Genomic DNA, 81718 nt, shown 5'->3' with positions numbered 1-81718 from the left:
CACGCTGGTGTGAAAAGTGCCAAACCAATTGGGTCCTAACAGAAGAAATCTGATCCTGTGCTTGCGGATATTGGCCTTGTTTTTTGCTGGGTCAAATTCAATGTTCACGGAGTGATTATACATATATTATGCATACCTAAACGGCTTCTGAAAATTTACCCCGCGCTTCGCTACGTGACGCCCTTCACCTGCTCAAGGACTTTCGGGTGTTTCATGAAATCGAGCCAGTTTGAATTCAGCTTCGGAACAAGTTCGATCGCTCCCTCGATATTGCCGTTCTTCCCGGCCTGTTCGATCTCGAAGGCGGTGGCGTTGAGGCCGGGCGCGCACAGGTTGGCCGCCGCGCCCTTGATGAAGTGAGCCGCCGTGCGCACCTGAGCGCCATCGCCGCTGACAATGGCCGCCTTCAGTTTTTCGATATCACCGGGCATGTTGGTGACAAACATCTGCAGCAAGGTGCCGGCCAGTTCGCTATCGCCCATCATCAGCTTCAGAAAATCATCGTAATTGAAGACAGCGCCAATTTCGCTGGTCACCGCCTCGGGGGCGGCCAGCGCCTCCGCTACAGGCTCGGCGGTGCCGCTTAACCATTGCTCGAGGCTGACGGTCAACTTGCTGATGTCAATCGGCTTGGTCAGATAGTCGTCCATGCCGGCGGCCAGGCATTTCTCCCGATCACCGGTCAGGGCATGGGCGGTCATGGCCAGGATCGGGATTTTGAAGCCCAGTTCGCGCAGCCGTCGGGTCGCTTCGTAACCGTCCATTTTCGGCATCTGGCAATCCATCAGAATCAGGTCGTAGTTGCCTTTCATGGCCATCTCGACGGCTTCCACGCCGTCTCGTGCCTTGTCGTTCGCTTTGTATCCGAGCTTGGACAGCACACCTTGCATGACCATCATGTTGATTGAGTTATCCTCGACCACCAGCAGGTGGACCGTACGTTTCACGCTTTCGGCCAGCGAACGCCCGGTGATGATCGGTGCCGTTCCTTCCGCCGCCCCTTTGCCCAATACCCGCAGCAAACAGTCGAGCAATAGCGAACGCTTGACCGGTTTGTGCAGATAGGCGGCGAATCCGGCCTGCTCGAAGCGCTTGGCGTCGCCGCGGTAGCCGGCGGAAACACACATGACCAGCGCCGTACCGGCATTGGCCGGGTTTTCGCGCACGCGCTGGCCAAGCATTTCGCCATCGCTGACCGGCATGATCATGTCGACTAACACGCATTGGAAAGGCGATCCCTGCTCGCGCTCGTGGTCGATTGCGGCCAGCGCGCTGTCTGCATCGGCCACCCCATCGACTGCGAAGCCCCAGAGTTCGAGCACAGAGGTCAAGCTCTTGAGCGTTACTTCATTGTCGTCAACGACGAGAATGCGCGCGCCCTTGAATTCGCGCAGACTGCCCATCCCCGGCGCCTCGGGGACAACACTGCCGGCAGGCTGCTTGTCCAGCGTGATGTTCAGGCTGAAGGTCGTCCCCTGGTTTTCCTGGCTGGTGACTACGATCTCGCCACCCATCAGTTCGACAATCTGTTTGACAATGGTCAGTCCGAGACCGGTCCCCCCGTATTTGCGGGTAGTCGATGAGTCGGCCTGTTCGAAGGGAGCAAAAATCTTGTTGAGGTTTTCACTGGCAATGCCGATTCCCGTGTCTTTCACTTCAATGTGAAGAACAACTCGGTCTTGCTGATCGGGTCGCCGGCTGACCAGCAGGGAGAGGGTGCCGGCTGAGGTGAACTTGAGCGAATTACCGATCAGGTTGGTGAGTATCTGGCGAATTCGTCCCGGATCGCCACGCAATAGCAGCGGCACGTCCGGGTCGAGACGCCAGGCAAATTCGAGATCCTTCTCGGCCGCACGCAGGCTGTTGAGATCGGCAATATCCTCCAGCAGCGTCAGCAGGTTGAAATCAATGGTCTCCAGCGCCTGCTTCTGCGCCTCGATTTTCGAGAAATCGAGAACGTCGTTGATGATCGACAGCAGCGCTTCCGAGCTGGTGCGGATGATGTCGAGGTAACGCTTCTGCTCGCTGTCGAGGGGGGTATCGAGCATCAGCGTCGCCATCCCCATGACGCCATTCATTGGCGTACGGATTTCATGTGACATCATGGCCAGGAAGGCCGCCTTGGCCTGATTGGCCGTTTCGGCTTTTTCACGCGCGGCAATCAAGTCCTGTTCGATGCGAATACGTTCGGTGATGTCATTGAAGCCGAATACGCGACCGATGATGCGCTCGTCAAGGTACTGTGGCAGAGACTTGCACTCGAAAACCCGGCCGTCCTTGAGCTTGAAAACGTCGTCCGTATCCTGCGCATCAACAATCTCGCGCAGACGGCTGCGACAGACCACGCCATCCTCGACCTGGGCGATGATGTAGTCAAGAATGGCAGCATCGTCTTGCGTGAGCAGCAACTCCTCGGGAATCTGCCACATCGAACTGAACAAGCGGTTCATGCTGGCAATACGGCCCTGCCAGTTGATGACCAGAATGCCGTTACCGGTCGATTCCAGCGTTGCCCTGAGCTGTGAGGTTGCTTGCGCCAGATCATCCTCGATGCGCAGTTCATCATGCACTTCCCTGGCTTGAATCAGCAGCCAGCGCCGGCCTTCCTGCTCGACCAGCCTGACTGATTTGCTGACCGTCCGCATCTCGCCGTCGGCACACAGATACAGGCCTTCCTGTGACTCGATGTTCGAGTACTGGCCGCTACGCACGTCTTCCCAGTAAAAAACATCCTGCAGGGAGCATTCCACGTCCAGAATCGTCTTCTCGAGCAGTTCTTCCTCGGTGTATCCGAGGCTTTGCACAGCAACCTGATTGACCATGACGATGCGCAGGTTTTCCGGCTCGACCAGAAGAATCATCTGCTCGGCGTGGTCGAGCAAGAGACGTTCGAGACTACTCATTTCTTTGCCGGCTCCTTGTCCGGGGCACTGGCATCAAAGTAGTAGCTGACCTGCTTGCGCGGATTGAGGTAATTGTATATTTCACGGGGAAGTTGCGCCGGGCGGATGACCTTGGCGATATTCACATCGGCCTCAGTCTCCATGTCGATCAGAATCGCTTCATCCTTGGGAATATCGGCATCGTAGACGACGACCATCGGCTTCATCGGCTTGGCGGTATTGATGGTAGCGACCATGCCGATGACACCATTGGAAAGCTGGACGATGGTTCCCGGCGGATAAACGCCAAGGCAGCGAACGAAGATCTGCAGCAGCTTGGGGTCAAACCTGGTGCGCAGCTTGGCAAACATGGTCGCCAAGGCTTCGTGCGGCGTCAGGGCATCAACGATATTCAGCGGATTGCACAGTTCATCGTAGTAGTTGGCAATCGCCACGATTCGCGCCAGCAGGTTGATGGCCTCACCCTTGAGTTTTCTTGGATAGCCGCTGCCGTCGCACAACTCGTGATGCTCGCGAATAATGGTCAGCGTCATCGAAGGAAACTTCAGCCCCTGGCCGATTTCAACACCGTACTGGCAATGCAGCTCGTAGAAATTTCGCTCGGCCTGGGTCAGTGGCTCCATCTTCATGAGGATCTTGTTCGGGATTTCACGGCGCCCGACATCGTGAAACAGCGCCCCCATGCCCAATGACTTGACCACCTCCTGTGGCAGTTTGATGTCGCGTGCCATCATCAGCGAAAGCATGGTGACGTTAAGCGAATGGAAATACAGCTCTTCGCCACCAATCTTGTCGCCCATCACGTGAATGGCCAACTCCGGAGCAAAAAGAATCGAGTCGGCAATCTGCTCAACCAGCTTGTTCGCCTGTTCGATGGTTTGTGCCGGATTGATGAGCAGGTTCTTTTCGACGTTATGAATAGTCTTGGCGGTATCGACAAAGGCCGTTTCGATGCGCGCCGCCGACTCCCGCTGCCGCTTGATCTTCTCGATCAGTGCCCGCTTGCTGGCCAGCGCCGGATGTTCCTTCAATACCGATGGCGGGGTCGCCTCAGCGCTTTTTTCCGGCTGCGCGGGTGGCGGCTTCAGATCGCTGCGCGCTGGATCGTAACGAACCTTCTTCAGCCCAAGGCTCTTGATGATACTGATCTGCTCTTCGTCCTTGATCCTGAAATTATTGAAGGCAAAGGGATGCTCGAACCACTTCAGATCGAGATAAACATACAGCCCGATCCTGAGCTGATCCATCGTGACATATGATTTGTCCGGTTCCTGCATTGCTGAAACGCCCCTGTCGGTGCTCGACTCTTCAATCCAGCATCGTAAGAGTTTTTTAGTACACAAGCCACCCTAGTAGTCAGTCATGGTGAAATCCATGGATAACCCCGTCATTCCGGGCTACTGGTTTAAGTAAATTCGGAAACGCCGTGATTCTGTTGCAATTATTCTGCAACAGAATCACACCCTTGCATCGCCCATCCATTCCTGATCCAATGAAGCCATGAATACTCGAACCGATATCGTGCTTGCCAGCGCGGCACACTTCCCCTCAGAAAACTTCCTGAACCGCGAACTCAGCATTCTGGCGTTCAACCGCCGGGTGCTGTCGCAGGCCAGGAATCCGCACACACCTTTACTCGAACGCTTGCGTTTTCTTTGCATCGTCAGCAGCAATCTCGACGAATTTTTTGAAATCCGGGTGGCTGGCCTCAAGGAACAGCTCAAGCTGAACTCGGTTTCGGTCACCCCGGACGGACTGACAGCCCGCGCCGCCTACCGTCTGGTCAGTGACGAAGCGCACTCGCTGGTCGAGGAGCAGTATGCGCTGCTCAACGACGAAATCCTGCCCAAGTTGGCCGAGGAGAGCATTTACTTCCTTAAGCGTTCGGCCTGGACCCCCGATCAACGGGCATGGATCAAGGACTATTTTTTCCGCGAAGTCATGCCGGTGCTGACCCCGATCGGTCTTGATCCGTCGCACCCCTTCCCGCGCGTACTCAACAAGAGCCTGAATTTCGCCGTTGAACTCGATGGCAAGGACGCCTTCGGACGCAGTTCCGGCGCGGCCATCGTTCAGGCCCCCCGTGTTCTGCCACGCGTCATTCGCCTGCCGCAGGAACTCTGCAATTGCGAGTACGGTTTCGTGTTTTTCTCCTCGGTGCTGCACGCTTTTGTCGGTGAACTGTTCGCCGGCATGAACATCCTCGGCTGTTACCAGTTCCGCGTCACGCGCAACAGCGACCTCTTCGTCGATGAAGAAGAGGTGAAGAACCTGCGCACCAAGATTCAGGGCGAACTGCCGCAGCGGCACTTTGGCGATGGCGTGCGACTGGAAGTGGCCGACAACTGCTCTGCGGCCATGGCCGAGTTCCTGCTCTCCCAGTTCAACCTCAACGACACCGATCTTTACCGCGTCGCCGGCCCGGTGAATCTGGTGCGTCTGATGCAGGTGCCCGACTGGGTCGCTCGCGACGACCTCAAATTCACTTCCTTCAGCCCCGGCATTCCTAAATCGCTGCAGAAAGGCAACTCGATTTTTGACGCCATACGCGCCGGAGACATCCTCCTTCACCACCCCTACCAGAGCTTCACACCGGTCATTGACCTATTGGATCAGGCCGCGACCGACCCTCAGGTAGTGGCAATCAAGATGACGGTTTACCGCACCGGAACCGATTCCGTGCTGATGCAATCGCTGCTGCGCGCCGCACAGAATGGCAAGGAAGTCACCGTTGTCGTCGAACTAATGGCGCGATTTGACGAAGAGGCCAACATCGGCTGGGCAACCAAGCTGGAAGAGGTCGGAGCCCACGTCGTCTATGGCGTCGTTGGCTACAAGACGCACGCCAAGATGCTGATGATCGTACGCCGTGAAGAAACAAAAACCGGCAGCCTGCTGCGCCGCTACATCCATCTTGGAACCGGCAATTACCACCCGAAGACCGCCCGTCTTTATTCCGATTTCGGTCTGCTTACCTGCAACGAAGAGATCGGTGCCGACGTCAATGAGGTTTTCAAGCAGCTTACCGGTCTTGGCCATGCCCAAGCGCTGAATCACCTGTGGCAGGCACCCTTTTCGCTGCAGCAGAACATCCTGGCCGCCATTCAGGAAGAGGCCGATGCAGCCCGTGCCGGCAAGCGTGCCCGCCTCATCGCCAAGATGAATTCGCTGCTCGAACCCGAAACCATCAACGCGCTTTACGAGGCCTCGCAAGCCGGCGTAAAAATCGACCTGATCGTGCGCGGCGTCTGCGCGCTCAGGCCGGGGATCAAGGGCCTGTCGGATAATATTCGCGTGCGTTCAATCATCGGCCGTCTGCTTGAACATCACCGCGTGTTCTATTTCCATGCCGGTGGCGAGGAGAAGGTTTATCTCTCAAGCGCCGACTGGATGGAGCGCAATTTCTTCCGCCGCATCGAGCTCGCCTTCCCGATACTCGACAAGAAACTCAAGCGCCGGGTGATCGCCGAAGGGCTGCAAATCTACCTCACCGACAACCAGCAAGCCTGGGAAATGGACGCCAATGGCAGCTACCACCCGCGCCGCAATTCGCGCAGCAAACCACGCAGCGCGCAAAATGAGTTGATCGAACTGCTCAAGCCCTGATGTCCGTGCAGCGCCAGTAGTCGGTCACGGCGAAACCGATGAATAACCTCGTCATTCCGGGCTTGACCCGGAATCCAGCAGTGCGGCACTGGATTCCGGGTCAAGCCCGGAATGACGAATACTGGCGCAGCACGGACATGCGAGCATGTCCGATTGAACACCCTACATCATGCCGAGCGTCTTCGGCAGCCAGATCGACAATCCCGGCCAATAAGTCACCACGATCAGGAAAGCCAGCATCGACAGCAGCCACGGCCAGACGGCCACGGTCAATTCGGTAATCCCCATCTTGGTAATACCCGACGCCACGTAGAGATTCAATCCGACCGGCGGATGACACATGCCTACCTCCATATTCACCACCATGATGATGCCGAAATGCACCGGATCGATCCCCAACTTCATGGCGACCGGGAAAAGAATCGGCGCAAAAATCAGCACGATCGACGACGGCTCCATGAAGTTACCGGCCAGCAGCAGGATCACATTCACCGCCAGCAGGAAGGCGATCATGCCCAACCCGTTGCCGAGCATCCAGTCCGCCAGGGCCTGCGGAATGTTCTCGTTGGTCATGATGAACGAGAAGAGAACCGCATTGGTGATGATGTAGAGCAGCATCGCCGACATGTTGGCCGAGTTGAGCAACACTTTCGGCACATCCTTCATCGACATGTCCCTATACACGAACACGGAAACGAAGAAGGCGTAGACCGCGCTCATCGCTGCCGCCTCGGTTGGTGTAAACAGACCGCTGTAGATCCCGCCCATGACGACGATAATCAGCAGTAGACCCCAGGCCGACTCGCGGAAGCTTTTCCAGCGTTCGCCAAGCGTTGCCTTCGGCATGCGCGGATAGCCGAACTTCTTCGCCCGGTACCAGGTCACCCCTCCCAGCGTGCAGGCCAGAGCAAGCCCTGGGAGCACCCCCGCCATGAACAACGCGCCGACGGAAGTATTGGTCGCCACCGAGTACATGACCATGACGATCGACGGCGGAATCAGGATGCCGAGCGCGCCGGAGGTGGTAATGACACCAGCACCGAACTTGTTCGGGAAACCGGCTTTGACCATCGCCGGCAGCAGAATCGAGCCGATGGCCACCACCGTTGCCGGGCTGGAGCCCGATACGGCGGCAAACAGCGCGCAGGCCATCACGCCGGCCAGACCCAATCCGCCATGCCAGTGACCGATCATGGAGGTGGCAAAGCGGATCATTCGTTTCGCCACCCCGCCATGCGTCAGGAAATTACCGGCCAGAATGAAGAAAGGGATGGCCATGATCTCGAATTTCTCGATGCCGGTGAACAGCTTGAGTGCCACCGACTCCAGAGGAACCTGAGTAAACATGAAGAGGAAGCTGAGTACCGTCAGACCGAGAGATATCGAGATCGGCATGCCGGTCAGCATCAGCGTCAGCAGTATGATGAAGATCACTGAAGCGTTCATTTTTCATCCCCTTCGCGGTTCACTGATCTGCGGCGCTCGCGTACGCGGCGATCATTCTTCAGATCGTGATAGTGGAGGTTATCGTCCATGGAGTAGGGATTGGCCTCGATGTCCGCCTTGACCTCAATGTCTGCATTGACGTCATCAAGCCCATCGACGTGCCCGTGATCATGGTGCGGCAATTCGCCGGTCTTGATGAAGTTCCAGCAGACTTGCAGGAAACGGAAACACATCAGGGACGTGCCCAACGGGATCGCGCTGTAGACCATCCACGTCGGCCACTCCAGATCAGGCGTGGTCGGCCCTTCGGGAAGATCCCCGGTGTTGAGGCCGAAGAAATTGAAGGTGGCGTAATGCATGCCGTTCTCCCAGACAAAAGACGTGCCGAGCGTACCAACGATGCCTGTAAACAGTGCTCCGGCAAGCAGCCCGAAAACGATGAACTTGGCTCGCCAATGAGCGTTCAGTCGGTTGATCAGCACATCCACGCCAACGTGGATGCCGGTGCGCACACCATAGGCGGCACCAAATTTCGCCATCCAGACGAACATGATGATGCACAATTCCTGCGCCCAACCGAAGTTCAAGGCCAGCAACCAATCCTGTACACCCGGAATCGGCACGCCAGCCATATAGCGATGAACAACGGCAAAGAAAATTATCAGTGTTGCCGCCCCCATGAGGAAGGTAACGATCCATTCCTCGAGATGATCCAGATATTTCATTTTGTCCCCTCGTCCTGACCAGGATCAAAGAACGCCCACCGGCTGCTGGTGGGCGACATTTGTTCTTATTTGGCGATTACATCTTGGCGGGATCGAAGCCGGTTTCCTTGTAGATCGCATCAAGGGTTTCCTTGCCGATGCGCGATGCCATATCGGTGTGCGTCTTGGCCATGGCCTTCTTGAGCTCGGTACGCTCGGCCGCCGTCGGCGTGTAAATTTCCGTCTTGCCCGAGGCCTTGATCTTGGCCAGGGCGTTATCGTTTTCTTCCTGGGCGATCTTGTTGGCGAAAACGGTGGCTTCCTTCATCGCCGTTTCAAGCTGTCCACGAACATCCGCCGGCAGCCCATCCCAGAACTTCTTGTTGGTAATGACGGCGTAGCCCAGATAGCCGTGATCGGACAGTGTCATGTTCTTCTGTACCTCATACAATTTTTGCGTAAAGAGGTTGGAATGAGGATTTTCGGCGCCATCGACAACACCGGTCTGCAGTGCCTGATATACCTCGGAGAAGGCCATGACCTGCGGCAAGGCACCGAGCGAGCGCATCTGCGATTCGAGCACCTTCGATGATTGAATGCGCATTTTGAGTGCCTTGAAATCGGCCGGCGCCTTTAACGGCTTATTGGCTGAAAATGATTTGAAGCCGTTGTCCCAGTAAGCCAGGCCCTTGATCCCCTTGGGCTCAAGCTTGGCCAGCAGGGCCGCGCCGAGCGGGCCCTGCGTCACTTTGTGCAACTCGGCGGTGTTATCGAAAATGTAAGGCAGATCGAACGCTTCAAACTCTTTCACGCCCAGCGGGCCGAACTTGGCCAAGGACGGAGCCAGCATCTGCACGGCGCCCAGTTGCAAAGCCTCCATTTCCTCCTTGTCCTTGTAGAGCGTCGAGTTGGCATAGACCTCGACCTTGACCGCACCTTTGGTCAGTTCGCCGGCACGCTTGGCAAAAAACTCGGCGGCCTTGCCCTTGGGCGTGTCGATGGCAACAACGTGACTGAACTTGATCACCGTTGGTTGCTGTGCCGATGCGAGCAGCGGAACAGCAGAAAAGACGGCGGCCAGCACGCCGATCAGCAGTTTTGAAGTTTTCATATTTTGGTCTCCTCCAACAATTACGTTAACGAAAATCGGGCAACGCCCAACACGCGAATGCACTATTGCAAAAATAATGCAGGACGCCTATTGTGGAAAACACGTAATTCGTTTCGTATTGGTTAATTTCATTGGTGCAAGCTGGTTCATCGTGGGACGGCCCGGGCATTGCCGACCAACAAAATGCAGCGGGAACAGGGCTGCAAGGCACATTGATCCTAAAAACCGTATTTGGATGTGATGCCAATGTCGCAAGCCCTCATCCCCGGCCCTTCTCCCGCAGGGAGAAGGGTGCAAACCCCCTCTCCCCGCGGGAGAGGGTTGGGGTGAGGGCTAGGCACGTGCCAAACCTGGCATTGCGGTCAAATTGTCGCTGTCAACTGCGGTTTATAGATTGATTGGCGATCTATTGGATAGGTACCGCGAGATGGCCGAAAACATTGCCTTCCAGGTCATTGTGTTTATAGATGCCCGTATTCATTGGCTTACGTGGCATCATCTCGAAGATAGTAGTGAATGACCTTCTTTGCATTGACTGCTGCCGAGGGAACTTTTAATTAAAACTCCCCTGCTGATCAATCGTTCCTGACGCCCCGACAGAACGGAAGTTGGGTAAGATTGACCGCCATGACTGTCACCCTCGCACCAGAAATGAGAAAGCCGCTCAAGCACGCTCCGCTGAAGTGGTCGAACTGGTATCTGACTGGTCTCAAGGTGGCGGTTGGCTTGCTGCTTGTTCTGCTCATCGTCCTGTTCTGGCTATTGCGCCAGAACGAAGCGGATGAACAGCGCTCGTCGCTGATAGCCGATGTGCTGTGGCTGGAACAAAGCGTCAATTTTCGCCTTGAAGGGAATGCCGAACAGTTCCAGCAGTTAGCCCTTGATCTGTCTCAGGAGAAAAACAAGAGCGAGCTTTTCAAGCTACGCAGCAAGCACCTCCTGCAAAATAACCACGAATTCCAGCAGGTGCTCTGGCTTGACGCTTCGGGACAGGTGGTGGACTCGATGCCAACCCAGAACCTTCCTCGCCTGGGGCATGGCGAAACAGGAATGGAGGCAAAGGCGGACGCGCAGGCACGCACGATTGAGCTGGCCAGCAAACTGGGCAAACCCGTTTATACCGACGCCTATCGAACCCCGGATGAACCCCAGTTCGAGGTGTACTTTCCTGTATTTGAGAACCGGCAGTATCAAGGCTCGCTGGTTGGCGTCTATTCGCTCAACGCGCTATTGAAGCAACTGGTTCCCTGGTGGTTCACCGAGAAGTATCAGGTCCGCATCCTCGACGCCAATGGCGCCACACTGGCCAGCAAATCAAGGGTCAGCGACGACGCCACAACCCTGAGTTATGCCGTTCCCTTCGATCCGCCCGGCTTTGGCATGGCGCTCCAGATCACCGCCTACCGCAACGCCGGCAACATCGCGCAGACCTTGATTGCCACGCTGATCATTGCGCTTGCGGCCGCCATGCTGATCAGCCTGTGGGTGATGCGTGGACATATCCAGCGCCGTCTGGCGGCGGAACAGGCCTTGCGCTCCGAGTACGCATTCCGCAAAGCCATGGAAGACTCGCTGACCGTTGGCATGCGCGCCAGAGATCTCGACGGCCAGATTACTTACACCAATCCGGCCTTCTGCCGGATGGTCGGTTTCAGCGCCGAAGAACTGATCGGGGCTCGACCGCCAATGCCCTACTGGGCGCCCGAAGAACTGGAAAAAACCCAGGCGATTCATCAAGCCGTGCTCGAAGGAAAAGCCCCGCGCGAAGGATTTGAAATCCGACTCATGCGCAAGGACGGCAGCCGTTTCGATGCGCTGATCTACGAAGCGCCGCTGATCGATGCCGATGGCCAGCACACCGGCTGGATGGCGTCGATCGTCGATGTCACCACCCGCAAGCACGTCGAAGAACTGGCCCGTCAGCAACAGGAGAAACTGCAACTCACCTCGCGCCTGATCACCATGGGAGAGATGGCCTCGACCCTGGCCCACGAACTCAATCAGCCGCTGGCCGCCATTACCAGCTACAACACCGGCTGCCTGAACAAACTGGAATCAGGTGACTTCAACATCGGCGAGCTCAAGAATGCTCTGGGCAAACTCGGCGTTCAGGCGCAACGGGCAGGCAGCATCATCAAGCGCGTTCACGACTTTGTGCGCAAGAGTGAGCCCAAGCTTGCGCCCTGCGATCTGGCCGAAGTCATTGACGACAGCATCGGCTTTATCGAAGCGGCCGCCAAGAAATTCAATGTTCGTATCTTGCGCGAGATTCCGGGCATGCGCCCGGAACTGATGGCCGACGCGGTCATGATCGAACAGGTGCTGCTCAATCTGATGCGCAATGGAATCGAAGCCATGAGCAACAGCGCGCAGGAAAATCGCCTCCTGACGATCAAGCTGAACCAGATTGACGACCAGATGCAAATCCGCGTCGTCGATCGCGGCCCGGGCATCCCGCTGGAGGTGCAGGAGAAGTTATTTACGCCATTTTTCTCGACCAAGGCCGAAGGAATGGGTATGGGACTCAATATCTGCCGTTCGATCATCGAATTTCATCACGGTCGCCTATGGGTTGAAAACAACCCGGAAGGCGGAACCATTTTCGTCATTACCCTTCCGATAATCTTGCCATGACACAATATGCGTACATCGTCGATGACGACGAAGCCATTCGCGACTCGTTGAGCTGGCTGCTGCAGTCGCGAGGGGTTGCCAACCTCACCTACGCCTCGGCCGAGGCCTTCCTTGAAGCCTGGAGCCCCGCGTTCACCGGCTGCATCCTGCTCGATATCCGCATGGATGAGATGAGCGGCACCGAGTTGTTCGAGCGCCTGCTCGAACGTGGTTGCAGCCTGCCGGTGATCTTCTTGACCGGCCATGGTGATGTGCCGATGGCCGTTTCGACCTTGAAAAACGGTGCTTTCGACTTTGTCGAAAAGCCCTGCAACGACAACGAACTGGTCGACCGCGTTGTCGAAGCCTTTAGATTGGACGGCGCCCGCTGTGCAGCCGCCGCCTCGGCCGACTCGATCAACTTGCGGATCAGCCAACTCACCACCCGCGAGCGGCAGGTCATGGCGCTGGTTCTCGCCGGAAAGCAGAACAAGGTCATTGCCGATGAGTTGCAGATCAGCATGCGCACTGTCGAAGTTCATCGCTCCAGCATCTTCGACAAGATGGGGGTGCGAACTGCTGTTGAACTGGTACACGAACTGGCTGCAAGTTCTGCCAAGCCAGCGGCCTGAGACAATTGGCAGTAGCCGAGGTGACATCGGCCTGATTCGGCTTGCTGACGGCTAGTGCTGCGAGTAACATGGAAAAAATATAGCCCACGCTTACAATGAATCAAGCAATTAGCGTGCTTTTTTCGAGTACTTTTTGAAGTTGACGCCGATGCTGAATGAACCGCTGCAAGACCTTGAAGCTTGGGTGATTTTCTTCAGCGACGCAGAAATCCCCATTCTGCGCCGGACGGCGCGTTTGCTCGAAGACGCACGGCAGAACATTGACAAGATCAGCGGTCGCGATATCGCCAAGATCGTCCTGCAAGACCCGCTGATGGCCGTCCGCGTCCTGGCCTACATTCAGTCCTTCCATGGCAAGCATCTGCGCTCGGACATCACGACCATCGCCAACGCGGTCATGATGCTCGGTGTCGAGCCCTTCTTCAGCCGGTTCGAGTCACCGGTCACCATCGAAGCCACGCTCAAGAGCGAACCGCAGGCTTTGCTCGGCGTATTGCAGGTCATCCGCCGTGTTCAGCGCGCCGCAAAATACGCGAACGACTGGGCCTTTGAACGGCATGACATGAACGTCGATGAAGTTGCCCTGGCCGCCCTGTTGCATGACCTTGCGGAGATTCTGCTGTGGTGTTTTGCCCCCAGGCTGGCCATTGATATCCGCGACCGGCAGCAGGCCGACAAAACACTGCGCAGCACGACCGCACAGGAACAGGTTCTCGGTATCCGCCTGTTTGATCTGCAGTTGGCGCTTTGCGGTGCCTGGCATCTGCCCGGCTTGCTCAACACCCTGATGGACGACGCCAATGCGCACCTGCCACGGGTGCAGAACGTGACGCTGGCGGTTAACCTCGCCCGTCACTCGACCAGCGACTGGAAAGATGCCGCGCTTCCGGATGACCTCAGCGCCATCGAGAAACTGCTGCACATCAAACGTGAAACGCTGCTCTCGCGCCTGGACATTCCCGCAGAGTCAATCCCGCAGTCTCTGGCGAACGAATCAGAACCTCCGCAACAAGGCATGCCGCCGAACGACCAAGCGCAGTAGAGCGAAGCAGCCTATTCTTCGGCTTGCTCGGCGCCCTGCCCTGAGAGCCTGTGAATTAATTGGCACAAGCATCCAAGACCGTCATTCCGGCGAAGGCCGGAATCTGACCGAAGGAAATGCAGAGCCAGTGCGCACCTCTGACATTCATGAAAACAATCAGATAGACGAGCTGGACCCCGGCCTTCGCCGGGGTGACGAGCAAGGAGATTCGGCTGAAATGAATTTTTCACAACATCTGACTCCAACTGCAGAACTTCCGGGAATAGCACCCGGCGTCAGCAGTGGCCAGCCGCGTTACAATCCGGGCTCATCAAACGAGACAACCATGCGCCAACGCTATTTGCTGCCCCTGCTCACCACCCTCGCCGCACTGGCTATTTCGGGCTGCGCGTCCAAGCCTCCCGCACCCCTGCCAGTCACACCAAAGTCCGTCAAAATCGGCCTCGCCTTGGGTGGCGGCGCGGCGCGGGGATTTGCCCACATCGGCGTCATCAAAGTCCTCGAAGCCCAGGGCATCGTTCCCGACATCATCGTCGGTACCAGTGCCGGTGCCGTCGTTGGCGCGCTCTACGCCGCGGGAAACACCGGTTTCGAGTTGCAGAAACTGGCTCACAAGCTCGACGAATCGAAGCTCAGCGACTGGTCGGTACCGGATCGCGGCGTGCTCAAGGGCGAGGGGCTGCAGCAGTTTGTCAATGACGCCGTGGCGCAGCGCCCGATCGAAGGCCTGAAAAAACCGCTTGGCGTTGTCGCCACCGATCTGAACAGCGGAGAGAGCATCCTCTTCCGCACCGGCAACACCGGCATGGCCGTCCGTGCCTCGGCGACCGTACCCGGCATCTTCAAACCGGTCAGCATCAATGGCCACGAATACGTCGATGGCGGGCTTTCAAGCCTGATCCCTGTACGCAGCGCCCGACAAATGGGCGCCAACGTGGTGATCGCCGTCGACATCTCGGCGCGTCCCGGCAACCAGCCGGTGCGCGGCACCCTCGACATCCTCCTGCAAACCTTCACCATCATGGGTCAGAACCTCGCCCGCTACGAACTCAAGGAGGCGGACGTCGTCATTCGCCCACAGGTCGGCGGCATCGGATCAACCGACTTCGTGGCTCGCCATGACTCGATTCTTGAGGGAGAAAAAGCCGCTCAGGCGGCCTTGCCGCAGATTCGCGAAGCGCTCCGTAAAGCATCCGGGATATAGAGGTCAGGCAATTTGGAGTTGGCGAAAAAAACCCGTCATTCCGGGTCAAGCCCGGAATGACGGCTATCCGTCTGTTTCACTTTGACTGACTACGAGCTTTCGCAGCGGAACGGCAAATGATCGGCCGCCTCATCCCGATACGCAGCAACCGCTCCAAGCTGCTGTTCCAGATGCCGGGCGATCAATTTCCGCATCGCCGGATCGGCAATCCAGTGCGCTGAATGGACCACGATCGGCATGAAGCCACGCGCGATCTTGTGCTCGCCGCCCGCACCGGGCTCGAAGCGCTGCAACCCTTCGCGCAGGCAATAGGCGATGCCCTGATAGAAACAGAGTTCGAAATGCAGGCTGTGATACTTGCCGCTGCAACCCCAGTAACGGCCATAAAGCACCTCATCGCTACGAAAACAGATCGAGACAGCCACCGGCTCGCGCCCATCGCGCGCGATGAAGACCACCATTCGCCGACCCAGGGCCAGCGCCAGATCGGTAAAACAGGACGCCGAAAACACCGCGTAGTTGTTGAACTTCTCGAAGGTCGAGGCATAAAGGGCGTGCAGAGCGGGCCACTCGGCCGGATCGATTTCGTCACCGTGGCACGCCTCGATAAGCAGGCCGCTTTCCCGGACGCGCCGCCGCTCGGCTTTGACCTTGCGTCGCTTCTCGGCATAAAAAGTGGCCAGGTAGCCGTCAAAATCGCCACAACCGCTATCCATCCACTGAAACTGCACGTTATGACTGATCAGTAGCCCCGCACCTTGCAGCGCCTGCTTGTCGTCGGCATCAGGAAACGCTATGTGCCACGATGAGGCGCCGTGTTCGCTCATCAACGACTTGGCGCCATCGATCAACGCCCGGCGAATCCTGGGCGCATCCGGCCCCTCGGCAACCAGCAATCGCGGCCCTGAAGCCGGCGTATGCGGCACGCCGCTAAGCAGCTTCGGGTAATAAACCTTGCCGAGTTGCTGGTAAGCCGATGCCCACGACCAATCGTGGATAAAGTCGCCGTGCGAATTGAAGCGGACATAGAGCGGCAGCACGCCGACCACGGCACCACTCCGGTCACTCGCCACCAGATGCTGCGCCACCCAGCCCCACTCCCGCCCCGCCATCCCATGGTCCTCCAGGATATTCAGAAAGTCGGCATTCAGGAAGGGGTGACCCGGCGGGCAGAGACGATCCCACACCTCGCGCGGGATAGCAGCGGCGGATTGGCAGGAGGTGATGGTGACCGAGTTCATTGAAGCACGCTTTCAGTGTTGACTCACCTCCGAACCGCCGGCCGGCGCTTTGGTTCCCCACCAGGCAATCGGGAGCGGGCAGCGCCGGGCGCAAGTTATCAGAGGCTTATGAATAGGCGATCGCCAAGCCATAGGCCTGAAGAGTGGCGTATTCATTAGCTTTCCAGACAGTATGCGTGCAGATCGCCAATTGGCGGGGGTTACAGGGGAAGCGGCTATTGATCGCCTGCCCCGGTCTTCATGAGAATAAGTCAGCCTTGAGCCGAAAAATTCCAGAATCGGCGAACGGCCTTGCCTTGCTGGCGTCAAACGCTGCAAGGAACGAAGCACCAACCATAGAGGAGAACAGCGATGAATACTTCCGTATGCGATCTCACGGCGAAAAGCTGCAGGCCCTGCGAAGGCGGGGTCCCGCCGCTGGAGCCGCAGGAAATCGAGCGCTTGTTGAAGGATTTGAGCGGCTGGGAGCAAGCGGGCAACGAACTGGTCAAGACCTTCAATTTCAGGAACTACTACGAGACGATGGCCTTCGTTAATGCAACGGCCTGGATTTCGCACCGCGAGAACCACCATCCCGATCTTGAGGTCGGCTACAAGCAATGCCGCGTTCGCTATTCGACACACGCGATTGGTGGCTTGTCTGAAAACGACTTCATTTGTGCAGCAAAGATCGATGCCTTGGACGCTTCTAAAAATTCATAATACCGATGTCAGCCAACCAGAATCTCTACCGCATCACTGCCCAGACGCTGGCGCACTACAACCAGCGCGCCGACGATTTTCGCGAAGGCACGCGCAATCATGATGTGAGCCAGAACGTCGACGCACTGCTACGGCATATCACCAGCGAGCCACCATTCACCATTCTCGATTTTGGCTGTGGGCCGGGGCGCGACCTCAAGACCTTTGCCGAACTCGGCCACCTGGCCATCGGGCTCGACGGTTCCGAGCGCTTCGCGCAGATGGCGCGGACCGACAGCGGCTGCGAGGTGTGGCAGCAGGATTTCCTCAAGCTCGATCTGCCGAACGAACACTTCGACGGCTTGTTTGCCAACGCCTCGCTGTTTCACGTGCCCAGGCAATCCTTGCGGCGCGTGCTGCGGCAATTGCACGCCACGCTGAAAGCCGGCGGCGTGCTGTTCAGTTCCAACCCGCACGGTGACAACATGGAAGGCTGGAACGGAGGCCGCTACGGCGCCTATCACGACCTGGACATGTGGCGCTACCGCATGACCCAGGCCGGTTTTGTCGAGCTCGAACACTATTACCGGCCACCCGGATTGCCGCGCGAACAACAGCCTTGGCTGGCCAGCGTGTGGCGCAAAGCGGTGGCTTGAGTTGCCAACGCCGGCAAGAAAAAAATCTTGTTCGCGATTTCCAATTCCGACAATTCTCGCCAAGCATGGCTGCAGAGCTCGTGAATAGGCGTTCTACGAGCCATGCTTACGAACAACGCCGTATTGACTGGTTGTCCAGCGTGCGCATTTCCTCTGATGCGGTTGAATTTCCTATCCGTAAAACGGTCATAAAGGGCGATACATTTTTATGTATTTGAATTTTTTCCGTGACCGGAAAATTGACCGATTCGCCAAACGGCACACAGAATCAACCGCAATCCTTTACAGCGAGGCTCGCGCATGAACCTTGAGAAGGTCATCTTCGGTTTCTTCATCGTCTTCGCGGCGACGCTGAACTTCGGCTTCGTCATCGGCGAGATCGACAACCCGGCGCACCACAACTCACTTGAACTGTTCTTAGCCATCGTGGTTAACCTGATCGCCACGGTTCTCAAGTTCGGCGATCGCACCCAGGTCGGTGCGGTGCATCTGGCGACCAGCCTGGTGGCCGACCTGCAGTTGCTGGCTGCAGCCGGCGTCTGGGCCTACGCGGCTTACGTCTCGCCCAACGGGGTGGACGCATTGGCGATTACCACCATCGTTTCGTTGTCAGCCGGGGCGCTGCTTGCCAATATCGTGTCGGTCGTCATGCTAATCATCGAAACCATGATGCTGCGCCGCTAACGGTCATGACTTTGTATGACACACCAAGAATGAATGCCCTGCCCGTTCCCCTCACCCCCTACCCCTCTCCCAGAGGGCGAGGGGAGATTCGAGAGTCGCGCGCGCGACTTTCACGTTAACCGGCTGCGCCCGCCATGCATCCGAACAGCGCGATCCTGCTGATCTTCAGGCGCATGCGTGCGCCACTGATCGTGCTGATCCTGATCTATGCCGTTTCGGTGCTCGGCCTGACCCTGATACCCGGTGTCGACGCCAATGGCAAGCCGTGGCAGATGGGCTTCTTCCATGCCTTCTATTTCATCAGCTATACGGCCACCACCATCGGCTTTGGCGAGATTCCCTACGCTTTCACCGACGCGCAGCGCATGTGGGTGACCTTCAGCATCTACCTCTCGGTGATCGGCTGGGCCTATGCGATCGGCACGCTGCTGGCGCTGGTGCAGGACCGCGCCTTCCAGCAGGCGATTACCAGGCAGCGCTTTACGCGCAAGGTGCGCAGCGTGCGCGAGCCGTTTTACCTGGTCTGCGGTTACGGCGAAACCGGGCAGTTGCTGTGCCGAGCCTTCGACCACATGAACCGGCGCTTTGTCGTGATCGACATCGACGCCACCCGCATCGACGAACTCGACCTGCAGGATCTGCGTGCCGATGCGCCCGGACTCGCGGCCGATGCGCGCCAGCCGGACAACCTGCTGCTGGCCGGGCTGATGAGCAGTCATTGCGCTGGCGTGATCGCACTGACCAGCGACGACGAGGCCAACCTGGCGGTCGCTGCGGCTACGCGCCTGCTGCAGCGGGACTTGCCGATTCTCTGCAGGGTGACTAAGCCGGAAATTGCCGCCAACATGAAGTCGTTCGGCATCAGCAATATCATCAATCCGTTCGAGACTTTTGGTCAATACCTGGCGCTGGCGATCCGTTCGCCCGGCTCCTATCAGTTGATGGAATGGCTGACCGCCACTCCTGGCCGCGAACTCGAAGCGCAGCGCGAACCGCCGCGTGGCCACTGGATACTCTGCGGCTACGGCCGCTTCGGCCAGGCCATCGTCGACGACCTGCAGAGTGAAGGCATCGACCTCACCGTCATCGAACCGGTGCGGTCGATCACCTATGCCATGCAACATGTGACTGGCGTCGGCAGCGAGCGCCAGGTGCTGGAAGCGGCGGGAATCGATCGGGCAGTCGGCATCATCGCCGGCACCAGCAACGACATCGCCAACCTGGCCATCGTCGCCACTGCCGAGGAAATCAATCCTGAGCTGTTCACCGTGCTGCGGCAGAACCTGCAGTCCAACCGCCTGTTGTTCTCGACCTTCAAGGCCGACTTCATGGTGCGGCCGGCCGAGATCATTGCCCATGAATGCCTGGGCATCCTCACCACGCCGCTGCTCGCCCGTTTTCTCGGCGAGGTGAAGCGGCGCGACGATTTCTGGAGCGACGCGGTGGTCGCGCGCATCGCTGCAACCTGCGGCAAACGCGTGCCGACCACCTGGAACGTGGCACTCGACGCCAAGAGCGCGCCAGCGCTTGAGTGCGAGATGGGCCGAGGTGCACGGATCGAACTTGGTGCCCTGCTGCGCGATTCGTCCGACCGCGAGGAACACCTGCCCGCAGTGCCGCTGATGGTGCTGCGGACGGGCGAGCAATATCTGCTGCCGACCGACGATTTTGTGCTGTGCGCGGGTGACGACATTCTTTTCGCCAGCACGCGCAGCGCCCGCTCGTGCCTGCTTGGCACGCTGGTCAACGTCAATGACCTCGACTACGTGCTCTACGGCCGACTGCAGGGTGCCGGCTGGCTGTGGCGCAAGTTCGCCCGCGACAGCACTGTCGGGCCGGCCTGAACCGCCGGTGGATAATCGGCCTGCAGGCCAGTAAATACGGGCATCTTCAGCTTGCCAATGGGCAGGGGAAGATGTGCTTCGGCTTCCGGAGCCTCATCGAAAACCGTGCTTTGGCGCCGATGGTTATTCATCCTAGAAAAAGCAGTTCGTCCACGAAAAACACCAAAAGCACGAAAAGAATCAAGGGGATAACAAGCTGAAGATCACCACCCAAAGGGTGAATAGAGAAAATACATCAAGCTATTGATTTTGTTCGTGTCTTTCGTGATTTTCGTGGATGGACTGAGGTTTTTGGGTTCATTCAGCTTTCTTTTCCCGAACCCGCATTCATCTGCCGGATGAGCCGCCAGGCCATTCCACCGAGTATCACAACGCCGAGCAGCAAGACGCCCCACAGGATGAATGTTCGATTGCGGGCGGAGAGGCCGGCCAGGCTGGCGGCGCTGTCTGCGGAGGCGTCGGCAGGGCCGCTCTGCAATTCGCCGGCTTGCGCCTGTTCAAGCTGGTTGAGTTCACCCGCGCTGAATCCGGGCGCCACTTGACTGAGTGGCTGGCTGGCCGGCGTGGCTTCGCTACGGCCAAAATTCAGGGTGTAGGGCGGCGTGCCGCCGGCGAGAAATACGAGGGTCGCGGCTTGCCATGAGAGTCCGAGTTCGGGCTGGGCTGTGGCGGGGGCATTGAGCGGACGAATCACCCACTCCTGCTGATGACCAAGGCCGATGCCAAGCGCGCCGGAGCGGCGGGTCTGGCCGTTCTGCGTGATCTGATAGAAGGTGGCCTGGGTTGTTGGCTGGAAGGCCCATTCCGTTGCTTTGCCGGCCTGGCGACTTGGCCGCTCGGCGTAGTAGCCAAGTGCCATCGGATAGACGATATTGGCTTCGCTCAGTTTGAGGCTGATCTGTTCCACCGGCAGGGCAATCCCGGCCGGGTAAACCAGTTCACCGGCCTGTTTTCCAGCGACAGGTTTGATCCACAGGGTTTCGCGCACGGGCTCGCTGCTCTGCCGGTCGACCGTTTCGGCCTGAATCGCAGAGAACTGGACCGGCTCTCCCCGACGCCAGGTCAGGCGCGCATACCGGAAGGACTGCGGGCTGAATTCAAGTCGGTCATTGGCCAGGGTCTGGGCGCTGTCATTGCTCAGCCAGCTCAGTTCGGCAGCGCCGATGGTTTCCCAGCGCTTCAGGTCGTTGCTGGTTTCCAGCCAGACCTGGGCGCTGTAGCTGGTTTTATCCATGGGCGCGCTGAAGCGCAGCGCCTCGATGTGCACCGGATTGCTCTCGCTGCCCTTGGCCTCCGCGCCGAAGTCGAGGATCAGGCTGGTGAGTGGGGCGGCGTCCTGGCCTTGGCGATCGTTGCCAGTGCGTGCCTGCACCGACCTGACGCTGCCATCAGGGCGGGTCTGGATGTCGAGATCAAACCCCGTGCTGCCGGAAGTTGTATGCGCACTGCCCCGGATCGGGAAAATGCTCGCCGGTAGCGAGTCGCGCCGGGCAAGCACCTCGGTTGGCGGGCGATGCATGGCAAAAGGCTGTGCCACGCCCTTGGCATCGAAAACGCGCAAGTCGTCGAGGCCGGCCATTTTGGCCTTCAGATAAACGGCTTGCGGCACGCGCAAGCCGACGACACCCTGGTTGCCGCTGACGCGCAATGGCAGCGCATAGGCATAGTCGGCCGCTGTGTCTGATTTTGGCGGTGTGGCCGCAAGCGCCGGAGCGGCAACAATACTCAGCGCCAGCAGAAAAACCGGCAGGGCGAAGGATGGCGATTGGGGCATGGGGTTCATTCCGCGACGGTCGATTTTTCGGTGGGGAGAGGCGCCAGATAACCGATAGCCAGCATCAGAACGCCAACACCGAGGAAGGAGATGATGCGCTCGATGCCGCCGACGTTGGACAGGTCAACAAAAAACAGCTTGGCGACGACCAGTACCAGCAAGCCGGCACCCGCCATCCAGGGCCTACGCAGCACCCGCTTGGCGGCGAAACGCATGAGCACCAGCGCGGTGGCGCTCCACACCAGCGACAGCATCGCCTGTACAAACTGCGAGCGGAAGAGCGGATCAAACTGGTAGGGGATGTCGAGGAAGTGCGCGGCGGTGCGCAGCAGCATCAGGTTGAACCAGACGTAAGCGGCAATGGCGGCAAACAGCGCAAACCGGGTGGGGAGCGTTCGCTCGCTCGTTTCCGCCAGCATCCGCCAGGTGCTGACGGCGAGTAGCGCGGCGAAACCGGTGCTCAGATCAAGCGGATTGAGAATCGGCAGGTAAGGCAGCGGTTCCATCAATCCGTTCTGGGTGAAGTTCCAGATTACCGCCAACCCGAGCGACCACAAGGTGCCCAAGGGAATCAGCACATCGCGGTACCAGCCGGCAATCGGGGTGGTCGGCCAGCACTCGGCGCGGGCACGGGGAATGAGCAAGGCGACGTAGGCCATCATCGCCCAGGCCGGCAGATAGCGCGCCCAACTGCCGGAGGTAAACCAGCCGGCCTCAGCCAGCAACACGGCTTGCTCCGGGGAATCGGCCTGCAGGCCAAGCGTCACCAGATGGTGCCCCAATGGCCACAGAATGAGCCACGGGCCGACCGTGCGCAGGGTGTGCAGCACGCGCAATATTCCTGGCTGTTGCTCCTGAAGCAGCCACCCTTCCCGCTCAGCATCGCGCAGCAGCCATTCGCTCGCCAGCCAGAGGGCGAGCAAGGCCGACCAGAGCGGCCAAGGCGGAATCTGGAGATGGCTGTCGAGTTGCTGGAAAATGTTGAGCATCGCAAAGAGCAGCCCCGGCCAGACTGCATAGGCCAGCCAGCGCAGATCGGCCCACTGCAAGCGTTTGGCCAAGCGGACAAAGACAGGGGCAAAGAGCGCCAAAAGGAGGCCGTAGAGTGGATGCACAAGGGGGTAAGCCGTCTCCTTGAACAGGTTATGGCTGGCCAGAATATGCTCGCCCCAGGCGTTGAGGCTGCCGAGCACATAGGCAAACCACCAGAAAGCGCACCAGCAAAGCAGAATGCTGGAGAGCGAACGATGATTGTCGTCTGGCTGGCGATGGAAGGCCAGGCTGGAGACTCCGGCACCCAGGGCAATCAGCAGGCCACCGAGAAAACCGGTTTCGAACAGATTGTCGCTGAAGGCGTGCGCTGACAAGTCAAGGTTGAAGTCCAGCAGCAACAGAAAAACAAGACCAGCGAGCAGTTGCGGGACGAGGGCGAAATAGCGCGAAATGCGCCAGTCGAGACGGCTGGCAATCAGGCCGAGGATGCCGGCCACGCCCATCCCGCTCAGGACATATAAGGTGTGTGCATGCTTGCCGCTATGCAGGAAGATTTCCGACCACGCGCCGGCCAGCAGCCAGACCGCTGCAAAGGCGAGGAAAACGGTGGCCAGCAGGGTGAATATCGGGGGCGTTGAACTTTCACCCTCCTCGCTGTCGAGACGGCTTTCCTTGCGGAAATTCATCGCCATGACGAAGCCGGTTCCGGCCAGCAGCAGGAATCCAAGCCAGAGATTGGATTGTGCGGCGATTTCGTGAGGCAAGCCGTTCACTGATGCGACGAAGGAAACCCAGGCGCCGACTTGTACCAGCACGCCAAAAACCCAGGCCAGGGTTTGCTTCTGGCGCAAGCCGACCCAGACGATGCCGGCGCCTTCCAGCGCCCAGGCGGCGGAAGTCCAGCGGCCATCGAGGGCAAACGGAATGGCCAGCGTGCCGAAGACGATACCGAGCGCGAGAAAGGACTCGACGAGCAGTTTCAGCGAGTTGCCGCGACGTTGCCAGAGCGCCAGTGTCAAACCGATGTAGAAGAGCCCCAGCGCCAGCGCTGAGAAAGCCAGACCGAAAGGTTTGTCGTGCACGATGCCGTACTGCAAACCGAAAGCCAGCAGCGGCGTGCCGAAGACCAGCGTGCCGTCGACATAGTGCTTGAGCTGTGGCGCCTGCTTGCTGGCGTAGAGGATGGCGATGGCCACGTAAAAAACGAAGAACAGAATCAGGAAGCCCTGCACCGACAGATAGTTTTCCGGCTGGTAGCGCAATACGCCCCAGGTGGTGCCGATCACGAAGGTGAAGGCAAAGCCAAGCAGATTGAGCAGCCGCCAGGAGCGCTTCAGCGCAATCGCCAGAATCCCGGCGTTAAGCAGGGCGTAGTAAGAGAACAGACCGATGTGGCTGCCCTGCCCGGTGGAGGTCAGGACGGGCGCCGCGAAGCCGCCGATGATGCCGAAAATCGCCAGCCAGATCGCATCTTGCAGGACCGCCAGCAGACAGGTGAAAAAGGTCAGGAAAAACAGCAAGCCGAAAGCCAGACCGCCCGGAATGAGGTCGTACAGGCGGAAGGCACCGAAGGTCACCAGCATCAGGATGCCGAGCGCCGCGCCTTGCACCGGCAGACTGATCGATGGTCGCGATTCACGAATGCGCCAGCCCCAGAGCAACAGGCCGATGTCGGCGAGCACGATGCCGGCCAGTCGCAGTTCGATCGGCACCGAGACTCGCGCCGCGGCATACTTGAGCAGGAAGCTGACGCCGAAAAAAAGAATCAGCAGACCGGCCTTGGCGACCAGATTGCCGCCAAACAGCCACTCCTTGGCCTTGATCAACCAGGCCGGCGGCTCGGGAAGCTCGGAAGCTGCGTAGTGCTCTGCTGGTGTTACAGACTCGCGAGGTGTGTAGTCATACCCCGGGATCGTGGCTGGGCCGAGATCGTATTCTGCAGGCGTTTCAGGAGGCGGAGATTTTCCGAGGCTTGGGGCCGGTTCTGGCACGAACGCGGGGCCGTAGTCGATTTCGGCGCCTGCTTCGTCAGGTGTTACAGGTGCGGATCTTTCCGCTTGCCAACCGGTGTCGGCGGCAAGCTCGACCGACTCGGCGACAGGCGCGGTCGCCGCCCGCATGCGGAGTTGTCGTACCTCTTCCTGCAATTTCTCGACACTGCGCTCAAGGACCCCGACACGAACGCGTGCGCCTATAACGAGGAAGAACAGAACGATGGGCCCGACGATGAAAACAAGTGCGGCCAAGACAAACAAGGATTCCATGCAATTCTTCCCGATATGATTTTTCGTTGGATTATCACATAAGGCGTGATTGCCTTCGGCAAAGAATACAGAAACGGAAATCCTGCTCTTCGCCAGCTATTGGCATCAGCTTCGCTTTGGTTTTCTCGATGCTTTCATGTTGAACCCCATGCCGGGTTAACAGGAACAGGAAGGTCACGCTTGCCCTTGTTTCGCACCGGTGCTGCACAGCTGAAACCCTTATAGATAGGCGATCTACAGTACATGCCTCTGAAGAATGCCGTCTTTATTAGATCCTTCAGGCACCCTCGTTGCAGAACGCCATTTAGCGTGGATTCCAGAGATCAGCTCCAATAAGGTCGAGCATTTTTCCAGAATGATCTACACCTATTCATCCGACCACAACGACGGGGAATGCTTACAAACGGTGCGCAATGGCCATAAGGCTTTGCTGCGTCCGCCTGAGCGTTGCGTCTCTTCCTCGAACGCTTCAAGCGTCATGAATCATGACGGCTCAGGCGGCCAACTTGCCCTGCACAAAGTCAACCAGGGTACCCACCGAAGCAAAAGCGGCTCCGTCGATTTCATCATCATCAACCATGAATCCGAAACGCTCTTCCAAGGTGGTTATCAATGCCACCACCGCCATCGAATCCAGCTCAGGGATTGCGCCAAGCAAGGGGGTTTCGAGAGTGAAACCGTTCGCCCGGCCCTTGAGGCTCAATACCTCGTCAAGAATCGACAGCACCTCATTTTTTACATCCATAAATACTCCTTGTGTGCCCAGGAATTCTGCCCGAATGGAATTTCAAATGACCCGATTATACTGGCAGAAGCATACTGCAACTAAGACGACATTCATCCAGCATTTACCCGGATTAATATATTCGCACCTTCAATTTCCTGAAATTCCTGGCCAGGATGGATGATTTCAGCGTAGCAGGTTGAACTATTCGCTAAAAATATCGACTGACACTGAACCCTTGGTGCCTGAATAATGACCGATTCCTTTTTGCTCCCTGACCTGATCGTTCGATCCGCTGCGCGCAAACCGGATGCGATTGCCCTCACCTGCGGCAAACAGTCGATGAGCTACCTCGAACTGCAGCAGTCGATCGAAGGCATTGTCAGCGGTCTGCTCGACATCGGCCTGCAGCGAGGAGAACGGATTGCCATCTACCTCGAAAAACGCTTTGAAACAGTGATCGCCAGTTTTGGTGCGGCAGCCGCCGGTTGCGTATTCGTGCCACTCAACCCGCTGCTCAAACCCGACCAGGTGACCTACATTCTGCGTGACTGCAATGTGCGTGCGCTGATCACCTCCAACGAACGTCTGCCGCAGTTGGTGCCGGCGCTGGAGTCCTGCCACGATCTGCGCCATGTCGTGCTGACCAATACCGATCCGCTGCCACCCAGTGCTGGTCCGGTCGCCCATCTGCGCTGGAAGGACCTGCTGAACTCATCCGCCCAGACAGGCCACCGGGTAATCGACACCGACATGGCCGCCATCCTCTACACCTCGGGCAGCACCGGCAAGCCCAAAGGGGTCGTGCTTTCGCATCGCAACATGGTTGCCGGTGCCAAGAGCGTGGCCAGTTACCTGGAAAACACCGCTGACGACACCCTGCTCGCCGCCCTGCCCCTCTCTTTTGATGCCGGCTTCAGCCAGATCACTACCGCTTTTCATGTCGGTGCGCGGGTCGTGCTACTCAACTACCTGATGCCACGCGACGTGCTCAAAGCGCTTGAATGCGAGCGGGTTACCGGGCTTACCGCCGTACCACCACTCTACATCCAGCTTGCGCAACTGGAGTGGCCGGTCGGCATTACCGAACATCTACGTTACTTGGCCAATACCGGCGGACGAATGCCGCGCGAGACCCTCACCGCCTTGCGCTCAAGCTTGCCCAAAACGAAACCCTATCTGATGTATGGCCTGACCGAAGCCTTCCGCTCAACCTATCTGCCGCCGAGCGAAGTAGATCGGAGACCGGATTCGATTGGCAAGGCCATCCCCAATGCCGAGATCCTCGTGCTGCGTGAAGATGGCTCGCCCTGCGCGCCCAACGAACCAGGCGAACTGGTGCATCGTGGCGCACTGGTCGGCATGGGCTACTGGAACGATCACGAAAAAACAGCAGAACGCTACAAGCCACTGCCCGCCAACACACCGGGTCGCGAGGCCGGGTTGATGCTGCCTGAACTGGCCGTCTTCTCCGGCGATACCGTTCGCCGTGACGAAGAAGGCTTCCTCTACTTCATTGGTCGGCGCGACGAAATGATGAAAACATCGGGCTACCGGGTCAGCCCGACCGAGGTCGAGGAAGTTCTCTACGCCACCCGACTGGTTGGCGAATGCGTTGCTTTCGGTATTGACCACGCCACGCTCGGACAGGTGATTCAGGTTATCGCCACGCCACCGCAAGGTGGCCGCCTCGACACGACAGCACTACTCAGCGAATGCCGAAATTTGATGCCGGCCTACATGGTACCCGCGCACATTGATGTGCGTGAAGGCCCTTTGCCGCGCAACCCGAACGGCAAGATCGACCGTAAAACACTTTCAACCGAATGGATCGAAAGGCTGAGCGCTTCCTGAACGCTCGCCCAAAAAATTACACATGCAAGCCAGCGAACGCCAACTCCCGATGCATGCCCCAATGACTCAGTTTTCCGTGAATAACGGAGAACTTGTCGTTGGAGGAATTCCGCTATCCCGGCTCGCCGCCCGTATCGGGCAAACACCCTTTTATGCCTATGATCGGCAATTGCTCGGGCAGCGCGTTGCCCAGTTGCGCGCCACACTGCCATCCTCGATCAAGCTGCACTATGCAATGAAAGCCAATCCGATGCCGGCCTTGGTGTGCCATATGGCCGGCATCGTTGATGGCATCGACGTAGCGTCGGGCGGCGAACTGAAGATTGCCCTCGACAGCGGAGCCGATCCGCACGAAATCAGCTTTGCCGGCCCTGGCAAAAGCCGCAATGATTTGAAACGTGCCGCTGCCGCCAGCATCCTTATCAATATCGAGTCCTTCCGTGAAGTCGCCGAGCTGGCTGAAATCAGACACGAAACAGGCTGCCAAGTGCGTATCGCCGTTCGCGTCAATCCGGATTTCGAGTTAAAAAGCTCAGGCATGAAAATGGGCGGTGGCCCACGGCAGTTCGGCGTAGACTCCGAGCAAGTACCCCAACTACTCAGCGAAATCGGTCGTACCGGGCTGACTTTTGAAGGCTTTCACCTTTTTGCCGGCTCACAAAACCTCAAGCCCGAAGCCATCATCGAAGCCCAATGCAAGAGCTTCGACCTGGCGGTGCGCCTCGCCAAATCCGCGCCCTCCCCGGTGCGTTTTCTCAATCTCGGTGGCGGTTTTGGCATCCCCTATTTCCCTGGCGAGGAACATCTTGATCTTGCTCCGATTAGCGCCAATCTGGCTAGCCTCGCCGAACGTGCAAAAAATGAACTGCCCGAAGCCGAACTGGTCATCGAACTCGGACGCTACCTGGTCGGTGAAGCCGGAATCTACGTTTCACGCATCGTCGACCGCAAACTATCACGCGGACAAATCTTCCTCATCACCGATGGTGGCCTGCACCACCACCTTGCGGCTTCCGGCAACTTCGGCCAAGTAATCCGCAAGAACTACCCGGTCGCCATCGGCAACAAAATGGCCCCCGAAACACGCGAAAAAGTTTCCGTGGTTGGCCCACTATGCACCCCACTTGACTTGCTGGCCGACCGAATGGAACTGGCTGTGGCGCAACCCGGTGATCTGGTAGTGATCTACCAGTCAGGCGCCTACGGTTTTACGGCTAGTCCGCAAGCTTTTCTCGGCCATCCTGCGTGTGTCGAAGTATTCGTGTGAGATTGGGTGCCACGATATTGACGAAAAATGACCGACTTCGATTGTCGAAACACTTTCTATATTGTGAAAAATTCGCAAAGTGACTAAGGAATTAAACCCGGTCAATTGCATGCACTCCATAAAACCCAGGCAAAACCACACGTTCCTGATCTGGTTCTGCTACCTTTTTTTTGTTGCATATGGAAGTTTCGTACCGTTTAACTTCAACGCAATCACCGTTGATCAGGCATGGGAGTTCCTTCACCAAATTCTCAGGCTCGAATTTGGGGAAATGAGAGGTACCGACTGGAATGCGAACATCGTATTGGGCATTCCAACGGGTTTCCTTACGGTTCAATTATTGAGCGACAAATTCACCAAATGGCCGAAACTATTCATTTTTCTTCTTGCTGGCCTCATTTCTGCCATTTTTATCGTTCTTGTCGAGTCTTCACAGATATTTTTCCCGCCGCGAACCTGTTCGATCAATGACATTCTCGCCCAAGCAATTGGTTGCCTGATCGGGCTTCTGCTTGCAATTAAATACTCCAATTGGTTCAACAACTTTTTGCACGCGATATTCAGCAGTCCGGAATATCTACCCGTTTTTCTATTTGATGCCTATCTCGTTTTTTACATTGCATTCGCACTTTTCCCTTACGACATTTTGCTTTCCGGTGCGGAACTTGTACAAAAAGCACAAGGAGCCAATAGTGGATGGCTTCTGGCGGAGGCAAGGCTATCCTCACCATTCCTGACTGTTCTGAAATTTTTAATCGAAATCCTCCTGACTATTCCAATGGGTTTATATCTTGGACGCCGATCTGGAAACCAGCCGATAAGTGTCAAGCAGGCTATTTTGTTCGGGTTCTTTTTCGGGAGCCTAATAGAAATTGCTCAATTCTTTATTGCCTCCGGAATCAGCGAAGGGCTTTCAGTAATAACCCGAATCACAGGAGTCTGTTTAGGCCTCCTGTTATGGCGGCAGCGGCGAGAATGGTCACCAGATCGCCTTGCCAGGGCTATCAGACATCGTGCAATTCCTCTCGGCATTGTTTATCTGTTGATTCTATTGCAGACAAATGGCTGGTTTTCACATCGTTGGCAAGGTATCGATGTCGCCATAAGTGGGTGGGACGAACTGCATTTTCTGCCGTTTTATTACCATTACTTCACGACAGAAGCTCAAGCGCTCCTCAGTTCGGTCAGCGTTTGTCTGTCCTACGCGCCTATCGGAATACTGATCTGGTCATTCAAAGGAAAACCTGTTCAGGCGTTCTATTGTGCCTTGCTTGCCGCTTTCATTATTGAAAGCGGCAAACTCTTCCTGCAGGACATGCACCCTGACCCAACCAACTTATTACTCGGCGGACTTGCCAGTTGGGCGATGATTCATCTGATTGAAAAGCTGACGAGAATAACTGCCTTGCCGGATTTCAAGGACGTACCCGTGTCGCCTCCTTCGCATGAAACACAAAACCGGGTAGATGCAACATCTGACAACCAAGTCTGTAGTGTGACTGACTCGACCAGAAACAAGCCAACTTATGCCGTATTGTTCGTATCCTTGGCATTTACTGCCTACTGGGCCGCAACCTTCCCGACACAACCTGTAATCCTTCTCCTTCTCCTTGCGGCTGCCGCAATAGCCATTTGGTACCGGCCAGTAATTCTTATACCCATCCTCCTCGCAGCATTGCCGGCACTTGATCTCACGCAATGGAGCGGGCGCTTTTATCTGGACGAGTTTGATTTACTGATGTTGATTAGTCTTGCCATTGGATATGCGCGTGTTCCGGCCTTCCAAGGCATAAAGCGGCAATCGGACATTATCTTTTCTATCGCGAGCAGCCTGCTGGCCATCAGCTTCGTGATCAGTTGCGCGCGAGGCCTGCTTCCTTGGCAGTCCATCGACGCCAATAGCTTCACAAACTACTACAGTCCATTCAATGCTGTACGTATAGCCAAAGGTGCCTTGTGGGCGTTTCTCTGCTATGGATTATTGAAGCGAATGCACGCCGCAAAAATGGACATTCATCGTCCATTTACCTTGGGGATGGTCGCCGGCCTGGCGCTTACCGTTGCGGTTATTCTCTGGGAGCGCGTGACATTCGGCGGCCTGTTCAACTTTTCCAGTGATTACCGAGTTACAGGCCCATTCTCTTCAATGCACATCGGGGGGGCTTACATCGAGTGCTTCCTGACGGTAGCCACACCCTTTCTGATTTTATTTATCCTGCAAACCAGAAACTGGCTGTGCAAGATATCGGGAGTGGTTCTTTTGCTTGCCACGACTTATGCACTGATGGTCACGTTTTCACGCAGTGGATACTTGTCATTCGGGGCAGGGATAATCATCATCCTGTTTTTTTTCACCTTCAGATCAGGGCGAAGGATGCAACGCGGCCTAATTACCGCGTTGCTTTCCGGAGCCATAGTCACCATAGCCATACCGGTATTCACCGGAGAATTCGCGCAGATGCGGATTGCATCAATCTCTGGAGATCTTGCGGCTCGCCAGGCACTTTGGAATGAGGCACTCAATTTTCGAACTCCGGATTTGCACACCACCCTGTTTGGCATGGGTCTCGGGCGATTTCCAGAAACCGCCTACCTGCTCGGTGGGGACGGAAACCGTTCCGGTAGCTACCAGTTAGTATCTGAATCACAAAACATCTTTCTACGACTGGTTCCAGGACTTTCGATATTCATGGGACAACGCGTCTCCGTTGAACCCAATAAAAACTATATATTGGAATTTGATGCAAGGGCAAACAGGCCGGATGCGGCGCTCACAGTGCCGATTTGTGAAAAGTGGCTGTTATCCTCATACGGCTGCATGTGGAGCACTTCAAATATTGGAAAGCACCCGGGAGTCTGGCAGCACTTCAGGATACATCTCGTTTCTGACCAGATGAGCGTCAGTCGCTGGTACTCCCAGCGACCTGTAAAACTTGCTCTCTTTAATGGTAATGCGAACGCCATTGTTGATATTGACAACATAAGGCTTGAGACCATCGAGGGCAATAATCTGTTACGCAACGGAGATTTCTCTAAAGGACTGGATCACTGGTTTTTCACAGAAGATGGCCATCTGCAATCGCACATAGAAAACCTCGCAGTCGCTGTTCTTTTTGACCAGGGATGGTTTGGTTTACTCGCCATGGGGATGTTTATAATTTTAGCCGTGAAACGAGGAATCGACCACGCATGGAGAGGAAACCTGAATAGCGCTGTTGCGCTGGCCTCATTTGGTGGCTTTCTTGTACTAGGGCTGCTGAACACATTGATCGACGCCCCGCGCTTCCTGTTCCTGTTCCTCCTCCTCGGCTTCTATTGCGCGGGATTTGCGCATGAAGCAAAACATCAATAACCTTAAGAATCCAAACATTCATATGGCAAATATGTTTTCTGACTCAAAGAACGATCAACTCAATGGTGAACTTGATCTTGGCCTCCTTTTTGACCCCGTTAGTGCACAAACATTAATCAATTCGGTCGGACTGCATGGCTCCTCTGTGGCACAGGATTCCCATATAGCCTGTGCCACAATCGGCAATCCGAAGTTTGATGATGCCGAAGCCGATTTAGCAGCAAAGGATTCAGGGGCGGCAGCGGGACTGCTGAAAGCCTGGCACAAACACGGAATCAACGTCACATCCCGGATCAGCGGTTCATACGCCTTTACCATCGTCGATGCAGACAAAGGATGCGTATTCCTGGCCGTCGACCGCTTTGCCGAGCAGACACTTTGCTACTGCCTTGAAGGTAACCAACTCTCCGTCTCCGATCGCGCTGACTGCGTGGTTGGTCGAGGCGACGAACTTGACCCGCAAGCCATCTTCGATTTCCTCTACTTTCACATGATTCCGGCACCACGCACCATTTTCAGCAAGGTTCGCCGCCTACCCGCCGCACACGCGCTACTCATCGATAAAACCGGGGTCAAGGAAATCAGACACTGGCAAGCTGACTTCGACGAACAGCACCGCGAACCGTTCGCTGCCGCCAAAGACCGTTTTCTCAACCTGATTCGCGAGTCGGTCAGCGAACAGATAGAAAACGAGCCGCGTGTCGGAGCCTTCCTTTCAGGGGGCACGGACAGTTCGACCGTTGCCGGCATGCTCTGCAAGATCACTGGCGAACCAGCCCCCGCCTATTCCATCGGCTTCGATGCCAAGGGTTTCGATGAAATGGAGTACGCCCGCATCGCCGCCCGCCATTTCGGCTGCAAGCTTCACGAATATTACGTGACGCCAGCCGACGTTCTAGCATCACTCCCTGCCATCGCCACCCACCACGACCAGCCATTCGGCAATTCTTCCGCCCTGCCCGCCTACTATTGCACAAAAATGGCCAAGGCCGACGGCTGCACGAAGATGCTGGCCGGTGATGGCGGCGACGAACTTTTCGGTGGCAATTCCCGTTACGCCACGCAGCGCCTGTTCGAGCTTTACCACGGCCTTCCGCATGGATTCAGACAGATGATCGAGCCATTTTGCGGCGACGAAAGCCTGCTACGGCGGATTCCCGGCCTGCGTCAAGTCACCGGCTACGTCCGTCATTCACGAACCCCGATGCCTGATCGCATGCAAAGTTTCAACCTCATCATGCACCTTGACCCCGCCAAGGTAATCGCTCCTGGTCTTTTATCGCAAATTGATTTCAGCGGCCCCCAAAATCATATGCGGGACACATGGAAAGAATGCCACGCTAGCAGCCTGATCAACCGGATGCTGGCTTACGACTGGCGCTATACACTGGCCGACAGCGATTTACCGAAAGTCCGAGGGGCCTCGTCCATGGCCGGCATTCCTGTCGGATATCCCCTTCTTTCCGACCGGCTAACCGATTTCTCGATGTCGCTGCATCCCGAATGGAAAGTCCGCCAGCTAAAATTACGTTGGTTCTTCAAAGAAGCGCTGCGTGGTTTCCTGCCCGATGCCATCCTTACGAAGAAAAAAAAGGGGTTTGGTCTCCCCTTCGGCGTCTGGTCAGTAAACGACCCCGCATTGAAAAAACTTTCTTCGAAATCACTGTATGGTCTTGCAGAAAGAGGCTTGATCCGGGAGGATTTTGTAGAGCAATTACTCGACCAGCATCTCCCGGATCACCCAAGCTACTATGGCGAAATGGTCTGGATACTGATCATTCTTGAACAATGGTTGCGAAGTCATGTGCCGAACTACACGCTCTCATCTGCACCACATCCTGTTTGATTTTTCACGATAACGGCCAGATGATTGAACTTATCGGCAATCAAGACAAACACATTTTTTCAATTTCGGCTTGCCCTGATGGAGAAGCAAAATGCCAACTACTTCCCCGGACCCCCAGAATAAAATGACCTGGGATCATTCATCAGACCAGAATTTTATTGACTATTACGCACTCGAATCACTCACCCCGGAAACTGTCCAGCGTTTTACGCTGGTGCGAGACAAGACGTTATGGCTACTCAGCAAATTGAATACAGACAAAAACTGCATAAAAATGCACGTCGCCGATATTGGTTGCGGCACGGGGACCCAATCCCGACTATGGGCAAAATTAGGACATAAAGTCTTTGGTCTCGACGTTAATGCCCCACTCATCGAAATTGCCAAAGCCAGGGCCATAGATGATGGCATTGACATTCAATTCGATATCGGTTCAGCAACCGAATTACCGTACTCTGATGCCTCAATGGATATTGCTTTGCTGCCAGAATTGCTGGAACACGTTGCCGATTGGCAGAGTTGCCTGAACGAAGGTATGCGAATCCTCAAACCGGGTGGGCTTCTTTACGTTAGCACGACGAATTATTTATGTCCGATCCAAGATGAATTCAGTCTTCCACTGTACAGTTGGTACCCCGGTTTCCTGAAGCGCCACTATGAGCGTCTCGCCATAACCACCCGGCAGGAAATCGTCAATTATTGCAAATACCCTGCGGTTAACTGGTTTTCCTACTACTCGCTAAAAGCATACTTTGAACACCGTAATTTCCGCTGCCTGGACCGTTTCGACACACTGCAGACGGAAAATATTGGAACATTAAACAAACTTGTAGTCAGGGCAATCAGGTTATTGCCACCGTTGCGTTTTGTCGGTCATGTATTTACGCGGGGCTCATGGCTGTTCGCCATCAAGGCGCACTAAACTACCACCTACTAAAGTAGGTGGGTTAGCGCGCGCAACGGCCCCCATACGCCTAAAGTCGTCAAACTGCGGCCCCGCTAAACGCGCATGAGTCAAAAAATTGAAGGGCAAGGTCACCGGCTAAAGCTGGTGGTTTTTACCAAGGGCGTTGATAATAAACACGAACGGCATGAAATTTCCTTTAACATTCTATCGCGCAGCATGCGAGACAAACCACCACCCAAACCTACTTGCCGATGCGCGCGAGCTTGTTTCGCAATCCCGGTAACGGGTAACCAAACTGATACGCTTTATCGGCATGTTCGCGTGCTTTTTCGTACATGCCCAACTCAATATAAGTATGCGCGAGAAATGCCTCGGCATCAGGCGCGTCGCTATCCTTTGCGTTTTCGTAGCGAAGCAGTACCTCAAGTGCCTCCTTCGCCTTCTTTTCCGCAAGCAAGGCTTCCGCCATGGCCAAGTAGGATTCGCGGCTAGCCGGTTTGGCTTCAATCCCCTTGTTCCACATATCCATCGACTCCCGGCGCTTGCCTAAACGATACAGCGCCGTACCGTAATAAGCTGTAACCAGTGAGTATCGCGGTGCGGCAGGAGTCATGCGTGAAAACGAATATTCAAGTTCATTGATTGCATTGCCGAGAGTCTCGCGGACATTTTGATTTCGACCCATCGTCTTGGCACGATTTGTATAGGTCATACCCATGCAAAAGTGGTGTACCCCCGGAATTCCTACCGTGGTCTCCTGAATACTACGAAGGTTTGTGGCTTGCGCATCTGACATTTTTCCTTTGAAAGAACTAACGGCTGGCGACCAGGAACTTCCGACAAACCCAGCTTTGCAGAAATCCGGCCAGGCAAGCCATTCATACTCCGTAGGGCCCACCGCATTGGCCGCCCCTGAAGCACCGAAAAAACAGATCAAAAAGGTCAAAGCTCTTCGCACAATGCCTTTGGTAATTAGAGGCCTAAATTTCATATCAGAATGGAACTCCTGTAAAACGTTTCAATTGCTGGTTAAACGCAGTTTTTGCTTTTTTGCTTGGGTAAAGATAGTCAATAACGCCCCATCATTCATGGTCGCTCGAACAACTGCAACTGCGTGGCTTCAATTTCTCCAAATGTAGCCACGATTCCTTTGTCAACAAAACCTTCCGCCAAACGAGCAGGCGTCAAGTAGCTTTTACGCTGTATCTCCCACACGCGGCTAGCCCCCACAGAATCCCCATCATCGCCAATAACGTATGCAATTCCTTCGTGCTCAATCTTATCTGCCTTGGGAATCAACTTTAGCACTACTGCCAGATCGTGAGCCAGTTTTCCGATCATTTTTTGCCAATTTGAGTTTAGTGATGGCAGCATTTCAAGTCGTCGCAGCTGTGGGCGCGGCATCGGGTCTGGCTTGGCGGTTAGTCTTGATGCCGTGCCTGTGTTTCCACCGGCAGGTCAGATATCTACCGCATTAGCGGCTCTGACGCCACCCCCCCACCCACGCAAGCAATGCGGACAAGTTCTCGCCAGTCGAGCGCTGCCACTTGCCTCGGTGTCGGGGCTGACAATCCCTCGCCCCCTTTCCTGCCGCGCTTCGCTTGCCAGACGATGGATTGCGATGCAATCCATCCGCCGGGTGCCCTGCGGGCAGCAAACCGCAGAACCGGTTTAGTCATGCTTGAAAATCAAAACAAAAAATTAAACCCGGCTTCTGTTTCTACGCTCCAGAACCGTCAACGCCAGATTTCTGCGTAAAGACAACCCTGTTAACACAAGTACTCGTTGGTCACCGCTCACTATGGCACAGCGCTAAATCGCCAAGGCAAACATCAAGAGGCAGTGGAAATGTGGAACCGGGGCATCAACGCCAAACCGGCAAGCCGTGAATCTTACTTCACCATGGCCGAAGCCCTGCTTGCAGAAAAGAAAGCCAAGGAGGCACTTGAGGTTTTGCTTCGCTATGAAAAAGCAAAGGAAAGCGATGCTCCCGATGCTGAGGCTTTTCTCGCACACACCTACATCCAGTTGGGAGAGTACGACAAGGCGCGGGGACATAGCGACAATGCCTACCGGTTGGGTTACACGTTGTCGGGGTTGCGTAACAAAGTCGAGCGTATGCGCAAAAAGTAAACTGGCCTCGGCGCTTCACTTCAAATCGTATAATCCAAAGAGGACTAATGCCGGAGCATACGTACCCTGAAATCAGAATTCCCAAGAGGCTTGTTGCTACTGCATTCGTGGTGTCGATGCCCCCTGGCGCAGAGCATAGAGCGCATAGTTACCATGACGTTCGAGCAGTAGTGTATTTTCCTGTATCCATCCAATAAGATCCCATGAGGGTTCCCATATGTTGTGGTCTGACGGTACTACGATTAGAAAGTCACCATCAGATACCCTCTGTGCAGTCCGCAAAGGTTTGATCGTGCGCCCAGCAGCATAGGTTATCGGATAGGTTGCCTGTACCACGACGGCGTAAATATTTCCCGATGTAGGCAAGTTTCTGACCGCCCGTATGATGGCCTCCTGATCATTTCGGGCAGCAAAATACGCCCGTGGAGTTGCAAGCGGCGCCATTCGCGCAAACTCGTACAAAACCGTCAGGCTTTCTCCGACTGCCAACATGCGTATGTTGAAGAGCCCCTGGACCAAACAAAAGCACATAATGGTCGCATGGACTGCCCGGAATGTTATTGGGTTCTTCACGCGCTTCAGGCTCGTCAAGCCAAGAAGAATGGCGGCCAGCCAAACCAACGGAATCGCCGGCCAAAGATATCGTACGTGCGCGATCGGCGACTTCAGCACCCAAGCGGCCCATGCGCCAATACCAGCAATCAACAGAAATCCGCACAGTCGCATGATCTCCGGATCATCCGATGACATTAGCCGGATGACATACCAGGCTACTAGCCCGAGGATACCTAAGACAGGGAAGAATCCGTCGCTCACCAACAGATAATTCATTCGGAGCAGACCACCTTCGAAGGAGCGACCCATGCCAGTGGCCGCATCCAAACCAAAAAGGGAACGATCCCAGAGAGTGCCGTCGAACGCATAATAATAGGCGCTCTTGCACGCAGTAAATACAACGACGGCCACCGATATCGCCATGATGGGATACAGCAGCCTTGCCGCCCATCCCTTATGGAAAATAAATGACCAAATCAGGATCGCCGGCAAAATCGCCAAGCAGGTCGTCCTCGTTGCGCAGGCCAGCCCGAACAGCAGGCCGCCGAAGATAGCTAAGTAGATGGACTTGGCACCAAACCTGATCCAGAACAACATCGCCAAAATAAGAACGGTGGTTGCGATGATTTCGGCGGTTGCCAGTGATGACTGCAATAGAAACCCTGGACATGCTGCAAACGCTGCCGTCCCTGCGGCGGCGGCAATCCTGTCTTTCAAATAATAGTTCGCGACCAGGAATACTAAGCAAAGCAAGATTACAGAGAACAAAACCGATACAAATCTATGGTGCAAAATATCAACATTCAATAGAGCCATTAATCCATGAATCGCTAAATAAACACCTCCGCTCGTTGTGACTGGATCATCTAAAGCACTTGTCTCGACCAGTTCTATTCCAAAAGCCTTCATGGCGCTCATGAGCATCCAAGACTCATCAGCCTCTATCGTGAATACAAAACACCCCAAAATAAATGTTGATACAAAGCAGAGAACTATAGTGAAGTAAATTGTCTTCAGTGGAACTGATTTCGCATAAGTACTTACTCGATCATTCATTGGTTATTCCCCTTTGACCCGGCTAATAGCCTCATCGACCACCTCAATGACCTTCCTTATAACCTCTGTCTGCTCCTCTTCAAGCCCCAGCCACAGCGGCAAGCGAACCAGCCGCTCACCCGCGTTGTCCGTGTTCGTCATATCACCAACAGCTCGACCAATCGTCAGACCACGAGGCGATGAATGCAAGGGGATGTAATGGAACATCGAATGAATGTCCTTGCTTTTGAGTCGTTCGATAAACGATGTACGCTGATCCAGGCTCGGCAAGAGCAGGTAATACATGTGTGCGTTATGCACGCACTCGCGGGGCACGGTTGGGCGACGCACCGTTCCGGCCTTTTCCGCCAAGGCCCGGGCCTTGCGGCCCAGATCCTTTTCCCGTTCCCGAATACGTTGCCGATCCGCCTTCGCCGATCGCCACGATTGGACTTGCTGCGGATAAAGCCCTGAGCTCGGCAGTTTGACCAAACTCCGCCTCGGCCAGAGCCGCCGTTTCCAGCACCAGGGCAAATTTGGCCGATCCGCGCCACTGCTCCGCATTCCGACCATCGCTGGGCAACACCACCCCGGTTCCCAGCACCGCCACGCATATAGCGTCGCCGTGGTCATTTTGTACTCCCGCGCCAGAACCGTCACCGCCTCGTATCTCGGCGCCATCATCGGTGACAACACTTTCTGCTTCAGATTCTTCGGATGTTTCACGTCGCCCTCTTCCTCGTCCCATGTTTTTAAATGCCCGTAGTCTAAATCAGGCAAATGGACAACTATCCTGACGCAGAAGGTTTTAACCTCAACGCTCATTAGAATTGACCCGCTTTTTACTCATAAAATGGACCCAGGCTCCTGCCTGATCTGGGTTGTAAAACACGAGATGGCCCTGCGTTTTGAAACTGAATAAAACAAGGCTGCGTTCAGCGTGCCTCACTGCTGATCGTTTTTGACCTGGATCACAATAATTCGTCACCTCGAACCCCTGACAACGCCGCAAGTAGTAGAGCGTTTGTCCTACGCGACTATGACTTATTTCTAGATTCTAGCGACATGGCAGCGATCACACTGGCGACTATGTCAACTACAACCTGCTTCCATCCAAGTGCGTAGCGCACATAATATTCCTTGCCCCAAGCTTGCCAAAGAAGCTTAGGTGCCGATCGAGGGTCGGAGCGCATATCTGCGCGCATATCAAAAAAAAGGGATTTCTCATCCAGGGCAGTGATGATGGGATGGTGGGGAGGCACATTCATATTGATAAAGCGTTTCTTAAGTTTTCGAAAACTCTCTGCATCTTGGCGACAATAGGCTTCGCTCTGCTTTTTCGCATAGGCCAGGACTCTATCCACACTCTCGCTGGCTGCCACCCCTACTTGCTGCGCTTTATGGCATCGATATTGAATAAGCGGCTCGTCCAATAAAATGCCACCACCAGCTAGTTCAAGAACGAAGGGAAGATAATAGTCATGATGCCAACCGGACTGAAAAGGGAGAGTTCTTGTCAAGTGCTCGCTTCGAACAGCGAGTGCCGCACCAGTGACAAAATTGTGGCGAAGCAGAACTTCGAAAGCCTTACCGTTCCGATATTGCGCTCGTTCTTCCTCGGTGAAATAGACGCTTGAAAACAAGCTTCCATTGAGGTATTGATTACCTTCATCAATCAACAAGCCATTCGAGAATACATAAGCCGCTTTCGGGTTAGCAGCAAATGTTTCCAATAGGCGGGCCAAACGATTGGGCATCCAAAGATCATCTTGATCGGCGAATACCACCACATCCCCAGAACAACGCCTCACCACATGTTCGAAATTGCGAGTGGTACCAAGACGTTCGCTGTTACGCTCAAATCGAACGGTAATATTGGGGTGACGTCGAGAAAATGCGTTCACTACCTGGTCTGTGGTATCGGTCGATTGATCATCGCCAATGACAATTTCATCGGGCAGCCGCGTCTGTGCCGCCATGGATTCGAGTTGCGATTCAACATATGGACATCCGTTAAATGTCGTCATGGCGACAGAAATTTTGATTGGGGAGAAATCGATTATTGTCATGTTTAGTGATTAGTTAAGACAGTAGAAGGCCAGGTTATCCTTGCGCCAATTTGCGATACAGCGCCATTCCTCCTAACGGAAATGCGCAAAACAGCAAGGCGCCAGCCTGCGCCAGCGCTACCCCCACAGGACCAAACTGATTTCCTAAGTAAAAGGCCAAGGGCAAGAATACCAATGATGCAACCCCCGCAGCCAGCACCAACTGGCGTTGCAGGGAAAGTGCGCTAAGGAATACCGAAAGCCAAGCTAACAACCCTAGACCAAGGGATTGGACACAGGCTGCAGCGATAAGACTGGGACTTGAAAATTCCGAAGACCCAGTCCATAAATGAACGAAGAAGGCTCCTAATAACCATATGCCCATAGCTCCTAAACCCCAAAGTCCAATGATCATTACAAGGGTACGTAAGGCTATTCGTCGAACCCAACCGTGGTCTCCTCTGTGGGTTGCTTCGCAGAGGGCTGGCCAATACGGTAGTAACAGGGCTAAAAATATTGCCATCATCAGGAGTGGCAGGCGACCTACTGAGGCAAAAGGACCTACAGCGTCAACTCCATGTATATGCGCTACGATCACATCTGGAGTTCGCAGAAAAACTAGGGTTGTCGTGTCGACAAGAAGGAACATGAATCCGGCCTTTAGCACACTTTTGAGCGTATTCCAGTCCACGAGGGCCCATCGGGTACGTGGCACCAAACCGTTGGCCAGACCCAAAATCCATAAAGTAATCCCGCCCAGTAGAGGCCCCGATAGAGTGATAGCGCCAACCAACCATAGTGGTTGGTGCAACCAGATGGCGACTCCCGCAGCCCCAAGGCTGAACAAGGCATCAGCGCTCATAATCATGTGCACGAGATCGCCCCGCTGGTGAGCAAACACGGCAAATGCCCCCATTCCAGCCGGCAAGGCAGCTAGAGATACAATAAGCGCAGCTACGGTAACGTCGCCAACAGATGAATCGGTCGCTACACCCTCGGCATTGAGAAGCGTACCCCAAGGTATAAAGGGGTTCGCCAAAACCAGGGTTAAAATCAGCAAGGTCGAAGAACCCACCACCAACAAGGTACTCGCGGAAAACATCTTGTTGGCGGCGGACCGGTCCGTGAGTGCCACAGCACCCAGATTGGTCAAGAGAGCACTTGTCTGCCCCAAGTTAGCCATAGGTATCCATGCAGCCACTGCCAGCACGGTCATCCACAACCCATACTGCTCCTTGCCCACATAACGCACCAGCATGCCCAAGCCCACAAGTTGAGACACTGCGTAGACCCCTTGGTAAACTATGCCCAAGGCGCCCGTCCTTCGTGCCTTGACTCCTCGATCCTTACGTAAGCTGGTAAGGTCACCCATGGACGCGCACCTATTTCGTTGCCATGAGAACGAGTTCATCCCCTTGGATGCGCCCAAATTTCAACGATAGGGACGCTAGATACTGGATGGTCTGCGCGCGTGACCATGTGAGAATTCCCGGCCATTTCCCCCATTGGTATTGCCCCTCATCGCGAATCTTGCTGCTAGCAATCTCGGTTAACGCAACCGCGCGAGCCGTTGTGGACACTCGCACGTTTCGAAATCCGGCCGACTCTGCCAGATTCCGAAGACTTTCTGCGGTAAACAATACTAGATGACGCGGAGGGTCTAGACCTAGCCAGTCAGCGCCGAATTTTTCGTGGCTCCAAGCTTGCGCATTAGGAGTGACTGTCACTAAAGTTCCACCGGTGCGCAAAACGCGGCGCGATTCAACGATGAACGCGAGAGGGTCGTGCAAGTGCTCAATGACATGTGAGGATGTGATCGCATCGAAGGCCTCATCAGAGAAGGCTGCATCGGCCAAGGAGCCCTGTCGGACGTCCAGATTGCTCTTACGGGCTGTTTCGACTGCTTGTGGGTCAAAATCCACTCCGCATACCTGCCAGCCGAGATCACGAAGAATCTCCAACGCCTCCCCGTCGCCGCACCCCACATCCAAGATATTGCCGTTCCCCATGGAAGATGCGTGTAAATAGCGAATTTGAAGGTCAATATGATCCTTCAACCCCGGATACAAGGCTGCAGCAGCGACCGCCAAGTATCTTCCGGGCCATGCGAAGCCGCTTCGCCGGAATCCATACTGCCCCCCCGCGATTTCCTTTGCTAATGCACGGACCGTACGCCTGATAAATGCACTCTGATGACCATCCCCGTGAGTAAAGTAATTCTTATAAGCCTTACCGATGTCCAACAAGGTGGGGCGTGGATCCATCCACAGGGTACCGCAGGCCGCGTTACCACATTCTCTGATAGACCAATAACCTGGCGCGCCGAAAAGGTGATCAGTCAAGTCTCGATACTTTATTGCCCCAGTGCTACCGCAAACGACGCACCTTGATTGTGGCTCTGTTCGTATTTGGTCTTTGACGTCCATGATAATCCTTAACCTGAAATTGAGAAGAAAACCGAATTTTCGAGAGCTTGAGCTACTAAGAAGAAAGTCAATGTAAAACCCTGCAGTATTGAATGTTTCGCTTTGCTGAATCCTTTTAATATCATGCCCATGACAAACTGCAAGAATTGGAACTAGCGTGGGGAAAGTTTCACCTCAATCATGCAGCCAATTGCTGAATTTTGTTGCCCGACGAATACGAATTGACGTTGAAATTGTGTTTGAGCGTAAGCTTCACAGAGCAAAGTGGCGACCACTTTCGAGTCACGACCCAACTCATCTTCTAGCGTCATCATTTCCCGGAAAAGAGGTACCGATAAACAAGCGCCCTAGCTACGGTGTTCAGACGTGCCCTGACGAGGCCTATCGCACGATCTGTACGCGATATTTGAAATTTTGTATCAGCCTGGAATTTGTCGACAAACCCCTTGAAGTCCCGATACTGCTTGCCGCCAATCGCAACGCTCCAGGAGCCCGGGCAGACACGGAACGAGGAAGTTCTGGTAGACGTGTAATGGGCATCCCCGTGCACCAGAATTCTGAACCAATAGTCGAGGTCGACAAGGTAAGGATGGGTCGCGTCATATACCCCAACGTGCTTGACGAGTTCGCGACGAAATAACCCGTTTCCCGGCTCGCCAATCAGGTTGGTTCCGGCACGGATGCAGCGTTTTATCAGTTTGCGCCCTTCAATCCGGCCTGCCCTAGCCCCCGGGAGTCCGCGAATCATCATCACCCGGCCTTCTGGATCAATGATTTCCCTTGATCCGAATACCAGCGCGATCTCACCCGCCTTGTCCGCTTCCAGTACCATCACCTGTTTCTCAAGGCAGTCGGCTGCAAGCACATCATCGTGGGGTAGCAGTTTGAAATACTTGCCTTGAGCAAGCTCTAGGCAACGGTTCCAATTCCCTTCAGGGCCTAGATTGTGCGTGTTGCGCAGATAGGTAATTCGCGAGTCGGAATAACGCGAGACTACTGCCGGTGTGTCGTCCGGTGAATTGTCATCGAGAATCCAGATCTCAAAGTGTTGATACGACTGATTCAATACTGAGTCTATTGCCGCAGCGAGAAAGGCTGAACCCCGATACGTTGGGATACATACAGAAACAAGTGGATTTGACATCTTTCGTTAACCAATAAAAAAGAAGTAACCATTTTTGATTTTGTGGGTGATGAGCTGGGGTGCACACAACATACCCCGCCTGGAAGCCGCTCCAATAGGCGTTCTGCATGGCAGTAGACCGGTAATCCAATAAGGACGCCACTCTTCATGAATACGGTTCGTAGACCGCCTATACATGCGGTCTACAGGAAGGCCTCTTGGGATATGTTCCAAATACAAAGTGCCCCGGAATGAGTGTTTCAAAGGCAATGTCGGCGCCTCATTTATTCGAACACTTCATGACGCCCGTCCTCGTACAAAGGCAGCACGCTCTGCCGACATGAGTTGGGCAATGCCAACAGGGAGCCTCTTTGTTGGTGTTTTTGCGCATTCTAGGAATGCTATTGATCGAAATTGCACCCGCCGAGAATACAGCGTGGAATGCTTACTTGCACTCGTAACGATTCGCGGAGTTCGCCGCGCAATTCTCTTGAAAATCGAGACAATCTCGGCAATCGTTACGGGGTGTTCAGATGCAATTATCTTGAGGAGAACGTGCGGCCTTTCGTTTGTTGTACGTAACGTTGTGACCATCGAGGCGGCGGCATCGTCGGCAGAAATATAATCGCGGATTGTATCGTACGGGACATAAATCTGTACGGGCTTATTCCGTAGAATGCTGCGTGCAATATGCGACAAAAGGCCCTGCTGCTTTCCGGTGGCTTGACCAAGACCATAAAGCGTGGAAATTCGGGCAATTAGTGCCGTAGTTCCATCGTTCGCAAGCGCAAATGAGCGTACCAATTCTTCTTGTCTGAGTTTCTCACGGGCATAGGCGGTCGTTGGCTCTGCGTCAGTATTCTCGGTAATGATGTCGTCCGAAGAGCCAGCGTAGATTGCACCTGCAGAACTGGCAAAGGCAATGGCGCCGGGTGCTGCCATAAGGCGCGGCTCAGCTTCAAGAAGCTTGATTATTAAAGTAAGAGCGCGTGTTTCCGGCGCTAGAGCCTCTTCCGTACTGCCCATGGTCCCGACGCCAGCGGCCCAGTAGATTTCCCATCGATCAGCCACGCGAACTTGTGCAGAAAACGACTGAACAGCCGCGGTAATCTGAGAGGAAAGTTCAGGGGCACTATCCCAGGAAAAACGTTGAACAGGGAAAAACAACTTCGATCCTCTGCGCCGCAGAGCACGACACAGGGCCGCACCCAGAAGGCCGCTGCTTCCCAGTACCCAGGCGATAGTCATTGGCGAACAGCCGGTCGCGTCGGCTTGCTGCTAACCACATACAGAGGCTTGCCCATGACGATGCCCATGGTGACGGCAAGATACTCGGCGATTACGCCGAGCGCCGTCAGGATGCTCCCTGAGAAAAAGGCAACAACGATCAGGAGCGATGTCCAGCCTTGAACAGGCACTTGACCATAATACTTGCCGTACAGTGCATAGACGGCGATGGCGACGGCCAGAATCATCGAACAGAAGCCCATCACCGTAATCAATCGAAGCGGACGTGTGCCGGTTGTAAGAATGAGGTTCCAGAAATGGCCGAACAGTCTGAACCAGGAGTACCCCGAAGGTCGCCCCAACTCGTTTCTCAAGCGAACCGGGCAGTGCCCGATGCGTCCGGTAATCCAGAACAGACCTACATCGAGATAGACGCCATTGCCACAGTAAGCTGCCAGTGTCCGGGCGATTTCACCGTCGATTAGACGGTAGCTGTTGAAACGGCCAATCGAGCGGTTGCCCAGCAATCGGGTGCTGATCTCCTTGGCCCCCAGGCTCAAGATATTTCTTAGCCAGCCGTGGGGTGGCGGATTTATCGGCTGAGCATAAACGAGTTGCAGTGATGAGCCTAAAGCACTATCCAGCATGCTGCCAATATCTGCTGGATTTTGCTGCCCGTCTTCGTCAAGGGTTACGACCCAATCGCCGGAAGCGCTGGACATTCCGGCCATGGTTGCGGCGTGCTGTCCGTAATTTCTGGAAAGCCAAACGGGCTGGACAAACGGATACTGAGTTCTGAGCGCTTCGAGGATCTTGTCCGAACGGTCCGGGCCACAATCATGCGCTAGCAGAACCTCGCAGACCACGAAATTATTGCCATCAGGTGTTGTTTGCGGGTGAGTAAGTGGCTCGATTTCTCCGATCAATGTAGGCAGGGTGCGCTCCCCCGCATAAACCGGGATAACAAGGGAAATGCGGTAAGTGGGGCGGTTATCCATAGGTGGCAACCCATAATGAAATAAAGTTAGTTACGGTGGAATTGGTCAGTAAAATCGATTGGCAAGTTCCGACTTCTCAAACCAAAGCAGATTATTATGCATTGTAAGTTAATACGTAATCATTCACCCCCCCTATAGCGCAAACGGGATGGCCGGGATCGAGGGGAGTGCAAAGCCCTTGCGAGCGGCGGCGATGACGGTGCCCAGGTACTGCCAGGCGGAAGCGCCGCGACGCCGGCAGGTTTCGATGAGGCTGGCGAGCATGGCGAAGGCGCGGGAGCCCTCTTCAGAGCGGGTGCCGTGGCTGATGTAGCGGGAAATCGTCCATGGCCCGGACTGCCGGGCTGTCTGCCCGGTCGCTTCCCCGAGCCCTTCTTGGCCGTCGGTCGCTTGGCCTCCGCCTGGACGCTTCCTTCCGTGTCTTGCGTCGACTCGTTTAGTGGCTCGCCAGTGGCGTCTGCCCGGCCGGTCTTAGCGGGCGCGCCCTCTTTCTCCACCGGACCACCCGACTTCTCCCAAGGGGCCTGGCTGGTCGGCAAGCGCGAACTGTTGCTCGGGTTTTGATTCAACCGGTCTTGCAACTCCTTGACGTCGTGCAGCAGACGCTTCGATACCTCAAGCAAACGCTCTGCCGGCAGCCCCTTGAGCCACTCGTCGTCCATTTGGAAAAGGTCATGCTTGCTTAGATGCATTCTGCCCGGTTTGTCATGTCGTCCACAATCGGCAAAGTATGCCATAAGTATCATTTGCCTAGCGGCTTTTCTTAAGGGGGAGTGAATGGTTACACTTCAAGAGCCTATCGTCCGTAAAGCGCTCGGTCAAACCTAGGGAGTCTCCGACAAAGCCGGAGAATTACCTTATCTATTCAGGCTCTGTTGATGTTTCCTACGGTAATAGTTGCAGCTTTTTCCTATTCAAAGTGAATCAAGCCAACGACGATTCTGACAAGCCGAAATTAACGAATGCTGCCCTGACTTTACAATAAATGAATTCACAGTTACAAATCACATTCGCCTTACAAATGTTGCAATAGAAGTTCAACCGATAATGCACGCGACAGTATCTCGGGATTCATTATTTTTGACATATCAAGATATTCTGAAATTTCCAAATGGTTTAAATCAACGATACTTTCAATATAAGGTTTCTCCAGAAAATAGGGCATGGCTTGCGGCTTACTGGCACCATGGGCGCGCTTGATCAGTCGCAGCGATAACGGCAGATGACGCTCGCCGGCGAGGCGCATGCGATAAAGCCAAGGTATCGGGTCAGAGAAATTTATGCCGTAGGCGGAGTTGTATTTGGCCAGCGCAGGATCCGCAGCGCGAATCAATGCGGCATGCAATTCGCCACAATACTTGTATTTGATCGGAATATCGAAGCTTGGGATGACGAATCTGGGCTCCATGAACGGTAGCAAAGAATGACTGATCTGACTATTCGCCGCGTTGTTGCTTTGCGCAAACTTATTGCGCATGAATGGGAAAAGCATTTCAGCCTGTTGCCGGGGTAAGGTATCCCCATCGATTTTCAAAATTCCACGAACTTTATCTGCCAACCCGGCGAAATAAGCATCCGCACTGAATTCACCGTGGCAATAGCCATAGAAGCCTTGGTCGAATCGCATTTTCAGAAACTTTTCCAAGCCCACGCTTTTGTCTGGGATATTCCAAATTTCCCGATAAATTTCCCCACCAGCGCCATTCAATTGCAAATTGGCGTCGCGCGCCCGCGCCAATCGCGTTGCCAGATCAGAACCGTCGTCGATCAGGCCGACAGGCTTGATGCCGTCAAAAAAATAGAGGTTGCGCTCAATGCTTTCATGAAAAGTATCGATATCGATTTTTTTCGATGCACCCTTGTCTATATGATCCAGCGAAAGTTTTTCCCCTCGCGTAATTTCCTTTGCGACAAGCACATCGGATGTATCCGGAGTGCCATAGACATAAAGCGATGGTGTAGCTCCGGCGTGCCTGAGGAGTGCGAGCATGTGGCGCGAATCGAACCCACCGGACAAGGCTGAGCCAATGTCCTGCGGAAACAGCTTTACGAGGTTTTCGTAGTATGCATTCAGTTCGCAGGATACTTTCTCGACCACCTCGGAAGGGCTGACGTCTCGAGTAAACGAATCAAAAACTGGGGTTCGCTCTACTTGACTCATAGTTGGATAGTGGCGCCAAAATTTTCGGCTATCCAGCAAGCGCACACCGCGTATAAGCGTTTCCTCGTTGACAAAAAAACCATGAAAAACGTAGTCGAAAAAACCCTGCTGACTTAGCTTTGGGCTTCCGCCAACCCGAGCAACGGCAAGGTAGGAGGTCGATATGACTTTGCTTGCGTCATCGATATAAACCGGGTAATAGCCGCAGTAATCACTCAGCGACCAGAGTTCCCCGTTTTTATAAACAAGCAAATGGAAATTGCCAGCAATCTTGTTTTCATCAAGCGAGCCAGAAACAAGATCCTTGTAGGACTGAATTAATGCATTCTTTCCCGTTTTATCGTCATAAATAAATGTTCCGGTACAAAAGGCGAAATCCCCGTTGTCGAATTCAGCCACACTTTCAGTATGTGACGACAGCTTGCAATAGCGGTAGGCGACAAAGTTGTTCCTGACGATACGGGAGCCAAGTGCGAGATTTTTTTTCTGGAACACTTCGAGACTACGGCAGAATCTCTCCTCAACCGCTTCAACAAATTCTTCAACAACTTTGGGAAACACGATAAAGCCGCCCATACTTTTCTCGCAATTCTAAAAATTAAACATAATCGACATAGAACATGTCATGAAGCCAAGATACTCCTCAGTACAGTTGGTCATTACCACCGCAGCCATATTTTTGACATCACTCGGACCCATAACAGGAGTATCAATGGCCTAATGCGTTTCGCAACATTGATTAAAAGTAAATTCTTGGCATCAGCTGCCATCGACCAATAAATCCCTTTAATCAGTCCTGCGACAATCGGATCTCTGAGCTGATTAAATTTGTTAAAATCTTTTATATCGACCATAAACCCTGAAGCTAAAAACTCATTAATTTTTTCCACATTAAAATTGCCAATTACAAGTGCAATGCTATAAGCGAAATTAGCGATGTCCCGTGAATCCAGATCATATCTAGGCGAGCACGCATAGTCGTTACGCGCATAGTCCCAAAGGCAAACCCGGAACATGGTCAACAGTCGCAACAGAATAGGTTCGGCGGGTAGTCTGTATTTATTGGAAGGAACGGTCCTATAGTCATCAATCTCAAATGATTCATATACGCCTTGATAAATAGCTTGCAAGAAGGCGATATCGGTCATTTCACGGTTCTGGTTGGCAAAACGAAACTTACCAGCACCTCGCGATCCATTGTGTTGGCGAAATAAATACGTGTTATCGAGAACTGGAACCCCGCGACTTACACGAAGCAATCGCAAAGCGAGATCCTCATCCTCGACTCGCCTCAGATCATCGCGCAGCCTACCTACCGACAGGAAAATATCTCTTCGCATTATCAATGACCACATATAAGGAATCCATCGTCCAGCCAGCAGACATCCCCATATTTCTTCTGATCGCGGCAAATCGATCGCAGATGGAAACCTTTGCTGATATTCGCCAGATTCATCGCGTATTAGCCAACCAGAGCCGGAATACACAAAACCGCTCTCTGGATCAACCTCAACCCCTCGCGAAAACGCACCAATGGCCCCTGGCAAGACCAGGTCATCGTCATCGCAAATCCAGATCCAGTCACCGCTCGCTAGACTTACGGCACGATTGATAGCACAGGATTTTCCGGCATTCTTCTGTCTTTCAAAAATGACATGAGAAGAAAACTCATCAAGCACACGTGATGTTTCATCGGTCGAACCATCGTCTATCACGATGATTTCGTGTGCAGGCGGGCTGAGTTGAATCATCGACTCAATGGCTTCTCGCAGAAAGTCAGCCCGGTTGTAGGTGGACATCACGATCGATATGCGTGCGGGGGTCTTGTACGATGTCATGGGTTCACCTCTTGAATCCAAGTTTGATTCTATCCCGAATTGCCACATAGGCCCCCGCGATGTCTTCTCTCAGAGGGTTAGAGAAAAGCCCGATCAAAAAAAACCAAACCGCAATCCCAACGCCACCTTGGATTGCCATTCTCATCACCGCATTCTCGACCACACCTTCACAAACGATGCGGGAAAAAAATATTACGGCGGCAAAACAGGCGGTCAAAACATAACTGGAAAGGCTTGAGCGATAGACTTCCATAACACTGATACAAAATCGATGCCGCAAATGGTATGCAAAGAGTACCGACTCGACAACCATTTCTACCAAGACGTTGTAGATAATGAAGACGCGCAAAGGTTCGTACATAAGCGCCAAAAGTACTGCCACCTTTGGTGGCAAAGAGTACAACTGAATTTTCACCGTATCCTTTACATACCCTCCTGCCGTCAGTAGCGTACCCACCAATGCGATTAGTGGAAACCCGATCAGGTAGATCGCTGGCACGAAGCGGCCAACTTCGGCGGAAATACCCCACTGGGGTCCATTCAACAACAGGATGAGGGCATCACCCTCAACGGCCAGGAAAGCCAAGACAGGCAGGGCTACACACATCGTTTTGGCTGTCGCTGATAGAAACTTGGCACGTATGTCACATCCACCGCGAATTTCCTTTGCAAAATGCGGCAACGTAAACGAATAAACTCCTGGCATAACGGCCCCCCAAAAGAGCGCCATGATCGAAAAAGCTTTCGACTGATAGGCAACGACATCCATCCCTTGTGTTTTCCCAAGAACCATCCCGTTAAGATACGAACGGGCATCACGAAGTAGATTGCTGGAAGTACTCATTACACCAAATGAGAAAATACTTCTTATTATTGACTTATCGTATTTATAAGAAATAACCAAACGTTTGCGTGACGATAGATATAAACCCACCACATTGGAAAGAATGGCCCCATACACCATACTCATGAAGCCAGCACCCAGCAGAGCGAAGACGATAGTACCCGCGTTGAGTGCCAGCGACATGAAAAAAGTGACCGAGACCAGCAAATCGAATCGCATGTCCCGCCTCAAGAGTGCCAGGACAATCGAAATTCTCGGAAGCAATAATAGATTGATGGCCAGTCCACCCAACACCAGAACAAGCCTGGGTTCCGAATAGAACTGAGCAATTGGATAAGCCAATACGAATATTAACAACGATGCCCCAATTGCGAGCACTTGTGCCACAAACGCGGCAGCATTGATATCGCGCTGATTAATGCTACGCAGTTGAATCAGGTAGTTGGAAACTCCGAAGTCACGAAAAACCGTCGCAATCCCTACAAATATCGAAGCTGTCGCGAAAACCCCTATTTCATTTGGAGTAAGAACTCGTCCAACCACAGCGATTGAAACAATCGCCAATAGTGAAGCTGCATAGGAATCAAAAGTTGCCCAAGCAATTTGTTTCATTTGATAACTAACAATTTCTCGACTGGTTCACAGGTCACCTCTTGACTGCCTGTTCATAATCCACTTAACGGCATAACTTATACGAACGGCAAGACGGGCGGAAACAACTGGGTATGAAAAAAATAAATTGGCGAGTTTTGGTCTCGAACAATTGGACCATGGTCCTTGGCATCCTTTGACGACGGACCAGAGACCGTCCTTGACCGCCTCACGTTGATCATTTGAATAGTTGGGGTCGGAAAGGTTACCAAAACCTTCTGCCCACAAACGGAAGAAATAAGAAAGCCAAACGGAAAAGGGAAGATACTTGTGCCAAAAGTGGAATTCGTTCCTCTTCATGTAATAAATGTAATGCGGGGGCGCTGATTTCGCGGATTTCCCAGTGTGCGAAAGCACCGCATTTCTAGCGACCACGTTTCTGAGACCTGCTTTTAGTGAACGTGCTGATAATTCATCATCTTCAAAATACATGAAGAATGACTCATCAAACATTCCAATTTTGTGTATTACATCGACGCTTACCACCAAGGCCGCGCCGGATAGCCGGGGCGAATTTATCAGTCCGTTTATTTCATTAGCACTTGAAATTTCATCGTTGTACCAAATAATTCTCGGCTCCTTCCAGTCATACGCTGATCCCTGGAATTCAATATGCTCAGTATTCTGCTCGCTGACAATTAGAGGAGATACAAGACCCACGCCCGGTTGCCGAGCGGCCCACAATAATGGATATAGATTCGTCATAACCAGAGCATCATTGTTCAAAAAAAGCAAAGCATCATCTTCGTCGCTACGGGCCAATACCGTGCGAGCGCCTAAGTTCATTCCGCCGGCAAAGCCAAGGTTGATTTCAGATACTACGATTGCAATTTCAGGAAACGCCGCCTGCAGGATAGTTACGGAGCCATCGTCAGAAGCGTTGTCGACGATCAGTATCTCCTCCATAGCCACATCTTGAGCTAACAAGGATTGCACGCATCGGATCGTCGCAGGTGCATCTTTCCAATTCAGAACGACGCATTGAAGTTTCAAATTGCCTCCCAGTCTAATTTCAGAAGTAGTGCACCGTTCATCCAGTAAGCACCCTTAGGTAATTCGACACCATTGCTTCCGCTGAAAACCCACCCAAGATTCGCTCATGGAACTTTTTGGCACGTTTCTCCGATTCATCAGAAAGACTCATGACATTATCAATAGCTCGAACCAATTGATCAACATCCCCGTCATCGAACAACAAGCCAAATTCTGCCGAGGGAATAATCTCGGGAATTCCGCCGACCCGCGTCGCGATGATCGGTGCACCGCAAGCGCCTGCCTCGATCAAGACCAAGCCAAAAGGCTCACTATGGGCCGTATGGGCCAGGCAGACGGCGTTGCGCATCAAGGTCGCCACCTGGTTTTGATGCTGGTTTTCCAGAAAGATGACTCGCTCCTGTAGGTTCAGGTTACCAGCCAATCCCTTGAGGTGACCAAGCCATGTATCGTTGTAAGCTGTACCGCCGACGCAGACGATCTTGAGCTCGGGATAACTATGGGCCACTATCGCAAAGGCCTGCAGGAGAACGTCCTGCGCCTTGCGGGGAACATAGATACCAACGTTGAGGATGTAGGGTTTAACCACAGGCAAGACGGTTTCATCAACCTCCTTCAAGAAACGTTCGCAGTCGATGCCGTTATGGACGACTTGCGCCGGCTGCCGGAACAAGCCCAATTCATCAATTCGCCGTGCCAGATCGGCCGAGCATGCGGTAATGGCATCCGTCTGTTCCGCAATGGTTCTCCAGCACGGGCTGGCAGGCAAGATTTCGCCCACGTCCGAGCCATGAAATGACAACACGATTCTGCCGCGCCATAGTCCGGCCCCCTTCAACAGGGCCAGCGGATACGCATTCAACGACGGAAAATGCAGGTTGACGATGGTGATGCTGCGTTTGTGCAAATCGTACAACAAGGCCGGTAGACGCCGCGCCAGAGTGACTCGGTAACGCAGGGGCAACCTGCCTTTGGCCGAGGGGGGAGGCGGGAGATTGAGGTGCAGGAATTGCCGGCCCTGCTCGTCGATGCGGTCGCCATGACTCAGACAATCCTGGATGCCAATGGCCGAGATACCCGGGAAGCGCTTCTCCAAGCCGTGCCAGAGGCGGTCGACGACCACATCGACTCCCCCAATCATGTCGAATTTCCATGGGATGTAGAGCAGGATTTTCCCTGGTGTCACGTGATCCATTTCAGTTATTCCCTTCGGGCATTCCGGCAAATCCATGGTGCGTGTGGTTAGTATTGGCAATGTCCATCATCAGTGAGTCCGCATAGAACTTAGTAGCCCAGTTGGGATATTGCCAGGGATGGTAGCCACCATTGATCGGAAAAGAGCCCTTGATGCCGCCCAGCGTGTCCTTGTCTTCGCCGGCAATGCGCTGGGTTCGTTTGACGAAATCAAGAATCCGCGAAGTGGCTTCCCGGTATTTCCGTTCGCCGGTGATCTGGTAGAGGCGCCCCCAGTTGATGCCGAGTTGGCAATCGCCGGTCAGGCAAGACCACTTGACCGTGGGCCGCCACGTGTCATCGAAGCGCCCGGGCAGCCTGCCATCCGTTGGCAACGCGACGAGCATGGCGTCACCGATGACTTCGGCGGCAGCAATAAAATCTTGCCGGCCGGCTGCCGCACCGATCTCGAGCAACCCACGCATGGCATAGGCGATGGTATGCGTGAAGGGTTGCTGGTTATCCTGAAGGCAGTTCTGCGCCAGCCAGCCTGCGGCATTGCGTTGCGTCATCGCCCACTCGGCATTCCTGACGGCAGCATCCAGAAAACGCTGCTCGCCGGTAATGCCGTAAACACGGGCCAGGCTCCAGGCCGTGCGGGTGTTGTAGGTATTGATCTGTTTCCCCGTCATCGGCGAACCGAATCGGCGCCAGCATCCATCGTTATCCATGACCTCGGCCAGCCAGTTGGCCGCTCGAACCGCAGCATTACGGTATCGTTCATGGCCTTCTTCTTCAAAGGCGCGAACCCAGCCGAAGATGACTTGGCCGGTATTAAAAATGGTGGGCTGGTCTGAATCGCCCAAGGCGCCAGCCAGGACACCACCCGTAGGATGCTGGATTTCAATTTCCCAGTCGGCCATGCGGCGTGCACGAAGGCGGGCATCAGCATCACCGGTCAGTGCCGCATAACGGTAGAAAGTCGGGATGATGTAACCGGTGGTTTCGGGGTAAGAAGGCGCCCAGCGGCGACTGCGGACAAGGTAGGTTTGCGCAACGCCGCCATTACCGGTGACATCCTGAGCATGCTTGAGCCACGCGATGGCGCCTCGAAGATGTTCGAGATTATCTCTTGGGATGCTATTTGAGACTTGTCTTTTGTCTCTAAAAACATTAATCCCGAGGCTGATTTTTTCAATAATTGACATACGGTTTGTTTGTAGGGTTGTAAATGGTGGCTCAAAGCCATTCAGCATCGTGTGAAATCATGACGAAATACTTTTCGACCTTAATTTCAGGCCGCATAGTATTGCTTCTCTCATTACCAAATTCTTGTCACACTCTCGCCAGCACGAACGAAGCCAATGCAATCCGTCAGAGTAACGTCCCATATTGCGCAAAAGCCAAGATCGCCCCACTAAAGATTTTCTATAAATTTTTCTAAAAATAGCTGCTTGTTCAGGTTTAATCTGGCTTAACAACAAACGTAGCATTCTTATTTCATCCATATTCCTTCTTAATTCAATATCGTCTTTTAGCTCTTGTGGTGCCCCCTTATCTGTGCTCAATAAACTTGTTCTGAATTGTCGGCCAACCCCATGTGATCGAAGCTCTAGCCCAATCGACGTTTTTTCGGACAAACGCCAAAAAAAGTGAATATCAAGCCTGGCTCCTGCTTCCACATCAAATTGAATATCATCGAATATTTTATTTCTAATCATAGAAGTTCCAACGACTGGTGTGAAAAACGGAGAAATCAATCTACCCTTTTTTTTTATGACAAGCGCGCTATCGAGTTCTGACGGCTCATAAGTAGTTAGCAAAGTAGGCAGTACGGTTTGCGTTTCTCCGCCCTCATCCCGAAGGCCACAGATACAACCCAATTCCGTGAAACGACTAGCTATATTTACGCAACGCTCAATATGATCCCGATGCCAAAGATCATCATCGTCAAGAAAAGCAACCCAATCTCCAGTTGACTCCTGGATGCCCCGGTTGAGAGAAGTGGCCATTCCGGCATTGTTTTTGTAAATGTATCGACATGGGAAAGGTATGCCTTTAAATGAATTCAGAACGGCTTCCCTAGTATCATCATTGCTCCCGTCATCAATAACGATCAGTTCATGCAGCGGCCTAGTCTGTTCAGCAACACTTCTTATTGCTTCAGGAACAATGGAACATCGGTTATAGGTTGTAATTACTGCGGTAATTTTCGGGTCCATTTCAACTTTCCGGTGTGGTGTTTTTAATCGGCCTAAGAAATTAAGCCACTGCCAGCCTTAGTTCTAATCCCATTTTTCATGGCAGATTAAATATTATTACAAGAATTTAATAGCATATTCCGCCAGTAGAGTCAGTTTTCTAAAAACTCTGTGAAGCCAACTCTCATTTCAATCCCTCTGCCACTTCTCGATTTGCATTTGTGTGCCTTATACGGTTTAAACTGAGGCTTTTAACGTGTCTCAACAGATGTCGTTTTCGGATGATCAAAGAAATGAACGCCATCCTGCGTCATTCGCCTGGCGCCTGCCAGCATCGCTTTGGCTCGAATCCATACAAGAGAGGTATGGCCGATTCGCCCCCTTTGCAGCGAGAGTTCCTGTCCAAGTCGGGCTACAAGCCGCTCTTCCCGGCGCAAACGATTGGCCTGTGCCGAAATCACGCGAACCAATTGCCGTTTCTCATTGCCCTCGCTGTCAATAATTTTTCCTGCTAGCGGTTCAGATTCATAGAGAGGAACTGGCAGCGTATCGCCGAGTTGATCTTCGACGAAATGGGTAAAGGTAAAAGTGGCAAACGGCGCATCGAATCCCAATATCAAAGCGTTGCGCTCAAGCATCCGGGCAAAAGGAGAGTCCGGCCCGAAGGGGCGGTCGGTATAGTCATGGCCGGCCAGGAAAGCTTCGGCATCGTTGCCCCAGGCAAGTAGTGGGTGTGTGGCGCTGAGACTGCGGTGGACACCCACCGAGCGGCGAAATGATTCCGATACCATTCCCATCATCGAAGGGCTGCGGCGAACATCCATGGGCTTGCCTTTGGCGAGCCATTCGGCGGAACTCATATTGTGGTAGGGCATTGAAGTCATCACCAGCAGTCCTTCCTCACCAACGGTAGTCTTGAATGCATTGACCAGATCCGCCGGTTTTCCGCGGAAACCATTGTGGCTGCGCCATGAGGAGTGAACGACCAGCGTGGCACCGCGGCCAACACCGATTTTATTCAGTTGCCGGACCATTTCGTCCGGGCCGTAGGCCCAGATACTCCTGGCCAGCCAATCCTTGACCAAGGCTTTGAGAGCGCTTTTCATTGCTGGCCCAGACTCGCCGTCCGAGTCGCGACGACGTCATTGAGTAGCATGGCAAGTCGGCGTGTAATTTCACGGCGGTCGAACCGGGCCAGAAAGTCTGTATCGGCTTTAACTTCCTCCGGTACGGGAGAGGAAAGCCATTCGCGCAGCATGGCTTCGCAGGCTTGCACCGATTCGGCAGGAACAGCCTTGCCCAGACCGGCGCGCTCGATAATCTGCTGGGTGGCGCCGGGGTCACAGAGGGCGAAGATGGGACGACGCGCCGCCACGTATTCGAAAAGTTTGCCGGGAATGACGCCATCGGATGTCTCACCGGTATCAACGATCAGCAACAGGTAGTCGCAGTTGATCTGTGCGTCCATGGCCGCGTGATAGCTAACGTCGCCAGCAAAATCGTAAAGGTGGGCGATTGTGTAGCGAGCCAGGATTTCATCGTAAATTGCCCGAATTCCGGGCTCCACTCCGCCGAGTATGCGCACCCGGACATTTTCAGCTTTTTCCGGGTCGGTTTGGTGCAGGCGCCCAAGGGCTTCGGCAAAGGCATAACCGCGACGGTTCTTGAATAGCCGCCCCGTATAGACGAACTCGATGGGGCCGCGCCCCACTGGCCGGGTTCTTTGGCGCCCTCCGTAGATATCGTCGTCATAACCGTTGGTCAGTGTTTCCCAACGGGCTTTCAAATTTGGGTGGAGTCGCTGCATGTAGGCAGTCTTTGGTTCGGAAACGGTGACAATGACATCTGCCTCGCGCAACAGGCGCTTCTCGATCCTGAGCTCATAGCGCTTTCTCCACTCAGGCAACCATTCGCGCAGGACATCGCCGTACCAGAGATCACGGTAATCGGCGATCCATGGCAGGCCGGTGGCCCGCCGCAGATCGTGGCCGATATAGGCACTCGAGAACGGCGGCAACGTCGTGTAGATGGCGTCGATTTTGCGCTCGGCACAGATACGCAAACATTCTTTCGTGGCGAGCCTGGCCCAGGGCACGTAGCTGTCGGGGATAAAGACGAAGTGCTTGAGAACCCAGCGGACCGCCGCGTGGGCACGATCAATGAGCGAGGTGGAAGCGTGCTTTTTTTCAAGCGCAGGGAGAGGGGCCTTTGCCGTTGCGGGCTGGCTTCGGGGCAAGGCAGGAGAACCGCCACGACCGAGCAGTCGTTTGGCAGTCAGGGCGATTCGGGCTTCGATGTCTTCCAGCGGCAAGCGGATGACCTCGACACCTTCGCCTATTTCTGCGAGGAGACTAGAATCGTAATTCGGCTCCCCGCCCGATGGTTCAAGGGTGACGACGATGGCTTTCCAGCCGTGCGCGCGAAGGTGTTCGACAAACTTGACCGTGCGAATCCGACCAATGGTCTTGAGCGGTGGGAATTCGCCGGCAATTACTAGCAGTGTGTGTGTCTGATCGGTCTGCATCGGATCTAACTCGCGGCCAATTGGCGGCAAAGGGTTTGAAATTCAGCGGCCCGGGTAGTCCAGCTATTGGCTTGTGCATGGGCCAGAGCGCCCTGTTCAAGGCGTTTTCTTAGTTCGTCATCGGACAACAGAGAATTAATGGCGGCGCTTATTTCTTCAACCGAGTTGCCGTCGACAAGAAGTCCGGTCTCGCCGTTACGCACCGCCTCGACGGCTCCGCCTGCCCTGCCCCCGACAACGGCCCTTCCACAAGCGTTTGCTTCAAGAAAGACCAGCCCGAAACCTTCGGTGTCGCCATCGGGCATTGTGCGGTTGGGCATGATGAACAGGTCGGCGCTGCGGTAAGCCGCCACGAGATCTGCATCTGACAGGGGGCCGGTCAGGGTTGCGTGGTTCTGTAGCCCGGCCGATTCGACTAATTGCTGAAGTTCCGGGCGCTGGGGACCATCGCCAACAATCATGAGGTGGGCCGCTGGATGCCGGGCAACGACGGCCTGCCAGCCGCGCAAGGCATGGTCAAAACCTTTGCGGGGCACCAGTCGCCCGACACCGACTACGAGCCGTTTGCCAGTAACGCCCCAGCGTTGTCGAAATGCGCCATCGTCAGCCCCCGGTGAAAACTTGCCGGTATCTACAGCGTTCTCGATGAGATGGACACGTTCGGCAGGTAGCCCCATGTCTTCAACCAGTGCGCGCCGGGTAAATCGACTAACGGCAATAATCGCGTCCGCGCGGGAAAGGTACTGACTTCGCTTCTGGCCATACGAACCCGAATCAAATCGCGTCGTAATTTCCTCACCATGGATGTAATACATGACCCTGCACCCAGTCAAGCGGCGACACCATCCCGCCAGCCAGCCAGTGGAATTGAGTTCGCCCACACAAAGAAGGCCGATATTGTGGCGATGAATAAGTTGCAATGCAGTACCTAGTACCTTTGCCCGCGATGGAAGGTCCATGGTGAGAAAACGCCACGCGGAAACGAATTTGTTGGCTGGCGCGGGGAGGATCGGCGGCCTCAGCAGATCAAGACGATGCACCGGGTAACCACAATGCTGGTCGTGCTCTGCCCAACCGGTAATTTTTTCCGCCCTGCCGCAGTAGCCGCGAGCGGCCAGTACCACCATGCTCCCTTGCGGCGACAAGCGGCAAAGACTGGCGTAGACATTGGCAGAGCCGCCATGGATGGGTGCAAAGATGCTTGCAACGAGCAGACATGTTGATGATCGTGCCATGTTTAGAGCATTCTCCCGCCAAGGGTATGAGTGACATTCATCGTTCTGATCCAGCCTGAACGGCATCCAGATCCTTGAGCACGCGTCGCAATCGGTCACGGACGAACGCTTCTACGGCAGTCGCCGCAGCCTCGTCACTGCTTTCCGCTGTAGAGGTAATGACGAGCATTGCCGCATCATCGCCTTTGCCGATTAGCAAATTAATTCCCTGATAGAGCTTGCTTACACTTTCGCTAACGGTGGTATAGCCGCCGATCCAGTACACGGTGGCGACTACGGCATTTGCCCCGGGCCTGGAATAGTGCTCGACACGTAATTTTGGAATTCCCTCCCCCATCGAGGCGAGACGCTGGCTTCTCTTCCAGGCCCAGGTGTGGGTAGAGTCGATCATGTTATTTACGTTGATCAATTCCGCGCCTTGCCGCTGGTTGCGATAGTAGCCAACAGTCAGGCCTATTTCGCTGCCCTCGAAACGGTAGGTCGCTGCATGGATAGCGCTCGCATCCATGAATTTCGGAACGACCATCGGCAATGCCGGTTGGACTTGCTCAAGCCCGTTGAGCGAATCGGCGAGATCAAGTACAAGTTCTGTCCGTGGCAGTTGGTTGAGAAGATGGTTCGCTGCCTGAGAAAATCCGAGTACCAAAGCCGCAGCAAACATCGCCCCACCGATCGTTACGCCAATTGGCGCTGCGGTGCCGGCTGAAACCCTCTCAACCGGTATGTTTGCATCACGCCAGCGTACTCCGACAGCAAAGCTCACCAACACGACAACGGCGAAGATGACCCAGCCAAAGGCCAAATGTGACAAACCAAGCCCCCATTGATTGTTCGATAGATGGGCCGCCATGACGATAACGTAGGCACGCAGCCAGTTGGCAAACAACGACAACAACAGCATCCAGATGACGAAAATCAGGCGTTTGTACCAGGATGTGTAGGTTATATAAGCGAATATCGTCCCGACGAAGAAAGACGTCAGGAGGTAGCGAACACCAGCGCAGGCCTCGATTACGGACCAACTGCCACTGGGTATGATAAAAAACCGGCCATCTTGGAAAACCGGAACGCCGCTGGCACGCAATCCGATCACGGTTGCGTTGGCGGTCCAGTCCATGAGCGTAGGCAGTACGTCATGCCCGAAAGGGATGGCAAAAAACAGGAAATTGAGTGGGCCGAACAAAATTCGGAAATAGCGGTCTCCCATCACCGCCCATACGGCGGACTGGAGCATGAGAACAACGGAGAACTGCACAACCACGGCAGCGGAGACCAGTTGGCCGGCGAGTGCTGCAAGGCTCGACAAAACAAGCGCGGCCATGCCGCCTTTTGAAGGTGCCTGGGATACGCCAGCCAGAGCACCGCGCTTTTCCCAAACCAAGTAGGCCACCACCAGAAGAACCACATACCCATGGGCATGGGAAGGCATGGTTTCCCATGATTGAAGTACCAGCGATACTTGGTCGCGATAAGCCAAAAGAATGATGACGAAAAGCAGGGCCGTGAAAAACCATGCCAACCGCGTGGCATTCACAGAATCACTTACGATCCCGGACCCTTCAGCTTTTACGGAGGTGTGAACCTTTGATAATTTCATGGTTTCAATGAGGTACCTTATATTGTCATGCTTACGGAATGATCAGACCGATGCAGCAGGCTTGTGCAGCGTGACCATGATCCAGCCTCGGAGAAATTTCAATGCATCGAAACGACTGATCAGTTTTTCGTAGCACATACCCAGGAAGAACAGGGCGCCATTGAACAAAAGATAGTTAGGGTACTGACTCAAGTACTGAAATGAATCAATAGTGAGTCCAGAGGTAGCGGCAAGACGGGTGACCTGAGACTGGCTATTCGTCTTGTAAACAATTGGAAAGGTGTCTTCTTCCTCACGCCCCTCAACATACTTGACAATTTTTCCGTGGAAACTGTTGGGAATAAGGCGAGCAGCCATGGTTCCATAATCCCACATGTTCGGCGTTAAAAACACTGCGATCCCGCCTGGGCGAAGTACCCGCGCAAACTCGCGATACACCCGTTCCGGATCTGTCAAGTGCTCGAAAACGCTACGTGACATGATCAAATCAACGCAGGAATCAGGAAGTGGCAATCTGGCGAGATCGCCGGCATAGGTATCTATGCCGGCAGGCACATCGGTGAATTCAACCAAGTCCACACCTATGAGTCGATTAGCACGGCCAAGATAGTTTCTTAAAACCGGCACTGTCCTTCCGCAACCCGCGTCTAGCAGCGTATCTGAGGTTTTCAGCAGCCTGTCTATGTGTTGCTCGTAAATTCGGTAGGGGTGGACATTATTCGCATAGTATTTTCGTAGGAGTTTTTCGGACAATTTGGTCATTTTATTCCCCGTCAAGGCGCATCGAAATGCATCGTTTTATTGAGATTCTGCTTGGCAGACTTATTTTGTCTGTTGTGCTCCCGCACTGTAATATCGACGAGAATCACATATGAAATTATGTAGTATGACAAATCAAAGTGGACGAGCGACAAAAAGGCGCCTCCGACAGCAAACCCCAACACACTGACTTGGGTCATCCGCATCAGGACCGGAACCCAGGTGCCAAATTCCGGATCATCGCGAGTTTGCCTGGCAAGTTGCCCCGCCCTGCGCCAGGCAAAAAATCCTATCAGGAGATACAAAAAGAGACCCAGGAAACCATGCTCTCCAATCACTTGAAAATAAATGCTATGCGCAACATATGGTTTCCTTTCAAAAATTTCGTAGCCACGATCGACAGGTGCATACAAGGAATAGACAATGTCGTTGTCGGGTAAAAATCCGCCTCCGACCAGGGGTCTGTCAACTGCCAGATTCCACATCGTATTCCAACTGTAAAAGCGTGATTGGGCCGAGCTATCCTGTTGGTGGGTCTCAATCGTTCCCATCCGGGCTTTCCATGAGTCGGGCATTGAGACGAACCCAACAACAAACACAGCGCCTAGCAAAAGACCCATGAGAGCCGGTCTCCTACTTTTGATAGCTAACATCAAAGCCATGGCAAAAAGTGCCAGGAAAGCACCCCGCGACTGACTGCCAAGAACCGAACAAAACATGGCGATGCCGCTGCATGCAACGCCGATACGAATCAGACGTTTTGATGACACCTGATAGAGGTAATACATGAAAGGGATGAGCATCACGATAGCCAGTCCCAATCCGTTGTTATCCTCGATCATGGATCCCTCTGGCCCCCAGACACGGTCACCGCCCCCAGTAAGCACGGTCCACACCCCGCCCTTGATGCCATAAAAACCGATCGAAAGAGTCACCACCCAGACCAGTTTCTCAATTTGATCGCGACCACGAATCAGCATCAGCGTGACCAGCAACATCAGGTGAATTTTGCACACAAAGATCCAGCGGTCCATTACCAGATCGGAAGGTGCAATGGCAAACAGGCTGGTTACCGACATCCACACGAAAAACAAAAGGTAAGCCACCGTTATAGCGCTTAACGGGAACGGCTTCCTCTCCTTGCTGACAAAAATAAACCCGACGAGAGTCGCGATCGCTATTAACTGGGCGAATGGATAATAGCGAGCGAACCCCCAACCCAACCGATGCGGATTCATCATCGACATCCAGACCCACATGTAGGCACCCAGACGCGGTCCGAAAAGGATGAACGGCAACGATCCAAAAACAATGACACTAAGCAGGATGTCACGCATGGAATTTACTCATGTTTGTGAGTTAATACAAAAAGCAAAGAACAAAATATCGCTACACCAGTGAGGCAATCGAGTCTCAATACCAGAGCGAGCCCTCGCGGACGGCACTGTTGAAGCACGTATACAGCACCGCATTCCGGCTCAGGCCAGAAATAACTAAATTTTCTTTCTATCTGTTTCAATTTGATTGACTACTAGACGAGCATGTTGAATGTTCGTCTGATTTACGGTCGGCCATTATGATTTTTTCATACAAGCCTATCTGCCGATTGGCATTGATCTGCCATGTGAAATAGTCACGAATCAGTTTGTGTCCCTGGGCGCTTAAGTCACGACACAAATCAGGAAAATCCATTAGCCGAACAATGGCCGCTTCGATATCCTGAATCGATTTCGGGGGGATTACCAAAGCGTGGCGTCCATCCTCAACGATATCTCCGACACCACCGACACGTGTGAAAATCGAAGGTGTTCCCGCATAGAGCGCCTCGAAGAGAACCGTTGGCAGGCCTTCAAAGTGAGAAGGTAGAATAAAAGCGTCCGCAAAAGTCATCCAGATTTTTACGCGATCATGGAGCACCGGCCCAACCAGCACCACCATTTCTGTAAGCGATTCAGCCTTCAAGAAGTCATCTAAATAACTTGCCAGTTTATTATGGCCAATCAGAAACAAGCGCAATTGTTTTCTGCCTTTCCTTGCCAGATTGGCTATTGCAGCCATTAGATCCTTTATACCTTTGTCTTCACTTATATTGCCAACAAACAGCAAATTCCAGCTATCTTTGTGAGCAATTTTTAGCTGTTCCACTTCGGCACGGTCAGTCTCGCTAATGCTGAACTTTTCAGGGTTTACGCCGTTTGTAATGTAGTCGGATTTGCTCTCACAGCAGCCCTCGGTATATTCCCCGGCCAGGTTTTTTCCTTCGAGGCTGACAAATACATCCCTATCTGCCCCTTCCAATGATTGGCGTACCTTCTCAAAACATTTCCGGTTGTACTTGGGCGCATCTCTGATGCAGGTTCCATGAATCGTGTGAATAACCCTGACTGAGGGAAAATCCCGATCTCGAATCATGTTGGCAGCATAGCCACAAGGATAGGTGGTATGCGCATGAATAATGTCGAACGGCCAACTTTCATAGATACCAGTCACCGTAGGGCGGATAGCTTCATACATCCAGTCGCCTGCCCGTTCAAACAGCAGGTGACGGGGCAAAGCTACATAACGAGGATGATGGACTTCGAAGCCCTCGTATTGCTCCTTGTCGGGCGTCTTCGCCAACTTGCGGTAGGACTCCTTGAACAAGGTTACGGGAAACGGGGTGCTCGGCAGAGGCTGGACAATACGGATATCGACACCACAGGCACGCAATGCCACCGCCTGTTCATGGACAAAAGTGCCCAGGATGGGATTTTCGGCATTCGGATACCAGATCGTGAGAATCAATACTCTCATGTGTCATTTACCCAGCAACTGCTGATAGAGATGATGGTAGCGAAGGAGAAATTCACGGTTGTCGTATTCACTTTCTACACGCCTGCGGTTGTTTTCCCCCATCCGACGAAGTAATTCATGTTTTCCAACAAATGCAGTCAGGCAACGGCAAAGGTCTCGAGGGTTATCCGATTCGAAGAAAAAGGCATTGACGGTTTTCTCCAGCCACGCTCGATTTCCCGGCACGTCCGAGGCTATGATTGGCAACCCGCATGCCATGCCTTCGAGGATCGTATTGCTCATGCCCTCGGAAAAAGAACCATTAATGTAAATGTCAAATTGAGAATACCAGTCTTCCGGCGTATTTGTTTCCCCCGGGAAGATTACATCCTGAGCGCAGTCCAGACTGCTGGCCAGTTTCTGCATCTCGCTTTTTTGCGGTCCGTCACCCACTAGAACAAGGCGTGTTTTCAGCGACGGATTGCGATGTTTAAACAATTCGAATCCAAGAATGATGCAGGGGATATTCTTTATCGGGTCAAAGCGCGCTACGGTACCTATGACTAATTCGTTGCTTTTTGAACGAAGCCGGGGCGCTGGTACGAACCGGGCCAAATCTACGCCATTGGGGATGCTGACCAGCTTCGAAGGCGCGAGTTTCCATCTTTCCTGGGCTTGCCGCTTGATGAACTCGTTAACCGCAACCACGCGTGTCGCCATGTGGGCTATCACCGTAGCCACTGCTTCGCGTTTAAATGAAACGCCTTTCCTGTCGTCATTATTCAGGCCATGCTCGCCATGCAGGACAATCGGTACTTGCGCCAGTCGGCCCGCCAATACGCCGTACAACATGCTTGCCCAGTTATGGCTATGAACAATGTCGTAGTGCCCTTCTCGGATCAATTTCGCCAAACCGAACAGGCGAAATAGATGAAGGCCCGGTTCAATTGGATAGAAATGATGACGATCTTTCGGCCAATCAATTGCTCCCCCATCCGGCATGCGAAGACTGACTGCGTGAACATCGTACAGGGAACTATCGAGGCCTGAACATAACCTTAGAATCCGCTTTTCCATACCGCCGACCCCCATCGCCTGGAGAACATGCAGAACGCGAATACGGCCATCTTTCACAATCAACCCCGATCAGGAAAGAAAAGCAGCGCTGATAATAGGGGAATCAGCAAACTTTTCAGCTTCATTTCTTGCATAGATTGAAAGCACTTGGCGATAAGGATCACGTGGTTTAAATTCATCAAGGTGTTGGAGGGTATGCAGAAAAGCCAGATCATGGACGTGTTGAGCGGAGAGCCGGCCTTGGATGCATGCCCGAATTTATTGATTGTTTGGCCAGCACCGTTACCCGCTGGGCATTGGCATCCCAGGTCAGTCCATTCCTGCTGATTGTGCTCGCCGCACCAGCCGCAATTTGCGCACGCAACGCTTCATTAGCACATAGCCGGGTCAGTGCTATTTCCAGGGCCCCAGTAGCCGTTGCATCGAATAGCAGAGCATTTTCTCCGTCGGTCAACACTTCCTCGATATTAGGTTGACGCGGCGCAACCACGGCCTTGCCCAAAGCCAGGTATTCGAACAATTTGAGTGGGGATGCGTAGGGAACTACGGCTGGCTGCAATGCGATATCGAAGGCGGCAACATATTCGGGAACGCTTGAACGTGGAAGAATACCAGTGAACTTGACGCGCTCGCCTAATGCAAGGCTGCTGGCCAATTGCTCTAGATCAAGCCGTGCCGGGCCATCACCAACGATTAGCAATCGTGCATTTAACGGAGCATCTTTCGTTGCCATCCAGCAGATCACTCGGTCAACTCCATGCCAATCCCTGACGAAACCTGTGAAGCCGAGTACCAGGTCGCCGCTACAGGCCAAGGCTTCCTTCGCATCAGCAGAACTTGGGGCTCTTGCAAAATGTGCTTCATTGATACCATTGGTAATGACGGCGATGCGGGATTCCGGTACGCCCCGGGCAGCAACGTGATCGGCAAGCACTCGCGTTACAGGAAGGACGAAGTTGGCATTTCGCCACACGATTCCTTCTACCCATCTCGCCAGCCATGGCATGCCTAAACCACCAAACTGACCACGCTCAAGAGCCAGAGGCGAATTAACTTCTAAAAGCAAAGGAATCGAAAGGCGATACTTGAGCATTACGCCGGCAATAAGGAAAAGGTTGTAGCGTTCGTAAATGATATCGGGGGCGAATTCGCTGGCCGCACGCTGTAATCGGAAATAAGCGACAAATGAATAAGCCAGTTCCAATAATTCGTATAACGCCTTTGGCAAAATTCGCTTCAGTCGCTGCACCCAGCCCACTTCAGCACCCAGCGTTTCATCGTCACCAGAGGCGGGCGCTATGACTTTGACTTCATGCCCAAGGCCTCGTAGTGCGGTTATCATTTCCTCGATATGGACGGCTTGGCCGTCCTTGGAGGCCGTACGGTGATGGTAGAGTATTTTCATATAGTTGCATTTTCCAAGACTCTGACTTCACGCGACTCTTGCCCATCCATAACGCAACGCAGGAAAGCATCAAACATCAGCAAGGTCCAGATCGGCGTGCTGTGATCCCGTGCTCTGGATTCATGCTGCTCAAGAATTTGGTGGATTATGGCTGGATTGAACATGCCAGAATCGACAATTCTTCCATCCAGCAAGGTGTCCCGTACCCGTTGGCGTAGAGGTCCGCGAAACCAGCGGTCCAGAGGTACAGCGAATCCCATTTTTGGTCGATACATGATGTCTTTGGGGAGATGAGGTTCCATCGCTTTCTTGAGCAGGAACTTGCTTTCCCCTCCGCGCATTTTCATGGAAGAAGGCAGCGTGGCAAGCCACTCGATTAAGTGGTGATCCATCAGTGGCTCACGCACTTCCAGCGAGTGCGCCATGCTGGCCCGATCCACCTTGGTATTGATATCACCCACCAGATACGTGTGTGTATCAATGTACTGGATCAAGGCTAGGGGATCATCGGTATTGGCTCGCTCCGCGTGATACTGAAACACCTGGATTGCACTATAGCCACCGAGTTCGGACTTAAAAGCATTGCTATACAACTTGCTGCGCATCGGTTCGCGAATTAGCGACATGGTGTGGAAATAAGCTTCCACGGAATTGCGCGCAAGGGCTTCAAAGGTTGTTTTCCCTCGGAATACCCGAGGCGCCCAGTTCGCCTTGGGGTACCAATGCCCGAGCGCACCAAATAGTGGCCGGCGCAAACCCAAGGGCATTGCCGAACGCATTTTCTCTTCCAGAAGATGCAATCGGTACCGGCGGTAACCTCCAAAAGTCTCGTCACCGCCATCCCCTGAAAGGGCAACGGTGACGTGCTTGCGAGCCAGTTGGCACACCCGGTACGTGGGTATGGCAGAACTGTCAGCGTAGGGTTCGTCGTAAAGGCCAGCCAGCGTATCAATAAGATCAAAATCATCGCTTTGGACCATCTCTACGTGATGGTTGGTGCGATAACGATTAGCTACAATTTTTGCAAATTCGGCCTCGTTGTAAGCCGGGTCAGAAAAGGCGATCGAACAAGTATTGACCGGTTCCGCAGACAATCCGGCCATCATTGCCACCACAGCGCTCGAATCGACGCCACCTGAAAGGAAGGCACCGAGCGGGACTTCGGAAATCATGCGCAGACGGATCGACTCGTTAAGCCGCTCCTCCAACTGATGACAAGCTTCGTTATCGGTCAGTTTTGCATCGAGACTGAAGCGAACATCCCAATATTCAACAGGGAAAGGCATTGCCTGCCCCCGCCTGATGGTCAAGGTGTGTGCAGGGGGGAGCTTTTTCGCCGCTTTGAATATGCTGCGTGGTTCGGCCACATAGCCTAGTGCAAAATATTCTTCCACCGCACAGGGATCAATTTCCCTGGGCAGGCCACCATGGGCCAGCACAGACTTCAATTCGGAGCCGAACAAGAAGGTGCCATCCTGCAGCAATGCGTAATACAAAGGTTTTACACCAAGCCGATCACGGGCCAGAAAGAGTGTCTGGTGATTTCGGTCCCAGAGAGCAAAAGCAAACATGCCGCGGAAGCGTTTGACGCAATCCTCACCCCAGGCTTCCCAAGCGTGAACGATGACTTCGGTATCGCTGCGCGTATGGAAAACATGGCCTAATGCCTGCAATTCGGGAATCAGTTGCTGGTAGTTGTAGATTTCGCCGTTGAAAACGACGCAAACGCTCTGGTCTTCGTTGTATAGCGGCTGCTGACCGGTGGACAGATCGATGATGGAAAGACGCCGGTGGCCTAGGCCAATGCCCGCTTCAACATGCAAACCTCCTTCATCCGGGCCACGATGGTGTTGTGATTCGTTCATGCGCGTCAATACCTTACAATCAATCTCGCGCTTGCCTTGGGTATCAAATATTCCTGTTATGCCGCACAAGTTGGTTGTTCTTTTCTTTTCGTGAATTTTAATCAGATTAATGTCGAGCTACGCCGCGCTAAAACGATCTACGAAAACCTCCATGGATCATGTGGGTTGGAACATGTATCAATCTGTCGTAGAGCCTTTGTACCAATGCAATACTGCATTGATGTTGAATTGTTGACACTGAAAATGATAGCCCAACCGGCTTGCCCTGCAGCTTGCGCCAACTTCGATCACGAACAGCCTGACAGCAGGAAATCGCAGGGAGAAACAACAGCCCTAGGAGACCACGATGGCTAGTGTTTGCGCCCCCTTAATTTATGCCGATTCATTCATTCCGGCATCAATACATGAGTTGTCCACATGCCGATCAATAATTGAAAGATGAGCATCCCAACTGTAGCGCGCCAGCACCTGCTTACGCGCTGCTTTTCCCATGAATGCAGCACGTTCTGGAGATTGCAGCAGCGCTTCAATATGACGCAGATAATCCTCTACAGTTCCCGCAATCAGAAAATCCCTTTCTGGAACGGCATCAATCGCTCCGGCACATTCTTGCGAGGCCACCACAGGCAAGCCCATGGCCATGGCTTCGAGCACCTTGTTCTGGATCCCACGCGCCAGGCGCAACGGTGCAACAACGACAATTGCATGCTGTAAATACGGGCGAACATCGTCCACGGTTCCGGTGACAACGATGTGCTCTTTAGCGAGAGCCAGAACCGCGGGAGCAGGACTACGGCCAACAATATAGAAGCGCAACCCCGGCCAGCGCTGCAGCAACTGCGGCAGAATCTCTTCCGTAAACCAGGTCACTGCGTCGACATTCGGCCAGTAATCCATTGCTCCGGTGAACACCAGTGGGATTTCACCGGATGCAAAGGGAGAAATCATGATATTTTCCGGCGAGAAAAAATCAGCGTCCACGCCATTGCACATGGCTTCAACACGGCCCCTGCACTCGGGCGCACTGCGGCAGAAAAGCTCGGCTTCGTTTTCCGTCACAAAAAACGAGTGTGTTGCCTGCTGTGCAACCGAACGTTCGAAAGTCTGCAAACGTTCGCCTTCCCGCCGGTATAGCCAGGACATCGGCCAGCGGTGGTTGGGTGCGTATTGCGTCCATTTGGCCGAGTCGACATCAACGAAGTCGACCAGGGTACGCAACTGCTGCATACCATGGACATACTGTGCCATGGCTGACGAGAAGATGACGGCAGCGTCGATATTTTGTTCGCGTAGCGTGCAGGAAACCCAGGCCTGCAGGCCGGCATTGCGGTAGTAAGGAAGCGTCAGTGCCTCGTTGCTGAGCAGGCCGCTGAGGCTGCGAAGTTTGGCCACAGGGGGAGAAAGCCGGGCGATGTGCATATCAACACAGAAGGGAGGCAGTTTGTCTACGTAAGCCTCATCCTGCGGATCATCGATAAAGGTCCCCAGAAAAACGCGGTGCCTGGCTGCAAGATGCTTGAGTAAATGGTAGGAGCGCACCTTGTCGCCCTTGTTGGGCGGATAAGGCAGACGGTGGACGAGGTAAAGGAGGTTGGACACGGGATCTCTCAGCCCAGATTGCGAACAATGAACGGCCCGAGCCAGTTGGCCAGGCCGATTGGCATTCGCCGCCAGGCTTCGATGAGCAGCCGGTACTTGGCGTTATTCGGGTTGTTCTGCGGGATGCTGTCGTGCTTGTACAGGCAATATTCGTAATACAGCGGCTGCGGCTCAAAGCCCCAGTTTTTCTTGAAGGAATACGATCCGGTGCCTTGTTTGCTACGGCCATAGTCAAACACCTTTATCCCTCGCTCACAGGCGCGCCGCATCAGTTCCCAGTATTTGAAGTCATTGGCCGCCAAGTCTCGGGCGGATAAATCGTCACCAGCGTAGTAAGGCAGTACCTCGTCGCGAAAATAGAAACTGAGTACGCTGCTTAATGGCCGTCCTCCTTCGTCTACAGCGGTCAGAACCTCGCAGTCCTTGCCGAACACCTGCAGTAGCGCCTCGAAGTAGCGCTTGGGCATGGCTGGCGTGCCATGGCGATGAACATTGTCGGCATACAGGGCAAAAAAACGATCGACCGTCGTGTCGATCTCGCTGCGCAAACCGTTCTTGATGCCCTTTCGCACCATGGCGCGTTGCTTGCGAGGAATGGCCAGCATATTGGCCTCGACTTCCGGCGCCAATTCCTTGCGAAAGCAGACGTAGAGATCCTGAGTGGGCCACTCCGGGTGGCGTGGTTCGAGGTTACGCAATTCGAGGTGGTCGACCTCGAGTTGTTTGGCGATGGACTGGGCTTCACGCTCCAGCGCTTCTGCCGCTTCAGAATTGCTGGCCGCCACGCCGCCATATACGGCAAAAGGGAGCGAAACGAGTGCATTGCCGAAGAGCAGGCTTTTTACATGCCCCAGCGGCAGAACGCCTTCGATAAACCCGGCACGCTCGGCGTAGAGGAAATACGACTGATGGCGAAAGACTTCGCCGACGATCTTCTGCCAACCGGCTTTGTGGAAAAAAGTTGCGCCTGCGCACTCCGCGACAAAGGCATCCCAACGCGCCGCTTCTGTAATATCGCCTGGCGCCAGGCGCTTGACTGTCAGTGCGAAAGGTGCAGCAGATGCCCTGCCTGTTTCGCCATTGGTCATCTTCATGATTTCACTGCTGGCGTATTTTCGGGGAGCCTGGCAAGGCTGCTGGTCAGAAAAACTTCATCCATCCGCCCCCAGTTGAAATCGCCAAGCAGGCGCTCGAGACGTGCTTCAGTTTTATGCAGGTTCAGGTAGTGGCGGAAACGGGTCTTGGCATTAACACCTTCAATCCGTGGCTGCCCGGCATCGATTTCCCACGGATGAAAGTAGAAAACGGCCGCCTGGCGATCGGTCCGATTGACATGCTGCAGGAGCCAGCGCGACATGGCATAGGGCATCAGGCGGAAGTAACCTCCACCGCTTGCCGGCCAGTTGCGATCAAAAAAGCGCGCGGTGGTCACCGGCACTTCGAGCAAACCAGCGCGCACATGATGGGCGAAGCGTGGCGCATCCGGCATGCCATAGTGATCGTGACGGATTGGGTAGATGCTTGAACTGTAGCGATAACCGGCTCGTTCAAGGCAATCGAAGGCCCAAAGATTACCTTCGCCAATGGAAAAGCTCGGGGCACGATAGCCTTTGATCTCTTGGCCGGACATATCCTCGAGCAATTTCTTGGCAGATTCGATATCGGCAAAAAAGGCGGCTTCGGTCAAATCGCTGGCGCGCTGGTGGCCATAACCGTGACTCGCCAGTTCGTGACCACCATCGACGATTCGCCGAACAAGATGCGGGTAACGTTCAGCGATCCAGCCGAGCGTGAAGAATGTGGCTTTCATCGCGTGACCATCGAGCATTTGCAGAATACGCTCGACATTTTGTTCAACGCGGCAGGCACGCACTTCCCATTGGTCGCGGGGGATGTAGGGAGCGAACGCGGAGACCTGAAAGTAGTCTTCAACGTCGATGGTCAGGGCATTTGTGATCGAATTGCCGCGCATCCCGATGCCCTCGCCTTTCACTTTCGCGTCTGTAAATGCCGGGCGATCAGCCATTCGGCCAGATCAGCAGCGATACGTTCTGCTGCCTGACCATCCCAGAATTCTGGAATGCGGCCGCACTTCCCGCCACCCGCGAGTATTTCATCGACGCCATTAAGAATGGCCGCGCGGTCACTGCCGACCATGGTGTTGGTGCCATGTTCTACGGTAATCGGACGTTCTGTATTTTCGCGGATTGTCAGGCAGGGAATACCGAGGGCCGTCGTCTCTTCCTGCAAACCGCCAGAATCAGTTAGTACCAGTTTTGCGCCAGACATCAATCCCAGCATTTCAAGGTATCCCTGGGGAGGCAATAAAACGATTCGTTCGCTGGCAACCAGATCGTTCAAGGCGAACCGCTCGATGTTGGCACGAGTACGTGGATGCAACGCAAAGACGAGTGGCAATTTTTCCGACACTTCTCGCAGCACCGCAAGCAACGGGCGCAAGGTCTCCTCCTGATCGACGTTCGATGGGCGGTGCAGGGTTACTACAGCATAGCCACATGGATCATCAAGAAGCGTTGTGTTGGCACCGGCCTCGGATATAGTCTTCTCCGGCGGGTGGGCAAATTCGCGATTGGATAGTAACGAGTCAATCATCACATTACCGACAAAACGCACCCGCTCCTCGGCAATACCTTCGCGCAACAGGTTATCCAGTGCGCTACGCTCCGTGGTGTAGAGACGATCGGCAATCTGATCTGTGAGTACGCGATTGACTTCTTCCGGCATGCCTCGATCGTAGCTGCGCAAGCCAGCCTCGACGTGCACCACAGGCACACCCCTTTTAACTCCGACCAGCGTGCAAGCCAAGGTTGAATTGACATCACCCACCACCAGCACACAGGACGGTTTGTAGGTATCGAGAACCGGTTCGAAACCACGCATAACATCCGCAGTCTGCACCGCATGCGAACCGGAACCGACGCCAAGGTTGATATCGGGATGTGGCAGACGCAGATCGACGAACAAGCGATCGTTCATATCCTTGTCGTAATGCTGGCCCGTATGTACCAGTATCGTAGGTATGGCGGGATGATGCCCGGCAAATGCGCGCAAGATCGGTGCCATCTTCATGAAATTCGGGCGGGCACCAACGACGCAGATAACTGGCCCAAGTTCATCAGGCCAAAGCTCAGGGTTCAAGACTGATTTTCCTTCTCTGATTGCCGCATCCGAACGGCGGTAACGAGTTGCTGAAGAAGAGTGAGGGTCGCTGCACTGGTGCGTTCGATACGAATCATGCTGCGCTCAAGACGAGCAATACGCTGATCGTTCAAGCCATTTTTCAGATCTGCTATCACCCGACTCGCTTCGTCGGCAGTGTTCGTAGTAAGTTCCAGCCTGGACAAATCGATATCAAGAATACAACTATCAGTCAAACGTTGTTCCGCACCGTCCGGACTGGTTAAACCGACGCTGTCCTTGGAGAAAAACGCTGGGGCTTGGGTTTCTTCGCTGAGTTCCTTTGAGACTTCTTCCACATCGCGTAATGTGAATTCTTTTTTGCCTGCAAGAAACCCCGACAACAGGAGGCGATCGCATAACGAGTTGATTCGCCGAGGAATACCGCCGCTAGTCTTGAAGATCGCCCCGTAGGCCGCGATGTCAAATAAAGGCTCGCTTTTGAAGCCAGCGCACTTGAGACGGTGTTCGACGTAAGCCTGCGTTTCATCTTGGGCCATTGGTCCGATGTGACAGGCGGCGATTACCCGCTGCCGCAGTTGTTGCATGTGCGGGCTTTGCATGATGCCGCGAAATTCCGGCTGTCCGATCAGAAAGCTCTGCAACAGCGCATGCGTTTCAAACTGGAAGTTCGAGAGCATGCGCAATTCCTCGACGGCTCGCGGCGTCAGATTTTGCGCTTCGTCTACGATGAGCAGGCACCGCTTTCCTTGCCTGGTCACATCGACGAGAAAGGCTTCGAGCGACAACAGAACATCAGATTTGCCGAGATTTTTGGTTTTGACGCCAAAAGCGGCGGCCACCATGCGCAGCGTGTCTTCGGCGTCCAGTTGCGTACTGACAAGTTGAGCCGCCACCACCTTTGTCGAGTCAAGCTTGTTGAGTAAGCCCCGGACTATGGTCGTCTTGCCGGCCCCGACTTCACCCGTAACGACGATGAACCCTTCGTTCTGGTGCAGGCCATATTCGAGATAGGCCGTGGCACGTCGATGCTGCTTGCTGCCGAAGTAAAAAGTCGGGTCGGGATTGAGTTGAAAAGGCTTGCTGGTCAAGCCATAGAAAGATTCGTACATGATAGTGGCAGGCTAAAACTGGTGGAACAGCGTACCAGTCAAAGCATTTTCGGTGTAGTTCGTTGTACCATCCGAAGACACCCGTCGCGCACTGAGACCGGCATTGGTTTTCGCCCCCAACTGAGTGGAAAAATTCAGACTTATCCCTTGCTGTGTTGTTTCCAGGTTGTTAAGTCCGGTACCTTTGCTGTTCGAGCGGGCAATTGTTGCGCCAAGAGTGGACTGTGGCGACAACTGGTGCGACCAGTTGACGCTTGCACCGATCTGATCAACATTATTCTGGCTTGGGCCACTGCCAATGGGAACCACCTGGTTAAAGGCCGTCAAATTCTGTGTATTGTTCTGTGTCGCCGAGAAAGTCACGGTATTTCTAACGCCGAGCAAGGCAAACGAGATTAGCCTGAGTTGCTGCACTACAGCCTGATTGGTCTGGAAACCTCCCTGCAATTGGGAACCGGGAGCATTTAATGCCAGGTTGTTGGCACAAGCGTCCTTTTGTGCAGGTGGGAGAGAAGAACACCGAGGATCGGCTGAGAAGATAATAACCAATAGATCGTTGTTAGCCCCGAGACCCACACTCCCCTGACTTTGCGTTGATGTCGCCTCCTTGCTCGCACTCATTGTCCAAGCCGTACGAGCCGTACGATGCGAGAAGCTGAAGGTGTTGCTCGGTCCGAAAAAACGATCAACGCGCCTGAACTCCATCTTGGTACGCTCGGTCGGCGACCATGCAAAACCGTAGCCATTAGAGCTATTCGACTGCTTTTGACGGTTGATAAAATTCTGTTCCTCTCTCCCTCCGATCAGAGAAACATTGAACTGGGGAGTGATCTGGTAGGTAAGGGCAACATTCACCCGGTTATCTTCCGTAGTACGCAAATTGCCCTGATCGATGCTTTGCGAATTAACATAAGCCGACCAGCCAAGATTCGCCAGACGCGTTTTACCTTCCATGCTTCCGAGCCATGTCTGGGTCGTTGATTCATAGGCATTGCCGGCTTGCGAACCGGTACTGCTCAGGCTGTAGCGCAACTGATAGTCGGCAAAACTGCCGAATGAACCCCGAATATAGGGAGATATCTGATAGTTCGAAGTCTCCGTGATGTTGCTGTTAACGTTGGTATTAACGCTAGAGGATAAGGGAGCAGCACCAAAGGGGGAAATAGCCTGCTGGTAAATGTTTGCATTCGCATCAATGAACAGCCAGTTTTCCACAGCCTCCAGCGTCGCGGAGGCATTTAAATTATTTTGTATGTTGTTGTTTCGCGAGGGGTCGTTGGTATAACCCAGGTTGTTCATCCCGTAGGCCAATCGCAGTTTAAAGCGATCACCGCCAGAAGCGGCAATATTGATTCCCGGGTTGATGTTGAAAATCAGACTGCTCTCTTGATTGGTGCTGCTCAGGTTGAGATTGTCAGTCGCGGTTGCGCTGAAGGCAAGTGTCGGCGTGATCGTCCAGTTTACGGCGAAAACCGGAAATGTGGCACAACCCATGGTCAGGCCAAGCAAAATCAGCCTTTGACGGTCAATGCGTGTGTAGCGCCTAGTTACCATAGCCATAACCGTAGCCGTAACCATAGCCATCCTGAATTGATGCTTTCCCCTGGTTGAGCAGCATGAGTTTTACCGGGCAAGCTTCAATCGTAGTCAGCGCATGCTTGACGTCCGCATGAGCCGTGCTCTCGGCCCGCACCACAATGACCACCTGCCCCATATGCGAAGCCAGTATCCTGGCCTCGGTGGTCACCAGAAGTGGCGGGGAATCAAAAATGATGATCCGGTCAGCGTAGCGACTGGCCATGTCTTCCAGCAAACGAACCATGGCATCGCTGGCCAGCAATTCCGTTGCTCGCGGATGGGTTGTTCCCGTTGGCAGGATGGTCAGCTTCTCAACATTGGTACGCAGCAAAACCTGCGCCAGGTCAATCGACTCATCAACCAGAACATCCAGCAATCCGCGACTCGGGGGCAAACCCATCACCTTCAGCAAGGTGGACCTGCCCACATCGGCGTCAACCAGCATTACCGTGTTATTCAGTTCCATGGCGATGCTCATGGCAAGATTGGCTGCGGTAAAGGTTTTTCCCTCTCCCGGCAAGGCGCTCGTGATCATGATGAGATTGCCATCCTTGATCCGGGCCGCACCCTTGCCCATCGCGTTGTCGATCAATGGCCGTTTGATAACCCGGTATTCATCGGCCATTTTGGATCGCGGCGAATCAGGGCGCAGGATGCCGGCCGCTGAAAGCACGTCCATATCAAGTTCAACGCGACGGGAGATCGCCATTTCCGGCGAATGCAGAGCCACAGGCTCTGCTGCAAGCTTGGCTGGGGGTAACGATTCATCAGAATGCTCGGGTGGTTGCGCCTGCTCAACCTTTGCTTCAGTAATCGTCTCCGCCGGCGGTGAAGGTAGCTCAATCCCTGCCTGGCGCAGTTGTTCCAGCCTTTGTGCTGCTTGTTCAATGAGGCTCATCGCTCTTCCTCAAGCAGGACGCATTGAAAAAATAAACAGGAAGGCAATCCCTGCACCATAGACGCCAACAAGTAATGCAAAAGCAGCAATAAATCGCTTGAGTTTCTTCTTCTCCTTGAGTTTGTCCGCTTCTTGGGTCCTCATTGAAACCGTCCCGAGCAAGGGCAGTCCGGTTACCTCACGCAGAGCACGCGCGTCAAAGAAAACCGGGCGAAGCTGACTTGCAGCAAAGGGCACAAAGAGACCTGCCGCCAGGGCCAATGCCAAGGTCAATGGCAAAAGCATAAGACGATTGGGAGAAACAGGTCGTGGAGAAACGCGCGGTGGATCGATCAGGCGAAATTCAACGCCGCCGGTACTGGCGTCCATTTCTCCGGACATCGTTGCCGACTCGCGGCGTGAAACCAGACTTTCGTAGTTCTTCTTGTCGATCTCGTAATCCCGATTGAGTTGGGTAAATTGAGCCTCAATCAGTGGAATCAATTTCACCGAATCCTTCAATCTGTTGTAACGCGACTGATATTCGGCCACCCGAACTTGCAACGAAGCAACGGTTGCCTCGTTCTCGGCCAGTGAGACTTTGAGTTGCTGAAAAACCGGATTGTTATTAACCAGGGAACCCGGGCTGGAGGGCGCAACTTTTTTCCGGGCCGAAATTTCCTCCAGCTTCTGTGCTTCCAGTTCCTTGATCAAGCGCCGCGTGCCAACCACGTCAGGGTGCTTGTCGGTGTAACGCTGCAGCAATCCGTCAAGGTTGCGTTTCATGACGTCGATGCGACCATCAATCTCGGGAAGCGAAATCCCAACGGCTGACTCGGGCGTATCTGGCAACAAAACTGGCTCCTCTCCGACGATCTGCCGCTTGAGAGCATCACGGGAATTCTCCGCCTCGCGCAATTCAAGTTTGGATTGTTCGAGTGCAGCACTTACCTCGCCCATCCGACCGAAATAATCCTTGCCGTCAGAAGACTGCGAAGCAAGGTTCTTCAGCTTGAATTCTTTCAGACGGTCTTCACCTTCCTCCAGTTTTTTCTGATAGACATGAATCTGTTCTTCAATGAATTTCTTGGCAGAATCGGTATCCTTGCGCTTGTCGCCGAGGCTTGATTCAACAAAGATGGACACCAGCGACTGCACCACCCGTTTGGCCTGCTCTGGATCCTGGTCGTCGTAGGCAAGCGTATAAAGATTGTCACGTGAAGTGCTCTTGATGGTTAGCGACTTCATCAAGCCATCAATCAGTGCTTCCTGCGCCGGTTTGGATTTTACACTGAGATCAAGATCGGCCATGCGAATCAGCTTTTCCACATTAGGGCGGCTGATCAGTGTCCGGCTCAGAATCATGATCTGCTGGTCAAGATTTGGCTCAATCGCCAAGCCGGCCATCAGTGGCTTGAGAATGGACTGGGTATCCACGTAAATACGCGCCGATGCCTCGTACTTGTCTGGTATCCGAATTACCGTTACCACGCCTATTGCCCCGACCACCCATGCGACGATCAGCCCAAGCCAGCGATGTTTCCACATCCCTCTCAGAAAAGTCATCGCTAGTCGGATTATTTCATCCATCGGATTCTGGTTTCACAAATAGTTTCAAACAAACCGGTAGCGCCCGAAGACGCAACCGGTGACAAAAAGGAGATTGAATCAGAACCAGCTACGCGGAATGATCAGCACGTCGCCCGGCTTCATTTCCACATTGGCCGACACATCGCCACGTTTGATCAGATCGCCGACGCGTACCCCGTACTGCTTGTTTCCTTCGGCCGTACGCAGCAATGTTGTCGAGTTACCGTCAGCAAAATCGGTTACTCCACCAACAACGATCATGACGTCAAGTAAAGTCATCTTCTGCTTGTAAGGAAGCGTCTGCGGTTTGGCCGCCTCCCCCACCACCCGGATCTGCTCGCTGTAAGGCCCGACAAAACCGGTAACGATAACCGTAACCACCGGATCGCGAATGAACTTGCCGAGTGCCTCCTCCATGTCGCGCGCCAGGGTCGATGAGTCCTTGCCCATCGCTACCAGATCTTCGACCAGAGGCGCCGTAATCTTCCCGTCCGGCCGCACCGGAACGGACATGGAAAGCTCGGGATTACGCCACACCACAATATTTACATTATCCCCAGGTCCAATGATGTAATTGTAATCAGGCGAAGCGGCGGCTGAAGGTGCGGGCGGATAGCTGGAACATCCGACAACGAAGACCCCCAACAAACCGATCACAACCCAACGAAAAGCGGCGACAACACCGTTATTCAGGCTGACATACATACCATTCTCCTTTAATCGGCAACTGTCTTATGGAACGTGGATAATACAAAAGCCATAATAGTAACGGAAATATTCTGACTTGGATCAATATTATTCAGCAGAAATATTGAGTATGACCATGTAGTCCACATCCGAAACCCAAGCATGATCAGCATAGCGCCCCTGGTACGACCCTGGCCGTTCCACAAAGTTGTGTGAAACTGTAGAAACGCTGCTATGTCGAGTGGTACCAAGTGCAACGCATGGCGCGAACTGTCTTCCAGAACGACCACGCTACACGTTCCATTTGGAAGAAAACTTTCAGGCTAACCACTTGGAAGGCAATGAATACTCACTTGACTCTTACTGAAATTTCAGACCAATCCAATGTTTTTTTCCTATTCGATGAGTTCCACTCAATTCCTGCAGAGTAGTCATGGCAAAAGGATCAAAACGGATTCAATATGGGTTTTCTGAAAACGCATTCGGCAGGTAATAAGCTGGACAGGATTTGACGATCCAGTACTCGCCCGGTGTCGATCAAACGTCGACATCCAGGATGTGCGGCCTGGCTTCAAGGTCGTCGTAAGGCGTATGTACATGCTCAAAAAGCGGGAGCTGTTCTGCTATCGGCAAGCCTCCGCTTTCCTCTATCGATGACGAATCGTCGGGTCGCAATGGAAGCAGAAAATCCCGAATATCAAGCCATTTCACTTCCCCGCGGGGCAAGACCGAAAACAAGGCGCTCGCGTTCTCCTGCGTAAGCATCTCAATGCCGCCCCCCTCCAGCACAAATACCGCGCATTCATAGTCCCCCCCGTGCGCCTGCAGGATATCCAAGCGGTCATGAACGGCCAACAAGGCGTTGTGCAACCCAAGCTTGCTAGCCGGATGAAGTGAATAATCCACCCAGCACGGCGACCCATCGTCCTCCCGATAGTTGTCGGGAATCAGTGAAGACCAATAGCGAACCATGAATTTCATTGGCGTAGACAGGGCAAGAATATTTTTCATTGACTCAACGATCGGACGAGCAGCATGCCGAGTCGAATTTTGGACAATTGAACCACACATTGATTTGGGTGCGGCTCTTCTAGCTTGGCGTTATTATTCTTATAGAACAGTCACTTA

At 54.0% G+C, this 81718-nt stretch carries 62 protein-coding genes; 15 read left to right on the top strand and 47 right to left on the bottom strand.

Features of this window, described 5'->3' with window-relative positions; all coding sequences use genetic code 11:
- Positions 1-170 precede the first annotated feature (170 nt).
- A complete protein-coding gene (locus ACOYNV_RS03915) occupies positions 171-2903 on the bottom strand; it encodes a response regulator (protein WP_422898433.1) in 2733 nt (910 codons plus the stop codon).
- Positions 2900-4180 carry an HD-GYP domain-containing protein gene (locus ACOYNV_RS03910; RefSeq protein WP_422898432.1) on the bottom strand — a complete coding sequence of 427 codons (1281 nt, stop codon included), beginning with the start codon at positions 4178-4180 and terminating at the stop codon, positions 2900-2902. The genes ACOYNV_RS03915 and ACOYNV_RS03910 overlap by 4 nt, the downstream gene beginning before the upstream one ends.
- A gap of 223 nt (positions 4181-4403) precedes the next feature.
- Between ACOYNV_RS03910 and ppk1 the strand changes: the two genes are divergently transcribed.
- Positions 4404-6509, top strand: coding sequence for a polyphosphate kinase 1 (gene ppk1 / locus ACOYNV_RS03905; RefSeq protein WP_422898431.1), 2106 nt, complete (start codon positions 4404-4406; stop codon positions 6507-6509).
- A 162-nt stretch (positions 6510-6671) separates the two neighbouring features.
- Here the strand turns inward: ppk1 and ACOYNV_RS03900 are convergent, their stop codons facing one another.
- The 3 genes from ACOYNV_RS03900 to ACOYNV_RS03890 all read right to left on the bottom strand — a co-directional run bounded on the left by ACOYNV_RS03900 (position 6672) and on the right by ACOYNV_RS03890 (position 9770).
- Complete coding sequence (locus ACOYNV_RS03900; protein WP_422898430.1) at positions 6672-7955, bottom strand: TRAP transporter large permease; 1284 nt, start codon at positions 7953-7955, stop codon at positions 6672-6674.
- Positions 7952-8680 (bottom strand): TRAP transporter small permease, encoded by a 729-nt coding sequence (locus ACOYNV_RS03895; RefSeq protein ID WP_422898429.1) that lies wholly within the window; start codon positions 8678-8680, stop codon positions 7952-7954. The genes ACOYNV_RS03900 and ACOYNV_RS03895 overlap by 4 nt, the downstream gene beginning before the upstream one ends.
- Positions 8681-8756: 76 nt before the next feature.
- A complete protein-coding gene (locus ACOYNV_RS03890; RefSeq protein ID WP_422898428.1) occupies positions 8757-9770 on the bottom strand; it encodes a TRAP transporter substrate-binding protein in 1014 nt (337 codons plus the stop codon).
- Positions 9771-10397: 627 nt separating this feature from the next.
- On the opposite strand from ACOYNV_RS03890, the gene ACOYNV_RS03885 reads away from it, so the two are divergent.
- The 4 genes from ACOYNV_RS03885 (at position 10398) to ACOYNV_RS03870 (ending at position 15261) form a co-directional block, all read left to right on the top strand.
- The gene (locus tag ACOYNV_RS03885) at positions 10398-12404 is read left to right on the top strand and encodes an ATP-binding protein (RefSeq protein ID WP_422898427.1); all 2007 of its coding nucleotides are present in this window, start codon (positions 10398-10400) and stop codon (positions 12402-12404) included.
- Positions 12401-13015, top strand: coding sequence for a response regulator transcription factor (locus ACOYNV_RS03880; protein WP_422898426.1), 615 nt, complete (start codon positions 12401-12403; stop codon positions 13013-13015). The genes ACOYNV_RS03885 and ACOYNV_RS03880 overlap by 4 nt, the downstream gene beginning before the upstream one ends.
- Before the next feature lie 148 nt (positions 13016-13163).
- A complete protein-coding gene (locus tag ACOYNV_RS03875; RefSeq protein ID WP_422898425.1) occupies positions 13164-14057 on the top strand; it encodes an HDOD domain-containing protein in 894 nt (297 codons plus the stop codon).
- A gap of 217 nt (positions 14058-14274) precedes the next feature.
- A complete protein-coding gene (locus ACOYNV_RS03870; protein ID WP_422898424.1) occupies positions 14275-15261 on the top strand; it encodes a patatin-like phospholipase family protein in 987 nt (328 codons plus the stop codon).
- Positions 15262-15350: 89 nt separating this feature from the next.
- Here the strand turns inward: ACOYNV_RS03870 and ACOYNV_RS03865 are convergent, their stop codons facing one another.
- On the bottom strand, positions 15351-16502 hold the full coding sequence (locus tag ACOYNV_RS03865) for a GNAT family N-acetyltransferase (protein ID WP_422898423.1): 1152 nt from the start codon (positions 16500-16502) through the stop codon (positions 15351-15353).
- Positions 16503-16853: 351 nt separating this feature from the next.
- Between ACOYNV_RS03865 and ACOYNV_RS03860 the strand changes: the two genes are divergently transcribed.
- The 4 genes from ACOYNV_RS03860 (at position 16854) to ACOYNV_RS03845 (ending at position 20367) form a co-directional block, all read left to right on the top strand.
- The gene (locus tag ACOYNV_RS03860; protein WP_422898422.1) at positions 16854-17204 is read left to right on the top strand and encodes a 4a-hydroxytetrahydrobiopterin dehydratase; all 351 of its coding nucleotides are present in this window, start codon (positions 16854-16856) and stop codon (positions 17202-17204) included.
- A 5-nt stretch (positions 17205-17209) separates the two neighbouring features.
- Positions 17210-17839, top strand: a complete 630-nt coding sequence (locus ACOYNV_RS03855) for a class I SAM-dependent methyltransferase (protein ID WP_422898421.1) — start codon at positions 17210-17212, stop codon at positions 17837-17839.
- Between the two features lie 300 nt (positions 17840-18139).
- The gene (locus ACOYNV_RS03850; protein ID WP_422898420.1) at positions 18140-18523 is read left to right on the top strand and encodes a DUF6394 family protein; all 384 of its coding nucleotides are present in this window, start codon (positions 18140-18142) and stop codon (positions 18521-18523) included.
- 134 nt (positions 18524-18657) lie between these two features.
- A complete protein-coding gene (locus ACOYNV_RS03845) occupies positions 18658-20367 on the top strand; it encodes a potassium channel family protein (RefSeq protein WP_422898419.1) in 1710 nt (569 codons plus the stop codon).
- Positions 20368-20668: 301 nt separating this feature from the next.
- On the opposite strand, the gene ACOYNV_RS03840 is transcribed toward ACOYNV_RS03845, so the two are convergent.
- The 3 genes from ACOYNV_RS03840 to ACOYNV_RS03830 form a co-directional block, all read right to left on the bottom strand.
- Positions 20669-22141 (bottom strand): DUF3999 family protein, encoded by a 1473-nt coding sequence (locus ACOYNV_RS03840; protein ID WP_422898418.1) that lies wholly within the window; start codon positions 22139-22141, stop codon positions 20669-20671.
- A gap of 5 nt (positions 22142-22146) precedes the next feature.
- Positions 22147-25398 carry a DUF2339 domain-containing protein gene (locus ACOYNV_RS03835; RefSeq protein ID WP_422898417.1) on the bottom strand — a complete coding sequence of 1084 codons (3252 nt, stop codon included), beginning with the start codon at positions 25396-25398 and terminating at the stop codon, positions 22147-22149.
- A gap of 493 nt (positions 25399-25891) precedes the next feature.
- A complete protein-coding gene (locus tag ACOYNV_RS03830) occupies positions 25892-26143 on the bottom strand; it encodes an acyl carrier protein (RefSeq protein WP_422898416.1) in 252 nt (83 codons plus the stop codon).
- A 231-nt stretch (positions 26144-26374) separates the two neighbouring features.
- Here ACOYNV_RS03830 and ACOYNV_RS03825 point away from each other — a divergent pair, with 231 nt between their 5' ends.
- The 5 genes from ACOYNV_RS03825 to ACOYNV_RS03805 all read left to right on the top strand — a co-directional run bounded on the left by ACOYNV_RS03825 (position 26375) and on the right by ACOYNV_RS03805 (position 35363).
- Positions 26375-27976, top strand: coding sequence for an acyl-CoA ligase (AMP-forming), exosortase A system-associated (locus ACOYNV_RS03825; RefSeq protein WP_422898415.1), 1602 nt, complete (start codon positions 26375-26377; stop codon positions 27974-27976).
- A gap of 22 nt (positions 27977-27998) precedes the next feature.
- Positions 27999-29243, top strand: a complete 1245-nt coding sequence (locus tag ACOYNV_RS03820; RefSeq protein WP_422898414.1) for a pyridoxal-dependent decarboxylase, exosortase A system-associated — start codon at positions 27999-28001, stop codon at positions 29241-29243.
- Between the two features lie 79 nt (positions 29244-29322).
- On the top strand, positions 29323-32595 hold the full coding sequence (locus ACOYNV_RS03815; RefSeq protein WP_422898413.1) for a VanZ family protein: 3273 nt from the start codon (positions 29323-29325) through the stop codon (positions 32593-32595).
- 31 nt (positions 32596-32626) lie between these two features.
- Entirely contained in the window at positions 32627-34441 is a 1815-nt protein-coding gene (locus tag ACOYNV_RS03810; protein WP_422898412.1) for an asparagine synthetase B family protein, read from the top strand.
- A 91-nt stretch (positions 34442-34532) separates the two neighbouring features.
- Positions 34533-35363 carry a methyltransferase domain-containing protein gene (locus ACOYNV_RS03805; RefSeq protein WP_422898411.1) on the top strand — a complete coding sequence of 277 codons (831 nt, stop codon included), beginning with the start codon at positions 34533-34535 and terminating at the stop codon, positions 35361-35363.
- Between the two features lie 226 nt (positions 35364-35589).
- On the opposite strand, the gene ACOYNV_RS03800 is transcribed toward ACOYNV_RS03805, so the two are convergent.
- Positions 35590-36339 (bottom strand): tetratricopeptide repeat protein, encoded by a 750-nt coding sequence (locus ACOYNV_RS03800; protein WP_422898410.1) that lies wholly within the window; start codon positions 36337-36339, stop codon positions 35590-35592.
- Between the two features lie 95 nt (positions 36340-36434).
- Entirely contained in the window at positions 36435-36752 is a 318-nt protein-coding gene (locus ACOYNV_RS03795) for a hypothetical protein (RefSeq protein ID WP_422898409.1), read from the bottom strand.
- A gap of 381 nt (positions 36753-37133) precedes the next feature.
- Between ACOYNV_RS03795 and ACOYNV_RS03790 the strand changes: the two genes are divergently transcribed.
- Positions 37134-37481, top strand: coding sequence for a CDC27 family protein (locus ACOYNV_RS03790; RefSeq protein WP_422898408.1), 348 nt, complete (start codon positions 37134-37136; stop codon positions 37479-37481).
- 96 nt (positions 37482-37577) lie between these two features.
- Here the strand turns inward: ACOYNV_RS03790 and ACOYNV_RS03785 are convergent, their stop codons facing one another.
- From ACOYNV_RS03785 to ACOYNV_RS03610, 36 genes are all read right to left on the bottom strand, one after another.
- Positions 37578-39092 carry a glycosyltransferase family 39 protein gene (locus tag ACOYNV_RS03785; protein ID WP_422898407.1) on the bottom strand — a complete coding sequence of 505 codons (1515 nt, stop codon included), beginning with the start codon at positions 39090-39092 and terminating at the stop codon, positions 37578-37580.
- Between the two features lie 3 nt (positions 39093-39095).
- Complete coding sequence (locus ACOYNV_RS03780; protein WP_422898406.1) at positions 39096-39896, bottom strand: DegT/DnrJ/EryC1/StrS family aminotransferase; 801 nt, start codon at positions 39894-39896, stop codon at positions 39096-39098.
- 212 nt (positions 39897-40108) lie between these two features.
- Positions 40109-41140: a glycosyltransferase gene (locus ACOYNV_RS03775; protein WP_422898405.1), complete on the bottom strand. Its 1032-nt coding sequence runs from the start codon at positions 41138-41140 to the stop codon at positions 40109-40111.
- Positions 41141-41174: 34 nt separating this feature from the next.
- A complete protein-coding gene (locus tag ACOYNV_RS03770; protein WP_422898404.1) occupies positions 41175-42491 on the bottom strand; it encodes a lipopolysaccharide biosynthesis protein in 1317 nt (438 codons plus the stop codon).
- 10 nt (positions 42492-42501) lie between these two features.
- Positions 42502-43209, bottom strand: a complete 708-nt coding sequence (locus tag ACOYNV_RS03765; protein WP_422898403.1) for a class I SAM-dependent methyltransferase — start codon at positions 43207-43209, stop codon at positions 42502-42504.
- A 646-nt stretch (positions 43210-43855) separates the two neighbouring features.
- Positions 43856-44689, bottom strand: coding sequence for a glycosyltransferase family 2 protein (locus tag ACOYNV_RS03760; protein WP_422898402.1), 834 nt, complete (start codon positions 44687-44689; stop codon positions 43856-43858).
- A gap of 276 nt (positions 44690-44965) precedes the next feature.
- Entirely contained in the window at positions 44966-45916 is a 951-nt protein-coding gene (locus ACOYNV_RS03755) for an NAD-dependent epimerase/dehydratase family protein (RefSeq protein ID WP_422898401.1), read from the bottom strand.
- On the bottom strand, positions 45913-46893 hold the full coding sequence (locus ACOYNV_RS03750) for a glycosyltransferase (protein WP_422898400.1): 981 nt from the start codon (positions 46891-46893) through the stop codon (positions 45913-45915). Before ACOYNV_RS03750 ends, ACOYNV_RS03755 begins: the two co-directional genes overlap by 4 nt.
- 119 nt (positions 46894-47012) lie before the next feature.
- Positions 47013-47555: a hypothetical protein gene (locus ACOYNV_RS03745; protein WP_422898399.1), complete on the bottom strand. Its 543-nt coding sequence runs from the start codon at positions 47553-47555 to the stop codon at positions 47013-47015.
- A 353-nt stretch (positions 47556-47908) separates the two neighbouring features.
- A complete protein-coding gene (locus ACOYNV_RS03740) occupies positions 47909-49630 on the bottom strand; it encodes a hypothetical protein (protein ID WP_422898398.1) in 1722 nt (573 codons plus the stop codon).
- Positions 49631-49713: 83 nt separating this feature from the next.
- Positions 49714-50892 (bottom strand): glycosyltransferase, encoded by a 1179-nt coding sequence (locus tag ACOYNV_RS03735; RefSeq protein WP_422898397.1) that lies wholly within the window; start codon positions 50890-50892, stop codon positions 49714-49716.
- A 4-nt stretch (positions 50893-50896) separates the two neighbouring features.
- Positions 50897-52348 carry an oligosaccharide flippase family protein gene (locus ACOYNV_RS03730; protein WP_422898396.1) on the bottom strand — a complete coding sequence of 484 codons (1452 nt, stop codon included), beginning with the start codon at positions 52346-52348 and terminating at the stop codon, positions 50897-50899.
- Positions 52349-52375: 27 nt separating this feature from the next.
- Positions 52376-53380: a glycosyltransferase family 2 protein gene (locus ACOYNV_RS03725; RefSeq protein WP_422898395.1), complete on the bottom strand. Its 1005-nt coding sequence runs from the start codon at positions 53378-53380 to the stop codon at positions 52376-52378.
- A gap of 37 nt (positions 53381-53417) precedes the next feature.
- Positions 53418-54575 (bottom strand): glycosyltransferase family 4 protein, encoded by a 1158-nt coding sequence (locus ACOYNV_RS03720; RefSeq protein ID WP_422898394.1) that lies wholly within the window; start codon positions 54573-54575, stop codon positions 53418-53420.
- Position 54576: 1 nt separating this feature from the next.
- Positions 54577-55761 carry a beta-L-arabinofuranosidase domain-containing protein gene (locus ACOYNV_RS03715; protein ID WP_422898393.1) on the bottom strand — a complete coding sequence of 395 codons (1185 nt, stop codon included), beginning with the start codon at positions 55759-55761 and terminating at the stop codon, positions 54577-54579.
- A 57-nt stretch (positions 55762-55818) separates the two neighbouring features.
- Positions 55819-56775: a glycosyltransferase family A protein gene (locus ACOYNV_RS03710; protein ID WP_422898392.1), complete on the bottom strand. Its 957-nt coding sequence runs from the start codon at positions 56773-56775 to the stop codon at positions 55819-55821.
- Positions 56776-57005: 230 nt separating this feature from the next.
- Complete coding sequence (locus ACOYNV_RS03705; RefSeq protein ID WP_422898391.1) at positions 57006-57860, bottom strand: AAC(3) family N-acetyltransferase; 855 nt, start codon at positions 57858-57860, stop codon at positions 57006-57008.
- Positions 57857-59278 (bottom strand): glycosyltransferase, encoded by a 1422-nt coding sequence (locus ACOYNV_RS03700; protein WP_422898390.1) that lies wholly within the window; start codon positions 59276-59278, stop codon positions 57857-57859. Before ACOYNV_RS03700 ends, ACOYNV_RS03705 begins: the two co-directional genes overlap by 4 nt.
- A gap of 5 nt (positions 59279-59283) precedes the next feature.
- Positions 59284-60513, bottom strand: a complete 1230-nt coding sequence (locus ACOYNV_RS03695; RefSeq protein WP_422898389.1) for a glycosyltransferase family 4 protein — start codon at positions 60511-60513, stop codon at positions 59284-59286.
- Positions 60514-60550: 37 nt separating this feature from the next.
- Positions 60551-62110, bottom strand: coding sequence for an exosortase A (gene xrtA / locus ACOYNV_RS03690; protein ID WP_422898388.1), 1560 nt, complete (start codon positions 62108-62110; stop codon positions 60551-60553).
- Positions 62111-62152: 42 nt separating this feature from the next.
- The gene (locus ACOYNV_RS03685) at positions 62153-62872 is read right to left on the bottom strand and encodes a class I SAM-dependent methyltransferase (RefSeq protein WP_422898387.1); all 720 of its coding nucleotides are present in this window, start codon (positions 62870-62872) and stop codon (positions 62153-62155) included.
- Between the two features lie 11 nt (positions 62873-62883).
- On the bottom strand, positions 62884-64206 hold the full coding sequence (locus ACOYNV_RS03680) for a putative O-glycosylation ligase, exosortase A system-associated (RefSeq protein ID WP_422898386.1): 1323 nt from the start codon (positions 64204-64206) through the stop codon (positions 62884-62886).
- A 178-nt stretch (positions 64207-64384) separates the two neighbouring features.
- Positions 64385-65653, bottom strand: coding sequence for a glycosyltransferase (locus tag ACOYNV_RS03675; protein WP_422898385.1), 1269 nt, complete (start codon positions 65651-65653; stop codon positions 64385-64387).
- A 12-nt stretch (positions 65654-65665) separates the two neighbouring features.
- Positions 65666-66775 carry a glycosyltransferase gene (locus tag ACOYNV_RS03670; RefSeq protein WP_422898436.1) on the bottom strand — a complete coding sequence of 370 codons (1110 nt, stop codon included), beginning with the start codon at positions 66773-66775 and terminating at the stop codon, positions 65666-65668.
- Between the two features lie 154 nt (positions 66776-66929).
- Entirely contained in the window at positions 66930-68123 is a 1194-nt protein-coding gene (locus ACOYNV_RS03665; RefSeq protein ID WP_422898384.1) for a glycosyltransferase family 4 protein, read from the bottom strand.
- Positions 68120-70057: an XrtA/PEP-CTERM system amidotransferase gene (locus ACOYNV_RS03660; protein ID WP_422898383.1), complete on the bottom strand. Its 1938-nt coding sequence runs from the start codon at positions 70055-70057 to the stop codon at positions 68120-68122. Before ACOYNV_RS03660 ends, ACOYNV_RS03665 begins: the two co-directional genes overlap by 4 nt.
- Before the next feature lie 303 nt (positions 70058-70360).
- On the bottom strand, positions 70361-71587 hold the full coding sequence (locus ACOYNV_RS03655) for a TIGR03087 family PEP-CTERM/XrtA system glycosyltransferase (protein ID WP_422898382.1): 1227 nt from the start codon (positions 71585-71587) through the stop codon (positions 70361-70363).
- Between the two features lie 8 nt (positions 71588-71595).
- Positions 71596-72681, bottom strand: a complete 1086-nt coding sequence (locus tag ACOYNV_RS03650; RefSeq protein WP_422898381.1) for a FemAB family XrtA/PEP-CTERM system-associated protein — start codon at positions 72679-72681, stop codon at positions 71596-71598.
- The gene (locus ACOYNV_RS03645) at positions 72678-73559 is read right to left on the bottom strand and encodes an XrtA system polysaccharide deacetylase (RefSeq protein WP_422898435.1); all 882 of its coding nucleotides are present in this window, start codon (positions 73557-73559) and stop codon (positions 72678-72680) included. The genes ACOYNV_RS03650 and ACOYNV_RS03645 overlap by 4 nt, the downstream gene beginning before the upstream one ends.
- A 17-nt stretch (positions 73560-73576) precedes the next feature.
- Positions 73577-74677: a non-hydrolyzing UDP-N-acetylglucosamine 2-epimerase gene (gene wecB, locus ACOYNV_RS03640; RefSeq protein ID WP_422898434.1), complete on the bottom strand. Its 1101-nt coding sequence runs from the start codon at positions 74675-74677 to the stop codon at positions 73577-73579.
- A 65-nt stretch (positions 74678-74742) separates the two neighbouring features.
- A complete protein-coding gene (locus tag ACOYNV_RS03635) occupies positions 74743-75858 on the bottom strand; it encodes an XrtA/PEP-CTERM system-associated ATPase (RefSeq protein ID WP_422898380.1) in 1116 nt (371 codons plus the stop codon).
- Positions 75859-75870: 12 nt separating this feature from the next.
- Entirely contained in the window at positions 75871-77418 is a 1548-nt protein-coding gene (locus ACOYNV_RS03630) for a TIGR03016 family PEP-CTERM system-associated outer membrane protein (protein ID WP_422898379.1), read from the bottom strand.
- On the bottom strand, positions 77402-78334 hold the full coding sequence (locus tag ACOYNV_RS03625) for an XrtA-associated tyrosine autokinase (protein ID WP_422898378.1): 933 nt from the start codon (positions 78332-78334) through the stop codon (positions 77402-77404). The genes ACOYNV_RS03630 and ACOYNV_RS03625 overlap by 17 nt, the downstream gene beginning before the upstream one ends.
- A gap of 9 nt (positions 78335-78343) precedes the next feature.
- The gene (locus ACOYNV_RS03620) at positions 78344-79903 is read right to left on the bottom strand and encodes an XrtA system polysaccharide chain length determinant (RefSeq protein WP_422898377.1); all 1560 of its coding nucleotides are present in this window, start codon (positions 79901-79903) and stop codon (positions 78344-78346) included.
- A 78-nt stretch (positions 79904-79981) separates the two neighbouring features.
- The gene (locus ACOYNV_RS03615; RefSeq protein WP_422898376.1) at positions 79982-80608 is read right to left on the bottom strand and encodes an XrtA/PEP-CTERM system exopolysaccharide export protein; all 627 of its coding nucleotides are present in this window, start codon (positions 80606-80608) and stop codon (positions 79982-79984) included.
- A gap of 519 nt (positions 80609-81127) precedes the next feature.
- Positions 81128-81601: a hypothetical protein gene (locus ACOYNV_RS03610; RefSeq protein WP_422898375.1), complete on the bottom strand. Its 474-nt coding sequence runs from the start codon at positions 81599-81601 to the stop codon at positions 81128-81130.
- Positions 81602-81718 lie beyond the last annotated feature (117 nt).

It is taken from the genome of Propionivibrio sp. (assembly GCF_049316945.1).
Taxonomy (GTDB): domain Bacteria; phylum Pseudomonadota; class Gammaproteobacteria; order Burkholderiales; family Rhodocyclaceae; genus Propionivibrio.
The sequence above is the reverse complement of the archived record's forward strand: the minus strand, read 5'-3'. Positions and strand labels throughout refer to the sequence as shown.

Bases quoted from the DNA above. Each gene is read 5' to 3' on its own strand.
- ACOYNV_RS03915 (WP_422898433.1), bottom strand. From the start codon at position 2,903: ATGAGTAGTCTCGAACGTCTCTTGCTCGACCACGCCGAGCAGATGATT.
- ACOYNV_RS03910 (WP_422898432.1), bottom strand. From the start codon at position 4,180: ATGCAGGAACCGGACAAATCATATGTCACGATGGATCAGCTCAGGATC.
- ppk1 (WP_422898431.1), top strand. From the start codon at position 4,404: ATGAATACTCGAACCGATATCGTGCTTGCCAGCGCGGCACACTTCCCC.
- ACOYNV_RS03900 (WP_422898430.1), bottom strand. From the start codon at position 7,955: ATGAACGCTTCAGTGATCTTCATCATACTGCTGACGCTGATGCTGACC.
- ACOYNV_RS03895 (WP_422898429.1), bottom strand. From the start codon at position 8,680: ATGAAATATCTGGATCATCTCGAGGAATGGATCGTTACCTTCCTCATG.
- ACOYNV_RS03890 (WP_422898428.1), bottom strand. From the start codon at position 9,770: ATGAAAACTTCAAAACTGCTGATCGGCGTGCTGGCCGCCGTCTTTTCT.
- ACOYNV_RS03885 (WP_422898427.1), top strand. From the start codon at position 10,398: ATGACTGTCACCCTCGCACCAGAAATGAGAAAGCCGCTCAAGCACGCT.
- ACOYNV_RS03880 (WP_422898426.1), top strand. From the start codon at position 12,401: ATGACACAATATGCGTACATCGTCGATGACGACGAAGCCATTCGCGAC.
- ACOYNV_RS03875 (WP_422898425.1), top strand. From the start codon at position 13,164: ATGCTGAATGAACCGCTGCAAGACCTTGAAGCTTGGGTGATTTTCTTC.
- ACOYNV_RS03870 (WP_422898424.1), top strand. From the start codon at position 14,275: ATGAATTTTTCACAACATCTGACTCCAACTGCAGAACTTCCGGGAATA.
- ACOYNV_RS03865 (WP_422898423.1), bottom strand. From the start codon at position 16,502: ATGAACTCGGTCACCATCACCTCCTGCCAATCCGCCGCTGCTATCCCG.
- ACOYNV_RS03860 (WP_422898422.1), top strand. From the start codon at position 16,854: ATGAATACTTCCGTATGCGATCTCACGGCGAAAAGCTGCAGGCCCTGC.
- ACOYNV_RS03855 (WP_422898421.1), top strand. From the start codon at position 17,210: ATGTCAGCCAACCAGAATCTCTACCGCATCACTGCCCAGACGCTGGCG.
- ACOYNV_RS03850 (WP_422898420.1), top strand. From the start codon at position 18,140: ATGAACCTTGAGAAGGTCATCTTCGGTTTCTTCATCGTCTTCGCGGCG.
- ACOYNV_RS03845 (WP_422898419.1), top strand. From the start codon at position 18,658: ATGCATCCGAACAGCGCGATCCTGCTGATCTTCAGGCGCATGCGTGCG.
- ACOYNV_RS03840 (WP_422898418.1), bottom strand. From the start codon at position 22,141: ATGCCCCAATCGCCATCCTTCGCCCTGCCGGTTTTTCTGCTGGCGCTG.
- ACOYNV_RS03835 (WP_422898417.1), bottom strand. From the start codon at position 25,398: ATGGAATCCTTGTTTGTCTTGGCCGCACTTGTTTTCATCGTCGGGCCC.
- ACOYNV_RS03830 (WP_422898416.1), bottom strand. From the start codon at position 26,143: ATGGATGTAAAAAATGAGGTGCTGTCGATTCTTGACGAGGTATTGAGC.
- ACOYNV_RS03825 (WP_422898415.1), top strand. From the start codon at position 26,375: ATGACCGATTCCTTTTTGCTCCCTGACCTGATCGTTCGATCCGCTGCG.
- ACOYNV_RS03820 (WP_422898414.1), top strand. From the start codon at position 27,999: ATGCAAGCCAGCGAACGCCAACTCCCGATGCATGCCCCAATGACTCAG.
- ACOYNV_RS03810 (WP_422898412.1), top strand. From the start codon at position 32,627: ATGTTTTCTGACTCAAAGAACGATCAACTCAATGGTGAACTTGATCTT.
- ACOYNV_RS03805 (WP_422898411.1), top strand. From the start codon at position 34,533: ATGCCAACTACTTCCCCGGACCCCCAGAATAAAATGACCTGGGATCAT.
- ACOYNV_RS03800 (WP_422898410.1), bottom strand. From the start codon at position 36,339: ATGAAATTTAGGCCTCTAATTACCAAAGGCATTGTGCGAAGAGCTTTG.
- ACOYNV_RS03795 (WP_422898409.1), bottom strand. From the start codon at position 36,752: ATGCCGCGCCCACAGCTGCGACGACTTGAAATGCTGCCATCACTAAAC.
- ACOYNV_RS03785 (WP_422898407.1), bottom strand. From the start codon at position 39,092: ATGAATGATCGAGTAAGTACTTATGCGAAATCAGTTCCACTGAAGACA.
- ACOYNV_RS03780 (WP_422898406.1), bottom strand. From the start codon at position 39,896: ATGAGCGTTGAGGTTAAAACCTTCTGCGTCAGGATAGTTGTCCATTTG.
- ACOYNV_RS03775 (WP_422898405.1), bottom strand. From the start codon at position 41,140: ATGACAATAATCGATTTCTCCCCAATCAAAATTTCTGTCGCCATGACG.
- ACOYNV_RS03770 (WP_422898404.1), bottom strand. From the start codon at position 42,491: ATGGGTGACCTTACCAGCTTACGTAAGGATCGAGGAGTCAAGGCACGA.
- ACOYNV_RS03760 (WP_422898402.1), bottom strand. From the start codon at position 44,689: ATGTCAAATCCACTTGTTTCTGTATGTATCCCAACGTATCGGGGTTCA.
- ACOYNV_RS03755 (WP_422898401.1), bottom strand. From the start codon at position 45,916: ATGACTATCGCCTGGGTACTGGGAAGCAGCGGCCTTCTGGGTGCGGCC.
- ACOYNV_RS03750 (WP_422898400.1), bottom strand. From the start codon at position 46,893: ATGGATAACCGCCCCACTTACCGCATTTCCCTTGTTATCCCGGTTTAT.
- ACOYNV_RS03745 (WP_422898399.1), bottom strand. From the start codon at position 47,555: ATGGACGACGAGTGGCTCAAGGGGCTGCCGGCAGAGCGTTTGCTTGAG.
- ACOYNV_RS03740 (WP_422898398.1), bottom strand. From the start codon at position 49,630: ATGGGCGGCTTTATCGTGTTTCCCAAAGTTGTTGAAGAATTTGTTGAA.
- ACOYNV_RS03735 (WP_422898397.1), bottom strand. From the start codon at position 50,892: ATGACATCGTACAAGACCCCCGCACGCATATCGATCGTGATGTCCACC.
- ACOYNV_RS03730 (WP_422898396.1), bottom strand. From the start codon at position 52,348: ATGAAACAAATTGCTTGGGCAACTTTTGATTCCTATGCAGCTTCACTA.
- ACOYNV_RS03720 (WP_422898394.1), bottom strand. From the start codon at position 54,575: ATGGATCACGTGACACCAGGGAAAATCCTGCTCTACATCCCATGGAAA.
- ACOYNV_RS03715 (WP_422898393.1), bottom strand. From the start codon at position 55,761: ATGTCAATTATTGAAAAAATCAGCCTCGGGATTAATGTTTTTAGAGAC.
- ACOYNV_RS03710 (WP_422898392.1), bottom strand. From the start codon at position 56,775: ATGGACCCGAAAATTACCGCAGTAATTACAACCTATAACCGATGTTCC.
- ACOYNV_RS03705 (WP_422898391.1), bottom strand. From the start codon at position 57,860: ATGAAAAGCGCTCTCAAAGCCTTGGTCAAGGATTGGCTGGCCAGGAGT.
- ACOYNV_RS03700 (WP_422898390.1), bottom strand. From the start codon at position 59,278: ATGCAGACCGATCAGACACACACACTGCTAGTAATTGCCGGCGAATTC.
- ACOYNV_RS03695 (WP_422898389.1), bottom strand. From the start codon at position 60,513: ATGGCACGATCATCAACATGTCTGCTCGTTGCAAGCATCTTTGCACCC.
- xrtA (WP_422898388.1), bottom strand. From the start codon at position 62,110: ATGAAATTATCAAAGGTTCACACCTCCGTAAAAGCTGAAGGGTCCGGG.
- ACOYNV_RS03685 (WP_422898387.1), bottom strand. From the start codon at position 62,872: ATGACCAAATTGTCCGAAAAACTCCTACGAAAATACTATGCGAATAAT.
- ACOYNV_RS03680 (WP_422898386.1), bottom strand. From the start codon at position 64,206: ATGCGTGACATCCTGCTTAGTGTCATTGTTTTTGGATCGTTGCCGTTC.
- ACOYNV_RS03665 (WP_422898384.1), bottom strand. From the start codon at position 68,123: ATGAAAATACTCTACCATCACCGTACGGCCTCCAAGGACGGCCAAGCC.
- ACOYNV_RS03650 (WP_422898381.1), bottom strand. From the start codon at position 72,681: ATGAAGATGACCAATGGCGAAACAGGCAGGGCATCTGCTGCACCTTTC.
- ACOYNV_RS03645 (WP_422898435.1), bottom strand. From the start codon at position 73,559: ATGCGCGGCAATTCGATCACAAATGCCCTGACCATCGACGTTGAAGAC.
- wecB (WP_422898434.1), bottom strand. From the start codon at position 74,677: ATGAAGATGGCACCGATCTTGCGCGCATTTGCCGGGCATCATCCCGCC.
- ACOYNV_RS03635 (WP_422898380.1), bottom strand. From the start codon at position 75,858: ATGTACGAATCTTTCTATGGCTTGACCAGCAAGCCTTTTCAACTCAAT.
- ACOYNV_RS03630 (WP_422898379.1), bottom strand. From the start codon at position 77,418: ATGGCTATGGTAACTAGGCGCTACACACGCATTGACCGTCAAAGGCTG.
- ACOYNV_RS03625 (WP_422898378.1), bottom strand. From the start codon at position 78,334: ATGAGCCTCATTGAACAAGCAGCACAAAGGCTGGAACAACTGCGCCAG.
- ACOYNV_RS03620 (WP_422898377.1), bottom strand. From the start codon at position 79,903: ATGGATGAAATAATCCGACTAGCGATGACTTTTCTGAGAGGGATGTGG.
- ACOYNV_RS03615 (WP_422898376.1), bottom strand. From the start codon at position 80,608: ATGTATGTCAGCCTGAATAACGGTGTTGTCGCCGCTTTTCGTTGGGTT.
- ACOYNV_RS03610 (WP_422898375.1), bottom strand. From the start codon at position 81,601: ATGAAAAATATTCTTGCCCTGTCTACGCCAATGAAATTCATGGTTCGC.